This is a genomic window from Paenibacillus athensensis (genome assembly GCF_004514475.2).
Taxonomy (GTDB): Bacteria; Bacillota; Bacilli; order Paenibacillales; family NBRC-103111; genus Paenibacillus_AL; species Paenibacillus_AL athensensis.
In genome coordinates, this window is record NZ_MYFO02000015.1 from 173,015 (window position 1) to 260,070 (window position 87,056).

An 87,056-nucleotide genomic window follows, 5' to 3' on the forward strand; every position below is an offset into this window, starting at 1 on the left:
TTTTTTACAGCGCAGGGAAGTCACGGGGCCAAGAGCGAATGTAAAAGTAGCTCACTGTTTGGTTTCTGTTAAGCTCCGCCTGCTAAGCTACAGGCATCAGGCCGCAAGGCCGCTTGGGAGGTTGGGAGACATCATGACTTACAATGCGCGGATAACGGCGATCGGCAGCTACGTGCCGTCTCATGTGCTTGACAATGCCGAGCCGGAGCGCAGGCAGGATACGAGCGATGAATGGATTGTGCGGCGGACCGGCATCCGCGAACGGCGGATTGCCGCAGTCGACGAGTTTACAAGCGATATGTGCGTAAAGGCGGTTGAGGATTTGCTTGGTCGATACCCGGTGTCCGTGCAGGACGTCGAGATGATCCTGGTGGCAACGTATACGCCGGATTTCCCCACGCCTTCGGTGGCCTGTCTGCTACAGCATCGTATGGGGATTGCTGCGACCGGGGCGCTGGACCTCAATGCCGCCTGCATCGGCTTTGTATACGGGCTGCATGTGGCGCATGACCTGATTGCTTCCGGTCTGCACCGCAAGGTGCTTGTGCTGGGTGCGGACACGGCGTCCAAAATCGTCAATTACAGCGATCGAACCATGCATTCGCTTCAGCCAATGCGAGGAACAAGAACTGAACATCGTGCATTCGCGGGCTGCCCCGCATCTGACGTATTTGACGGAAATTGTCCGCCAGCTGGATTTTCCGCATTGTCAGTGGGTAGAGTCACAGCCTGCGGAGCTAACTCCGCTGGAGAAAATGTACTACCGTTCGGCGGGCAATGCGTTTACGCCGTATCTGATTTATCCGCACACGGAGTATGACACGACGCTGCTGCGGTGCTTGCTGCATGACGTGCCCGAGCCGGAAGTGGAGTCGCACCTGCGCGAGCTGATTGCATTCGCTGTGGCCCACGAGTTTGACGAGCAGCGCCTTATCTCGGCCGAAGCGGTAGCCGGAGGGAGGGTCTAGCCGATGGACAAGGTTCCAGCGGAGGATGCCGGCGCTGCGCCAGCGCGTTGGCGGGATGAGGTTGCGGCATTGGGCGTTGCCGCTGGTCGGAATGATTCCGTCTGGCAAGCTGTGGGCCAAGATGACGTAGCCCGAGGGGCGATCACTCGCGATGCGGCCGCTAGGCAGGCCGTGGACCGCGACCATTCGGTCCGAGAGACTGTGGATCAAGATGTGGCAGCGCGTGGGGCGGTTGGGCGAGATGGGGCAGCCAAGGAGCACGTTGGTCGGGATGCGGCCGCTAGGCAGGCCGTAGACCGCGACCATACAGTCCGGCATGCCGCGGGTCAAGATGGGGCAGCCGGCGAAGCTGAGGGTCGTCATGCAGCGACGGCAACGCCGGTTTTCCATCGTGTGGCTTTGTCCCTTCCGTCGCCGGTGTATCGCTGTCAGCAGCTTGCCGAGTCCGCCACGTCCGCGCTGGCGGCCGAAGCGGAGGATACGGGAGCGGGACAGCCGTTATGGCGTAGCGCCGAATTGTGGATGAGAGGCGGGAACGATGGGAATCGCTCGTAGCGGACGACTGGGAAGCCAGGGCGAGGAGAGGTCAACAAGCTGACTGCGGAGTATACTGCAGTCGGCTTGTTTGTTGTGCGCTGCGGTTGCTGGAGAGCTTCCGCCCCCGGTCCGTTAGTCGTAAGATGCGCCCGGCCCCCCGCGCCGCACAGTCGCAACGTCCTGACAAGCCGCCCCCCCGCGCCGCACAGTCGCAACGTCCCTGACAAGCCGCCCCCCGCGCCGCACAGTCGCAACGTCCCTGACAAGCCGCCCCCCGCGCCGCACATCGCAACGCCCCGGACACGCCGCCCCGCGCCGCACATCGCAACGCCCCGGACACGCCGCCCCGAGCGCCGCAACGCCCCCGACACGCCGCACTCCGCGCCGCAACGCCCCAAGCACCCCGCAAACCCGCACAAGCCATATACTTGTCGTCATGAGACTGTGTAATGCTCGTCCGACCCCGAACTGACTCGTTCGGGCTATTCTTGATTGCTGCAGCATGTCATACGTTAGTAGCAAACAAGGATTGTCCATTTGCGACAGTCAGACGGAGGTGCATATGCGTGTAATCCGATTGCAAATAACGGGAATGACCTGCTCCGCGTGTTCGACCCGGATCGAAAAAGCGCTGCGGCGCATGGACGGCGTTCAGGAAGCAGCGATCAGCCTAGCAACCTCAACGGCTGTTGTCAGTTTGCAAGAAGGGACTGCGGATGCAGAAGCCGTGGCAAGCAAAATTCGGCAGCTCGGCTACGGCGCCGAACCTGATACCCGGCGCAAGGCGGGCTCGCAGGCCGATGAAGCGCAAATATGGCGTTTCCGCTTTATCGTCGCGCTGACCGGCTCGCTGCCGCTGCTGGCTGCCATGCTCGGCCATTTGATTGAACCGCTGGGCAGTGTCCTTCCGGCATTTGTGTCCGACCCGACATATCAGCTGCTGCTTGCTACCTTGCTGTTTGGTTATGCCGGTTATCCGTTTTTTGCCGGCGCGTACAGCAGCATTCGGCGGGGAGGGGCGACAATGGACGTACTCGTAGCGCTTGGAATCGGCTGCGCTTATGTGTTCAGCGTCTGCCGAATGCTGTTTCCCCAGCCGCTTGGTGCTGAAGGACACGGCAGTCATTCGCTTTATTTTGACTCCATTGCCATGATCGTGAGCGCGGTAACGTTGGGGAAATGGCTGGAGGCGTCGGCCAAGGGCAGCGCCCTGCGCAGCCTGCAATCATTGGAGCAGCTCCGCGCTTGCACGGGACGGCGTCTGGTCGGTTTACGGGAAGAAGCGGAGGTGCCCGCAGAGCTGCTGCGGGCCGAAGAGCGGGTAAAGGTGCTGGCGGGCGAGTGGATTCCCGTTGACGGCAGGGTAGAAGACGGCGTAGGGGATGTCGACGAATCGCTGCTATCGGGAGAAGCCGCTGCCGTGTGGAAGCAGGCCGGCGATACGGTCTATGCCGGAACCCGGCTGCTCAGCGGGCAAATTACGCTGCGTGCTGCTTGCAGCAGCGCAGAGTCGCGATTGTCCCGATTGATAGGCTTCGTCGAGCATGCGCAGATGGCCAAGCCGCGCATCCAACGCCAGGCTGACCGGGCTGCCGCGTATCTGGTTCCGGCCATTGTCGCGTTGGCGCTGATTACTTATGCAGGCTGGGCGCTTGCTGCTTCTGCTTCTGAAGCCGTCAGCCGCGCATTGGCCGTGCTGCTGGTAGCGTGCCCGTGCGCGCTGGGGCTTGCGACACCATTGTCTGTCCTGATCGGCTCCAGTCTGGCGGCTCGCAAAGGCATCATATTCAAGGAAGCAAGCAGTCTGGAGACGCTGAGCCGCGTAACCGTGTTCCTGTTCGACAAAACCGGGACATTGACGCGCGGTCAGCCCGCCGTAACGGGCTTGTATACGGCCGAGGATCTGCCGGAGTTACGCGCCACAACTTCGTCCCAAGCCGTGCCGCTAACACCGCCGTTTGCGCCACCGCCGCTTGCGCCGCCCACGGCTGCGGTCCGGCCCGCGCCGCAGGCCCCGCTGACGTCGGCCCAGCTGCTGCAAGCAGCCGCATCGCTCGGACGCGGCTCCGAGCATCCGCTGGCCAAGGCTGTCGTGCGCGAGGCGCTGGCGAAGCGTCTGCAGCCGGTAGCGGCGCGCGACGTACACGAGCTGCCCGGCGCGGGGCTATCCGGGTTCGTCGGGCCGCGTTTTGTCGCGATGGGCCGAGATAGCTGGCTGCGGGCGCAGGGCATATCTTGTCCGGCAGAGCTGGCGGGCCTTGCGGCAGCGCAAGCCGACTCCGAGCTGCACGTAGCTGTAGACGGCCGTTGGGCCGGCGCGCTTACGTTCCGCGATCAGGCCCGCGACGACGCCCGCTCCACGATTCGGCAGCTCTCCCGGCGCGCCGGCATCGTCATGGCCACCGGCGACCGCGCCGGAGCCGCCGGGCAAGCGGCTTTGGACACAGGCATCGGGCAGGTTCACGCACAGCTGCTGCCGGAGCACAAAATGCAGCTGATCCTGCGTTATCAGAACGAAGGTCATGTCGTTGCGATGGTGGGGGACGGCGCGAACGATGTGGCTGCGCTGGCTGCCGCCGACATCGGCATTGTCTTGGCCGGCGCAAGCGAGGCTGCGCTGCAGGCCGGGGATGTAGCGCTTGTCGGCGGCCGCCTGTCCCGGCTTGGCCTTGCGTCGGACATTGCCCTTGGGACCATGCGCAATATCAAGCAAAATCTGGCGATCGCCTGCTGCTACAATGCGATCATGATTCCGCTGGCTGTGGCCGGCGCACTCGACCCGCGCGCCGCTTGTCTCGGCATGGCCTCCAGCTCGCTGCTGGTCGTCGGCAACGCCTTGCGGCTGAACCGCCTGGAAAGGTCGAGGCGATCAGTACCGGAAGGGGGCCGGCTATGAGCGGAGATACGGTCTGGATTTCGGTATTGGCCGGGCTGAGCGGTGCGCCGCATTGTGTCATTATGTGCGGCGGCATCGGGGCGTCGATTGCTATGAGGGATCAACGCAGAGCGCTGGCGCGTCTGCTGGCCTATCATAGCGGACGCATTCTGACCTATGGCTTGACCGGCGCTTTTATGGGACTGGCCGGATCGTTCCTCAACGTCGCCGCAGGTTTGGTCGGGCTGCAAAGCGCCGCCAGCATCGGGGGAGGCTGCTTGATTGTGATGTGGGCCTTGTCGCGGTATGCACTGCCGCTGCATGCGCTCGGCGCTCCACTGGAGAAACGTCTTCACGCTGCAGCCACGCGGACGAAAAACGGACTGGAGCTGCTGGCTTTGTTCGTAACCGGGCTGCTATTGGGCTGGCTTCCCTGCGGCTTGACCTATGCCATGCAGATGAGGGCAGTGGCGACGGGCTCCTGGTCGGAGGGCGCACTGACGCTGCTGGTGTTCGGCGCGGCTACCTTTCCTATGCTGCTGGCCGTCTCTTTGTCGGCGGTCACGCTGAGCAAGCGCTGGAGAAGGGGACTGCGAAGGTTCGGGTATTATTTGGCCGTTCTGATGGGAGTGCTTTCGATTCTAAAAGGGTGCAGCGCCAACGGCTGGATTCCCTCCGTACATCCTTGGCTTTGGTAGATCAGCGCCTGACCATGAACGGATGCCTGACGATGTAGCGACCAGAGCCGATTTGGACAGTAACCTCCGCTTCCCAGCGGCCGTCCATAACGGGGATGCCCCGCGCCTCATAGTGCCCGGAGCCGCTGCGCACGACCGGCACGGCAAATTCGCCGCACATCATGCCCGGCATTTGCAGCTTCATTTCGATTTGCGCATCGTCGATGGGCAGACCGTCGGCTGTATGGGCTTCGATCAGAAAAAGCTGCTCCTGCATCGGTCTGCCGACCGCCATGTCGGCGCGGACGCGCAACGCAATAAGGCTGTCGGTCCATGCGGTTTCCTCCGGTAACGCTTCGTCCGCCCCGCCGGTACGGTGCAGCAGCAACAGCAGCGCAAGGCCAAGCGCGCAGACCGTCAGCATAACGGCAGCCGCAGCCAGCGGTCGCCGATTCATCCAGTTCAGCATACTGCTCCTCCCTTCCCTCGGGAGAAGTGTATGCTTCTTTGCGCATGTCTCATGTCCACTTTCGCCGGCAACGGGGATTCACCGGCAATGTCGCAATTTGATCACAGTTGCCGCTGTTTTTAACGCGAAATAGCTCTATGGAGTCATGTTGAAAAACCGCGCGCCGCTATAGAATAAATGCAGTGTTTTCTGACGGAGCCGGCCTATATAGGGCATGGAATGCCATACAAGCGTTTAAAATGCGTGTATCTGAAGCGGCTCGTTTATCTTAATGAAGCGGCGTTTCGGCGTAAAGGAAGCTTCGCTGCTGGTAAGGGGAGGGATTGTCGGGTGGAAAACGTCACGCCGCGGACACAAACGACGCCGATCCGGGCAGTCAAGTCCATTTGGCTCTTTGGTCTTCTTTTGCTCCTGCTGTCGGGGACGGGCGGAGCGGCGTCCAGTGCCGCCGGCCTGACGGAAGCGCCCGTCGCCTCCTCGCCTGCGGTCGCCGACAGCCCGCTGCAGTTGCTGATTGACGCAGCAGCGCCCGGCAGCGCGATCCGGCTGGAGGCCGGCCATACGTACCGGGGGCCGGCGATCGTCAATAAGTCGCTGACGATTCGGGCGGACAGCGGCGCAACGCTGGTTAATGACGCCGGGCAGCCGGCATTGACCTTAAAGGCCGACGGGATTACGCTTGTCGGGCTGCACATTGCCGACGGTCAAACCGATCCCAAATCGGGAGCGGTGCTCGTTCAGTCCCGGTTTAATACCATCAGCGGACTGGAGATTGTTACGCAAGCCGGCGGCATTTACCTGCGCAGCGCAAGCGACAACGTCATTGAGGGCAACCGGATTGTCGGCGCGCATGCCCTTGATCCCGGCGAACCTTTTTCCAGACGCGGGAACGGTATCGATTTGCTGGCTTCTCCTCGCAATCGTATTGAGAATAACGAGCTCGTCCACGTGCATGACGGCATTTACGCCGAGAGCAGCAACGAAGTGCGCTTAACCGGCAATCGGGCCACAAGCTCCCGCTACGGTTTTCATGTCATGTTCTCGGCCAAGCCTCAACTGATCGGCAATACTGGCTCGTATAACGTAACCGGGGCGATGATTATGGCGGTTGAAGGCGCGCTCGTGCAGGACAATCGCTTTGACAAACAGACGGAAAACGTCAACTCGCAGGGCATTTTGCTGTATGATGTACACCGCGCCGCCGTCAGCGGCAATCGGGTTGAGGGAAACCGGGTCGGCTTCTATATCGAACAATCGTCGGATAACCTGCTGGTCGAGAATGTAGCGGCAGGCAATTTTATCGGCATGCAGATGCTGCGTTCCGACCGCAATACGTTCCGCAGCGGCAGCTTCATCGCCAACGTCATACAGGCGCAAGCGACGGAGAGCCGAAATAATGCGCTGGACGGCAATTATTGGGACGATTTTCGCGGACTGGATACGGACGGCGACGGTTACAGCAACCTCGGCTACGAGGTGGACCCGTTTTTTCTCAAGCTCACTGAGCGGGTGGAAGCGTACCGGCTGTTTTTTCAAGCGCCGGGGCTGCCTTTTTTGCAGCAAATGTTTCGGGCTGATACGGCCAACTGGCTGAGGGACGCCAGGCCGCTGATGTCTCCGCCGACCTCCGGCGCGCCGGCAACGGCTGGAGGCCGCAGCATTTATCTTGTGATTGCAGTTGTTCTGCTGCTGGGAAGCAGTATCGTTATTTATCAATGGGGGGTTAAAACAAAATGAAAACATGGAATTGGCTGATTGCCATTGCAGCCGTTGTGCTGATCCTTTCCGCGTGCGGGGCCGCCAGCTACGAGCCTTCGCCCATCGACGAGGCCGTGGACAAATGTCCGATTTGCAATATGGCTGTCGCCGACGATCAATTCGCCGTAGAAATTATTCTCAAGGACAAAAAGGCGCTCAAATTTGACGATCTGGGCGATCTGTATGTGTGGAAGCAAAGAAACGGAACAGCCAACATCGGCGAGCAATTCGTGCGCGATTACCAGACGAAGGAATGGATCAAGCTCAGCGAAGCGACGTATGTGTATGATAAATCGATTCGCACGCCAATGGCGTTTAACGTGATTTCTTTTAAAGAGAAAAAGGACGCCGAAGCGTTCAAGGCCAAGGAAGGCAAGGGCGAGATCCTGTCCGCCGAGCAGTTGGAGCAGCACAAATGGGAGCCGAATGATGAGATGATGAAGGGCATGATGCACGAGCATGAAGGCGAAATGAACATGGACGGCATGGGCGCTGCGGATTCCGGCAAAGACGGCATGAGCGACTCGAAATCGAAATAGGGAGTGGATCCATCTTGCGGCACCTGCGTACAATTGCGGCCAGAGAGCTCAAGCTGGGCTTTCGCAACCCGTGGTCCTATTCATTTATGGTCTTGTTCACGCTGTTTCAAATCGCGTTATTGCTTGTGCAGGGAGAAGCCGATTTGAGCGGTTACACCAGCGCTGCCGGTACGATGATGAACCTGATTATTTATTTGCTGCCGCTGATGACGCTGCTGCTCGGTTCGTTTTCGCTGACGACGGAAAAAGAAGAGGGAGGATGGCGGCTGCTGTCCTCTTTTTCGCTAAGCTCGCGTTCATTTTTGTGGGGCAAATATGTCGGTCTCGCCGGCGTGCTGCTGCTGATTATCGCCTTCGGCTTCGGGTTTTCGGGCGTGCTGGCCGCCCTGTTCGGTCATGCGCTGTCGCTGGCATCGTTGGGCCGGTTTCTGCTGTTTTCCGCACTGCTGATGCTGTTGTTCCTCGGCGTGGCTACGCTGCTGGGCGCATGGTGCCGCAATCGCTGGCAGGCATTGACGTATGGCGTCGGCATCTGGTTCTTTTTCGTGTTGGGCTGGCCGACCCTGCTGCTGGCTGTGCTGGGATTGCTGCCTTATCTGTGGATCAAGCCTGCGCTGGTGACGCTGGTATTTCTGAATCCGGCCGAGCTGACCCGATTGTTTTTCACGGTTCAAATGGGCGGCGGCTCGATCCTCGGGCCGGAGTACTATAATTGGGTGACATGGATGAAGCTGCCCGCAGGCAGCTGGGCCTTCGCAGTGGTCTGCCTGCTGTGGATTGCCGCTGCCGTCGAGCTGGCGGTCCGGTTGTGGGAGAGGGGGAGACGCCGTGACTAGGCGCTTGCTGGAGATTGAACACGTATCGAAAACGATCAAACGAACGACCTTGCTCCAGCCCTGCTCGCTGAGCGCAGGCCCAGGCGAGATTATTGCGCTGTGCGGCGGCAACGGGGCCGGAAAAAGCACACTTCTGCGGATGATCGCCGGCATCTCGCAGCCGTCGCAGGGGACGATTCGCATCGCCGGGCTGACGTGGGCCGAGCAACGGGTGCAGTATGCCGACTCGATCGGTTACATGCCCGATGAATTCGAATTCGGCTCGGTGTTGACTGCGGAGGAAGCGCTGCGCTTTTACGCCGCGTTGCGGCGCGTTCCGGAGGCGCGGGTCGCCTTGCTGCTGGAGAAGGTTGGGCTGCAGGACGTTCGCGGCCGCAAGGTATCGACCTTCTCCAAAGGCATGCGCCAACGGCTGCTGTTTGCTCAGGCGCTGCTGGCCGAGCCTGCCCTGCTGCTGCTTGATGAGCCGACTAACGGGCTGGACCCGTTCTGGATGGATGCCTTCGGGCAGCTCATTCGCGAAGCGGCGTCCTCTGGGCAAACCGTTGTATTTTCGACCCATCAGCTTAATATCGCCGAAGCGTATGCGGACCGGGCGCTGTTTATGGATGCGGGGATCGTCCGCTACGAAGGCGCAGTACGGGAGCTGTCAGCGCGATATCAAGCGAGCGGGGGGCTGTATGGCGCTTTCCAAGCGCTCGTTTCTGGGCATGGCGGGCGGTAGATTAACGATTCTCTAAGCTTTTATTATGAGGCTTGGAGAATTTTTTTGTCCTGATATGTAAGAAGAAAGTCGCGATCAGCGAAAGCACCAAAACGACATTGACCCCTACATATAAATCCGTCATTCTTGTTCGTAACATCCACTTGTTCACCAGCTCGCCTGACAGCGCATGAGTTTCCAGATAGGGCTGAACCTCATTCGTCCCCGAAAAGCCATCCCGATAGATGAGCGGAATTTCCATAGCCATTCCGCTTGCATTTGGCGGATAAAATTCGGCCCAGATTTGCTGGAGCCAACGATCCTTTTTATATTTAAAATCGACTTCGGTTGAAAGCGTGTGCCATCGGAATATGCCGAGTAGATTGACGATAAGGATCAAAAATATCACAATAAAGCAGACCATTCTTCTATTGGTATGCATAAACTACCCCTTATCCTTATTTTTCCAGATCGTTTCAACTGCGTCAATTCCGGGTATTTCATAAACGTAATTACCTTTTCGTGGCCTGGAACGCTTCCCCTGTCTATTCAACAGGCTTCCATTTCACCTATAATAACAATAGCAATTGGCAGAAAGGGGCGCCCGGTGTGCAGCATATCACGATTAGCGACCAACAGGCTTTATTCAAGCATCTTTATAATAATACCCCGATTGGCATTGCGCTGCTTTCGCTGGAGGGCGAGTGGGTGTGCGTGAACCCGGCGATGTGCCGAATTTTCGGTTATTCGCAGACGGAGTGGATGACGCTTCCCGTGGCCGAGGTGCTGAAATCGGACGGCGATGATACGCTGGATTTCAACCATCTGTTGACGGCGGAGCCGGGAGCCGCGATTGAAATGGAGCGGCAAATGTATGACCGCAACGGCGGCATGCTCTGGATCTCGCTGCATATTTCGCTGGTACTCCGCGAAGCGACGGACGATCCGCTGTATGTGATCATGCAGTTGATCGACATTACCGCCAGCAAGGCGGCGGAGCAAAAGCTGCAAGAGAGCATCGAACGTTATACGTCTTTAAAAAAATACAATCACGACGCGATTCTCTCGTTCGGGCTCGACGGCCGCATCATCAACGGCAACCGGATGCTGGAGGAGCTGTCCGGCTGGGCCATCAGCGATCTGATCGGTCAGGAAATATCGGCGCTGATCGGCGACCGCTGGAGCGGGCAGATGGATTTTGCCGAAGCGGATTACAGCGTCATGGAGAAGGAAATCACGGCGATTCGCGCCAAGGACGGGCGGGAGGTTGAAGTGCTGTCAACGCTGGCTCCTATCATTATTCACGGCATGACCGTAGGCTTCTATTTGATCGCCAAGGACATCCGGGAGCAAAAGCAGCTGATCATCGAAAAAGAAGCCGCAGAGCGGACCAATCGGGCCAAAAGCGATTTTCTCGCCATGATGAGCCACGAAATCCGCACGCCCATGAACGGCGTGATTGGCATGGCCGATTTGCTGCTGAGCACCGAGCTGGACGCCGAGCAACTGGAATACGTACAAATTATTCAAAAAAGCGGCAATACGCTGATTAAAATCATAAACGATATTCTGGATTTTTCCAAAATCGAGTCGGGCAAAGCCGAGCTGTTGGAGGAGCCGTTCAGCGTAAGGGATATGCTGTCGGAAACGCTCAATCTCATTTTTCCGAAAGCGCTGGAAAAAAATCTCGAAATCACCACGTCAATCGACGCGAGAGTCCCGCCCATCGTGCGCGGCGACTCGACCAAGCTCGGTCAGGTGATGCTGAATCTGCTCAGCAATGCGATCAAGTTTACACCAAGCGGCGCGATTGCGGTTTCCGTGCAATTCGGCGGACAACTGAAGGGCGAAGTCAATCTGAAGTTTACCGTGCGCGACACGGGCGTCGGCGTCCCGCCGGAGAAGGTCGGACAGCTGTTCGAGCCGTTTTACCAAGTCGATAACTTCATTACCCGCAAGACAGAAGGGACGGGGCTCGGACTGGCGATTTGCCGAAAGCTGGTGCATTTGATGGGCGGCGATATCTGGTATGAGCCGTGTGCCGATCCGACCGGGTCGATTTTTGCTTTTAACGCGCGCTTTCCGATCCACGAGCAGACCGTCGAACAGCTGGAAGAAACGCCGCAAGCTGTCGAAGCCTTGGAGAAAAAGCTCAAGATTCTGATTGCCGAAGACAATGAGGTCAATCAATTCGTCCTGAAGCGGACGATTGAGAAGCTGGGCTGTAGCACGACCATTGTGCCGAACGGGCTGGAGGCGGTGCGCGCGCTGGAGCGTCATCCTTACGATCTGGTATTTATGGATATCCAGATGCCGGTTCTCGATGGGCTGCAAGCAACGCGACTGATTCGCGAGAAGCTGCCGCGCGCGGAAGCGCCGTTCATCGTCGCGGTGACGGCTCACGCGCTCAAAGGCGACCGCCAGCGTTATTTGACGCAGGGGATGGATGAATACATCAGCAAGCCAATTCAGACTGAAGCCGTAGCCTCCGTCATTGAGAAGCTGCTTGCAGCCAAGAACGTCGAATAATGAACCTACACCAGAAGTCAACAGCGTCAGCAGACCACGCCTGAAGGGGTCTGCTTTTTTGCGCGTTGCGGCGAGGCGGGCGAATTTATGGTATTATTTTACTTATCAAGATCTGTTTCATTTCTGGGGAGGAACTTGCGATGACCAAGCAATATGCAATCGACATGGCCAAAAAGCTTTTTCGTGAAAATAACAAATCCTACTTTGTCATTCAGGAGCCGGACAGCAGTGAATTTCGGATTATTGAACGTGAAGAGCGGGACGAGAAAGGTTTGAACCGTTACGTGGTGTTCAGCATCGAAACCGATTGATGCAACCGATGAGGAAGAAATAAAATAGGCGAATCCAACATTTTATGGTATAATTTAGAAAAAAAGGGCAAGAGGAGATGGCATGAGGGATGAACTACCGTACCTATGGACAAACCGGCAAGGCAGTGTCTGAAATCGGTTTCGGCGCCTGGCAGCTGGGCAACGACCACGATTGGGCCGATATGGAGGACGATGCGGCGATAACGCTCGTGCAGGAAGCGCTGGAGCTAGGCGTCAATTTCTTTGACACCGCTCCTTATTACGGCTTTGGCCGAAGCGAGGAGCTGCTGGGCAAAGCGCTGGCCGGACGGCGCAACGAAGCGGTGATCAATACGAAATTTGGTCACGGCGCGGATGCCGTCACGGATTTCTCCCCAGGGCGGATTCGCGAATACGTCGAGGGCAGCCTGAAGCGGCTGGGCACCGATTACGTGGATTCTCTGCTGATCCACAATCCGCCGTTTGAATATTTGGATGGCACGTATGGTCATTACGAGGTGCTGGAGGATTTAAAGCGGGAAGGCAAGCTGCTCGCATACGGCGCTTCCGTCGATTCCAGCCGCGAGATGCTGGAGCTGATCACGAAGACCAACATCGGTGTCATGGAGGTCATGTTCAATATTTTTTATCAGGAGACGGCTGAAGCGTTCCGGCAAGCGCAGGAGCGGGGCATAGCCTTGATTATCAAGGTGCCGCTCGATTCCGGCTGGCTGTCGGGCAAATACGGCGCGGACAGCGCGTTTGCAGGCGTGCGCAAACGCTGGTCGCCGGAGACCATAGCCGCAAGGGCGCGGCTGGTTGACCGGATCCGCTACATCGCCGATGAGGACGTGGCTATGAGCACGGCTGCGCTGCGTTTCATTCTCGCTTATCCCGAAGTGACAACGGTCATTCCCGGGATGCGCACCCGCGAGCAGCTGCATGAGAACGTGGCGGCGAGCGCAGCGGCGATGCCGGCAGAGCACGTGCGGGAGCTGCAGGAGCTGTGGGCGACGGAGATTCGTTCACAGGAGCTGGGCTGGTAATTTAATCAAATCATTTGGGGTAAGGGGCGCATTATGGAAAATCAAGCATCCATTCGTGAACCTCGTAATAACGGATTCGATCAGTTGAATAAAGCTGAATTTGAATTTATCGAGCTTTTTTTAAAGTGGAATGGGAATTTTCAAACCATCCATGATGAAACGAATATAGCCAAGCATATTTTATATGAGAGACATCGGGCTATTATAGAAAAGCTGGGTCTTGACGATAAAGATATCCTTCGAAGGAGTTCGTCTTCTGGAGCATACTTATCATTTTCTACTGTTTCGGCGGAAGATTCCGTTGCTGTACAACATATTAAAACTAAGCTGAATGAGTGCGGCGGCAAGACAGAGATTCGGCTCTTGCGTGGAGATCGATGCACGATCTGTTATTCAACCGATGGAAAAGGATTGAATTCAGATAAAATACCAGTTGCCCATCAATTAACGTGGGATGTGTTTACGGCGGTAGTGGAACTGCTGATCAAAAGTGGTGGTAAAGCTGTCAAAGGAAATGCGCGTAGCGGCAAGTTGGGAACCCCGAAGCTTTCATTAGAATCGGTTGAGGGGTACATTGCTCATCAAGTACACGGTGTACAAGTGGGGCAATCCGCATTTGGACCGGGATTTGTGGTTTGTGCTGTATTGGACTGGGCGGGAATTTGCCGAAACGAGCGGGGATATTTGTTGCTGAATTCAGGAGTTGTGTCTAGTATATAAACACAAAGTGTTAATAAAAAAAGACGATCACAGCCTGAATCAAGGCGCGGTCGTCTTTTTCTTTAACGAACTATTCAGTGATTTCCGACAAAATCAGGTCAAACGAGCTGCCGGACAGGTACACTGTCAGCAAATATGAGCCGACCGTCGGGGGCAGCGGCACCTGCTCTTCAATGACCTGCGGCTGCAGCTCCAGCTCCAGTCCTTGTCCGGACATGTTGACCAGGAACAAGCCGTTGTGCAGGTTGAGGAACTCGCCGACTGCATCGCGCGCGATGGCGTCCAGCTCGGTCAGTTGCTCTTCGGCGTAAGCCGAAGCAATTTGCAGGAAGGCCATCTCACCCAGCGAAAACCCGGAGGCCAGCGGCACTTCACCGGTCATCTGCTGCGACACGAGCCACTCGCATTGATAGTCGCGCGGAATGGCATTGACTTCAAAATAAATGTTCGGATCAATAAAACGAATCAGATTTTTCGCAAGCAGCGATATGTAATGGCGATGCAAATCAATATTTGGAATATCTTCAAATTTGAGCATAGTCGCGAGCAGAACGTCGATGTCGCCGTTTTTGATCGCTTCAAACTGCTCGTCGGACAAATAGTGCTCCTGCTTGTATTCGTTTAACGCGGCCGTAAACGAGCCAAGCGTCAGCGCCTCTTGATCGATCAAGGCTTGTCCGAGCAGCAGGTGGCTTTCTTTTTGCGCCGACAGCAGGTTGTTCAGTTGATCTTCGTTCAAGTAACCGAGCTCAAGCGCAATTTCGCCGAAGCGTTTGTCGACGCGCGCCTGCGCCTGATGCACTTCAAGTGCCTGCTCGGCCGTCATGTAGCCGGCGTTGACAGACAGAATACCGAGCTTGACGTGCGTAGATTGCAGCTGGTCCATCGCGCTTTGCAGCTGATGAGCGGAAACAATGCCGCGGTTCAGCAGAAAATGTCCGAAATATTGAGTAAACATCAGGCGTGGCCCCCCTCTTTCGTGACTTTGGCCAGCACGCGCACGATTTCTTCGGCAGCAAACGGCTTTTGTACGAAATCAAAAGCGCCGAGCTTGATCGCTTCGAGCAGGTTGGACTGAGTGCCTACGGAGGAAGCCATAATTACTTTGGTGTCTGGCGCGATCGCGCGGATGTCCTTCAAGGCTTCGATGCCCGTCTTTACAGGCATGACGATGTCCATGAATATAACATGCGGGGGATCGGCTTTGACGGCTTCAACGGCGATTTCCCCATTTTCGGCTTCGCGTACATCGGTGTACCCTTGTTCTTCCAAAACGGTTTTCAGCTTCTTGCGGACAAGCGCAGAATCGTCACAAACCATAATTTTCAAACGTTGAGTCATAGGCGTTCTCCTGTCATGTTATTTCGACTGCTTCTCACTGCTCGCTACCTGAACAATAGGTACTAAGTCTTAGTGGAGTATCCTTATTATAACATACATATGTGAGTTTTTAGCGAAAAATGTTTTTACAAAAACAGGCAAATTTCAAAAAAAACGCTGTTTGCAAGCTGCGGGAAAGGATATCCGGTACCGGAAGCGAATACAATGGGCATGACCGAATCACAAGGTCCATCAATCAGGTTAAGGGGTGTGAACAAATGGCCAATTTATTTGGCGGTTTATTGGGCAACTATTCCGAGGTGTCGCCGCAGGAGCTGATGCAGCAATACGGGATGTATCTGATGCCCGACGAGCAGGTCCGGACCGGCTTCAAGCTCGTTCGCGATTCGTTTATGATAACGGACGAGCGGTTGATTTTCATCGATCATCAGGGAGTCACCGGCAAAAAAACGCGCGTTGCGTCGATTTCGCTCGATTCCATTTATGAAGTAACGATGGAGACGGCCGGCACCGGCTTTGACGACAGCGAGCTGACGATCCACTATATTACGTCGCCTTATTATAAGTCGAATAACGTGCAGGTGTCGTCGTATAAGTTTGAATTCGGGAAAAAATTCAATTTGCAGCCGCTTTACGTTGCGCTGTTGACGCTGGCGCATCATAATCACAAGCGTTTGAACGGCTAATCATATCAGCATGGACGCCCGGCGAAGGAGGTTGCTTCGCACGGGTTTTTTTATATCCCGGCTTTGCGGTCAGCTTGGTAGCGTCCCCCGACAGACGAACTAGCGCCATAATATGTAGTATACAATCTACAAATTCCGTGGTAAAGTGAGTTTTATGTCGAATTTTTACAAAATGGGGGAACAGGCATGGCAATGAATGAACAGGATTTTGGGGGAGCCCCGCAGCGCTCGCGTGGCAAGCTGATCGGGCTGATCGCCGGCATCGTCGGTTTGCTGGTCGTCGTTTTGGGCGGCGGCTTGGTCGCTTATGCGCAGTTTGACGTATTCAAAAGCTCCAAGCTGATCTATCTGCAATCGGAGCTGCACAATTTGAAGGATACGGAGGCGTCGTTGCAGTCCGGCGTCCAAACGTACAAAAAAGAGCTGGACCCGTGGCTGAACCGCCCCGTGCATACGACGGCGGAGCTGTCCGATTTTACGATGGGACTTTCCGCGGATAGCGGCAATACAAGCAAGGTCAAGCAAATCCTTGATATTTTGCAAAAAAGCAAGCTTTCGCTCGATTGGCAAAGCGATAGCTCGGCCAAGCAGCAGTACGGCAAGCTGAACCTGAATCTCGGCGGCGAAGCGCCGATTGAAATCGAAGCTGGACTCGATAAAGACAAAGCAATTGTCCGCGTGCCGCTTGTGTCGGACAAATATATGTACATGGACGTGAACAATTCGGAGGAGCTGAAGAAGCTGCTGCATTCCGACCGCGTTCCCAAGAAGCTGTTGACGTATCAGGATGTGCTGAATGCGGTATCGATCAGTCAGGAGGAGCTGCATACGGCGTTGGAGCCTTACGCGCGTTTGTATGCCGAAAGCATTCGCGACGAGCAGGTCAGCGTGAAGGAAGGCGTCATGCAGGAAGGCGATATTTCCGTGTCGGGACGGGCTGTAACGGTTACGTTTACGGCCGAAGAGCTGAACAAGCTCGATGCGGCGCTGATCGATAAGCTTGCAGCCGACCAAAGCCTGCAGGACCTCGTCTATGCCCGCGTGAGCAAGCTGGTCACGCTGCTGAACGACAGCGGCTATCCGATCGATGAAATGAGCAAGGCCCAATTCGCCGAAGCTTGGAAAAGCAAACTGGCCGACGCCAAAAAAGAGCTGGCCGACAGCCCGCTTAAAGCCGGCGGCACGATGACGATTTATATCAACCGCAAGCATGAGATTTTGGCGCGGGAATGGAAAATGACCGGGGAAGAGCAGCAGGAGTTGACGATCAAGACAGCCTCCTGGAGCGATAAGGACAAGCAGCCGGGCACCTTGTTCGTGTTTACTACGAACGATAAGGAAGAAGGCACGGTGCAGTTCAAATTGGTCGATGTGCGCACGACAGGCAATTCCGGCCACAAAGGTACGGCATCCTTTAGCTTTAAAGACGCGCCGGGCAGCAAAGCGGAGGAAGGCTCGTTCAGCCTGGATTATGATACAAAAACAAGCGAGGCCAAAGACAGCGGCGTTTACAAATTCAAGCTCAACAGCACCGGCGATGAAGCCGTAACGCTTGACAGCACCGTCACGACGGAAACGACGAAAAGCGACACGCTTCAGGATACGCTGATCAGCGTATTGCTCTCGGCCAAGTCGGCCAAAGAGGATACCGAGCTGAAGGATGTGGGCTTTAAGCTCCGCTTCAAGCAAGAGTCGGCGACTGCCATCCAACTGCCGACGCTGAGCGACAGCAACGCGATCAATCTGGCGACGATGTCGCAGGAGCAAAACAACCAGCTGGCGATGAGCGCTTCAATGGGCGTTTACAAGTTTATGATGGACCACAGCCAACTGCTGCAGGATCTGGGCTTGAAGTCGGCGCCGGAAGCTGACACGCCGGCTATGGGCCACGCCGATGATTACGGTATGGACGAGGACTACAGCCTGGATGATTACAGTCTGGACGGTATGGATTCCGGTCTTGGCGACATGGACTCGGGTCAAGTCGAGAGCCAGCTTGAAGATACGCTGCGGCAGTTGACGCCGGAGCAGCGCAAAGCCATGCAGAAGGCGCTGGAAGAAGCGCTGCTGTCGGGCGGTCAGGAGTAGCGCAGCGCAGACCGTTAGCGCAGGTTGCAAGGCAGCAATTGCATGTAACAGATTTAAGCAAGCCCCCATTCAGAGCGTGTGTCTGAACGGGGGCTTGTTTGTTATTGGTACAGGTTCGGGCGATCCATCAGCCGCTAGGCCGTTCGCGTATGCGCCTGCCCATGAGCTCGTGGTAACACCGGACGCCCCAGAGCCTGCTAGGAGCCTGCCGTTGCGCTGCTGTCGCTACTGTCGCTGCTGTCGCTGCCGTCGCTGCCGTCGCTGGAGTCGGCTCCGCTGTAGCGGGCCAGCGCCAGCGTCGCCGACTCCAGCATGCGGCGCTGCAGCTCGGCGTTGCCGACCAGGCGCACGCGTTTGCCGAGGAAGCGCAGCTTCGAGAGCAAATACTCCCCTTCGCTCGCCGCGAAGGTTAACGTGATCCGATAGCGGTCCTCGCTATCGTCATAATCCACCGCCTTCTCGAAGCACGAGAAGGCGTACAAAATCCGCGACAGCTCCCGGTTATAGTCGCGGACCAGCTCCACGACGGCCGTCGTCCGGCCGCCGTCCAGCTTGCGCGCCACCACGGCGGCGTGGCGCTCGGCTTCCTCTGCGGACAATGGCAGGTCCGCGACAGCCTCGATGCTCTGGAGCCGGGTCGTCATCAATCTGCGTTTGGACGTATGATACCAGAGCACATACCATTCTCGCTTGACCATCGAATATTCAAGCTTGTAGGGGTAGCCCGGCTGCTCCGCGCGTTGTTGACCGTCCTTGATCCGGTAGGTCAACACGAGCCCCTGACGCCGGGCGATACAGCGCCGCAGCCGGCGCAGCAGCGGGTGGTAGACATGGCGCACGGCGCTGCCGGCTTTTTCGCGCAGCAAGCCCGCGAAATCGAGCGTCGCCTCCTCCGCCAGCAGCCCGCGCAGCCGCTCCAGCGTAGCGGCATCGAACGCGTCGACGGCGGCCGGGTGCGCCAGCATCGTTTTCAGCCACACCCGCTCATGCGACGTGACGGCGAAGCTGCCCGTTTCATCCAGCCGCGAGATGACCTGATAATTAAAAATTTTCTCGAACGGATTCATAATACGCTTGCAGCTCCTTCCATTCCTCCATCAGCTCCCGCCGCAGCGACGCCGGCTCCAGCACCTCGCAGCTCGACCCGAAGCTGCGCAGCCACGGCTTGATTTCCAGCTGCCCGTTAACCGTAATCTCGTAAATGAACGATTGCCGCTCCTCCTCGACGATCCGGCCCCACTGGCCTTGCTGCAGCACGCGCTCGCGCACAAAATTCGCCTGATGCGGCGGATTGAAAAACCGCGCCCGCACCGTCACCGTCCGGCCGGTATCGATCAGCCAGCTGTAGCGCGTATCGGACTCCAGCAGCGCCATCTTTTCCGCAAACAGCGCCTCCGTCACCGGCTCGCTTTGCTCAATTTGCGTCAGCCCTTCCATCCGGTATTTGCCGATGCCCCGGCGGCCGTTGTAGGCGAGCAAATACCAGCGCCCGTACTGATGGTCATAGACGACCTGCAAGGGCAGCACCTTTTCCGGCTTGCCGGCCGCATCCCGCTCGAACAGCGGATTCGTATTGCGCGACGCGTAGCTGGCCCCCTGCTTGGGGGAGAAGTAGACGAACCGCACCTTCCGGCGCGCCCGAATCGCCGCCAGCAGCGTGTACAGATGAGCCTCGTCCAAAATTCGCGAATAATAGTGATATTTATATAAAAAAGGCTCCGCCGTTGCGTCCTCGGCGCCCCGCTGCTTCAGCGCGCGCTTGAGACTGTCCCGCAGCAGATAGCCCTGCACCGACGGCACCTGCGTATTGGCCATAATATCGACAAAATCATACAAATCGGTCAGCTCCTCGGCCGACAGCCCTTCGATCCAGTCGTTATGCAGCCGATAGCGGTAAGGTCGGCCGCCCGGCTCCTTGCGGATGACGCCGACATCGCCCATATACTTCAGATCGGCGCGCAGCGTCTTTTCGTCCGGCAGCGCCAGCTCTGCCGGCATGGCCGCGCAAAGACGGTCCAGCAGCTCCATCGCCGTCAGCGGGCGCTCCTGCAGCGCGGTTAGCACCAGCGACAGCCGCATGCTCTCCGATTCCTTGAGCGATTTGGCCCGATACAGAAACAGCAGCAGCGGGTCCGCCGACTCGTAATAGCTGAACCGCAGCGTTTCGGCAAACTGCCGGCCCATCTCCTGCGGCAGCTGGTTGGTCACCGTGCCGACGATGTCCTTGAGCTTGCGGATCGTTTTGTCAAACGTATGTACGGAAATGCCAAGGCGCTCGGCAAACTGCTGCCGGTTGTACGCCCCGCTCGTCAATGCCAGCATGCGCAAAAATTGAATTTCCTTGTCAAAGCTCTCCTTTGCCACTCGTATCCTCCGTTCCTTGCGGCTTGCCGCCGTCGTTCTTCTATTGTAGCAGGGCGTGCAGCGGCTGGAAAAGGGCGACTTTTCCGCATTTTCCAGCGGATTGTAATACTTTTGCCATGTTCGCGGGCCGGCAAATCGGCGACAATAACCCTTGCAAGCAACCTTCCGCTGCCTTGGCAGGGAAGGAGAACCGCGCGAGGCGCGGGAATGGGCTACTTCGAATGGTAATCGTTGCTGCGCTCCGGACGGTGCGCGGACCAGCCTGTTCCCCCTTTTCTTCGTCGGATCGCCGTTTGCACATTTGCGCCGGCGAGGCGCTGCGGAGGGGTTCTTCTACCCGCAGACCACCAATGGGCTTTAGGGCAGGTTCGACTCCTGCAACGTCCCTTCCGCTACCTTTCTTCGCCGGTGAACCGCTTGGCGGGCGGCTTCACGCCGCAACATGCGGCAAGCAGCCGGATTGAGCCGGATGACGGTTTGCTGCGTCCAATCAGGAGACAGCGAGACCAACGGGGCGCTTCAAACGTAAGAAATCCGGAGTACGAAGACCAGATAGCAAGAGAGAGAAAAAGGAGTGGACTCCAGCCATGAGCTTTGCCAGAAAATTGTTTGCTAATCTCAAAAACGCCGTGCGTAATCGCGAAGGCTTTCCCGCCTTCGAACGCTCCGCGGAGGAACAATACATACAGATGCTGCTGACCAACTCGCTCGGCAGCACATTTTACGCCGATCGGCAGCAGCTGCTGGCCGAGGCGGCCGAGCTGCACGCGGATATGGCGCTGCGCAATCCGCAATGGATGGCGCAGGCGATCGTGTTCGCGCGCCGCGAAGGCTTTATGCGCCTGCAGCCGATCTACGGGCTGGCGGTGCTGTCCGCGCATAGGCCGGACCTGTTCGCGCGGATTTTTGACCAGGTCGTGCTGATTCCGCCCGACCTGGCCGATTTTCTCACCGTCCTCGAGGGACTCGGACGGGGGCAGGGCGGCCGGGCGGTGAAACGCCAGGTCGCCCGGTTTCTGAACGGCCTCACGGAGTATTGGGCCGTCAAATACAACGGCCGGGGCCGAGGCTACAGCTTGGGCGACGCGATCGCCACAGCCCACCCGAAGCCGGCCGATTTGCGCCAGCAGGCGCTATTCCGTTACCTGCGCGGGCTTGAGGCGAATCTCGCCTTGCTGCCGCAGGTGGAGGCGCTGGAGCGCCTGAAACGGGCTGCGGGCGAAGCCGAGCAGCTCGCCTGCATCGAAAGGGGCCAGCTCCCTTTCGAAACCGTCACCGGCGCGCTGAAGCCGACGCCCGCGGTGTGGGAGGCGCTGCTGCGCCAGATGCCGGCTTTTGCCCTGCTGCGGCACTTGAACGCGCTCACCCGCGCCGGCGTCTTCGACAAGCGCGAGAACGTCGCTTACGCCGTCGCCCGGCTGACCGACCGCGACGCGCTGCGCAAGGCGCGCATCCTGCCGTTCCGCTTCGCCGCCGCTTACCGCGAGATCGAGCATCCGCAGCTGCGCGAGGCGCTGCGCCAAGCCGTCGATTTGACATTCGACAACTTGCCGGAGCTTGGCGGCCGGACGGCGATTTTTCTCGACGTGTCCGGCTCGATGGAGGGCGGCTATTTGCAGACCGGCTCGATTTTTGCTCTGGCGCTGTATAAACAAACGTCGGGCAATACGATCTTTTGGCTGTTCGATACCGAGGTGACCGACGTGCGGCCCTCGCGCGAAGCGAGCATACTCGGCCAAGCCGAGCGCATCCGCGCCGGCGGCGGCACCGATGCCGGCGCGCCGCTGCGCAAGCTGCAACGCGAGCGCAAGGTGGTGGACCGGATCGTGATGATTACCGACGAGCAGCAAAATAGCGGCAGCGCTTTTTATCAGGAATTGAAGGCGTACCGCAGCAGCGTCAATCCCGAGGTGCAGGCGTTTATCGTCGACATGGCCCCGTATCGGCAGGCGCTGGTGCCGCAGGAGGATCGGCGTACGTTTTATATTTACGGCTGGAGCGATACGGTGCTGGCGTACATGGCGCAAGCGGCGCAAGGCTTTGACAGCTTGCTGGAGCGGGTGGCGACCATAGATGTAGAGGAAGCGCAGCCGTCGGCTGCCGTCTCGGCGCAGGAACGCTAAGCCGCCTGCTTCTTCGTAGGGACGCATCCTGCCGTCATATGGCCCTTTATGTCGCTGCCGCATCACGGCCTTGGCCCGCCGCAGAAAGGAGAACTCAAATGGATCCCTGTAAAGCAACCATACTGGAGCAATTGGCGTTCATCGAACGCGAAGAGGGCGTACGGATTGTCTACGCTTGCGAGTCGGGCAGCCGGGCCTGGGGCTTTCCGTCGCAGAACAGCGATTATGACGTTCGTTTTGTATACGTCAGGCCGGTGAGCTGGTATTTATCGGTTGCCGCCAAGCGCGACGTGATCGAACGCCCGATCAGCGGTATGCTGGATATCAACGGCTGGGATTTGCGCAAGGCGCTGGCCTTGTTCCGCAAGTCGAACCCGCCGCTGCTGGAGTGGCTGCAATCGCCGCTGCTGTATCTGGAGCGGTATACGGTAGCGCAGCGGATTCGCGAGCTTGCGCCGCAAGCTTTTTCGCCGAGATCGTGTTTCTATCATTACTTGCATATGGCGCAGGGCAATTTTCGCGACTATTTGCAGGGCGAGCAGGTCCGGATCAAAAAATATTTTTACGTGCTGCGTCCGCTGCTGGCTTGCAGGTGGATCGAACGCTATAGCACGATGCCTCCAATCGATTTTGACGAGCTGTTCGCCCCGCTGGTGTCTGCAGATAGCGAGCTATTTGCGGCTGTACAGCAGCTGCTTGCGCGCAAGCGGGCCGGGGAGGAGCTGGATGTGGAAGCGAAGGTGCAGCCGATTCACGCTTTTGTGGAGCATGAGCTGGAGAAGTACAGAAGGCTGGCCGCAAAGCTGGACGGTGGCGAAGGCGTTGCGGATGAGCAAATGGACGCGTTGTTTCGTGAAGCTTTGGCGGAAGTATGGGGCGAGGGAACGGGAGATGTGCCCCGCGAACAGCCTCGATAATGAGTTTGGAAAAAGATGAGCTTGGAGCGATACCCTCGCCAACACGACAAAAGCCCTTGTCTCAATGACAAGGGCTTTATCGTCGCCTTTCGCGCAGGCAAGGCGGGCGCCGCCGGGTCTATATATGTAGACTGGAGACGCCGCATTTTTTGGCGAGAGTCGGCCAGTTGGCCAGGAACATGCTCTCCCATTTGTCCTCGGGGAGAATATGGATCCAGTTGGCAATCTGGTCCAATCCCATTTCGCGAAGATTGTGCATGACGGTTGCTTTGTCGGCAAGGGGATGAACGGTCAGCATGGTCAAAACCACCTCAATCGGAGTATTCAAACAAATTATATATATGCGGTGGCTGATGAAAATGACACTGCTGCTGTACGTTTGCCCTTCCGAACGCGCCGTCTTTTTTCAGGGCTTGTCCGGTTTAGGCCTAGCTCCAGAGCGAAAGCGCGAACAGATGGATGTTCGGCATGGTCGGGAGGATGAGCCGTTTGGCGGTTTTACCCGGTGTAAATACGCTTTTGTTGGCAAACAGGCATACCTCTTTATTCAATTTCCCTTCGCCTCTGCGATAGAGGCCCGTTTTGAGCGCGACGCGCTCGTTGCCCATCTGAATGAACGCCCACCAGTCGGGGAAGCCGTAAGTGAGCTGCTCGCTGGTTCCATCGGTATACTCCACGGTAATGACGTCGAAGTAGCTGCCCATATCACTGCTGCCGAGCGTCAGGAAGCCGCGATACGGTCCTTCCGGCAGCTCGATGACTTGGCCGAGGCTCACCAGATTGTCGAACGGCTCGTCCAGCAACGCCGGCAAGTAGAAGGACATGTCCTCCGTGCGCAAAATATGATCGGCCGGCAGGTCCTCGCGCGAGTAGTAGTAGTTCTCCGTGTCAAAATCAGCCGTATGGTCGGCATTGTCAAAGCCGCGGACCGTAAATAGATGCGAGATGTCCAGATGCTCGACGCTGGTGACGGTCAGATTGGCCGCTTGCTCCTCCGAAGGCAGCGCCACGGAAATATCGTTGCCCGCTTCGGCTTGGGCGAGCGCTTCTTTGAGCTTGTGCAGCAGCGCAGTTTCCGCTTCAATGTTGGCGGTGATTTTGTCCTGCAGGTTGGACATCATCGTGTGATGGTTGTTGTTGCGGGCCAGCACGTTCATTTTGGTAATAAAGCCGCGCACGATGTTCCATTCATTGCCGATTTTACGCAATTGCTCGGCAAAGTCGTTCAGCTTGGGCAGGTTATATTTGACGGCCAGATACTCCAGCATGTTGGCATAGTTTCGGCGCCCGTTAACAATGGAATTAAAGCGGATAAACAGCAGGCTTTCTCCGAATTGCGCCAAGCCGCGCATTTCTTCGGCGAAATTAATCGTCGGGAAAGCGTCGCGGAAGGCGGTGAAGCCTTGCGGCACAATGTCGATGACCTCCTCCAGCTGCTTGCGCAGCTCCAGCATCGCTTCTTGAGCGTTTTTGACGTCCGGCTCGCCCGGCTCGATGGTCATGACGGCATGGTAGCCCTGCTCGAAGAGCTCAAACGGCAGCTCGACGTTTTTTTGCTCGAAAAACGGGTCTACGCAAATCAGCGCATGGGTGGCCGAATTGAAGCCGACGACCAGCATGGCGTGAAGCAGGAAATGCTCGCGTTGAAACTTGATGTCCCACGGGTTGTAGAACGAGTCGATGAACAGGCCGATCGGGTTGCCCTTGGCGAGCTGCTCGGTAATTTTTTGCAGCCCCTCCTGCATCGTCAAATTGCGATGAATGTACAAGCTGTATCCCGAATACTGCTTCAGCAGCCGGAAATACGAAAGAAAGTTCGTTTGCATGCGTGCGCCGATCGTTTGCTCGGGATTGCTGTTATCGAAGGCGAAGCGCAGCGCTTCGGCGTACATCATTCTGTAGCCCAGCTGAAATTTGCTGTCTACCGTGACGATGACGTCGTCAAAGCAGTCTCCTCCCGTCTTGATCGGGTTCAGATCGATCAAGGTATCTACCAAATTCATCATCGATTCATCCTTTCTTTTACGAGTTTATGCGATTCCGATTGCGGGCGCAGGCAATAGCTGCTAACAGTTTGCCGCACGGGGTCGAAAAATGGGAAATCGCGGCAGATTTTTGGTTAAATTTTATCAATAATTTACGCTTGACTTTCTCATATTAACACCTTTTATTTTATTTGTGTCGCTAATCAAAACATTTTATGGGCGTGATATAAATAAATCTTGTTTGCGTCAGGCGACGCCAGTAAAATAAAGAGAACAAAGGTTGCAAATGGGTTTCGACAGGAAAGGGTGTGGCTGATGAGAAGATCGGTGTGGACAGCTGGGACAGGCATAGTTCTCCGATGTTTTGTAAGCGATTACATCAAAAAAGACCGGCGCACCCCGTCGGGCAGCCCCGTCCGGGGCGGGAGCGGGCAATGACGCGCAAGCCCGGGCCGTTCAGCGTCTTTGCCGTGGTGGCTGTGCTTGTGCTGCTGATCGGCTTCGGGCCGAATTCGCGTTTTTCCTTGTCTGACAATCGAGGCGGGGCCGCAGGCTCGCCGCCTGCCGATACGGTACCGGCCCCGGGACAAGGCGGTAAATTTGTAGTGTGGGACAAGGCCGAGCTGGTCAAGGCTTATCATGAACGCATGGAAAAGCTCGTCGAGTCGTTTGGCCGCCAATACGGCGTTGAAACGGAATATGTCACTTTAAATGCCAGCGAGCTGAAAACGAAGCTGCAGGCTGCATTTGACGCCGGTAACGTGCCGGACCTGGTCATTGGCGATACGGCGCTGGATAAGCAGTTCGGCTCGCAGCGCAGGCTGATCGAGGTGTCCGGCTTACTGCGGCAGCTGCCGCTGCTGTCCGAGTCGCTGCTGGTTACGCAGATGGGGAACGCCGCAGACGGACAATATTTGATTCCGCAGGCTTTTACGCTAAGCGGGGCGTATGTGCGCAAGGATTGGTGGGCACAGGCGGCTTTGCCGCTGCCGGCCACGTGGCTGGAGCTGCGGGAGCAGGCGCGGCTGCTGGCCAAGCCGGGCAGCGGCGTCTATCCGCTGGGCCTGTCGCTGAGCGCGAACGGGACGGAAGGGGAGAGTCTCGTGCGAGATGTGGTGCTGGCTTGGGGAGGCAGGTTCGTTGACGAGCGCAATCACGTTGCCGTCAATACGCCGGCGACGCTGGAGGCGCTGCAATTTCTCGCTTCTTTGTACACGGAACGACTGGTGCCGCCGGAGGCGCTGTCCTGGGACGACGCCGGCAACAATAACGCGTACTTGCGCGGGCAGGTCGGCTATATTATCAATACGGGCAGCGTCTACAATTTGCTGGAGCCAAGCGCTCCCGAGCTGTATGCGGCCACGGTGCTTGCGCCCAAGCCGGGAGGCTCCGACGGCAGTCCGGTGTTCGGCAGCGGCCGGGCGATGATCCTGCCGGTCGGGGGCAGCAACCCGGCTGCGGCCAAGCGCTTCGTCCGCGAGCTTTATGAGCAGCCGGTATACGGGGAGCTGATCGAATCGATGGGCGGCACGTGGCAGCCGGTGACGGCCGCAGGGGAGGATACGGCGTTCTGGACCGACTCGGCTAATCAGGCTGCGGGCTGGCTGAAGATGACGACCCATGTGGTCGGGCCGGATAGCTATCCGGGAACGGATGAGGAAACGGGCGCGAAGGGCCGCAATCAGAAGCTGGGGATCAAGGCGGTGCAGCGGATCATTGCCGGGAAAATGGACGCCCAGCGCTCGCTCGACGAGCTGGAGCGGGAGCTTCGCGTCTTGTACGGCTCGTAGAAGCCGGGCAAGCGGCGGACTGCGGCCGGGCTGCTGCCGCAGGATCGTACATTTTTGCTCCACGTCACCAAAAAAGAGGGGTTTCGCTTCCACTGTAGAATAATTTTACCAAATGAATATGACAAACTCCGGAAGCAACGCGCGACTTACTTTCATGTGGGCGGCAGTGTGCGAGTGAGCGGGTTAGGAGGCCACCATGATCAAAAGCAGCTTTTCTTCTCTCCGGGGTGCCCCGGCTTGGGCGTTATATTTGGGGGGCTTGGCGCTGGCCGGCTTGTGCGAGCATTTTGAGCTTCGGCTGATTTATGATTTGTCGTTTTCTTTTTCCAGTATTTTTTTACTGTTGCTGCTGCTGTGGTTCGGGCTGGGTCCGGCTTTGGCGGGAGCGGCGGTCTTATATACGTTTTCCTTTCTGGTCATGGGCGAGCCGCTGCTCGATATGGCCGGCATGGCGGAGGTGCTGTTCCTCGGTCTTGTGCTTGGCCGCAAGCGGACACAGCTGCTGCTCTGGGACAGCGTGTATTGGCTGACTGCGGGTTTGCCGCTGCTGCTCATCGCTTATTACGCGTATTATCGAACGCTCACGATTGAATTCGTCGTACTGGTGACGATTGCCGCGACCAACGGCCTGTTTAACGCGCTGATCGCAGAGATGACGGAGCGATACGTGCCTTTGCGGCGCTGGCTGGGGCTGACTGAAGCGAAGGAACGGCCCGTTCAGCTGGGCCAGGTACTGTTTCATTTGTCGATTTCGGCAGTAGCCGTTCCTTTTTTGATCTTCATGGTGCTCAATAGCTGGTACGGATACCGGACGGTGGTGCATAACTCGCATCAGACTGCGCTAAACATAGCGACCGGAATCAAGAAGGAGCTGGGCAAATGGGGAGATACCGATATAACGGCTTTGCGCAACGGCAGCATGATTCAATTGGGCAAGCTTCAGGAAATTATCAACCGCTACACGACAGAGGATATTTCGGAAATTGTGCTGACCGACGGCAGCAATCACGTGCTGGCTACGACCAGCTGGGTGCTGGGGCTTGACCCGTATTACGACTGGCGCAGCAACCGCTCGCTCAAGCAGCTTTCGGCGTCCTTCTATGAAAGCCGGCCGTTGCAGCGTTCGCATTGGCTGACAGCGGACGACTGGAAGAAAGGCAGCTATTTGTACAACGATACCGTGCCGCAATTTCCGCTGCAGATCCACATCGGCATTCCGATCCAGATGTACATGCAGCAAATGTACCAGCAGTATTTGGACCAGCTGAAGTATCTGCTGTTTTTTGCCGCAGGCGCTGCGCTGCTGGCGCTGCTGATCGGCCGGGCGATCGTCCGCAGCTTATCCCATCTGGCCGTCGCCACGACCCGGCTGACCGACAAGCTGTACCAGCAGGAGGCGATTGAATGGCCGCAAAGCCGGATTGTCGAGGTCATCTCGCTGGTGAACAATTTCAGGCAGACGTCACACAATTTGCTGCGGATGTTCGCGGAATCGCAAGAGATGAACCGGAAGCTGCAGGAGCAGACGGCGATGCTGCGGCAATCCGAGGAAAAGCTGCAGCATTTGGCTTATTATGATGTGCTGACGGACCTGCCGAACCGGCTGCATTTCTCGCGGTATTTGCAGGAGCTGATCACGGGAGCCAAACCGCCGGAGCTGCCGATTGCCGTTGTGTTTGCCGATTTGAACCGCTTCAAGGATATTAACGATTCGCTAGGTCACGCCGTGGGCGATGCGCTGCTGCAGACGATTGCCGGCATGTTCGCGCGTCTGGTGTCCGACGGGTGCAAGGTATTCCGCTTGGGGGGCGATGAATTTGTGTTTGTACTGGAGGCGGCCCGCGAGGACAAGCTGCGGCAGATGACGCAGCGGATTTTCTCGGCGTTTGCGGAGCCGATCCGCTTGAAGGAAGAAATGACGCTGTACGTTACGGTCAGTCTGGGCGTCAGCTTGTACCCGCGCGACGGGCAGGACCTCGGCACCATCGTCAAAAACGCCGACATGGCCATGTACGTGGCCAAGGAGCAGGGCGGCAATGCCGTTTATTATTTCAACGAGGATCTCAATGCGGCGGTCACGGAAAAAATGTTCATCGATATCGGCATCCGCGAGGCGCTGGGCCACGAGCAGTTCCGCTTGTTCTACCAGCCGAAGGTGGATCCGCAGAGCCAGCGCATTTGCGGGATCGAAGCGCTGATCCGCTGGCAGCATCCCGAGCTTGGCACAGTGCCGCCGACCAAATTCATTCCGCTGGCCGAGGAGTCGGGGCTGATTCTGGAGATCGACGAATGGGTCGTGCGCGAGGCGTGCCGGCAAAACCGCGCTTGGCAGCAGGCCGGTCTGCCCAAGGTGCCGGTGGCGGTCAACATTTCCGGCCGTCACTTCTATCAGGGCAATCTGCATGAGCTGATCTGCGAGGCACTGGAGGAAAGCGGGCTGGAAGCGAAATATTTGCAGCTGGAAATTACGGAGGGCGTCTTGATCAAAAATGTCGAGCATGTGCTTGATATGATTTTCATGATTATCCAGCTGGGCGTGCAAATTTCCATCGACGATTTCGGGACGGGGTATTCTTCGCTGAATCAGCTGCAGCGGCTGCCGATCTATGAGGTCAAGCTCGACCGTTCGTTCATTCAAGGCATTGATCGTGACCGGAAAAAATCGTCCATCGTCCGGGCCGTCATCGATTTGGCGCACAGCATGAACCTGCGCGTTGTGGCCGAGGGCGTCGAGACGATGCAGGAAATGATGTTCCTCGTGCAGTTGAACTGCGACGAGCTGCAGGGATATCTGTACAGCAAGCCGCTGCCTGCGGAGGAATTCTCGGCTTTGCTGTCCGATGTGAACCGCTTCGTGCCGTTGCGGCGTTATTAGGTTGACGTAAAAAGAAACCGCCCTGCGGGCGTGAGCGTTTCCCTCTTGGGAAGCTTGCGCCTGCAGGGCGGTTTTTGGCGTGGAGCGCGTTATCTCACCTGCTTGGGCAAAATCGGCTGCGCCTTCTCCAGCGCCTCGCGAAGCTGCGCCTCGCTTGGCTCCTTGCCGCTGTAGCGGGCTTCGTTGTACAGGGCGGTCAGCGTTTCGCCCGCTTGAGGCGGCAGCAGCCCGGCTGCGTCCAGCTCGCGTTGCGTCTCCTGCGGCGTGAGCGCCGGATTGACGCGGTAGCCCTTGCCGGCGGCGTAAGCGAGCGCGAGCGCGTAGAGATAGCGGCTGCGGGCAGCGCGCGTAGGCAGTGCGCTCCAATCCGGCGCGCCGGCCCGCGCTGAGAAGCGGGCTTGCAGCCGCTTGCGCCACAGCTTGGGCAGCTCGCGCCAGGCGAGCAGCGTTTCTTTCTCGTCGACGTAGCCGGTGGCGTCGAGCGCGTCGTCTACGCCGAAGCGGCCGAGCAGGCGCTGCAGGATGCCCCGCAGAGCCGGGAAGCCGCGCCGGATGAGCAGGTAAAGCGCCAGCAGCGCGAGGACGACGACGGCTGTATAGCCGGCGATCAGCAGCAGCAGATTCAGCGCTTCGGTCAGCAAGGACGGCTGATGCGGCTCGCCGCCAAGCAGCGGCATCGGCGCGGGCGTGGCATCCGGCGGAGCGGACGGCTCGGCTGCGGGCGGCTCGCGGTGCAGCAGCCGGTTCAGCGCTGCGGCGACGGCGCGCAAGGTGGCGAGCGCAACGGCCTGCAGCTGGGGCAGGAAGCCGATCAGGGCGACGAGCCCGACGGCGCCGCTCAGCCACAGCCGGTTGTGGCGGCGGATCGTGCCGGTGACCGCTTGCTGCGCTTCGTCATCGCCGGACAAGGTCGCTTCCAGCAGCCGGAGCCGGTTGAGGTCAAACAAGAAGATGACCAGCGAGACAAAGCCGAGCGCATTCGTCATCGGCACGTAAGCCTGCACGGTATCGATGCGCGCCATCAGCGGCACGGCGATGAAATAAGCGACGAAGCCGAACATAAACGCCATCGGCGGAAAGCGCCACGACCACGGCGTCCGCACGAGGCGAATGCCGCGCATGACCAGCCAAGCGCCGATAGCGCCGAGCACCCAGCCGCCTGCTGCGGCCGGACCGCCGGGCGGGACAAACACGGCAAAGCCGCCGAGCGCAGCAAACAACAGCGCCCAGACGTTGCGCTTGAGCCAGCCGGTTTCGCCGCCGATGCCGCCAATGCCGTAGCAGGCGGCCAACTGCAGGCAGGTGCCCCACAGCGGCAGCGGCGAAAGCTGCCAGTGCAGCACCAGCAGGAGCGGGAAATATACGGCAAGCTCGACGCAGCCGAGCAGCACGACGCGCGCCAGTCGGCCGGGGAGCGAGCGGTTAGCGAACTGCAGACGGGGATGCATCGGCTTCAGCCTCCTTCCCGGCGTCGGCGGCCAGCGCGCTGCGCAGGTCCACGACAAATACGGCGTGGCCGGCCGCGCGCAGCCGCTCGGCTTGCGCTTCGATTTTGTCCGAAATAAACGCGGTAATCAGCACGATATCCAGAGCGGTATCGTCCGTATTTACGTACTGCTGCAAATAATCGGCAAAGGTGCGGCAGCAGGCGACCTCCATTTTGGCCATCAGCTCCATCAAATACTCCAGCTGCGGCCAGCCGCCCTCCGGCGCTGCATAAAGCGGACTGTGCGGTGCTTCCGGCGTATAGCTGTTGCTGCCGAAGCCGACCGGCACGCCTTGACTGACGGCGTCATGCGCCAGCGTGGCAGCATAACGCAGCCCTTGCTCCACCAGCTCGGGCTCACTGACCGCTTCCCACATCGTTTCCGTAATTTGCGTATTGAGCAGCAGCAAAAGGCGCGGATCGGCCGTATAGTCCCGGCTGTGCACCTGAAGCCGCTGGCTGCGCGCCGTCGCTTTCCAATGGATGCTGTTCATCGTGTCGCCATAGCGGTATTCGCGCACGCCCGATTTGAGGAACGGATCGGGCACGATCCAGCGCTTGACGGTGATATCGCCTTGCCAGCTGCTGGACGGCAAAGGGAGCTCGTCCCGACGGGCCAACTGCGGATAAACGAGCAGCTCCGCTTGATGCTTTTGCTGTGCCGAGGCCGCTTGCAGACCAAGCACGTCGCCAATCGACACGGCCACCGTCTCCAGCCGGTACCAGCCGCGCTTCATGCAGCGGACGCGGTGACGGCGAATCATTTTTGTATACGGCATGAGACTGAATAAGCTTTTGTGATTCTGGAACAGATCCCCGGCGCTGACGTCGAGGTTCGTTTGCTGCTGAAAAAGCAGTCCGGCCGGCAGCATCGCCTCCAGCCGCAGCCAAGGCAGCGGGAGCGGCTTGCGGTTGACGATCGTTTCGATCATCGTCAGCTCCTCGCCGGCGTGCAGCCGCTGCCGGTCAAATTCCCGCGTCACGCGCAATCCGCGAAAGCCGAGCTTGCGGTACAGCCGATGCTGGGCAAAAAAAAGCGCGGCAGCGATCAACAAGATCCAACTGATCCCCATCGCCGTTTACCCGATTTGCTCTTCCGTTGGCACAGGCGTCTGCGCCAGAATCGTCGTCAGCATCGCCTCCACCTGCTTCTCCGGCTGACGCACGCGAGTGGCCAGCAGCACGCGATGGGTCAGCGTCGGCTTGACCATCGCCTTGATGTCGTCAGGCAGCACGTAGTCGCGTCCGCGAAGCGCCGCCCGCACCTGCGCGCATTTCAGCAGCGCCCGCGCCCCGCGCGGACTGACGCCAAGCGCGACATCGGGATGCTGGCGCGTGCGTTCGACCAGCTCGGCGATATAGCGCAGCAGCGCTTCGTCGACGCGCACTTGCGCGTGTTGCCGCTGCGCCTCCAGCAGCTCGGCCCGGCTGACTACGGGAGCCAGCTGCTCCAGCGGATCGTCCTGCCGGTACAGCCGCAAAATGTCGACTTGCTCTGCCGTCGACGGATAGCCCATCGGGATTTTAAGCAAAAAGCGGTCAAGCTGCGCCTCCGGCAGCGGAAATGTGCCTTGGTTTTCCACCGGATTTTGCGTCGCAATGACGAGAAACGGCGCTTCCAGTGCGCGGGTTTCCCCGTCTATGGTCACCTGGCGCTCCTCCATGCACTCCAGCAGACTCGATTGCGTGCGCGGCGTAGCGCGGTTGATTTCGTCGGCCAGCACAATGTTGGCGAACAGCGGACCTGGACGGAATTCGAATTCGCTCGTTTTTTGATTGAAAAAATGAATCCCGCTCACATCGGATGGCAGCAGATCCGGCGTAAACTGGATGCGCTTGAACACGCAGTCAACCGAGCGGGCCAGCGCCTTGGCCAGCAGCGTTTTGCCCGTGCCCGGCACATCCTCCAGCAGCACGTGGCCCGAGGCGATCAGCGCGATCAGCAGCAGCTCGACGGTTTCATTTTTGCCCACCACAGCCCGGCCGACATTGCCGGCCACCGTCTGCGCAAGCGTTTGCATTTGGGTCAATTCCATCTGACACATCAACCTCCCGGGAATGATTGCTGTGTCTATCATCTCATATTCGGGAGGATTTGGGAAATGGTGAGGGGGTGGTAGCGGGAGTTTTCAGCGTGAGATCGTCTGTACAAGATGAGCGATGCGTGAGATATGGACATAAACATCGCTGTGGCGGACAGAGAATGGACAAGGTACGTTGTCGTGTATCGCAGGCAGCAGGAAAAAGCCGGAATTTAATGTAATTCTACATAAGATGACCTACGCTTACGCCAGTGCTGGACAATAGTCGGCGCAGCTTGTACAGAGGAAATTTTTGAAAAATGATGCTTGTCAGATTGCCCGGGTTCATGTAGAATGAAACCTGTGTCTTTGACACTTGAATGTGTGGAGCCGTGGTGTAGAGGCCTAACATGCCTGCCTGTCACGCAGGAGACCGCGGGTTCGAATCCCGTCGGCTCCGCCATTTCCCAAATCAGCTTTGCGGCCCTTGCGGCCCGATCTTTCATATTGAAATGACCAGAGCAGAACGCGATGTCTGCTCTTTTTGTATTCGGCGGGGAGTGTGAGGGAGATGATGCGACGGGGACGTTTTGCGCCGACGCCGTCCGGCCAGTTGCATATGGGCAATGCGTTCAGCGCACTGGCGGCATGGCTGCAGATTCGTCAGTCCGGTGGCGTGTTTGTACTGCGGATCGAGGATATCGACAAAGCCCGCTCGCGGGCGGCGTTTGCTGAGCAGATGATGGACGAGCTGCTGTGGCTGGGGCTTGGTTGGGACGAGGGACCGCGGGTCGGCGGGCCGCACGCGCCATATGAGCAGAGTCGGCGCGAGGCATTGTACGCCGCTGTGTTGGAGCGCTTGGAAGCCGCTGGGCATTTGTATCCGTGTTATTGCAGCCGCAGCGAGCTGGCGATGATCGGCAATGCGCCGCACGGGCTGGCCGCCGAAGGGGGCGCTTATCCCGGCTGGTGCCGCGGGCTGACCCCGCAGGAGCAGGAGGCCCGAGCAGCGGCCAAAACGCCGGCGTTGCGCTTCATCATGCCGTCACAGGCGCTGCCGTTCGACGACGCGCTGCTCGGCCCGCAGCTGTATACGGGCGACAGCCTCGGCGACTTTGTCGTCAAGCGGGCCGACGGCATGTTCAGCTACCAGCTGGCCGTCGTCGTCGATGATGCCGCGATGGGCATCACCGACGTGCTGCGCGGCGCGGACCTGCTGGACTCGACGCCGCGCCAGCTCGCGCTCTACGCCGCGCTCGGCTTGCCGGCACCGCGCTTCGCGCATGTGCCGCTGCTCGCCGACGCTGCCGGCGAGCGGCTGTCCAAGCGCGACAAGTCGCTGACGCTGGCCGCCCTGCGCGAAGCGGGCGTACCGGCGGAGCGTCTGCTCGGCGCGCTGGCGTATACGGCCGGATGGATCGACCGGCCGGAGCCGGTGAAGGCCGGAGAGCTGATTCCGGCCTTCGGGCCTGTGCGGTCAGCGGCAGATCTGAAGCTGACCGTCAGCGAGCCGCTGCTGCAATGGCTGCGGGCGTAGGAGCTGGAGCCAGCGCAGTAGGCTGGTCTGGCGGCTCCCGGAGCGGAGCTGGCCGAACGGCGGCTTGTGGGCCCGGCAACCCGGCAGTTCCGCAACCCTGCAGTCCGAAGGCGGGGCCGCATACAAGGCTGCGCTTGAGGCCGCATACCAGAACCTGCGCACAAGCATCCGCGTTATCGCCGATTCATCCGGCTGGCGCGGTTTTTTTCTTTTTAGCTGACAGCTTTATTGCCTTGAGAAGCCTGGGTCGGCGGCTCAGTTTTGGCGGCTCCGTAATCCCGTCCGTCCTCCTGTCTGCTCCGCCATTCGACGCTTTGAACGAACAGTCCGCTGCCCGCCGCAACGGGTTCAAAAATATTCCAAAACCGACAAGGATTTTGCCGGCGACGCGCCGAATTTGGAGATCAGCCAGAAATAAACCCAGTTTGTTGTAGAAAGAGGATGTGACTCCTTTGAAGTTGCTCAAAATCGCACTGTCCGGCGCGCTTGTCGCCGGACTGCTGCTCCCCGGCGCAGCGCTTGCCGCCGTCGCGCCGTTCGATACGAATCAGGATGGAGCGATTCGTATCGACGATGTCGCCGCGTACCTGCAATCGGCCGCGGTGCAAGACATCAACGGCGACGGCTTCACCGACGCCGCCGATATCGCTGCCCTGCTGCGCCAGATCGCGCCGCTCGTCGCGGACGCGCCCGCTGTGGGCAGCGTAGCCGTTCGGGTCGTCGATCAGCTCGACGAACCCGTCAACACCGCTGCCGTCACACTGAACGGCAGCGCCGCCCAGGCCGTGTCCGACGGTCACGGCCGCTACACCTTTGCCGGCGTGCAGCCCGCCGCCGGCAACACCGTCTCCGCTTCGGCGTATGACCGAAGCGTCAGCTCCGCGAGCCCGTTTGCGGTGCTCGCGGGTGAAGAGGCGCAGCCCGCGAAGCTGCGCCTGGAGCTGCCGACCGTCACCGTGAAGGGGACGGTCTGCTCCGAGGACCTGCAGCCGCTCGTCGGCGTGCAGGTCAAGGCCGGCAGCGCCGACGCGGCGCCGGCGGCGCTGACCGATGCGCTCGGCCGCTTCGAGCTGGCCGGGGTGCCGGTCGGCGAGCGCAGCTTTACCGTGACGTCGGCGACGTACGGGCTAGGCGGCTTTAGCGCCGATGTGGCCGAGGGCATGGCCGACATCGCTTACGAGATGACCGGCGTGAAGTTCGTCACCGTCTCGGGCATCGCCCAAGACGCGCATTACAATCCGATTGTCGGTGCCAGCATCACGATGCATATGGTTAACGGCTACGAACGGACAACGACGTCCGGAGCGGACGGGCGGTTCAGCTTCAACGACGCAATCGCTAATGTCATGTTCGGCTGGTCGCTGCAGCAAACGGGCTATCGCGGCGCGACCTACACCGGGTTGATGGCTGAGGACAGCGCCACCATCGTCGACAATCCGTTTTATACCGCAGCGGATGTCGAGATCACGGACGCGAATGAAATGCTGTACGCCACCGGCACGATGGCAGATAGCCTCAAGGTCAGTCTGGGCGGCTACTCAGGTATCGCCAAACGTTCGACCACCGGCTATGCGCTGTACAAATCGGACGAAGCGGATCATCAGACCGCTTATGTGCGTGATTTTAATACGCTGCGTGCGGCATTGGCCGATCCAGATGTCAGTACCGTGTACATTACGACGTCTTTTAGTAACCCGAGCGAAAACATCGTGTTACCTAACCGCGAAATTACGATCAAAAGCGATAGCAACCAACTGATCGAAGCGGGCTCCGTCGCCAATGACTCTGTGCTGATTCATTACGAAAACGTCAGCATCGTCGAATACAGCGGTTCCGCTTAGGGGAGGTCCGCCTGCACATTGGGGGCCTGACTACTGTCGTCTCGCACCGTCCGGCCGGTGAGCCGAGCGCCTTTTGCGGGTCCTGCTGCTTGGACGGGGATTTCGAGCGTCTCGGGCCTGTCCGACCTGTTCGAAATTGTCCGGTCAGTCCGTCCGGATCGGCCCGCCCGCGCGCCCCGGAGCTCGCCGCCGTGTGCCACAGCCCGCGCGCCCCGGAGCTCGTCCGCCGTGTGCCACCGCCCACGCGCCCCGCTGCCCTGCGCCACCTGCCGCTGCGGGCCGACGGCGCAGTCGCCGCTGTTACACACCGGCCCAATACGCCAAAAACCTCCACGCCCGCACGCCGCGGAAGTGGAGGTTCTTTTTGCATCCGATCAATTATACAGTCGCGAAAACAAACCGCTCCAGCACGTGCCGCACGCCGTCGTCATTGTTGCTGAGCGTAATAAAATCGGCAATCGCCTTGAGCTCCGGCCGCGCGTTGTCCATCGCTACGCCAAGTCCGGCAACCTCCAGCATCTCGCGGTCGTTCCACGAGTCGCCAACGCCGATCACCTGATCGAGCGTACAGCCGAAATGGCCGGCAAGGAAGCGCACCGCATGGCCCTTGGTGCCTTCGCGATGCATGAATTCGAGATAGTTCGGCTTGGATTTCGTAATATGAAGCCTTTCGCCCAACTGCGGCTGCAGCTCGGCCAGCAGCGCGTCGCATACATGCGGCTCGTCAACGATCAGCAGCTTGGGCTGCGGAATGTCGATCCATTGGCGCAGGTCGCCGACGATGTAAGGCGTTTTAGTCAGACCGACGTATTTTTTAATCTTGTCGTTGTCTTCGCCCGCATACAGCTGATCGCCGTGATAAAGCTGCAAGTGCAGCTTGCGCTGCTCGCAAAAATCGAGCAAAAATCTGGCGCAATCGACCGGCACTGTCCGCTCGTAAAGCACGTTCTCGTCGAGCAGGTTTTTGACAACCGCTCCCTGGTAGGTGATAATCGGCACATTAAGCCCGATTTGCCGGGCGATTTGGGCAGCGGAAGGAAAGCTGCGGCCCGTAGCAATCGTCACCGTCACGCCCAGCTCGGCGGCTTGGCGAATAGCGTTTGTTGTTTCCTCGGAAATCGTCAGATCGTCGCGCAGCAGCGTATCGTCGAGATCGACGGCCATTAATTTGTAGGTCATTGTTGGTTCTCTCCCATCCGGTTCAAGCTCTGTCTGTAGCATTTCTGCTTCTAAGCATACCGGAAGCGCGAAGGTTTGGCATTATTTTTTTCAAAGGAATGGAGTGGAAAAAAATGACTTTGCTTTATACGCAAAAGCTGGAAGCCTGCCTGCGCGACCGCGGGAATCGGCAGATCAAGCCGGCGATGGAGGCTTATCAGCGCAATCAGTTTCCGTTTCTTGGCATTCGCAGCCCGGAGCTTGCCGTGCTGCTGCGCGCTTTTTGGCAAGAGGAGGGACTGCCTGCAGCCGATGAGCTGCTGATTGTGGTCGCCGAGCTGTGGGCGCTGCCGGAGCGTGAATATCACTATGCGGCGATGCAGTTGCTGGAAAAAAGGCGCAAGCTGCTGACTCCGCAGTCGCTGGCACTGCTGGAGCGATTGATTGTCGATAAAGCCTGGTGGGATACGGTGGATTTGCTGGCTTCCCAAACAGTCGGCGGCTTGCTGCTCCGGCATCCCGAGCTGATCGACGACGCCGTGGCCCGGTGGATGGCATCCGGCCATATGTGGCTGCAGCGGACCGCGCTGCTGTTTCAGCTTAAATACAAGCAGCGAACCGATACGGAGCTGCTGTTCGACTGTATCCGGCGGCTGGCCGGTTCGCGGGAGTTTTTCATCCGTAAAGCGATCGGCTGGGCGCTGCGCGAATACGCCAAAACCGACGCGGCTGCGGTCCGCGCCTTCGTCGCCAGCGTTGAGCTGTCGCCGCTTAGCGTGCGGGAAGCGCTCAAGCGCGTAGCGTCTGCCGAACCGACAAATGAACTTGACAATATAGGGTAGGGGGGTATACTATGATGGAGAAAGCTTTTTGAAATCATGTTGACGAGGTGAAGCGTCATGCCACATACAACGAGGGCTTCCGCATCCAGTGGCCCTGCCCAGGACGGAGCGAACGAGCAAGCGACCTTGCAAATAACCGGAATGACCTGCGCCGCGTGCGCGAGCCGCATCGAACGGGGCTTGCGCAAGCTGGAGGGCGTGGCTGACGTTAACGTCAATTTCGCCTTGGAAAAAGCCGCCGTCACCTTTAATCCGTCCGTGACCGGACTGCCCCAGCTCGAGCAGACGATTGCCAAGCTGGGATACGGCTCTGTCCGGCCTCCTGAGCCCGGGGCAACGGAGGCTCCCGATCAGAACGCGGAATTGGCCGGGCATAAGCGGCACTTATGGATATCCGCGCTGTTGTCGGCGCCGCTGCTGTGGGCGATGGTCAGCCATTTTTCATGGACCTCCTGGGTATGGCTGCCGGAGTGGCTGATGAACCCTTGGATACAGCTGATTCTGGCGACGCCGGTGCAGCTTTATATCGGGTGGGGTTTTTATAGCGGCGCCTACAAGGCGCTGCGCAACGGAAGCGCAAATATGGATGTGCTGATTGTGCTCGGCACATCGGCTGCGTATGTGTACAGCTTGTTTTTAACGCTGCAATGGGCGCTGCGGCCTGACGAAACCGGCGGGCATGTGCATATGCCGCAGCTGTATTTTGAAACGAGCGCTGTGCTGATTACACTGGTGCTGCTCGGCAAACTATTCGAAACGATGGCCAAAGGGCGGACGTCTGCGGCGATTCGTTCGCTGATGAGTCTGCAGGCCAAGACGGCGATGGTTGTTCGAGGCGGCCAGGAGCTGGCGATTCCGGCCGAAGAGGTGATTCCCGGCGACATCGTGCTCATTCGTCCGGGGGAGAAAATTCCCGTTGACGGCGTCGTGCTGGAGGGCGGCTCTACGGTCGATGAATCGATGCTGACGGGGGAAAGCCTGCCTGTGGACAAACAGGTCGGCGACAGCGTCGTCGGCGCAACGCTTAATAAGCACGGCGTGCTGCGCATACGCGCCGATAAGGTCGGCCGCGATACGGCGCTTGCGCACATTATCCGCGTGGTCGAGGAGGCGCAGGGCTCGAAGGCGCCGATTCAGCGTGTTGCCGACCGGATTTCCGGTATTTTTGTGCCGGTGGTGATTGGGCTGGCGGCTGCGACTTTTCTCCTCTGGTATCTGCTTGCAAAGCCGGGGGACTTTCCCGCTGCGCTGGAGAAGGCGATTGCCGTGCTGGTTATTGCCTGCCCCTGCGCGCTGGGGCTAGCCACGCCGACCTCGGTCATGGCCGGCTCCGGCCGCGCCGCCGAGCTTGGCATTTTGTTCAAGGGCGGCGAGCATTTGGAGTCGGCGCACCGGCTGGAGACGATTGTGCTGGATAAAACCGGCACGGTCACGGCAGGCGCGCCGCAGCTTACCGACGTGCAAGTTGCATCCGGCTGGAGCGATGCCGAACTGCTGCGGCTGCTGGGCGGTGCGGAGCGCGGCTCGGAGCATCCGCTGGCCGAAGCGATCGTGGCCGGCGTCCGCAGCCGCGGCATCGAGCCGCCGCTGGCCGAGACGTTCGCCGCGCTGCCCGGCTTTGGCGTCAGCGCCGCGGTCGAAGGCCGCGCCGTGCTGGCCGGGACGCGGCGGCTGATGGCCGAGCGCGGCGTCAACGTAGCCGCGGCGCTGCCGGAGCTGGAGCGGCTGGAGGCGGCGGGCCGGACGGCGATGCTCGTCGCCGTCGACGGCGTATACGCCGGGCTTGTCGCGGTCGCCGACACGGTGAAGCCGACCTCATCTGCCGCGGTCGCCCGGCTCCGGGCGCTTGGCTTGCAGGTCGTCCTGCTGACCGGCGACAATGAGCGGACCGCCCGGGCCATCGCCGCGCAGGTCGGCATCGACCGCGTCGTCGCCGAGGTGCTGCCCGAGGGCAAAGCCGCCGAAATCAAGCGGCTGCAAGCCGAGGGGCAGCGCGTGGCGATGGTCGGCGATGGCATCAACGACGCCCCTGCGCTGGCTGCTGCCGATATCGGCATGGCCATCGGCACCGGAGCCGACGTGGCGATGGAGGCGGCCGACGTTACGCTGATGCGCGGCGATTTGAACGCGATTGCCGACGCCATTGTGATGAGCCGCCGGACCATGCGCAATATCCGGGAAAACCTCATCTGGGCGCTCGGCTACAACACGCTGGGTATTCCGATTGCTGCTCTGGGTCTGCTGGAGCCGTGGGTAGCGGGAGCGGCGATGGCGCTGAGCTCGGTTTCAGTTGTGCTTAACGCTCTGCGCTTGCAGCGCGTCAAGCTGTAAAGCGGTTCAGGAGCGCTGACGTGCGAAGCGGATGCAGGTCCGCTGCGTTCGGCACCGCGCGACTATCGAAGCGTGGTGCCGGCTATACGGTTCCCGGTAGTGTTCGGACCGCTCGACTTCCGGGATGCGGCGACGGAAGCTTCGGTTGCCGTTTGCATGGACAGCATACGCCAGAGGGGTATAATAGAGAGAGGAGGTGCGACATGGCAACCAAGGGCAGGAGTAACACAAATCAGGGTCAGGATCTGCCGGCTGCGGGTGCGGCGGGGACGGACCGGACAGACGGCAGCGACCGTCATGACGGCGCTGTTCGCGAAAAGTCTGAGCAGCAGGCCGAAGCAGCAGCTCGAGCGAGTCGAGCGAATACCGCGCTCCATACAGGCGGTGCAGGTCCAACGGATCAAGCCGACCATGCTGGTCATGCGGCCCATGCCGGCAAACACGGTCGCAAAAGCCACCATTCCGATAAATTAAAAGCCGATTTAACAGCGCGTCTGAATCGGATCGAAGGACAGGTGCGCGGCATAAAAGGCCTCATAGATAAAGACACGTATTGCGACGACGTGCTGCACCAGATTGCAGCCGTGCAGTCGGCGTTGAACGGGGTGGGCAAGCTGCTCTTGTCCGGGCATTTGAAAAGCTGTGTCGTCGAACGCATTCAGGAAGGCGACATGGACGTTGTCGACGAGCTGTTGAAAACCATGAATACGCTCATGAAATAAAATCAAGCAACAGGAAAGGAAGTGTATCGAATGTCCAGCATTACATTGAAAGTAGAGGGTATGTCCTGCCAACATTGCGTTCAATCGGTAGAACAGGCGATGAAGGAGCTTGGCGCATCGGGGCGAGTTAATTTGGCGAGTAAAGAAGTGACCGTGGAGTATGACGAAAGAAAGACGAGCCTTGCGGCCATTCAAGCGGCGATTGAAGATCAAGGCTACGACGTCGTTCAATAAAGGAGCCTAAGCAGGATGAGCGGATTTGCCGGAAAAAAAGTAGCGATCACCGGCGCGGCGCGCGGTATCGGCAGGGAGCTGGCGCTGGCTTATGCAGCGCGTGGAGCCCACTTGGCGTTAGCCGATCTTGACGCCGAGGGGCTGACGCAAGCGTCGGAATGGATCGCAAGTCAAGCAGGAGCGCAGCAGCCGCTGATCCGCGAGCTGGATTTGCGCAGCCCTGACGACATTGTCGGGTGGTTCAAGGAGCTGGATCGTACATGGGGGCGGCTGGACGTGCTGATCAACAATGCCGGGCTGGGCATTTGGAAATCGCCGCTGGAGCTGTCCGTTGACGAGTGGGATTGGGTCGTCAATACGAATTTGCGCGGCGCGTTCCTCTGCTCGCGGGAAGCCGCCCGGCTTATGCAGGACGGCGGAGGAGCCATCGTCAATATCGCTTCCACCCGGGCGTTGATGTCGGAGCCGGGCTCCGAGGCGTACGCCGCCTCCAAGGGCGGATTGCTGGCCCTTACGCATGCAATGGCGCTGTCGCTGGGCGCGTCCGGCATTCGCGTCAATGCGATCAGCCCGGGCTGGATTGAAACGGGTGATTACAGCAAGCTGCGTCCCGAGGACCATGCGCAGCACCCTGCTGGCCGGGTTGGCCGTCCGGCAGATCTTGTCCGCGCCTGCTTGTATTTGACGGATGCTGAGAACGATTTTGTCACCGGCGAAAATCTCGTCGTTGATGGCGGCATGACGCGCAAAATGATGTACGCGGAGTAAACGTTCCGCCTGTTACAGCTACAAGCATCGGGCGCAGCTATCATCGGTGGGTTAATATCGGCAATTTCGGTAAATCGAATTGTGCGCGTCCTTGCCGTCCGCCGTGGCGACGCTTGCGGCCGTTGTTCATTTCATCAATAAAGGCGTGGGCCAACTGCGGCCCACGCCTTTTCCACCCTTTTTACAAAAGGGTCGGTCGATGTCTTAATCCAACAAATCGTTTGCTTTCCTCGTCCCACAGCCGATATCTAAGCGCCTGCAGGCTCAATCGAAATCCGATGGCTGGAACGTTTTTCAGAACAGCATTGCTCTCGTGTATGCGCTGCAAGTGATAATTCGGGGCCTGAGGAGCCAAATGATGAATATGATGAAAGCCGATATTCCCCGTCATCCATTGCAAAATTTTTGGCAGCTTGTAATAGGAACTGCCTTGTACTGCTGCACGCACATAATCCCATTCGTTCGCATGCTCGTAATACGAATCCTCGAATTGATGCTGCACATAGAACAGCCAGATGCCCGCCGCGCCCGCCAGGTACAGTATTGCCCCTTGAATCAGGAGCACCTCTTTCCAACCGAATAACCAGCATAGCAGCCCCATCAAGCAGACTAGCATGGCGTTTGTGAAGTACGTGCTTATGCGCTCTTTTCGTTTGGCGTCTTTCCGGTTTATGCGATATTCAATCATGAAAATAAACACGGGGCCGAGACCGAACATAACCAGCGGATTGCGATATAGCCGGTATCCGAGGCGTTTCCAAGGGGAAAGGGCCGCATATTCCCTGGTCGTTAACGTCCAGATATCTCCTGTGCCTCTGCGGGATAAATTCCCGCTGGTCGCGTGATGAACGGAATGCTCATTTTTCCATTGCGCAAAGGGGAAGAAAGTCAGGATGCCGGTAATCGTTCCGACAATTCCATTGGCCTTTTTTCCTTTGAAAAAGGATTGATGACAGCAATCATGGAAAATGATGAAAATCCGGATCAGGAATCCCGCAGCCGGAATTGTCAACGCTAACGCAATCCAGAACGAAATCGCCAAGCTGGCATAAGCAAGGCCCCAGAGCAGAATAAACGGCACGATACTGTTAATCAATTGCCAGATGCTTTTTCTTAAATCCGACTTGCAGTGAGCAGCCACATCTTTTTTCCAGCTAGTGAATTCTTGCAGTGATTTCATTGCAGCCCTCTTTTCTTGAAAATCTCAGGAAGTAACGAAGGGATGAGCTTCCCCAACGGCTTGGTTCGCCTTCGGAAATCATCATTTTCCCGCTTTCCTGTCTTTGCTGGCGCGATTCTTGCACAGGTTGACATGGCCTGGTTTTCTCTGCGAACCGTGCTTGCTGGAATAAAAACGAATAATGTCATCAACCGTAGAAAACATGACATTGACATTCGGATCGGGTGTATTTGTTTTGATAAAAAAACCACTTTTCTGATGGAAGACCATCTTTTTTTAAAAATAATAAAGGGTGGCGCTCATGCGCTCACGCCGTATCGGCAATCTAAAGAAAACAAAAAGCCGCTCATTCCGAGCAGCTTTTTTCTACATGCTTACAGCTTTGTTACATTCTCGGCCTGAGGGCCGCGATTGCCTTGCGTCACATTGAATTGAACGCGTTGACCTTCGTCCAAAGAACGATAGCCGTCTTCTTGAATGGCGCTGAAATGCACAAACACGTCATTTCCGTTTTCAACTTCAATGAACCCAAAGCCCTTTTCCGAATTAAACCATTTCACTGTACCTGTTTGCATAAAATTCCTCCAAAAAACGTATTAACACGATCACTAGATATTTGGAAAATCAACATTGATGTCCGCTAATGTTTCGGTTAAGATAAGAATACTATGTCCGCTAAGGTAAGTCAAGAACAGATTGGAGGGTGCACATCATGAAAGAGGGGCCAGGCATCTCGGAACAAGGGGAGGGCGTGACGAGTCGTTTCATCCATGCGCTCGCTGTACATAGAGAGTTGAGTCCCAAAACGCTGAAGGAATACGCAAGCGATCTAAAACATTTTATTGCCTGGTGTGAAACCGTCGATGGCCCGGGAGAAGCCATTCACATTGAACGTATCGCGACATCGACGCTGGTGCGTTACCGGGAGGCCATGCAGATGGACATGGAACTAAAGCCGGCGACTGTGAATCGGCGGCTGGTCACGCTGAAACGATTTTTCGACTGGGCGGCTGCGGAAGGAACGATTGGTGAAGACCCGTCAAAGTCGGTAAAGCTGGTACCCGAGCCAAGGACAAGCCCGCGGCAAATGACGGACCAGGAAGAAAGCGCCTTGCTTGCTGCAACCCGGAGGCTGGGCTCCCTCCGAGACCAGACCATCGTTTGCGTCATGCTCCACACGGGCTTGCGGCCCATGGAAATTTGCGATTTGCTTCCCGGGGATATCCGGATCAGCGATGTTGGGAGTTGTCTGACTGTGCGCTCCGGGCTACGCAACAAGTCGCGCGAGGTTCCTTTGAATGCGGTGTGCCAAGCGGCGTTGACCGATTATCTGGCAAAACGCCCGGCGGAAGCTTCCTATCTGTTCGCATCGGAAAAAACCGGCGCCCGATTAACGGAGCGCGCCTTGCGTCATCTGATTCAAAAATATATGAAAGCCGCCCGGCTCGAAGGGCTGCGCGCGCACGATTTGCGCCACCGATTCGGTTACGTCATGGCAGCGAATATCGCCTTGCACCGCTTGTCGCAAATGATGGGGCACGATCATGTGCATACCACCATGATTTACAGCAAAACAACCCGTGGGGAGCTTCAGGCGGAAACCGTAGAAACAACGGGATAGACTGCTAGTGCCGGCGGAGGGGAGGGGCAAAAGAGGTCCCTGATCGCCAGACGAGGCAAGGCCGGCACCCCGCTCCTAAGCCGCGTGCGGCGCTGAAGGCGGGAATTGTCCGTCAACGGTCAACGGGAAGAAGCGTTTCATTCGGGAAAGGAGAACGTTTATGAGCGACGCGACAGCCACATGGAACGGCGAGCTTTATATGATAACGGGCAGCTCGCGCGGCCTCGGAGCGGCGCTTGCGGCCGAGCTTTTGCAGCAGGGAGCCTGCGTCGTGGGCATCGCCCGCACCGGCCTCTCTGCGGAGCAGAGCGCCGCTGCTGCGCGCTATGGCGGCCGACTGCGCGCGTTTGCGTACGATTTGACGCAAACGGAGGGCATTGACGCGCTGCTGGGCACGCTGCTGCAAAGCGTAGAGGCCCGCACGGCTGCCAGCTTGACGCTGATCAACAACGCGGGCCGTCTGGCCCCCATTGCGCCTGCGGGGCGCATGGACCCGGCCGAGCTGCAGCTGAGCCTGCAGCTCAACCTGCTGGCGCCGATGCTGCTGACGAATGCCTTCCTGCGGCACGCCGCTGCGTTGCCCGCGGCCCGCAAGCAGGTCGTCAACGTCTCCTCCGGCGCCGGGCGCAAACCCTACCCCGGCTGGAGCGCCTACTGCGCGGCCAAAGCGGGACTCGATCATTTCACGCGAGTCGTAGCGGCCGAGCAGGGCGAAGGGCCGGGGGCAACCCGCCTGATGTCGCTGGCTCCGGGCGTCGTCGACACCGACATGCAGGCGGAAATCCGGGCCTCCTCGGCCGACAGCTTCCCGCAGCTCGAACGGTTTGTGCGCCTGTTCGAAGACGGGCAGCTGCAGTCGCCGGAAGCGACGGCCCGGCATATGGTGCGCCTGCTGCGCGATCCGGTAGCCGCCCAAGCCGCCGTGCTCGATCTGCGCGATTTCATCGGCCCGTCCGCCGACTAGCGCAGTCTGGCCTCGACGGCGTCCGGCTCCCTGCGGCTGTGAGGCCGTGCGCCCATCAGCCGCCTGAGCCCTCACGCCGTGGCCGCGCTTTCACTGCGGCAGCGTGTTATCTGCGCGCTTGCGCCAGACATCCCGTCGTCGTTGCAGCCTCCCGCACTCTCACGCCATTACGCGTGACTGTGCACGCCAGCCGCGCGTCCCACAGGGCGGCGCATTACAGGCGATCTTGCGCCGCCCGCGCCCGGTCGTCCACGATATAACAAACGCCCCGCAGCGGCGGACCGTTCCGGTCCGTGCTGCGGGGCGTTCTTATTGCCTACGCTGTCTTTACAAGCGATGCCCTTACTGGATGCTGCCGCGCACGCTGCCGCCGCCCTTCTCCAGCTCGGACGTGCAGAACTTGCAGCGCGTGGCGCGGGCCGGAATGTCCGACAAGCAATGCGGGCATTCCTTAGTCGTGGCCGGCGCTTTTTCCTTGGGTTCCTCTTTTTTGCGCATGCGGTGCAGCTGCTTGACCACCATAAAAATCACAAAAGACACAATCAGAAAATCAAGAAAAGTCGAGATAAATTGTCCATAGTTGAACGTTGGCGCGCCTGCTTTTTTGGCCGCGTCCAACGAGGCATAAGTTTCCCCGTTCAGCGCAATAAACAGATCGGTGAAGTTGACCTGTCCCAGCAACAGACCGATCGGCGGCATCACTAGATCGTTGACGATCGACGTGACCACCTTGCCGAAAGCGCCCCCGATGATCACACCGACTGCCAAATCGAGCATATTTCCCTTGAAAGCAAATTCTTTGAATTCTTTGAGCATAGCAACCTCCAAGCGCAAATGATTGATAGCATTGTAGCACAATTGGGGGGCTCTGTTCAAAAAGAAAGCCGACTCGCCGCCCTCATTCGCCGGCTTCGGCCAGCAGCTCGCCAAGCGCTTGCAGCAGCAGCGCGTTTTCCTCCGGCGTGCCGACGGTGATCCGCACATGCTCCGGCAAGCCCCAGGAGCCGCCGTTGCGGACGATGATGCCTTTGCCGAGCAAGCGCTCATACAGCTTCTGCGCATCGGAGCCAAGCCGCGCCAGCACGAAATTGCTCATGCTTTCCGTGTACGTGACGCCAAGCTGCCCGAATCCGGCGTAAAGCTGCCGTCGCCCCTCGTCATTCATCCGCCGGGAGGCTTCGACAAACGCGTCGTCGTCGAGCGCTGCTGCACCGGCAGCTTGCGCCAGCGCGTTGACGTTGAACGGCTCCTTCACCTTGCGGATCGCGGCAATCACCGCTGCCGGGGCGGCGGCGCAGCCGATGCGCAGTCCGGCCAGACCGTAAATTTTCGAAAACGTCTGCAGCACGACGACCGGCAAGCCGCGGCGTACGAAGTCCAGACCGTTTGCGTAATCGGCTGCGGTCGCGTAGTGGCCGTAAGCGGCGTCAACGATCAGCAGCGTGCGCGGCGGCAGTCCGGCCAGCAGCAGCTCCAGCTCCGCCTGCGGCAAATAGGTGCCGGTCGGATTGTTCGGGCTGCACAGGTAGACGAGCTTGGTCTTCGCGTTCACGGCCGCCAGCAGCGCCGCAGCGTTCAAGCCAAAGCCATCGTCGAGCGGCACCGATACGACCGCGGCGTCCATCAGATTGGCGCCAAATTCATATTCGCCGAACGTCGGCGCGGGAATGACGATTTCATCGCCGGCTTCAAGGAACGTTTCGGAGATGAGCCGGATCAGCTCGTCGGCGCCGTTGCCGATCAGCAGCTGATCTTCTTCAAGCGCCAGCTTGGCCGCCAGCGCGCGCCGCAGCCCGACTGCTTCGGCGTCGGGATAACGGTGCAGCTCGCCCAGACAGCGCTCCAGCGCCTCCAGCGCTTTGGGCGCGGGTCCGAGCGGATTCTCATTGGAAGCCAGCTTGATCACCTGTTTCAAGCCGAGCTCCTCGCGCACCTCCCAGATCGGTTTGCCCGGCGTATAATCCTTGATGCGCTCCAGTGTTTTTCGCGGCTTAGGGCTTATCTGCTCTTTCATTCGACACGGCCACCTTTCCAGTTAAACAAATGGAATTACTTTAATGCGATAATTAGATAATATACTAATGCGTTACCATAGTAAAGAATTTTCGTTTCCGCACATAATTTGCTTCAAAACAGTAAAGAATGGTTTAATGGGTTGTGAAACGGGTAATTAATTAGGAGGGATACGATGAGCACGTTCAAATCATGGCTGCAAAACACCAAGCAAGGCTTAACCGATCAGGTGAAGAAGTACAAAAACAAAGATTTTCTTGACGCGGTTGTGGCAGGATGCGCCGTTGTCGCTGCCGCCGACGGCTCGATCGATAGCAGCGAGAAGCAGAAAATGGCTGGCTATATCAGCCGTAGCGAAGAACTGAAGGTGTTTGGCATCAGCGACGCGATTGCGCGGTTCAACCATTTTGCGGGCAATTACGAGTTCGATGCGATCATCGGCAAGCAGGAAGCGCTGAAGACGATCGGCAAATTCAACGGAAAACCCGACATGGGTCGCGTTATTGTTGGGGTCTGTTGCGCGGTTGGAGCGGCCGACGGCGATTTTGATCCTAAGGAGCAGGCGGTCGTGCGCGAAATTTGCGGAGCCTTGGGACTCAATCCAGGGGAGTTTGGCGTATAACATTGACAAAAGTCGGACTTTAGGCCCATAATTAAACTGCTGTAATACGAATCATACGGTCTCCCGACGTCACGTAAAAGCCTCTACTACGCAGGAAATCCTGTCTACTAGAGGCTTTTGCCGCAAAGACGAAAAATTTCTCCAAATTTTTCATCAAATTTGAAACGGGAGATGAATCTGCAGCGTATAGTATGTTCGCCTTGAAAGGAGGTGACCTCAAGCAATGACAATCAGTCTCGTTAAAGGTCAAAAGATCGATCTGACGAAAGGAAACGCCGGTTTATCCAAGGTAACCGTGGGCCTCGGCTGGGACCCGGCCGTCATCGAGAAAAAAGGCTTTTTCGGCACCAAGCGGGAAGCGGTCGCTATCGACTGCGACGCGTCGGCGCTGCTGCTGGATGCAGCAGGCAAGCTGTCCAAGGATAACAATCTGGTATGTTTCTATAATAGAGCAAGCGGCTGTCAGTCGGTCGTGCATTCCGGCGACAACCTCACCGGGGAAGGCGACGGCGACGACGAGCAGATCTTCATCGATCTGGCGCGCGTGCCGGGCGATGTGCATAAAATTTTGATCGTCGTGAACATTTACCAGGCGGAAGCCAGAAAGCAGCATTTCGGCATGGTCCAATCCGCGTATATTCGCGTGTTGAACAGCCAAAACGGACAGGAGCTTGTCAAATTCAACCTGACCGACAACTACTCGGGCATGACCGCTCTTTTGACGGGCGAAATTTACCGTCACGACGGCGAATGGAAGTTTGCCGCGCTCGGAGCTGGCGATCACGCCGTACATATCGATCATCTGGCCGCCAAATACAAGTAAGACCAAATTTGATAAAGAGGTGTATACACATGGCAATCAATTTAACAAAAGGTCAAAAAGTAGATCTGACGAAAACAAATCCGGGCTTGGCCAAAATCACGGTCGGTCTCGGCTGGGACACGAACAAATACGACGGCGGCAAGGATTTCGACCTCGACGTCTCAGTTTTTGCCGCGAACAGCGAAGGCAAGGTCGCATCCGAGAAGGATTTCATCTTCTTCAACAACAAGCAGAATGAAAACGGCTCGATTGTTCACTCCGGCGACAACCGCACGGGCGAAGGCGAAGGCGACGACGAGCAAGTCCGCATTGATTTGCCGAACGTACCGGCTGGCGTCGAGAAAATCGCTTTTACGATCACGATTTATGAAGCGGCTGAGCGCAGCCAAAATTTTGGACAAGTTTCCCGCGCTTACGCCCGCATCGTCAATGATGCCAATAACGAAGAGCTGATCCGCTTCGACCTCGGCGAAGATTTTTCGATCGAGACCGGCGTTGTTGTCGGCGAGCTGTACCGTCACAGCGGCGAATGGAAATTCTCGGCGATCGGCAGTGGCTACAAGGACGGTTTGGCCGGCCTGTGCCGCGATTACGGCTTGGCCTAAGACCATACACGAGTGTAAAAAGGAGCTGCAGACATGACCATTAGCTTATCCAAGGGACAGCGCATTGATTTGACGAAAACGAATCCGGGCTTGACCAAGGTCATCGTAGGTCTGGGCTGGGATACGAACAAATACAACGGCGGACACGACTTTGATCTGGACGCCTCGGCGTTCCTGCTCCATCAAGACGGCAAAGCGAAGGACATCAAGGATTTTGTGTTCTACCGCAACCTGAACGCTTATGACGGAGCCGTCGTTCATACAGGCGATAACCGCACGGGCGAAGGCGAAGGCGACGATGAGCAGATCATCATCGATTTCAGCAAGGTGCCGGCGGATATTCAGCGCATTGGCATTACGATTACGATCTACGAAGGACCGGAGCGCGGTCAGAACTTCGGACAAGTGTCCAAGTCGTTCGTGCGCGTCGTGAACGAGCAGACGAATCAGGAAGTGCTGCGCTTTGATCTGGGCGAGGAGTTTTCGGTGGAGACGGCGATTGTGGCGTGCGAATTTTACCGCCATGAGGCCGAATGGAAGTTTCAGGCAATCGGCAGCGGCTTCCAGGGCGGACTGGCTGCGCTGTGCGCCAACTACGGTCTGGACGCGAAGTGATTCGCCGGGCGCGGGGGACGGCGCAGCAGCGCCGCCTCCGGCGCTTACTTTAGAGGATGCGGAAGGAGAACCATCATGGCAGTAACGATTGTGAAGGGACAGAAGGCCGATTTGACCAAGACAAGCCCTGGCCTGCAGCGGCTCACGGTGGCGTTGAACTGGAATTCCCCGGCTCAGGTCGAGCTGGACACCTCCGCTTTTTTGCTGGCGGCCAGCGGTAAAGTAACCGGAGACGAAGACCTCATTTTTTACGGAAATCCGAAAAATTCCTTTATTACATACGTGGAGAAGCAAACCAGCTCTGCGAAAAAGTTTTTCCATATCGATTTGCAGCAAATTCCCGCTGCCGTTGATAAAATTGCGTTTACGCTGACGATTTACGAGGGTGAGCAACGGAAGCAAACATTCGGGCAAGTGACGGACACGGTGATCCGCTTTGCCAATGAAGACAGCGGCCAAGAGCTGCTGCGCTATGAGCTCGGCAACAATTTCTCCGTGGAAACGGCGATCGTCGTAGGAGAGTTATATAGATACAATCAGGATTGGAAGTTCAATGCGGTTGGGGCCGGTTACTCCGGCGGCTTGAGCGCGCTGTGCGGCAGCTTCGGGATTGAAGTCGACGGCGCGCCGGCCGGAGGCTCGTCATCGGGAGCGGGCCAACCGCCTTCCGGTCAGCCATCGCCGCCTGCACCGCCTAAGTCTGCGGCTCCGCCTGCGCCGCCTGCAGCTCCGCCAAGCCCGCCGCCTGCTCCTTCGGCTCCGTCGATTAACTTGACCAAGATTGAGCTGAAGAAAAAAGGCGATGTCATCAATTTGACCAAGCCGTCCGGCGGTATGGGCGAAATTCTGATCAATCTGAACTGGAACCAGCAGCAGGCCAAAAGCGGCGGCTTTTTCAGCCGTAAGACGGGCGGCGTCGACCTTGATCTCGCTTGTTTATACGAGCTCAAGGACGGGCGCAAGGGCGTCATTCAAGCGCTGGGCGAATCGTTCGGCGCGTTGGATCGGCCGCCCTATGTCGCGCTTGACGGCGATGACCGGACGGGCTCGGTGAAAACCGGCGAAAACATCCGCATCAACGGCAAAAAAGTTTCCGAAATCAAGCGCCTGCTCGTATTCGCTTTTATTTACGAGGGCGTTGCCAACTGGTCGCAAGCCGACGGCGTGGTGACGCTCAAGCAGCCAAGCGGTCCGGACATTGTCGTCCAGCTCGACGAGCACGACAATCGCCACCGGATGTGCGCGATTGCGATGATCCGCAACGTAGGCGACGAAACCTTCAGCATTGAAAGGCTCGTGCAGTATTACGCCGGCCACAAGGAGATTGACCAAGCGTATGGCTGGGGCTTGCGCTGGGTGGCAGGAAGCAAATAATTCAATTTAGGTAACGGGGGTTTCTTCGATGGATTGGCTGACGAATTTTTTTAACAGCATTATAGAAAATTACGGGCATTTCTTCTCGTGGAGCGAGGTCGCAAGCACGTTGTCCGATCCGGTAAGCTGGGGCATTATCGCCAGTTTGATCGTGCTGGAAGGGCTGCTTTCCGCCGACAACGCGCTCGTGCTTGCGGTGATGGTCAAGCATTTGCCTAAGGATCAGCAGAAAAAAGCGCTCTTTTACGGTTTGCTAGGCGCTTACGTTTTCCGGTTTCTGGCGATCGGTTTGGGTACATACCTGGTGCAATTTACAGCGATTAAAGTAGCGGGCGGCTTATACCTGTTCTACATCGCGTACAAGGGCTTGTTCAAAAAAAGCGAAGACGAAGAAGCGGCCAATCGGGGATCGTCGTTCTGGAAAACGGTGCTGCTCGTCGAATTAATGGATATTGCCTTTAGTATTGACAGCGTCATTGCGGCTTTCGGTCTGAGCGGCGAGGTATGGGTCCTCTTCTTGGGAGGCATACTGGGCGTATTGATGATGCGGGGTGTTGCGCAGTTGTTCCTGAAGCTGATCGACAAGTACCCCGAGCTGGAGCAAGCGGCGTTTCTGTTAATTGCTCTGATTGCGGCCAAAATGATTCTTGGGGCGTTCCATATCGAAATTCCCCATGTCGCTTTTTTCGCTGTATTGATTGCCGTCTTTGTCGGCACGATCATTTACAGCACGGTCCGCAAGAAGAAACGCGTGCAAGACGGCGCGGAATAAGCGGCGCTGGCGCTGCGGTAATCCCTCCTTCCAGGCAGGAGGGATTTGTTGTCTCGAATTTTTCATGAAGGAGGAATGGCAGCTTGAGGTATTTTCAATATCTGACGCCGGAGGAAGAACAGTCGTTATTTTACGCCACACCCCAGATTTTTGACAATACGTCGAACAAGGAGCTGCTTGCTTATGCGGTAGGCGCGGCGTTATATATGCCGGGGACGCGGGCGAATATCGCCGAAGACCTGCTTGCGCAAAAGCACGAGGGCCTGGCCTCCATCGTGATCGATCTGGAAGACGCCATCGGCGACCAGCAGATTGAGGAAGCGGAAGCTTCCTTGCTGCTGCAGATGCAGCGCATTTCGGTTTTGACATCGTCAGGGGCGCTGCCGACTGCGCGGTTGCCGCTGATTTTTATACGCGTGCGCGGCGAGGAGCAGCTGAAACGGCTGCTGACGCTGCTGGAGGAACGGATTCGGCTGGTGACTGGGTTTGTTTTTCCCAAGTTTACGGAAGAGAACGGCGAAAGCTATTTTTGCATGCTGGAGGCGTATAACCGGACAAAGCCGCAGGGGTATCCCGATTTGTACGGTATGCCGATTCTGGAAAGCTCGACGGTGCTGTTCCGCGAGACGCGGACGGAGGCGCTGCTGGGCATCAAGCGTATTTTAGACCGCTACCACCGTTACGTGTTAAACGTGCGGATCGGAGCAACTGATTTTTCCAGCTTGTTTGGTCTTCGGCGCAGTCCGGATATGACGATTTATGATATTGCGCCGATTCGCGATTGTATCGCGGATATTATCAACGTGTTTGGCCGGATGAATCAGCCGTATGTGATTTCCGGTCCGGTATGGGAATATTTTGCCAATCGCGAGCGCGTGCTCAAGCCGCAGCTGCGTCAGACGCTGTTTGAGGAGAGTCTTGGCGGGCCGCGGGGCCGCCGGTTGCGCATGGAGTACATCAATACGTATGTTGACGGCTTGATTTACGAGGTGATGATGGACAAGGAAAACGGGATGATCGGCAAGACGATCATTCATCCGACGCACATCAAGCCGGTGCAATCGCTGTACACGGTGACGCATGAGGAATACGTCGATGCCGTGAGCATTATTGACAATAATGATGGACGCCTGGGCGTAATCAAAAGCGACTATGCCAACAAAATGAATGAGGTTAAGCCGCATCTGAATTGGGCCCAGCGGATTTTGATGAGATCAAAGGTTTATGGGGTGTTGCATGAACAACAGCATTTTATCTCTCTCCTCCCCGAGCACCAGCACGTCTACCTTTCGCATACTCGGTGATTTGCAGGTCGGGCTGCGGGTAACGGCCAATCCGTATGGCTTGCCGCTTGATGCGTTGTTTGCGCTGGCGGCGCGGATGAACAAAAAGCGCGGTTTTCTGTTCGTCAGCAAGCTGCTCGGCAAGCATATTCCCGTTGCGCCGCATACGCCGCTGCTGGCCGGCGCTGCGCTGGCGCTGCTGCTGGCCGGCGAGCTGGGACTGGCGACCGGGCTGGCAATGACCGGAATGCAGTCGGGCGAAGCAACTGACGAACCTGCGGCTGACAGTCGAATAGAGGCGGAGGAACGAAGCCGCGAGCGGCGGCTGCAGGATAGTCAGGCGTCGCCGAAGTCGGGCGAGCCGGAGCTGCTGGAGCGGCTTTTGCAGCTGACGGTTGCCGGATTGGTTGACCCGGCGCAGGCCGAGGACGCTTATCGGGCGATTATTGACAGCGCGCTGCTTCCGGCGGAGCCGGTGAAGTTTATCGGCTTCGCCGAGACAGCGACGGCGCTTGGGCACAGTATGTACCAAGCGTTTGCCGGCGGCTGCACGTACATCCACACGACGCGCGAGCTGCTGCCGGAGCGGAAGTCGCTGCTCAATTTCGAAGAAGAGCATTCGCACGCGACGACGCACCGCTGCTACGCCGCCGATCCGGGCGTGCTTGACGGCGAGGCGCCGGTGGTGCTGGTGGATGATGAGATGACGACCGGCCGCACGGCGCTCAACATCATCCGCGATATTCACCGGCAGTATCCCCGCCGCACATACTACGTGGCGGCGCTGCTCGATTGGCGCACGGCCGAAGACGAGCGCCGGTTTGCCGATCTGGTGGACGAGCTCGGCGTGACGATCAAGCCCTTGTCGCTGATCAAGGGCGAGTTGAGCGCCGCTGGGCTGCCGCCGGATACAGGCGGCGGGCCGTTGACGGCGGCGCAGATGGACGGCGCAGCCGGAGGGGCCGGCGCGGAACGCGGGGCGCGGTTGGACGGCGGAGCAGCCGAGGAAGCCGGTACCGGCAGCGGCCCTGACGCTGCTGCGGCCAGCACGCCAGAAGAAGCGGGCCGGGGAGATCAGCGGCGGTACGGCGACGTACAGGTGCTGCGGCTGGAGCATCCGTTCGCCCAGGTGGCGGCTGTTTCGGCAGACGGAGCGGGAGTGACGAACGCAGCGCCGTATTTGACCTGTACGGGACGTTTTGGGCTCGATGCGTCCAGTCTAATTGCTACCGACCGGTTCGTCTTACATGCAGCGGAAGCGCTGCGGGCCCATCGTTCGGGCGGTCCGTTATTGTGCATGGGTACAGGCGAGTTTATGTATATTCCGCTGCGGATTGCCGCTTTGCTGGGTGAGGATGTGAGCTTCCAATCGACGACGCGCAGTCCGATCTACCCGCACGATCAGCCGGGCTATGGGGTGCGCTCGGGTTTTACCTATGCGTCACCGGAAGACCCGGAGGTTCGCCATTTTATGTACAATATCGCTCCGGGGCAATATGACGAGCTGTTCGTGTTTATGGAGCGCGAGGTGGACGAAGCGCGGTTGGCCCCTATGCGGGAGGTGCTGCAGAGGCTTGGCATACCGCGCGTGATCATCATCGTTTTTACCGGCACATGCGAGAAACGGGAGGGATAGGGCGATGAGTAACGGTACGGCGATTTGGGGCAAAACGCTGGCCCCACCGGCGCCGCTGGGCAGCTATGCGCCCGGCGACGTCGTTTTTCTGCTCAAGGATGTGAGTGAGGCCCGGCTGGAGCGCCCGACCGAGGATCGTGAGGAAGCGATTCAATCGGGTGTGCATTATTCGGAAATGCTGCCTGTGGAATACAAGCCGACGGCGGAATATCTCCGTTTGTTCCATGAAACGTTGGCTGTATCGGCACGCAAGGTGGCTTTGGCTGCCGGAATTGTCGCGGAGCTGATCCGGCGCAAACGCGGAGATCGCACCGTACTTGTGTCGTTGGCCCGTGCCGGCACGCCTGTCGGCATTTTGATCAAACGGTATTTGCAGTCGGTACGCGGGCTCGATTGGCCGCATTACAGCATTTCGATCATTCGGGGCAAGGGCATCGACGAAAACGCGCTACTATATATGCTGCAAAAGGAAGGCGCGGACCGTCCGCTGCAATTTGTCGACGGCTGGACAGGCAAAGGGGCGATTCGCCGAGTATTGGTTGAAGCGTGTGAAACGTTTGCCAACCGTTACGGCATTCGGCTGAGCGATGATTTGGCCGTGCTGGCCGATCCGGGCTGCTGCTCGGAGACGTACGGTACGCGGGAGGATTATTTGATCCCGAGCGCTTGTCTGAATTCGACCGTATCGGGGCTGATGAGCCGGACGGTGCTGCGGCCCGATTTGATCGGCCCGGACGATTATCACGGCGCGAAGTTTTACCGCGAGTGGTTGGGGGATGACGTTTCCCGGCTGTTTGTGGATACGGTAGCGTCGTATTTTCACGAGGTAGCGGAGGAAGCGGCGGCGGCGGCGGAAGCGCATCTGCGGGCAAAGCCGGCAGCTACGTGGCAGGGCTTGGCCGACATCCGCGCCATTCAGGCCGCTTACGGCATTGACGACATGAATCTGATCAAGCCGGGCGTTGGCGAGACGACGCGCGTGCTGCTGCGCCGGGTGCCGTGGAAAATTCTCGTAGACCGTCCGGACAATCCGAATCTGGCGCATATCCGGCTGCTGGCTGCCGACCGGAATGTGCCGGTCGAGGTGTTTCCGGGCCTGACGTATTCCTGCTGCGGCGTGATTCGGCCGTTGAAGGAGGACCGGGAATGATTTTTGCCAGCGATTTGGATCAAACCTTGATTTATTCGTCCCGTTCGATGGGACCGGATGCCGATCCTGCGCTGTTGGTACCTGCGGAAACGCTAAAAGATCAGGTGGTTTCCTATATGTATGCGCCGGCGTTGGAAAAGCTGAAGCGTCTCGCTGCCCGGTTGACCTTCATTCCAGTGACGACGCGCACGATTGAGCAGTACAAGCGCATCAAGCTGTTTCACGAGCAGTTGACGCCAAGGTACGCTGTGACCAGCAATGGCGGCAACGTGCTGATTGGCGGCGAAGCCGATGCCGAATGGGCGCGTTGCGTACGCGCCAAAACCGCCAAGCAGTCGGCGGCGGCGGCGGAGATTCGCGGACATTTTGCGCGGATTGCCCATAGCGATTGGGTGATGGGCGAACGTTTTTGCGATGAGCTGTTTTATGCCGTCGTCATTCAGCGCGACAAAACGCCGTTGGAAGCGGTGCAGGAGCTGGCGGAGCGGGCTCGCGGGCTCGGCTGGGAGCTGTCGCTGCAAGGGCGCAAGCTGTATTTGATCCCGCAGTGTGTGAACAAAGCGGATGCGCTGCGGTATGTGCGGGAGCGGATCGGTGAACCTACTGTGGCGGCTGCGGGCGATTCCTTGCTGGATCGCGTATTGCTGGATGCGGCCGATTACGCGATCGCACCGCGTCATGGCGAGCTGTTTCGGTCTTTTGGCGATGATGGGGTATATCGTTTCACTGTGCGATCGGGCATTACCGCTGCCGAGGAAATCGCCGATTATGTAGGGAGCTTAATTTGGACGAAGGAGCAAAGGGATGAAAAAGGTTCGCGTGTGGTTTAACCGATGGTTTAGCGTTGCCTATCATTATATGAATTTGATCCGTCACAATCCCGACGGACTGGAATTTGAAATGTACGGCACGCATCCCGATATCCGGCATATGTCGCTGCAGGCTTGCGATCACGCGGAGACGGAGCCTGAGCTGAAAGGCGACGCTTATGTGGAATTTGCGCTCCAGTTTTGCCGTCAGCACGGTATTGATGTGTTCATCCCGCGTCTGCATATGCTCGATATCGCCAAGCACGTCGACGCGTTTGCCGAGCTCGGGACGAAGGTGATTGTTTGCAGCGATGTGGAGCTGCTGAACGCTTTGATGCACAAGGATCGCTTTTATGAAATGGTGCGGCCGGCCGGTATTCTGGCGGTTCCCGATTATTATGTCGCCCAGGACGCCGACGCTTTCCGCACGGCTTACGAGGAGCTGAGCGGCCGGGGGCATCGCGTTTGCTTTAAGCCGACAAGCGCCGAAGGGGGCGTAGGTTTCCGCGTCATCGATAATGCGCGAGATCCGCTTGACGATTTGCTCGGACCGCTGAGCCGCAGCGTCACGTTCGATGAAGCGTACCGCGCGTTGTCGGCGGCGGGCAGCTTTGCTCCGCTGATGGTGATGGAGCATCTGGATGGCTATGAATACAGCATCGATTGTCTGGCGTCGCCGGAGGGGCATCTGATCGCGGCCGTGCCGCGCCGCAAGGCGGGAGGGCGGTTGCGTTTGCTGGAAAACGTCCCCGAGCTGCTCGATATCGCGGCCAAGGTCGCTGCCGCGTACCGGATTCCCTACAATTATAATATTCAGATGAAGTATGCGAACGGTGTGCCCAAGCTGCTGGAAATCAACCCGCGGATGTCAGGGGGGCTGCACGTCAGCTGCTTGAGCGGAGTTAACTTCCCGTATCTGGCTGTGCGGATGGCGCTCGGGCTGGAGGTGCCGGCGGTGCGGCCCAAGTTCGGCATTCTAGCCAGCCATATCGAGCATCCGATGATGATGTGTTCCTTTTAAGCGCGCCTGGAAGCTGACGGATTGATTTGACAGGGGCGAACAGCGAGTCCTACAATGGTCGTAAGACCGTTTGAACCGGGAGAACGAAACCGGGGAACCGATGAGGTGATTCGTTATGCAATTCAAACCGCTGGCCGGCGCCGCGATCGGCACGGCCGTTGCTGCAGCGGCGGGCGTTTGGCTGCCCCATATGCCGCTGCTCGCCGGGCTGCTGCTGCCGCTCGCCGGCTGCGCCTTCGGCAGCTTGCAGCCGCGCCGGGCAGGTGCTGCTCCGCTGCCCGGCGATTTTGTCGCCGACGCCAATCCGGCGTCGGCGGAGGGGCGCGCGCCCCGGCTGGCGGGGCGCGGAGCTGACACGGCCCGCCAACCGGAGCGGGCCGCAAGCGGGCAGGCCGGCGCGGCGTCGCGGCCTGCTACGGGTCCGGCTGACGGCGCGCTGCCGTCAGCCTCGGCCCGTTCGGGCAGCGGCGGCTCCGGCTTGCCGCTGCCCGAACGCCGGGGGGCCGCGTCCGGCAGCGCGGCCCTGACCGGCGCCGGTGCGGGCGGGGGCACCCCCGCACCGATCGCTTCCGCCTCCGAGCAGCTGTTCCAGCCCGTCAAGGAATACTTGGAGGTGCTGGAGGACATGGTGATCTCGGAGGGCCAAAGCAACAATCTCGACGATGAGATTGTCGAGAAAAGCCTGGCGCTGTTTTCGCGCATCCATCGCGTTCTTCCGCAGCTCGCCGAGCTGCGCGACGATGAAATCAATCACCGGGTCAGACGGCTGGTGCTGCGCGATTTGAACAGCTTCATCACGCCGTTTCTGCGACTGAGCGGCGAAGCCAAAACGCGCAACCGTCGGACGCTGCTCAACGGGCTCAAGGATATTCAGGCCGACGTCGGCGGCATTGTCGCTTCGATTGAGCGCAAGGATTTGCTCGAGCTGCAGGCCCGTGCGGATTTGATTCATCAGCGCTACAGCAGCGCGGATTAATTTCGAAGGAGGCGACGACACATGTCTACGCAATCGGTAGCTTTGAAGCAAGAGGATCAGCAAAAGGTCGTACAGGAGGCATCGGCGATCATTCGCAAGGTCAGCCAGTCCGATACGCTAACGCTCGACAGCCTGATGGACGACATCGGCAAGCTTGGAGCCAAAACGCAGGAAAAAGCCGGGCAAACGCTCAAGCAGCTGGAGCGCCCGGTCAACGAGCTGATGGTCGGCAAAGCGAATCAGCTGTCTTCGCTAATTTTGGACCTGCGCAACGAATGTGAGGACCTGCAAAAAAGCAAAAATGTCAGCTTGTTCGGCAAGCTGGTCCGCAAGACGCCGCTCAAAAATTACATCTATAAATACCAGTCCGTCAAAACGAATGTGGACGCGATTGTCGCCGGCCTGCGCGACGGCAAGGACACGCTAGAGGAGGATATGGCCAGCATGCGCACGCTCAAGCGCAGCGCTTTGGAGGAGATTTACGCCCTCCAGTACAAAATTTCGCTCGGCCAGCAGCTGCAGGAGCTGTTTGACCGTGAAATCGCCAACCCCGAGAACGAGGCGCGCAAGGCGTATCTGGAGCGGGGGCAGCGCAAGGTCGTCAGCCGGATTTTATCGATGACTGAAGATATTATGTTGTACAATCAGGCGATTGCCGCCACAGACATCATTAACGATACGAATGATAAATTAATTGATGCCGTTAATAATTCAATCTATAAAGCAGCGAATCTGATTACGGTATCGGCGATGATTACGATGGCGATCGACAATCAGATGGCGATTGCCAGCGCCGTGGAGAAAAACAATCAAACGATTGAAGAGCAGTTCAAGCGCAACGCGGAATTGCTCAAAACGTCGTCGCAGAAATCGGGCGAGCTTGTGCAAAAAACGGCGATGTCGCTGGAAAGCGCGACGCAAGCGATCAACGATCTGATGCAAGCGCTCGACAACGCCGAGAAATCGAATCGCGAGATTATCGCCTCGTGCAAGGCGTCGACGGAAAAGTTTGCGGCGTTAAATAACGCCATGTCCCAAAAGCTCGGTCTGGAGTCCGGCAAGCCTTCGCCAGCGATCCAGGCAGCTGCTTCGTCGGGCGAATTCGACCGGATTTTGAATTAAAGGGCATGGGTCAAGTTCTCTTTTTCATAGGCTGTTAGGGCAAAGGCTCTGACGCTTTTCGGAAAAGAGGGATGTTGATGATTGATGCGCTGATTCTTGGTTGTCTGATCCTAACGCTGATTGTGGCGGCCAGCTATGAAAAAGCGGATGCCGTCAGCAAGCTGAACGAATAGCCGCGGCACGGCTGCTTTGGAGCAGTCTTTTTAAAAATATATCATTTCAATCTTACGGGGTAGGCAGCGTGCTTACCTTTTTTATTTTTGCAAATGTATGTATTGAAAATAGTAACGTGATGCAGGGATTCGAAATTCCAAAATCAATTGCTGTAGATTCCCTCATCGTCGGGACCTTATCGAAAAAACAGATTATCTCATACAATTTTAAAAAGAACACAATTAACAGATTTGTACTTGGGTAATAACATTATATCTAAAACGATTGTATTCAGAAGCATAATGTGACTGGCCCTCTTTTCATCAGCGGCTTTCGTGTTACAATAGACGTAACCATATTGGGGGCGCGGAGGGACGGTATGCTGGATTTCAGCTTTGAGATTTTGAACGAGCATAATATTGCGATTGAATATAAATATGGCAGCGAATTTTTTACATTTAACTTGTATTTCAAGCTGGGCGTGTGGACGCTTCATCCGTTTCAAGGCGTGCTGCTGCAAAATAAAGACATGTGCCGGCTTGTCGTTTCCGACCTGCTCAAGCATAAGGAATTTCATATTATGCTGATCAAGCAGCATATTCCGATTTCGGCCATTCGCACCTCCATCGATCTGGATCCGGGCGAAGGGCGGACGGAGAAGAATCGGGTTCGCTCCGAGATGGATGCCGAGCCGGGGGCGGGCGACGATATCGATATTGACGATTTTATCGCCAATCATACGCTGGACGAGCTGATCGAACAGGAGAAGCTGTGGCTGGAGGATCGGATCGTGCTGTACAAGGATATTTTGCAGAAAATGTTTCTCGACGGCTATGGGCCGGACGACGAGGACTTTTCGAAAATGCAGACGATTTTGCGTGCCTACACAGAGACGGCGGACAAGCTGAATGCGCTGCTTGATCCGGGTCATGGTGGCGGAAGCCTGCGGCGGTTTTAGGCGAGGGCCAGGTGAGCAGCCGATGCCGTGAGCTGGCGGCGCAGGGGAGCTGGTGCGGGAGCTGGCAGCAAATCATAGAGAAGTTTTGAAGAGGAGCAGGGTGAGCCGGTAGCGGCTGGCCTTTTTTGCGTTTGCATACTCGGACAGTATCGCTTTAGCCGAATTTTCCCGTGCCGGGCAAGCCAAGCTGCGTTATACTGAGGCCAGCCGAGTTGAACCTTGAAGGATATAAGGAAGTGAAATCGATGTTGAAGCAAGAGGAACAAACGCGTTTAAGCAAGCTGATGACCAAAATGCTGCGCCATACGCCGGAGCTATTCGGTTTGAAGCTGGAAGCAGCGGACGGCTCCTGCCCGGTCGAGGAGCTGCTGGCGGGCTTGCACCGCCAGCGGCGCTGGGCGGCGGTTACGTTGAACGATGTGGAAGAGGTGGTGCGGACGTGTCCCAAGCAACGTTTTGCGCTGGAGGACGGACGTATCCGCGCGAGGTACGGCCACAGCAGCGAACGGGTCGCTTATACGCCGGGAACGCCGCCTGCGGTGTTGTATCACGGAACGAATACGGGTGCGGTGGCCATCATTGAGCGCGAGGGCTTGAAGCCGATGGGCCGACAGTATGTGCATTTGTCCGAAGGACTGGATTTTGCCGTGCTGGCGGGGGAAAGGCGTGGGGAGCTGGTGATTGTGGCAGTAGATACGGCCCGGGCGGCAGCCGGTGGCGCGGTATTTTATCCGGCCGGTCATGAGGTATGGCTGTCCGATGGGGTGCCTGCGGATAGTTTAAGGAGGGTTGTACATGATTGAAATTGGCGTAAATTTAATGCATCGGTCGTTTCATACCGACCGGGATGAAGTAGTTAACCGCGCGCACGCGGCCGGGGTAGAGGCGCTCGTTATTACTGGAACGAGCGTTCGCAGCAGCGCCGAAGCGGCGCGATATGCGGCCCGGCGGCCGGGCCGCTTGTTTGCGACGGCGGGCGTACATCCGCACGACGCGGCCCGCTGCGGCGGGGACACGCTGCCGCAGCTGCGGGAGCTGGCGGCGCTGCCACAGGTCGTGGCGATTGGCGAATGCGGGTTGGATTACAACCGCGATTTTTCGCCGCGCGACGTCCAGCGCTGTTGGTTTGCTGCCCAGATCGAGCTGGCGAGCGAGCTGGGGCTGCCGTTGTTTCTCCACGAAAGAGAGGCGTTTGCCGATTTCGTGGCGCTTTTGGGCAGCGCGGGGGAGGCGCTGCCGCGCGCGGTCGTGCATTGCTTCACCGGCACGGCCGTGGAGCTCGACCGCTATTTGCAGCTCGGGCTGTACATCGGCATCACCGGCTGGATCTGCGATGAGCGGCGCGGCCGCCATTTGCGCGAGCTGGTGCGGCGTGTGCCGCTCGACCGGCTGATGGTCGAGACGGATGCGCCGTTCCTGACGCCGCGCGATATGCGGCCGCAGCCTGCAGGCGGCCGGAACGAGCCGGCGTTTCTGGGGCATATTGTGCGGGCGATTGCCGGCTGCATCGGGCGCAGCGAAGCCGAGGTGGTGGAAGCGACGGCGCAGACGGCACGGACGTTTTTTGCGCTGGAATAGGCGGGTTGGCAAGCCGCTGCTGCCAACGCCCCTTGCCGTCCACGCGGCCGGTACAACCGATGCCGCCTGTGCAGTTGGCAAGCCCGTGCGGCGAGTAAAGCCCATGCTGTCCACGCAGCCGGGCCCGCCAACGAGTCGTTCGAGGCGATCCGGCGGGTCCCCCCTATCGGCAAAAGGCTGATCCAACGGCTTACGGACGCCGCAGGATCAGCCTCAAGCGATCTTTAGTACCACGATGGCGTGGACGGAGGTCGCTTTTTTGATTGCGGATTTGTTTTTCTGCAGCCTTTGCACTGGTTTTTCCAAAAACGGGCAAGCTACCCTCGTAGCTTTGCTCTTGACAGGAAACCAATTGGTTTCCTATAATCAAGATAAGCAAGCGTTTCAGCGCGAGCGGAAGGAGCGTTTTGAATGGAAGAGTTGTTGAAGAAGCTGCGTTACAAGGCGGGCCCTGCAGCTATTCTGCACGCACCGGAGGGCTACGCGCCGGGCTTCGGCGAACAGTCGCCAGCCGATGGAGCGACGTATGGCTTCGTCCAGCTGTTTGTCCGCAATAGCGGGGAATTGGCCGAGCGGGCCGCGGGAGCCATCGCGCTGCTGGAGGACGACGCCGTATTCTGGATCACGTATCCCAAAGCAAGCTCCGGGATCAAGTCGGATGTCAACCGCGACACGCTGGCTGCTTGGGTGCAGGAGCACACTGCGTATCGCCCGGTCAGCAACGTGGCCGTTGACGACACGTGGTCGGCGTTGCGTTTTCGCGAGAAAAGCAAGGTCAAAGCATCAAAATAAAATGATTTACGGGAGGCTTTTATATGGATCAATCCAGTACGCAAACATTGCCGGATATTCGTCAAACTCAGCTGTTGAACGCGCCGATTCAAAAGGTGTGGGCGGCCGTATCGACTGCAGAGGGCATTTCCGCCTGGTTTATGCCCAATGATTTTCAGCCTGTTGTCGGGCAGGAGTTTCATATCAAGGCCGGTCCGTGGGGCGATTCGCTGTGCAAGGTGACGGTCTTCGATCCGCCGCACAAGCTGGCTTTTACATGGGGCAAGGACTGGACGCTGGCGTTTGAGCTGGAGGAGGTTGACGGCAAAACGCAATTCACGCTGGTTCATTCCGGCTGGGATACGAACAAGGTCACCGAGTTTGGCGAAGCGCATGCCATCGTGCGCGAGCGCATGGCTGGCGGTTGGGCCGGTATTGGCGCCAAGCTGGCTTCCGTTGTGGAGGGATAATGTCGGCTTCCGCACCGAAGCATGACGTGTTTCAGGCGATTGCCGACCCGACGCGGCGACGCTTGCTGCATTTGCTCGGCGATCAGGAGCTGCCGTTGAACGCGCTGAGCGGGCATTTTCCGATGAGCCGGCCGGCAGTGTCGAAGCATTTGCGCATTTTGGCCGATGCAGGTCTGGTCAAGGAACGCAAGGTCGGACGCGAGACGCGATACCGGCTGGAAGCGACTCCTCTGCAGGAGCTGAAGCGTTGGCTGTCGTATTACGAGCGTTATTGGGAAAACAAGCTGAGCGCGCTCAAGCGCTATGTCGAAGCGGACGAGCCGTCCGCAGCGGGGGGAGCGGAGCTCCCCGAAGAAGATGGCCGGGCCGAGTGAGCTTGGTCCAGCGGGTAAGCAGGCTGTCTGTGGTCATGAAAAATGGCTGCGGGCAGCTTTTTTTTTTGCAAATCGGGACATTTCTAGCGGATACGGGGCAAAAATAACCGAAAAACCCGCCGGCGCTTTCAGGCGCAGCGGGTTTTTGGACATGCTCGCGCCTTTCGGCAAAATTGCGGCAGTCAGGCAAAGCCCTCCAGCACAATTTTGCCGATGGTGCGGCCGGATTCGACCAGGGCATGGGCGTGGCGCAGTTGCTCCGCGTTGATCGGCGTCAAGCGCTCGGTCAGCGTCGTGCGCAGCTCTCCGGCGTCGATGCGCGCGGCTACTTCGTTGAGCAGGTGGTGCTGCTCGATCTGATCGGGCGTGCCGAACATCGGTCTTGTGAACATCAGCTCCCAGACAAAGGTGACGCTTTTGTTTTTCAGCAGATTCAGGTTCAGCGGCTGCTGCGTTTCGACAATCGAGCAGATTTTACCTTGCGGAGCAATCGCTTCAGCCATTGCGCTCCAGTGCTCGGCTGTTTGATTGAGGCAAAAAATATAATCGACGGCGTTGAAGCCAAGCTCGCGCAGCTGCGGCACAAACGGCTCGTAGTGGCTGATCGTGTGCGCGGCGCCGTGCTGCTTGGCCCATGCGGCCGATTCGGGCCGCGACGCCGTGCCGATGACCGTCAATCCGGCTGCTCGGGCCAACTGGGTGGCAATCGAGCCGACGCCACCGGCAGCGCCGATGATCAGAATCGTGCGCCCGGCGTTTGCTTCCGGCGATTGCGCCACGCCAAGCCGGTCAAACAGCGCTTCCCATGCGGTAATCGTCGTTAACGGCAGCGCCGCAGCCTCGGCAAAATCAAGCGATGCCGGCTTGCTGCCGACAATCCGCTCATCGACCAGCTGATATTCGCTGTTGCTGCCGGCACGGGTAATGCTGCCGGCATAATACACCTCGTCGCCGGGCTGAAATAAGGTGCAATCGGGACCGATGGCTTCGACGACGCCTGCGGCGTCCCAGCCGAGCACGCGCGGCGCGGCTTCGGTGCGATCCTTGGGCGCGCGGACCTTGACGTCTACGGGATTAACCGATACCGCTTTGACTTGCACAAGCAAATCGCGGCCTTGCGGCTGCGGCTTGGGCAACTGGACGTCCTGCAGGCTTTCGGGATGCTCGATCGGCAAATAACGCTGCAGACCGACGGCTTTCATGTGAGACATAACCATCTTCCTTTCCATAAATGAACTGGCACAACCCGATTATATGTGATACCATCCAAATATGTAAGTACGCACATTTTTGTGGTGTAGTATCAATTTGTATACTATGGTTTTGAAGGTGAAAGTATACATATGAAATGGATGCACCTGATTGTTGCACATCATTGTTGCACCTGATTGTTGCGCATGAATGGATGGGAGGTACGGTATGAGCAACCAGATAAACGGACCGGCGGCATGCCCGAGCGATGCGGGTTGTCCTGTGGTATTCACGCTCGATGTCATTGGCGGCAAGTGGAAGGGTGTGCTGCTCTATCATTTATTGGAGGGGACCAAGCGCTTTAACGAGTTTCGTAAAATTTGCCCGGAAATCACCCAGCGCATGCTGACGCTCCAGCTTCGCGAGCTGGAAGCCGACGGCATTGTACACCGCGAGGTGTATCAACAGGTGCCTCCCAAAGTGGAATATTCGCTCACGGAATTCGGGCTGACGCTGGCCCCGATCATTCGCAGCATGGCGGCATGGGGAGCCACCTACCGGACAACGGTGGAAAGCCGAAGAAAGCGAAATGCCCTCAAAGACGGCTAGCACGGTCTGACAGCCGCTGTACGGCGGGCACCGCGCTCCAAGAGTCGCGCGTGGTGCTGACCTTGTATACCTCTGCTGCTCTGGAGGAAGGTTCGACTGCTTCCGGCTGCCCCGGACGGGCTGAGCGATTCTGGCAAGCCCGACGAGCCTGGCGGCGCTATGGGTTGTCCGGGCGAATCGACGAATCCGGGGCCGCTCGCTCTGTACGATGCAGGCTTCCATCGCCGGCAGGCTCCGGCAGACTGGCTTGTTCGCGGTAAGCCGAAGGGGTTGAGCCGGTGATTCGTTGGAATGCCGCGGCAAAATATGACGCGCTCCGAAAGCCGACCTGCCGGGCAATGGCAGCCATCGGCTCTTTGCTGTGCGCAAGCAGGCGGCGCGCTTCGGCGATCCGCAGCTCCAGCGCATACTGCGCGGGGGATTGGCCGCAGGCTCTGGAAAATACGCGCTGCAGGTGAAAAGCGCTCAGGTTCAACAGGGCGGCCAGCTCCGTCAGTGTGAACGGCTGGTTCAGCCGTTGCCCGATCAGCCGTTTGGCTTCTGCCACGAGCGTCAGATCGGGGCTGAGCGCTCCTCCGCTTTCCGGACGGCATCGCTTGCAGGGGCGGAAGCCGTCGGCGACAGCTTCGCGTACTCCGGCGTAGAAGACAATATGCTCCGGCTTCGGTGTTCGGGAGCGGCAGGAGAGCCGGCAGCAAATGCCGGTCGTACAGACGCCCATGATATAGATGCCGTCATATGCCGTATCCCGCTCCAGGACCGCAACGTACAGCCTGCCGGACTGCTCGGCGCTCAGTGCCAGCTGTAACGGACGTTTGTGGTTCATCGCGTCCACCTCCTGTTTTCAGTATACCCGCTGCGGCTGTAGATTTCTTGCTCTCCTATTGCCGGGCTCTTATCAAAGCTGCGAGCGCTGACTATAATGGGCTTATTCAAGCTTTGGTCAAAAGGAGGTTTTGTCATGCTCGAACACAGCGGCGCGTTATATTGGACGCAGCTGCGCCATCGCCTGCTCGGCGAGCGCACCTTATATATGCTGGCGACGGAGCAAGGTCTGGCCCGCATCACATGGCCCGAGGAAACGATGGATGCGCTGCTGCGCTGGCGTGATCGCCATGCGCCGGGCGCGGGGCTGATCGCGGACGCCGGACGTCTCGCTTTTTATGCCGAACAGCTGACTGCATATCTGCAAGGCGAGCGGCAGCGCTTTACGCTGCCGCTGGATCTGCGGGGCACGCCGTTTCAGCTGGCGGTCTGGGAGGAACTGCAGCGTATCCCGCATGGCGAAGCGCGCTCGTATTCACAGGTGGCTGTATCGCTTGGCCGCCCCCGGGCGGTACGGGCTGTCGGCACGGCCAACGGCGCCAATCCCGTGCCGATCGTCGTGCCATGCCATCGGGTGATGGGCAAAAACAATGAGCTGACCGGATTTCGCGGCGGGCTTTCCATGAAAGCGGCGCTGCTCCGGCTGGAAGGAGTGGAGAGCTTTGCCGTCAAGGGACATGCACGTTATCAGGATTGCTGAAGATTACAGCTTTGCTCAGGTGCTCGGATATTTGCAGCGCTCCTCGCTGGAATGTCTGCATGCGGTGACGGAGGAGGGACGGCTGATCAAGGCGTTTGACGCCGGGGGGCGCTTGCTGCTGCTGGAGATTGGCGCAGGCGTTGAGCCGGCAACGCTGGAGGTGCGCTTGCTCGCTGAAGGCCGGGAGACGGGGCCGCAGCGGCAGGCTGCTGTGCGCGGGGAGCTCATGGCCGTCGGACTGCAGGAGCGCACAGACGAGCTCGCTGCTGCCTGCCGCTGCAGCGAAGGAGGCGCGGCCAACGGAGACGCGGTCGTCAGCGAAGCCGGTGCGACCAGTGGAGAAGTGGTTGGCAGCGAAGCCGGTGCGGCCAGTGGAGACGCGGTCGTCAGCGAAGCCGGTGCGACCAGTGGAGACGCGGTCGTCAGCGGAGCCGGTGGGACCAGTGGAGACGTGGTCGTCAGCGAAGCCGGTGGGACCAGTGGAGACGCGGTCGGCAGCGAAACCAACGCGACCAGCGGAGACGCCACCGCATCCGCGGGCATCGATGAAGCGGTCATCGCGCTTGTGCGGGAGTGGCTGGATGCCGATGTGGAGCTGGCGCCATTTTATGAGCTGGGCCTTGCGGATGAAGTGCTGCGCGAGGTGGTTGAACGCGGACGGGGCTTGCGAATCGTTGGTATTCCCGATCTGTTCGAAGCGCTCGTATGGGCGATTATGGGCCAGCAGATTAACCTGACGTTTGCCTACAAGCTGAAGCGCAGCTTTGTTGAAGCATTTGGCCGTTCACTGGAGCATGAAGGGCGGCGCTACTGGCTGTTCCCGACGCCGGAGCGGATTGCGGCCGTGGAGCCCGGCGAGCTGACAGCGATGCAGCTGAGCGCAAGCAAGACGCAATGTATGCTGACAACGGCGCGCTTGATGGCCTGCGGCGAGCTGAATAAAGCGGCGCTGGCGGCTGCAGAGCCCGAAGCGGCCGTGGCGGCGCTGACGGCCATCCGCGGTATCGGGCCGTGGACGGCCCACTACGTGTCGATGCATTGCTTGCGCCATCGCGACGCCTATCCGGCAGAAGACGCGGGTTTGCATAACGCGCTGCGAACCCGGCTCGGTCTGCCGGGCAAACTGCCTGTAAGCGTCGTGCGCGAGCTGGGCGAGCGCTGGCGGCCTTGGCGGGCCTATGCGGTTTTTTACCTGTGGAATATTCACTGATGGCGGCACGCGAACAAGCAGGCAGCTTCCGGACAGTCTGACCGGAGGTTGTCTTTTTTTCTATTCCTTTTTCCCAGAATTTGCGATATATTAGGTATTACCTAATTATTTAAGGTGCTAACTAATGGCGGAGGGGATGATGACGATGCTGGAATGGATGCTGCGCAAGGTGATGACGGAGCGGGGCGTCTGGACGGGAGCGGCGTTAGCCCGACTTTTGGAGGATAAAGCGGACTATCGGTTGTCTGCGCCCTCGATCAGCGCGCTGCTGGGCGGACCGCCCAAGCAGATGAAAGCGGACACGCTGGACGCGTTATGTACGGCACTGGAATGCACGCCTAACGATTTGTGGGTATACACGCCGCCAAAGCGGGCGAAGGGAGCGTGAGGACGATGGCTGTGAAGGAAATTTTGCCTTTTGGCGACGCCGTGCTGCGAAAGACGGCAAGAGAAGTGGAGCTGCCGCTGTCTCCGAAGATGCTCAAGCTGCTCGACGATATGGCCGAAACGCTGTATGCCGCCGACGGGCGGGCCGGTTTGGCTGCACCGCAGGTAGGGATTTTGCGCCGGCTGATCGTACTCGATTGCGGCGATGGACTGGTGGAGCTGATTAATCCGGAAATTGTCGAGGCTCGCGGCGAGCAAATCGGGCTGGAGGCTTGTCTGTCTTATCCGGGCTTTATGGGCAACGTCAAGCGCGCCCAATATGTGCGCGTCAAAACCTTCAACCGGCAGGGAGAGACGGTGATGCTGGAGGGAGAGGGCTTTACCGCCCGCTGTTTTCAGCATGAAATCGATCATTTAAACGGTGTTCTGTTCGTGGACCGCATGACGGATCGCTGGCTTGTTCATGAGCAAACGCAAGCGACGATGCCGTTGCTGGATGTCATCAAGCTGACGAATAGCGGTTTATAAACGGCTGTTTCCGATAGTGACGAGAATGACGCTTGACAGACAGACAGAGCGAAGCAGAGCAGAGCGGGGCGGAAATCAAGCTTGGCAGGCAGCGCGCGAACAGCAGGCGGAGCTTTGCGCTCCGCACGCTGTGTGGCTGTGTATGCGGCCCGCGGTGTCAGGCGGTGCTCCAAAGAAATCGTTTTCATTTTGACGGATAAAAAACAGCCCCAGACAGAATCTGCGGCCGAAGGGAGTTCGCGGGTCAGCTGGTGATTGTAATGATTGGCGCGGAGATGGTAGGCTCTACGGTAATCGCGGAAGTGGTGTTGCTGAAATCGGCTACCTCCAGTACAACGGGCGCGCCTTCCGGGATGGCGATGGTTGCCAGCGTCAGTTCAGCCGTCGTCAGCGCGGACAGTCCGCCTTCCTGTAGCATACCGTTGACGTAAACGTTGTAGTAGCCGTCTGTAGGAGGAGCGGGCAAATCGGTAATGGCGTTGCCGTCGTCGTCGACGAAGCTGGCTGCCGGAATTGTCGTATCCGTTGCGCCGATCATTCCGGCGTCGATGACGGCTACGAAGCGAGTTACGGCTGGCGAGACGGTTGTTTCCACAGTTCCGCCTGTGGCCACAGGAGCGGAGGCAACAGCGGTGATATAAGGTTTGATCAAGGAAACAGGCATGTAGTTCACCCCCTTTCTAGCGTAAAATCCTGACGAACTGCGCAATGACAGGCGTACCCTTGGCCGGGGCGTCGCTGGTCAGCAGGGTGATTTCTCCGCTTCGTTGGGTATATAGCGAGGCTGGTTGAAGCACGCCGTTTACGAATACGTTGGTATACGACAGCAGCTGCGGATCGGGAATCGGCGAAGAGCTGTAGCCTTCGACGGCGTTCTGGTCGACAAAGCTTTTTTGCTGGCCGTCTGCAACTGCGTAAAAGGTGCTGATTTCCGTCCGCAGCTTGGTTGGCGGGAGCGGCTTGGGCGCCGGAGGGCGGGGCTTGGGTCGCGGTCGGGGACGTGGATGTGGACGGGGGCGGGGGCACGGCTTGGGAGGCTTCTTGCGCTTGCAAACGGGACGGCAGATGGGCCTGCAGGTACAGACGGCCCGGCAGGTGCATTTTTTTCGCATATCGAATCACCCGGTTCGTGTTATATAATAAACAAGATATGAAAATATTTTACAGCCACCTGTACGGGTGCGTAGAAAGTCGCGTTTTTCGACAAAATGGTGATTCGCATAGAGGACAAGAATAGGAGATGACCCGATGGCCATTGTTATTGAAAGCAGCCGGCTGCGCGTCGAAATCGACGAGCCGGGAGTTTTATATAGAGGTTCGCGATTTGACTGGACCGGCTTTGTCCGTCAGGTGACGCTGACAGAGGGCGGCCACACCTACTGCTCGATGGAAAATCTGCTGCCCGGGATTGGTTCAGGCGGCATTGGTTTATGCAACGAATTCGGCATGTTTGAGGTGTTCGGCTATGAGGAGGCCCAACCGGGCGAAGCGTTCGTCAAGGCGGGCGTTGGACTGCTGACAAAGCTGGACGATCAGCCGTATGATTTTTTGCAGCCGTATCCGGTCGCAGCGCCTTTTCCGATCCGGATGCAGCAGGAAGCGGACAACGTGCGTTTTGTGCAGGACGCCCTGCCGTGCAGCGGTTACGCGTTCCGCTTGGAAAAGCAGCTTCGCGTCGCAGACGGCGGCTTGACGATTTCCTATGCGCTGCACAATGTCGGCGAGCGCGTGCTGGACATGGAGGAATACACGCATAACTTTCTGGCCACCGATATGCGCCAGCCCGGACCGGATTATGCGCTGCGCTTTTGCCGGGCAGTGACGCCGGAGCCGTGGATTTGTAAGGGGACGCTGGAGATGCTGCAATTTGACGGCAGCGATATTCGCTGGAACTATCCGGCGGAAGCGATGTTCGCTTGCCGGTTGTCCGGAGAAGCGGGCGCAGACGAAGCCGCTTATTATTGGGAGCTGACGAATGCCGCTTCCGGCGTCGGCGTGCGCGAATCCGGCAGCGCGCCGGTCGGCCGTCTGGCGCTGTGGGGCGTACCGCATGCGGTCAGCCCGGAGGTATTTGTGAACGTCAAGGTGGAGCCAGGGCAGTCGCAGCGCTGGTCGCGGACGTATGCGTTTTTCCGGTTGGAGGAGCGGGCGTGAAGGTGTGCCGGACCGGGGACGCAATGACACATGGCGGAGCGCGGACGCGACCGATACATGGCGGAGCGATTGTCTTCCGCGCAACGCGCAACTCCCAGAGCGCGGTGCCAATCGTCAGAGGCACACGGCATGGGCGCAGCGGGATCAGGGGGTAATCCGGGCTTGGGCGGGACTGGCCCGCCGACCAAGAGGTAACCAAGAACCGGAAACGTGATGCGAAAAAAAGGAGGATGTGTATGCTGCAAGCCTTGCAAGCCATCGAAGCTTACCGCAGCGGAGCGGACGGAACGGCCGGGACCGAGCGCCCGGCCTGGCTGGAGCTGCTCGTCTCGGCCGAGGAGCGGATTGTCAATCTGGAGCGCATCCGCTCGATGCGCGAGCTGGCGCTGGCCAATCCGGTGCTGGACTACGTGGAGCGCACGCTGCGCGTGCTGGACGGGCTGGACCTGTCGTTCTGGATCCGGGAGCTGATCGAGGAAGCGCTCGCCTGGTCGGAAACGGCCAAGGGCGGCACGGTGCGCGAACGGCTCGGCTGGCAGGAAGCCGGGATCAATCTGCTCGCGCACAACGTCGGCTCGGCCGAGCTCTACCGCCGCCACCAGGCGCGGCGGCCGGACGCCAAGGCCGATCGCACGGCCGTCGTCGCGACATTGATCGCGACGCACGGCCTGATCGGCCAATACCTGCGCGGCGAGGTGCCCTTCGCCGCGAACGCCCCGCTTGCGCAGTTGTGCGCAAGCGGCCTGCTGTCGCCGCAGGAGCTGACCGACGTTCTGCTTCCGCTGAACGCCTGCATCATTGCGGCGATTAACCCGGACCTGTGGGCCTCCGTGCGCCCACAGGTCGAAGCCGCTGTCGCGAGCATCGCCAGCGGCCAAACGCCGCCGGCCGAGGGCATCGCCGGCCGGCTCAAGCGGCTGCGCGCCGGGGCGATTGCGCGCGGCGAAAGCTTTGCGGCGGAATGCGCGAAGCTCCCGGCAGGCTGGGAGCAGGCGCTGACGCCGCTGGCCGGCAAGACGCTGTGGTACGTCGAGCCGGCGCTGCAGGATTTTTCGCTGGAGCAGGTCGTCAAGGTGCTGCTGCTGGCGTTGCGCGCCGAGGGCGAGCAGCCGGTTGAGCATCTCAGCTTCGAGCGGCTGATGAACGCGATGTATTATGATTACCGGGGCGTCAAGAAAATCAACGTCTACAAAAAGCGGATCATCGAGCATTATTTGCGCGGGCTCAGTCTGGCGGATATCGCGGCCGGCGCGCTGCCGGACAGTCCGCATCTGGCGCACGAGCTGGAGCGGGGAGCGGGCGATACGGCGTATTTCAGCTTTGCGTTTTCTCCCGCCGCCGAAAAGCTGATTGAATTTTGCATCGAAGCCGAAAAATCGCCCTTGTACGAAAAAGCGGTGCTGCTGCTGTTCGATTTGTTCGAACTGCGCCGGGACGCTTACGACCGTTTTCATAATGAAGAGGATTATTTGGCGACCATGAATCAAAGCGCCGATTACAAAAAAATCATGCTCGCCTACATGACGGGCCGGCGGGTTGTCGATATCGGTCCTGGCGGCGGCGTGCTGCTGGACCTGATCGAAAGCGAATATCCCGACAAGGAGCCGATTGGCATCGACATCTCCGCGAATGTCATTGAGGCGCTGGAGCGCAAAAAGCAGCGCGAAGGCCGGCGCTGGCAGGTGCTCAAGGGCGATGCGCTGAATCTCAAGGAATATGTCGCGCCGGGCAGCATCGACACGGTCATTTTTTCGTCGATTTTGCACGAGCTGTATTCGTATATTCCGTTCAACGGGCGCAAATTCAACCACGAGACGGTGGCGGCGGCGCTGCAAAGCGCTTACGATGTGCTCGCGCCCGGCGGGCGGATCATCATTCGCGACGGCATCATGTCCGAGCCCAAGGAGCAGCTGCGGCTGATCCGCTTCCGCGATCCGCAAGATCTGGAGTGGCTGCGGCGGTACGCCGGGGATTTTACCGGGCGGCCGATCCGCTTTGAGCAGCTGGACGCGGCGACGGTGCGGCTGCCGATTAACGATGCGATGGAATTTTTGTATACCTATACGTGGGGCGAAGAAGCTTATGTACATGAGGTGCAGGAGCAATTCGGTTATTTTACCCCGTCCGAATACGCGGCGTTCATCCGGCACACGCTGGGCGGCGAGGCGCGGCTGGTCGAAGCGAAGCATTTTTTGCAGGCGGGTTATACCGAAGCGCTTGCGCCGAAAATCGAGCTGCTGGACGATAGCGGCAACCCCGTGGCGCTGCCTGACAGCACGTGTCTGCTGGTGATTGAAAAGCCGCTGTAAACGGACTGTAGCGAGGGCTTGAGCGCGGTTCTCCAGCCGTTTGTATCTTTTTGGAAAAAAAGACTTGACAAATCCTATCTATATATTCATAATGAAATTATCAAAACGACAATATTAAAAAGCGAGGGTGAAAGTCATGGAGCCGGTTGAGCACGCAGGCAACTACACATCAGCCAAATACCGCACTCCGGACGGCGCTCCGGCGGATATCGTCATCTTCACGATTACCTCGACGGAAAAGCAGGCTGGCAAAAAAGCGCTGCCGCACCGCGATCTCGAAGTGTTGCTCATTCAGCGAAAGGGCTGGCCGTTTGCCGGACAGTGGGCGCTACCCGGCGGTTTTTCCAAGGATAGCGAAACGATCTACGAGAGCGCCCGCCGTGAGCTGCAGGAGGAGACCGGGGTGGCCGACGTGCATCTGGAATATTTTAACGTGTACAGCAAGCCTGGGCGCGACCCGCGCGGCTGGATCATCTCACATGCGTTTTTGGCGCTCGTAAATGAGGTTTATTTGACTGGGCGGCGGGCCGACGACGATGCGGCCGATGTCAAGCTGTTCAAGGTGGAGGAAGCGCTGGAGCTGGAGCTGGCGTTCGATCACGGCGAAATTTTGCGCGACGCGCTGGCCAAAATCCGCGAGAACATGCTGACGACGGCGATTGCGCGGGAATTTTTGCCCGAGGAATTTACGATCAGCGAGCTGTATCAGGTTATCCAGACGGTTGTGCCGGATTTTGAAGAGAGAAATTTTATCCGTAAAATTACGTCTACCCAAAGCCGCCGGGGGCTGATCGAGGAGGTGCGGGACGCGGCCGGTCGGCCCAAGCAGTCCAATCGCTACTCGCAGCGGGCTGCCCAGCTGTATCGGTTTACAGAGTATGTGCCTCAGCTGTCGATTTACAGCTAGGCCTCTCTTTTCGTGGTTTGATATTGTATTATTGATAATATTAAAATGATAATTTGATGGAGGCGATCTTGGATGCAAGCTTTGATTGTGATTGATTATACGTTTGATTTTGTGCTCGGCGCGCTGCCTGTGGGCGAACCGGCGGTGGCCATCGGCCCGCGGCTGTGCGAGATTACACGTTCGTTCTTGCAGCTTGGCCATTGGGTGGTTATGGCGGTTGACGTACATGATGCCGGCGATCCGTACCATCCGGAAACGAAGCTGTTCCCGCCGCATAACCTGCGCGGTACGGACGGCCGCAGGCTGTTCGGCGAGCTGGAGAGCGTCTACGAGCAAAATCGCGAGCGCATCCATTGGATGGACAAAACGCGCTATAGCTCGTTTGCCGGTACGGATCTCGATCAGCAGCTGCGCGCGCGCGGCATTCAAGAGGTGCATCTGGCCGGCGTATGTACGGATATTTGCGTGCTGCATACGGCTGTCGATGCGTATAATCGCGGCTACCGCGTGTTCATTCATAGCGACGCTGTAGCGTCGTTTGATCCTAAGGGCCATGAGTGGGCGCTGGGGCATTTTGAAAAGGTGCTTGGCGCAATGGTTGTGCATAAGTAATGGGTTTTGAAAAAGCTTTGACCGGCTGGCGTCGGCGGCAGGTATCGGCCTGCTGACAGCCGATATGCTGGCGTCGACCCGCAGGCGTCGAACTGCTGACGCCGATCTGCTGGCGTCGAGCTGCGGGGCCGGGCGCTGCGATGCGAATATGTAAAGACGGGAGTGGATGACGATGGACGACCAACGGAAAGCGGATGAGCCGAAACGTTCGGAGTGGGCGAATCGGGAAGAGCGCGGCGCAAGCGGCGCTGGCGGTGCTGTTGCAGGACGTGCAGGTGGTGCAGCCGGCGCGGGCCAAATGGCAGCAAGGGGGCCGATGCAGCAGCAAATGGGCCACGCAAAGCCAGCCGGGTTAGCTGGGCAAGCTGGGCCAGCGGGCCAAAGCGGCCAAGGGGGCCGAACCTTGCCGGTCGATCCGGCTAGCGGCAAGCAAGCCGCGATCATCGCGGCGCTGCGCGTGCTGCCGACGATTGAGCCTGTCGAGGAAATCCGGCACAGAATCGATTTCCTCAAAGCTTACCTGCTCCGTACGGGAGCAGGCGGATATGTGCTCGGCCTGTCGGGCGGACAGGACTCGACGCTGGCCGGCAAGCTGGCGCAGCTTGCCGTCGATGAGCTGAACGCCGGCGGCTTGGCGGGGGCGCGGCGACAATTTCTCGCCGTACGCCTGCCGTACGGCGTGCAGCGCGACGAGGCCGACGCACAGACGGCCATCGCCTTCATTCGACCGGACCGCGCGGTCACGGTCGATATTCGCCCCGCCGTCGATGCCGCGGCGGCGCAATTCGCAGCGGCGACCGGGGAAACGCTGAGCGATTTTCACAAAGGCAATGTCAAGGCGCGCGAACGGATGAAGGTGCAATACGACCTGGCCGCTCATTACGGCCTGCTCGTGCTCGGCACGGACCATGCGGCTGAGGCCGTGACCGGCTTTTTTACCAAGCACGGCGACGGCGCTTGCGATGTGGCTCCGCTGTACGGCTTGAGCAAGCGGCAAGGACGGCAGCTGCTGGAGGCGTTGGGTTGTCCGCCGCCGCTTTACTTGAAGCAACCGACGGCCGATTTGGAGGATTTGCGTCCGGGATTGCCCGACGAGCAGGCGCTGGGTTTGACCTATGCCGAGCTTGACGATTATTTAGAAGGCCGGGAGCCTGCTACCCCGGCGGTGAGAGAAGCTGTCGAGCGGCGATATGCGGCCACGGAGCACAAGCGGCGCGGGCCGGTAACCGTCTACGACGACTGGTGGAAGGAGTGAGCGGCCATGCTTAGAGCGATTGCGGGTGATATAACCCGACAAAATCAGGCTCGTTTTATTTGCAATGCGGCCAACGGGACGGGACCGATGGGAGCGGGCGTGGCCGGGGCGATCCGGCGCGCCGGGGGTCGGGCGATTCAAGCGGAGGCCGAGGCTTGCTGCGCAGCGCGCGATATTCGGCCGGGCGAGCTGTATGTGACTGGCGCAGGCACGTTGCCTTATGAGCGAGTGCTGCATCTGGTCACGATGAAAAAGCCAGGCGGTGCGACCAGCTACGCGATTGTGCGTGCCTGCCTGCAAGCGCTGGTGCGCTATTGCGAGGAGATGGGCATTGACGCCCTCGCGCTGCCGGCGCTGGGCACCGGGGTGGGCCGGCTGGACCCCCGCAAGGTGGCGGAGCTGTTCGGCGAAGTGCTGCGCCCACACCCGAAGATTGTTTTTACCGTTGTCGATATCGATGAACGATTTATCAGCCACGTGCTGCGGGAAGCGAGGTAAGCCGCAATGACTTACGATAATTTGACATTGCATACGGACAAATATCAAATCAATATGATGTACGCGCATTGGATTAACGGTACGCACAACGATAAAGCCGTGTTTGAGGCCTATTTCCGCAAGCTGCCGTTTGCCGGCGGTTTTGCCGTTTTTGCCGGACTGGAGCGCATCGTGCGCTACATCGAAGGCTTGCAGTTTGCCGAAGATGATATCGCGTTTCTGCGCGAGCAGGAAGAGCAGTACGACGAAGCGTTTTTGGAGGAGCTGCGCCGGTTTCGCTTTACAGGCCGGTTGTATAGCGTGACGGAAGGGACGCCGGTGTTTCCCGGCGAGCCGCTCATTCGCGTGGAGGCACGCGTTTTTGAGGGCCAATTGGTCGAGACGGCGCTGCTCAATTTCATGAACTACCAGACGCTGATTGCGACGAAAGCAGCGCGCATCCGTCAGGCTGCGCCGCACGACGTGCTGCTCGAATTCGGCACGCGCCGCGCCCAAGAGGCCGATGCGGCCATTTGGGGCGCGCGCGCCGCTTATCTCGCCGGCTTCGATGCGACGTCGAACCTGCGGGCCGCCAAGCTGTTCGGCATCCCGGCCAAGGGCACCCACGCTCACGCTTGGGTGCAAGGCCACGCGACGGAATTGGAAGCGTTCCGTCGTTATGCAGCGGCGCTGCCGGACCACGTCACGCTGCTCGTCGACACCTACGACACGCTGCGCAGCGGCGTGCCGAACGCGATTGCCGTCGCGCGCGAGTTGCAGCGCCAAGGCAAACAGCTCAACGCCATCCGCCTGGACAGCGGCGATCTGGCGTATTTGTCGAAAGCCGCCCGCGCCATGCTGGACGAGGCCGGCTTTCCGAACGTGCGGATCGTCGCTTCGAACGATCTCGACGAAAACATCATCGCCGACCTCAAAGCGCAAGACGCGGCCATCGATAGCTGGGGCGTAGGCACCCAACTGATTACCGCTGCCGATCAGCCTGCGCTGGGCGGCGTCTACAAGCTCGTTGCCCGCGAGCAGGACGGCGGGTATATCCCTGTCATCAAAATATCGGGCAACCCCGAGAAAGTGACCACGCCGGGCGTCAAGGACGCGTACCGCATCGTCAATCGCCTTACCGGCAAAGCCGAAGCCGATTATTTGGCGGCGCCTGAGGAAGACGACGTGCGCGAAGGCAGGCGGATCAAGCTGTTTGACCCGCTGCGTCCTTATTTGCACAAATACATCGACGACTATGACGCCCAGCCGCTGCTCCAGCCGATTTTCCTCGATGGCCAGCGGGTGTATGAGCTGCCGACGCTGGACGACATCCGCCGCCATCATGCGGCGCAGCTGGAGCTGCTCTGGCCGGAGCACCGGCGCAAGCTGCACCCGGCTGCTTATCCGGTCGACTTGAGCGAGCGGGTGTGGCAGATGAAGATGGACCTGCTTCATCAAATAACTGGACAATAAACAAAGCCGACCCCACAAAGGAGAGTTGCCATCATGAACAAAATAGGCTTGATCGTGCTGCTGCTGGCTGCAGATTTGCTCGTATCCTGGTATACCTCGTCCGGCTGGCTGGAATATGTCGCCACGACGACAGGCCTGTTGAGCGTTTTTCTCACGGCCCGCGAGAACATTTGGGCTTGGCCGACCGGGCTGGTGAATGTCGCTTGCTTCTTTGTAATGTTTCTGGATGCCAGGCTATATGCCGATATGACGCTGCAGGTGTTCTTTTTCGCATTGAGCGTGCTCGGCTGGATCGTTTGGCTGACGGACCGGGGCGGCCGCAAGGTGCGCCCGACCCGCCAGCTCGACAGGCGATTGGCGCTGATTTTGGCAGGAGCGCTCGTCGTCGTTACGCTCGTCTGGGGCTATTCGCTGGCGAAATTTACGGATGCTTCGATTCCATTCGCGGATGCACTGATTGCTACGCTCAGCCTGATCGCCCAGTTTCTGCTTTCTTATAAATTTCTGCAAAATTGGTACGTATGGATCGTCGTCGATGTTCTGTCCATTGGCATGTACGCGTACAAGGAGCTGTACAGCGTGGCGTTTCTATATGTCGTTTTCCTTGGCTTGGCGACAGCGGGCTTGCTGTCCTGGAAGCGGGACGCAGCCACCATCAGCCGCGGCGCGGAGGTGCGCGCGTGAACCGTACGGTCGGCTTGACGTTAGGCAAATTCGCTCCGCTGCATCGAGGGCATCAGCTGATGATCGAAACCGCACTGCGCGAAACCGATGCGGTGATCGTAATCATTTACGATTGCCCGGAGACGATCGATATTCCGCTGGAGGTGCGGGCCGGCTGGATTCGCTCCCTGTACCCGTCCGTTGAAGTAATCGAAGCGCGCGGCGGTCCGAGCGAGGTCGGATACACGTCCGAAATCAAGCGCAGGCACGAGGCCTATGTGCTTGGTTTGCTCAAGGGGCGCCAGATCACGCATTTTTATTCCAGCGAGCCTTATGGCGAGCATATGAGCGAAGCGCTGGGCGCCGTGAATCGGCAGGTAGATCCAGACCGGCGGGCTTTCCCGGTATCCGGTACGCAGGTGCGCCGCGACCCATACGCCTGCCGGGCGTATCTGGCCCCGATCGTTTACCGCGATCTGATCGTGAGCGTGGTGTTTCTTGGTGCGCCTTCAACGGGCAAAACGACGCTGGCCGAGCATGTCGCGCGCCTTCGCCAGACCGTGTGGATGCCGGAATACGGCCGCGAATACTGGGAACGCCATCAAGTTGACCGGCGACTTACGCTGCCCCAGTTGACGGAAATTGCAGAAGGCCACTTAGAGCGCGAGGAGCGTCTCTTGGTCGATGCACGCAACGAGCTGTTCGTTGACACGAATGCGATAACAACCTATCTGTTTGCTCTGTACTATCACGGCTGCGCCGAGCCGCGGCTGATCGATTTGGCCGATCAGGCCGCCTGGAGGTATGATCGGGTGTTTGTGTGTGATACAGATATTCCCTACGACGACACGTGGGATCGCTCCGGCGATGTCCAGCGGCAGGAATTTCAGCGGCAAATTCTGGACGACTTGCAGCGCCGGGGCGTCGCCTACACGCTGCTGCAAGGCTCGCTTGAAGCGCGGACCGAACGCGTAGCACGCGAGCTGGAAACTTATAATCGCTGGAAATAGCCGGACGCGCTGCGGTTTTTCGAACCGACGAACTGCTTTTTTTTGGGCGCTGCGAATTTTGCCAACCTGGGCCCCATATGCTATAATAAAGAGACGTCTTGCTAACAAGTGTGGTGATCGCATGCCGGTTCAATCGTCCTTATTTTCATCCCATATCGTTAAAATTCCAACCCTTGACCCGTTTGCGGTCGAGGGTTTTTGTTTCCTGCGGGAAACAATGCTGAAAGGGGTCATAAAAAATGAGCAAGGATAACAATCGCTCTATGCTGGCCGTCTGGATCAGCCTGATCAGCAACGTCGTGCTGACGGCGATGAAAATTGCCGCCGGGCTGCTGTTCAATAGCCAGGTGCTGCTTGCGGACGGGGTGCATAATGCGGGCGACGTCATTGCGACCTTTGCTTCGCTGACCTCGATGCGCATTTCCCAGCGCCCAGCAGACGAAGATCATCCTTATGGACACGGCAAAGCCGAAGTGATCGGTTCGGCGATTGTTTCGATCATTCTCGCTCTGGCTGCCGTCTATATCGCTTATGAATCGGTCATGTCGTTTATGGAGGAGCCGGCCAAAGCCAGCTTTATGGCGCTGATCGCCGCCGTCATTTCGCTCGTATGGAAGCAGGCGCTTTACGTCTACACGATCCGTATCGGACGGCGTGCAAACAGCAAGGCGCTCATCGCTACCGCCTACGATCATCTGGCTGACGTGTACGCGTCGCTCGCCGCCGTGGCCGGTATCGGGTTGGCGTTGATCGGCGAAGCCTACCATTTTCACTATTTGTCCTATGGCGATCCGCTTGCCGGGATCATCGTGTCGGGGCTTGTGCTGAAGCTGGCGGTACATATGGGGCAGGAGGCGTTTGACGTGCTGATGGAAAAAGCGGTCAGTCAAGAGAAGCTGGACGCTTACGCGGAGCTGGTCAGCTCGGTTTCCGAGGTCAAGCGCATCGACCGCATCCGCGCCCGGGAGCACGGCCATTACATCCTTGTCGATGTGCGGGTCAGCATCCCCGGCGAGCTGTCGATCCAGCAGGGCCATGACATTTCGCGCGCGATCAAAAAGGCGATTATGGAGCGGCACGACGACGTGGGCGAGGTGCTGATTCACTTGAACCCTTGGTACGCGGCCTGAGCCGGGCGCGCCCGGTTTTGGCCACCGGGATAACCACCCATGAAAAAAGCCGCTTGACGCGTCCGTCAAGTGGCTTTTTGGTTGGCACATATTTCAAAATGATAAATCGTATTGCGCGTCAGCACACGAAAATCCGGGCCGTCGCGATCGATAGCCTGCACCCGTGTCGTTTTGAAGGGGATGTATTGATGAATGCCGGATAAAATCATCGGGTTGCCGATTTCCGTCGGCTTCAGCTCGCGAAAGGTTTGCCCTTGAATTTCGTCAAAATCAAACCGTTCCGAGCGGTGTTTGGGCGTAATCCCGTCCACCTCGTAGATCTGCAGCAGCTTTAACAAGCGCATCAAACGTCAAGCCTCCTAGTCGGCGAGTCTACTCCCAGTATACACCTGTTCATGGCGTTCTGGGGAGAGGTCTGGCTAACAAACGTCTAACAATCGGCTAATACTTTTCTGGCGATATCGGCTTAGAATGGGTAGCAGGGATGGAGGTGCCGTTCATGCAACATATCAAAATGGCCATTATTGATAAAGAGGTTTATGTGTTTTTTGATCCGCTCTACCGCGACTCCGTACCATTAGCTGTAGAAACCATTCAGAATAGCCTGTCCGACGACGAGGTCCGCAAAATTTTTGAAACCTTGTTTTTGGTGAATGTGACTGACGTCGAGACGACGCTGTATTCACTCGAAGGCGACATTGTGAGCCTGCCTCTGCAGCTGATCTAACGCTGCTGCCGCTTCAATTCGCGAAGCAACATCGCTTCGATCCAGCGCCAAGGAAGCCGTTCCTTGAGCCATAGCATCAGCGCCGCTTTCCGACCGACCGGATACCGCAGCTTGGGCCGCGGGTGCCCGGCAATCCGGGCAATCAGCCTAGCCACCTCGGCCGGATCGGACGAGGCCTCCGCCGTGCGCCGCGCATAGCGCAAAATCGCCTCCAGCCGCGACTTGTAAGGCGAATCGCTCCTGCTTGCAAAGCCGGCAAACCCTTTTTCCCAAATGTCCGTGCGATAAGGTCCCGGCTCCACCAGCACGACGTTCACACCGAACGGGCGCATTTCCAGCCGCAGCGCTTCACTGAATCCCTCAATCGCAAATTTAGAGGTGGCATAGGGGGCAAAAGCAGGCAGCGCGAAGCGTCCGCTGACGCTGCTGATATTGATGACGAGGCCGCGTCCGGCTGCTCGCATCAAGGGTAGCGCCGCTTTGGTTACGGCAATGGTGCCGAACACGTTCGTTTCCAGCTGCTGCCGCCAAGCGTCCATGTCAATTTCCTCGGTAAACCCTCCGAGTGCGTAGCCGGCGTTATTCACCAGCACATCTATACGCCCATACGTTTCCCATACGGCTTGTACCGCCTTTTGTATAGACGACGCATCGGTTACGTCCAACTGCACACCATGTATGTTTTCGGCTACGCCGGCTTGTTGCGCCGCATCCAGCAGCGCCGTGCTGCGGGAGAGATCGCGCATCGTTGCTGCGACCCGGTATCCGTGCCGCGCCAGCTCTACAGCCGTCAGCAGGCCGAAGCCGCTTGACGTGCCTGTAATCAGCGCCACAGGTTGATTTTCCTTCATGCTGCTGCCTCCTTACGTCCATATCTTGATTCTAGGTGAAAAAAGATCAGGCAGCAATGCGCGGTCCGCGCTTTTCCTTGCCCGCCGATTTCGCTACAATAGCGATAGATCTTAATTGGGGGAGGATACAGAGTATGGCTGTTACAAAAATGGAGCATGTCGGCGTCATGGTCGCCGATCTGGAGGCGTCGATCCGTTTTTATGAGCAGGTGATCGGCCTGACGCTGAAAGGAACGCTGCTGCATACGAACGGTGTAATTCGTCTTGCTTTTCTCGGCTTTGGCTCTGCCGGCGAAACCGAGGTGGAGCTGATTGAAGGCTATAACGCCGGCTTGCCCGTGGAAGGCAAGGTTCATCATTTGGCGTTTACCGTCGACGATATCGACGCGGAGTACGCGCGAATCGTGGAGCTGGGGCTCAAGGGCGTGGATGAAAGCATCACGACGCTGCCGAACGGCTCGCAGTACTTTTTCTTTGACGGGCTGGACGGCGAGCGCATTGAGTTTTTCCAATCTACTCGATAATCGGCAGGTTGCCGGCGAACAGGTATAGGTTTGCTAGATTTGGGCATCCTTTTTACTAGAATCTTAGATTCCGGTGAATGGGGTGCTTTTTTGATGAACAAGTTTTGGCTGCTCTCGATGATCGGTATGGCGGTAATCAGTTGGATTTTCGGATGGGTGCGCCATGCGGAAGCCAGCGCGGGGAACGACGCCGAGCGGTTGCTGAACGCGGTCAAGCCCTTTGTTCAAAGCGAAACGCGCATTGAATTTAAATATACGGCCAGCTATGGCGATTGCCAAAGTGGAGATCAGGCGCTGCTGGCGACAGGGCGCGAGCTGAGCGGGCGACTGGGTCTCGGTCAAGCGGCAAAATTGGGCGTTTCCAACGATCATTCGGTGTACACGTCGGAGAACCGCGTGTTTGACGGCGGTACGGCAACGCTTACGGCAGCGCATCCTCAAGGACAAGCGGCCTGCTACATGGTGCTGCGTCTGGACGCTTCGGCACAGGTGGCGCAAACGGATTTGCTCGATTGGCAGACGCGCATGAGCGGCTTGCTGGAGGAATTGAATCTTGACGGGGCTTGGAACATTATGGTGCAAGGCGAAGCTGTGGTCGACCCGAGGCTAGGGGAGGTGCAAGCCAAGCAAGTAACGGCTGGCCTGCTCGGCACGCTCGATGCCGCAGCATTGGAAAGCTATGCCGATACGGGGACATGGAGCGTTTCGGCGATAACGGCGCAATTGGCCGGAGGAGTCATGAGCGGCGACCACCGCATGAACCTGCAAGCCGCGATGCATCGCGATTCCGTAAGCGGCAAATGGCGATTGACCGTGGGCACGCCAATTGTCACAATGGAATATTAAGCGAAAAGGATGAGCGGCGGTACTTGTCACGCACGGCTCCCGGAGCGTGGTGCCGACCGTTACCACGGCTGTCCAAACTGATTCCTGTTACATTTTTATCCAGTTGCATTTCTATTTTGTTCGTGTTAAAGTAGTTTTCGTTGCTCTTGAACAGAGAGCGGCGGCCACAAATTGGCACTTGCCAAGGTTTGAGCGGATGTGGTATTCTAGCATTCCGGCCATTCGATACCGCTGGAAAAACAAGATCGTTTGAAAAAAAGTCTTGCAATGCGGTTCGAGGTTGTGGTATAGTGAAATTCCTGCTGTTTGCGAGAGAGTCACAGCGGACAAGCAGATGATTGCTCTTTGAAAACTGAACAACGAGTGAAGAAGCACAACGGTCGCGCAAGCGGCCACAACAAGAGATTGCAAAATCTCGCTAGCAGTAAATTTTGAGCTATTTGAGCTTAACAATAACGGACAAGCAATTGTCTACACTTTATTGGAGAGTTTGATCCTGGCTCAGGACGAACGCTGGCGGCGTGCCTAATACATGCAAGTCGAGCGGATTCTTTCCTTCGGGAAAGGGTTAGCGGCGGACGGGTGAGTAACACGTAGGCAACCTGCCCTTGAGATCGGGATAACTATCGGAAACGATAGCTAAGACCGGATAGCTGGTCTCTCCGCATGGAGAGATCATGAAACACGGAGCAATCTGTGGCTTGAGGATGGGCCTGCGGCGC

Annotated in this window: 86 protein-coding genes, 1 tRNA gene, 1 rRNA gene and 2 pseudogenes; 68 read left to right on the forward strand and 22 right to left on the reverse strand. The window is 58.4% G+C overall.

Going from position 1 to position 87,056, the window contains the following annotated elements:
- Positions 1-133: 133 nt before the first annotated feature.
- The 5 genes and pseudogenes from B5M42_RS21690 to B5M42_RS21710 form a co-directional block, all read left to right on the forward strand.
- Positions 134-595 (forward strand): annotated as a pseudogene (locus B5M42_RS21690) (ketoacyl-ACP synthase III); the annotation flags it as partial.
- Positions 596-755: 160 nt separating this feature from the next.
- Positions 756-968: a hypothetical protein gene (locus tag B5M42_RS21695; protein WP_134752207.1), complete on the forward strand. Its 213-nt coding sequence runs from the start codon at positions 756-758 to the stop codon at positions 966-968.
- A 3-nt stretch (positions 969-971) separates the two neighbouring features.
- A complete protein-coding gene (locus B5M42_RS21700; RefSeq protein WP_134752205.1) occupies positions 972-1,523 on the forward strand; it encodes a hypothetical protein in 552 nt (183 codons plus the stop codon).
- 544 nt (positions 1,524-2,067) lie between these two features.
- Complete coding sequence (locus tag B5M42_RS21705) at positions 2,068-4,401, forward strand: heavy metal translocating P-type ATPase (protein ID WP_167690101.1); 2,334 nt, start codon at positions 2,068-2,070, stop codon at positions 4,399-4,401.
- Positions 4,398-5,078 carry a sulfite exporter TauE/SafE family protein gene (locus tag B5M42_RS21710; RefSeq protein WP_134754980.1) on the forward strand — a complete coding sequence of 227 codons (681 nt, stop codon included), beginning with the start codon at positions 4,398-4,400 and terminating at the stop codon, positions 5,076-5,078. Before B5M42_RS21705 ends, B5M42_RS21710 begins: the two co-directional genes overlap by 4 nt.
- 1 nt (position 5,079) lies before the next feature.
- Here B5M42_RS21710 and B5M42_RS21715 read toward each other — a convergent pair whose 3' ends face one another.
- Positions 5,080-5,526 carry a FixH family protein gene (locus B5M42_RS21715; protein ID WP_134754982.1) on the reverse strand — a complete coding sequence of 149 codons (447 nt, stop codon included), beginning with the start codon at positions 5,524-5,526 and terminating at the stop codon, positions 5,080-5,082.
- Positions 5,527-5,856: 330 nt separating this feature from the next.
- Between B5M42_RS21715 and B5M42_RS21720 the strand changes: the two genes are divergently transcribed.
- From B5M42_RS21720 to B5M42_RS21735, 4 genes are read left to right on the forward strand one after another with little or no spacing between them, the layout of a single operon-like run.
- A complete protein-coding gene (locus B5M42_RS21720; RefSeq protein ID WP_167690103.1) occupies positions 5,857-7,263 on the forward strand; it encodes a right-handed parallel beta-helix repeat-containing protein in 1,407 nt (468 codons plus the stop codon).
- Positions 7,260-7,823, forward strand: a complete 564-nt coding sequence (locus tag B5M42_RS21725; protein WP_134754986.1) for a nitrous oxide reductase accessory protein NosL — start codon at positions 7,260-7,262, stop codon at positions 7,821-7,823. Before B5M42_RS21720 ends, B5M42_RS21725 begins: the two co-directional genes overlap by 4 nt.
- 14 nt (positions 7,824-7,837) lie before the next feature.
- Positions 7,838-8,659: an ABC transporter permease gene (locus B5M42_RS21730; protein ID WP_134754988.1), complete on the forward strand. Its 822-nt coding sequence runs from the start codon at positions 7,838-7,840 to the stop codon at positions 8,657-8,659.
- On the forward strand, positions 8,652-9,383 hold the full coding sequence (locus B5M42_RS21735) for an ABC transporter ATP-binding protein (RefSeq protein ID WP_134754990.1): 732 nt from the start codon (positions 8,652-8,654) through the stop codon (positions 9,381-9,383). Before B5M42_RS21730 ends, B5M42_RS21735 begins: the two co-directional genes overlap by 8 nt.
- A 1-nt stretch (position 9,384) precedes the next feature.
- On the opposite strand, the gene B5M42_RS21740 is transcribed toward B5M42_RS21735, so the two are convergent.
- Positions 9,385-9,804 (reverse strand): hypothetical protein, encoded by a 420-nt coding sequence (locus B5M42_RS21740; RefSeq protein ID WP_134754992.1) that lies wholly within the window; start codon positions 9,802-9,804, stop codon positions 9,385-9,387.
- A gap of 167 nt (positions 9,805-9,971) precedes the next feature.
- Here B5M42_RS21740 and B5M42_RS21745 point away from each other — a divergent pair, with 167 nt between their 5' ends.
- From B5M42_RS21745 to B5M42_RS21760, 4 genes are all read left to right on the forward strand, one after another.
- Positions 9,972-11,891 carry a PAS domain S-box protein gene (locus B5M42_RS21745; RefSeq protein WP_230633125.1) on the forward strand — a complete coding sequence of 640 codons (1,920 nt, stop codon included), beginning with the start codon at positions 9,972-9,974 and terminating at the stop codon, positions 11,889-11,891.
- Positions 11,892-12,031: 140 nt separating this feature from the next.
- A complete protein-coding gene (locus tag B5M42_RS21750) occupies positions 12,032-12,202 on the forward strand; it encodes a hypothetical protein (RefSeq protein WP_167690105.1) in 171 nt (56 codons plus the stop codon).
- Between the two features lie 89 nt (positions 12,203-12,291).
- The gene (locus tag B5M42_RS21755; protein WP_134754994.1) at positions 12,292-13,227 is read left to right on the forward strand and encodes an aldo/keto reductase; all 936 of its coding nucleotides are present in this window, start codon (positions 12,292-12,294) and stop codon (positions 13,225-13,227) included.
- Between the two features lie 33 nt (positions 13,228-13,260).
- Positions 13,261-13,947: a hypothetical protein gene (locus B5M42_RS21760; RefSeq protein WP_134754996.1), complete on the forward strand. Its 687-nt coding sequence runs from the start codon at positions 13,261-13,263 to the stop codon at positions 13,945-13,947.
- A gap of 70 nt (positions 13,948-14,017) precedes the next feature.
- Here the strand turns inward: B5M42_RS21760 and B5M42_RS21765 are convergent, their stop codons facing one another.
- Together B5M42_RS21765 and B5M42_RS21770 are read right to left on the reverse strand one after the other, a co-directional pair.
- Positions 14,018-14,905 carry a hypothetical protein gene (locus tag B5M42_RS21765; RefSeq protein WP_134754998.1) on the reverse strand — a complete coding sequence of 296 codons (888 nt, stop codon included), beginning with the start codon at positions 14,903-14,905 and terminating at the stop codon, positions 14,018-14,020.
- On the reverse strand, positions 14,905-15,288 hold the full coding sequence (locus tag B5M42_RS21770) for a response regulator (protein ID WP_134755000.1): 384 nt from the start codon (positions 15,286-15,288) through the stop codon (positions 14,905-14,907). Before B5M42_RS21770 ends, B5M42_RS21765 begins: the two co-directional genes overlap by 1 nt.
- Before the next feature lie 257 nt (positions 15,289-15,545).
- Here B5M42_RS21770 and B5M42_RS21775 point away from each other — a divergent pair, with 257 nt between their 5' ends.
- Positions 15,546-15,974 (forward strand): PH domain-containing protein, encoded by a 429-nt coding sequence (locus tag B5M42_RS21775; RefSeq protein ID WP_134755002.1) that lies wholly within the window; start codon positions 15,546-15,548, stop codon positions 15,972-15,974.
- A 186-nt stretch (positions 15,975-16,160) separates the two neighbouring features.
- Positions 16,161-18,062 (forward strand): DUF6583 family protein, encoded by a 1,902-nt coding sequence (locus B5M42_RS21780; protein ID WP_134755004.1) that lies wholly within the window; start codon positions 16,161-16,163, stop codon positions 18,060-18,062.
- 197 nt (positions 18,063-18,259) lie between these two features.
- Here the strand turns inward: B5M42_RS21780 and B5M42_RS21785 are convergent, their stop codons facing one another.
- Together B5M42_RS21785 and B5M42_RS21790 are read right to left on the reverse strand one after the other, a co-directional pair.
- On the reverse strand, positions 18,260-19,129 hold the full coding sequence (locus tag B5M42_RS21785; protein WP_134755006.1) for a WYL domain-containing protein: 870 nt from the start codon (positions 19,127-19,129) through the stop codon (positions 18,260-18,262).
- A complete protein-coding gene (locus B5M42_RS21790) occupies positions 19,104-20,426 on the reverse strand; it encodes a helix-turn-helix transcriptional regulator (protein WP_134755008.1) in 1,323 nt (440 codons plus the stop codon). Before B5M42_RS21790 ends, B5M42_RS21785 begins: the two co-directional genes overlap by 26 nt.
- Before the next feature lie 587 nt (positions 20,427-21,013).
- On the opposite strand from B5M42_RS21790, the gene B5M42_RS21795 reads away from it, so the two are divergent.
- Positions 21,014-22,549 carry a TROVE domain-containing protein gene (locus B5M42_RS21795; RefSeq protein WP_134755010.1) on the forward strand — a complete coding sequence of 512 codons (1,536 nt, stop codon included), beginning with the start codon at positions 21,014-21,016 and terminating at the stop codon, positions 22,547-22,549.
- Positions 22,550-22,647: 98 nt separating this feature from the next.
- Positions 22,648-23,466 (forward strand): nucleotidyltransferase domain-containing protein, encoded by an 819-nt coding sequence (locus B5M42_RS21800; protein WP_134755012.1) that lies wholly within the window; start codon positions 22,648-22,650, stop codon positions 23,464-23,466.
- A 118-nt stretch (positions 23,467-23,584) separates the two neighbouring features.
- Here B5M42_RS21800 and B5M42_RS21805 read toward each other — a convergent pair whose 3' ends face one another.
- Positions 23,585-23,764, reverse strand: coding sequence for a hypothetical protein (locus B5M42_RS21805; RefSeq protein WP_134755014.1), 180 nt, complete (start codon positions 23,762-23,764; stop codon positions 23,585-23,587).
- Positions 23,765-23,894: 130 nt separating this feature from the next.
- Positions 23,895-25,472, reverse strand: a complete 1,578-nt coding sequence (locus B5M42_RS21810) for a BtrH N-terminal domain-containing protein (protein ID WP_134755016.1) — start codon at positions 25,470-25,472, stop codon at positions 23,895-23,897.
- Between the two features lie 413 nt (positions 25,473-25,885).
- On the opposite strand from B5M42_RS21810, the gene B5M42_RS21815 reads away from it, so the two are divergent.
- Together B5M42_RS21815 and B5M42_RS21820 are read left to right on the forward strand one after the other, a co-directional pair.
- A complete protein-coding gene (locus tag B5M42_RS21815) occupies positions 25,886-27,241 on the forward strand; it encodes an ABC transporter substrate-binding protein (protein WP_167690107.1) in 1,356 nt (451 codons plus the stop codon).
- A 196-nt stretch (positions 27,242-27,437) separates the two neighbouring features.
- A complete protein-coding gene (locus tag B5M42_RS21820) occupies positions 27,438-30,116 on the forward strand; it encodes a putative bifunctional diguanylate cyclase/phosphodiesterase (protein WP_134755019.1) in 2,679 nt (892 codons plus the stop codon).
- Between the two features lie 89 nt (positions 30,117-30,205).
- On the opposite strand, the gene B5M42_RS21825 is transcribed toward B5M42_RS21820, so the two are convergent.
- The 3 genes from B5M42_RS21825 to B5M42_RS21835 are packed head-to-tail and all read right to left on the reverse strand — an operon-like array spanning position 30,206 to position 33,638.
- Complete coding sequence (locus B5M42_RS21825; RefSeq protein ID WP_134755021.1) at positions 30,206-31,564, reverse strand: DUF4129 domain-containing protein; 1,359 nt, start codon at positions 31,562-31,564, stop codon at positions 30,206-30,208.
- Positions 31,539-32,675, reverse strand: a complete 1,137-nt coding sequence (locus tag B5M42_RS21830; protein WP_134755023.1) for a DUF58 domain-containing protein — start codon at positions 32,673-32,675, stop codon at positions 31,539-31,541. Before B5M42_RS21830 ends, B5M42_RS21825 begins: the two co-directional genes overlap by 26 nt.
- 6 nt (positions 32,676-32,681) lie before the next feature.
- Positions 32,682-33,638, reverse strand: a complete 957-nt coding sequence (locus B5M42_RS21835; RefSeq protein ID WP_134755025.1) for an AAA family ATPase — start codon at positions 33,636-33,638, stop codon at positions 32,682-32,684.
- 371 nt (positions 33,639-34,009) lie between these two features.
- Here B5M42_RS21835 and B5M42_RS21840 point away from each other — a divergent pair.
- The 3 genes from B5M42_RS21840 to B5M42_RS21850 all read left to right on the forward strand — a co-directional run bounded on the left by B5M42_RS21840 (position 34,010) and on the right by B5M42_RS21850 (position 37,001).
- Positions 34,010-34,086, forward strand: a tRNA-Asp gene (locus B5M42_RS21840).
- Positions 34,087-34,197: 111 nt separating this feature from the next.
- A complete protein-coding gene (gene gluQRS, locus B5M42_RS21845) occupies positions 34,198-35,160 on the forward strand; it encodes a tRNA glutamyl-Q(34) synthetase GluQRS (protein WP_134755112.1) in 963 nt (320 codons plus the stop codon).
- A 452-nt stretch (positions 35,161-35,612) separates the two neighbouring features.
- Entirely contained in the window at positions 35,613-37,001 is a 1,389-nt protein-coding gene (locus tag B5M42_RS21850; RefSeq protein WP_134755027.1) for a hypothetical protein, read from the forward strand.
- Positions 37,002-37,379: 378 nt separating this feature from the next.
- Here B5M42_RS21850 and B5M42_RS21855 read toward each other — a convergent pair whose 3' ends face one another.
- On the reverse strand, positions 37,380-38,180 hold the full coding sequence (locus tag B5M42_RS21855) for a Cof-type HAD-IIB family hydrolase (protein WP_134755029.1): 801 nt from the start codon (positions 38,178-38,180) through the stop codon (positions 37,380-37,382).
- Between the two features lie 113 nt (positions 38,181-38,293).
- Between B5M42_RS21855 and B5M42_RS21860 the strand changes: the two genes are divergently transcribed.
- The 5 genes and pseudogenes from B5M42_RS21860 (at position 38,294) to B5M42_RS21880 (ending at position 43,056) form a co-directional block, all read left to right on the forward strand.
- On the forward strand, positions 38,294-39,001 hold the full coding sequence (locus B5M42_RS21860; protein WP_209280751.1) for a DNA alkylation repair protein: 708 nt from the start codon (positions 38,294-38,296) through the stop codon (positions 38,999-39,001).
- A 57-nt stretch (positions 39,002-39,058) separates the two neighbouring features.
- Positions 39,059-41,332, forward strand: coding sequence for a heavy metal translocating P-type ATPase (locus B5M42_RS21865; protein WP_134755033.1), 2,274 nt, complete (start codon positions 39,059-39,061; stop codon positions 41,330-41,332).
- A 446-nt stretch (positions 41,333-41,778) separates the two neighbouring features.
- Positions 41,779-42,054 (forward strand): annotated as a pseudogene (locus B5M42_RS21870) (metal-sensitive transcriptional regulator); the annotation flags it as partial.
- Positions 42,055-42,084: 30 nt separating this feature from the next.
- Positions 42,085-42,288, forward strand: a complete 204-nt coding sequence (locus B5M42_RS21875; protein WP_134755035.1) for a copper ion binding protein — start codon at positions 42,085-42,087, stop codon at positions 42,286-42,288.
- 15 nt (positions 42,289-42,303) lie between these two features.
- On the forward strand, positions 42,304-43,056 hold the full coding sequence (locus tag B5M42_RS21880) for an SDR family NAD(P)-dependent oxidoreductase (RefSeq protein ID WP_134755037.1): 753 nt from the start codon (positions 42,304-42,306) through the stop codon (positions 43,054-43,056).
- 181 nt (positions 43,057-43,237) lie between these two features.
- Here B5M42_RS21880 and B5M42_RS21885 read toward each other — a convergent pair whose 3' ends face one another.
- Positions 43,238-44,236, reverse strand: a complete 999-nt coding sequence (locus B5M42_RS21885; protein ID WP_134755039.1) for a fatty acid desaturase — start codon at positions 44,234-44,236, stop codon at positions 43,238-43,240.
- A gap of 42 nt (positions 44,237-44,278) precedes the next feature.
- Between B5M42_RS21885 and B5M42_RS21890 the strand changes: the two genes are divergently transcribed.
- Positions 44,279-44,638, forward strand: coding sequence for a hypothetical protein (locus tag B5M42_RS21890; protein WP_134755040.1), 360 nt, complete (start codon positions 44,279-44,281; stop codon positions 44,636-44,638).
- On the opposite strand, the gene B5M42_RS21895 is transcribed toward B5M42_RS21890, so the two are convergent.
- Positions 44,611-44,811, reverse strand: coding sequence for a cold-shock protein (locus B5M42_RS21895; RefSeq protein WP_134755042.1), 201 nt, complete (start codon positions 44,809-44,811; stop codon positions 44,611-44,613). The two genes, B5M42_RS21890 and B5M42_RS21895, sit on opposite strands and share 28 nt — an antisense overlap.
- A 137-nt stretch (positions 44,812-44,948) precedes the next feature.
- On the opposite strand from B5M42_RS21895, the gene B5M42_RS21900 reads away from it, so the two are divergent.
- Both B5M42_RS21900 and B5M42_RS21905 read left to right on the forward strand, forming a co-directional pair.
- Positions 44,949-45,857, forward strand: coding sequence for a tyrosine-type recombinase/integrase (locus B5M42_RS21900; RefSeq protein ID WP_134755044.1), 909 nt, complete (start codon positions 44,949-44,951; stop codon positions 45,855-45,857).
- A gap of 160 nt (positions 45,858-46,017) precedes the next feature.
- Positions 46,018-46,821 (forward strand): SDR family NAD(P)-dependent oxidoreductase, encoded by an 804-nt coding sequence (locus B5M42_RS21905; RefSeq protein WP_209280752.1) that lies wholly within the window; start codon positions 46,018-46,020, stop codon positions 46,819-46,821.
- Between the two features lie 342 nt (positions 46,822-47,163).
- Here the strand turns inward: B5M42_RS21905 and mscL are convergent, their stop codons facing one another.
- Together mscL and hisC are read right to left on the reverse strand one after the other, a co-directional pair.
- Positions 47,164-47,637, reverse strand: a complete 474-nt coding sequence (gene mscL / locus B5M42_RS21910; RefSeq protein ID WP_134755046.1) for a large conductance mechanosensitive channel protein MscL — start codon at positions 47,635-47,637, stop codon at positions 47,164-47,166.
- 82 nt (positions 47,638-47,719) lie between these two features.
- Positions 47,720-48,835, reverse strand: coding sequence for a histidinol-phosphate transaminase (gene hisC, locus B5M42_RS21915; protein ID WP_134755048.1), 1,116 nt, complete (start codon positions 48,833-48,835; stop codon positions 47,720-47,722).
- 174 nt (positions 48,836-49,009) lie between these two features.
- Between hisC and B5M42_RS21920 the strand changes: the two genes are divergently transcribed.
- The 19 genes from B5M42_RS21920 to B5M42_RS22010 all read left to right on the forward strand — a co-directional run bounded on the left by B5M42_RS21920 (position 49,010) and on the right by B5M42_RS22010 (position 65,946).
- Positions 49,010-49,456: a tellurite resistance TerB family protein gene (locus B5M42_RS21920; protein WP_134755050.1), complete on the forward strand. Its 447-nt coding sequence runs from the start codon at positions 49,010-49,012 to the stop codon at positions 49,454-49,456.
- A gap of 223 nt (positions 49,457-49,679) precedes the next feature.
- A complete protein-coding gene (locus B5M42_RS21925; RefSeq protein WP_134755052.1) occupies positions 49,680-50,279 on the forward strand; it encodes a TerD family protein in 600 nt (199 codons plus the stop codon).
- A gap of 29 nt (positions 50,280-50,308) precedes the next feature.
- A complete protein-coding gene (locus tag B5M42_RS21930; RefSeq protein ID WP_134755054.1) occupies positions 50,309-50,884 on the forward strand; it encodes a TerD family protein in 576 nt (191 codons plus the stop codon).
- Between the two features lie 33 nt (positions 50,885-50,917).
- Entirely contained in the window at positions 50,918-51,499 is a 582-nt protein-coding gene (locus B5M42_RS21935; protein ID WP_134755056.1) for a TerD family protein, read from the forward strand.
- 75 nt (positions 51,500-51,574) lie between these two features.
- The gene (locus B5M42_RS21940) at positions 51,575-52,873 is read left to right on the forward strand and encodes a TerD family protein (protein WP_134755058.1); all 1,299 of its coding nucleotides are present in this window, start codon (positions 51,575-51,577) and stop codon (positions 52,871-52,873) included.
- A gap of 28 nt (positions 52,874-52,901) precedes the next feature.
- Positions 52,902-53,645 carry a TerC family protein gene (locus B5M42_RS21945; protein WP_134755060.1) on the forward strand — a complete coding sequence of 248 codons (744 nt, stop codon included), beginning with the start codon at positions 52,902-52,904 and terminating at the stop codon, positions 53,643-53,645.
- Between the two features lie 83 nt (positions 53,646-53,728).
- Positions 53,729-54,949, forward strand: coding sequence for an HpcH/HpaI aldolase/citrate lyase family protein (locus B5M42_RS21950; RefSeq protein ID WP_134755062.1), 1,221 nt, complete (start codon positions 53,729-53,731; stop codon positions 54,947-54,949).
- 64 nt (positions 54,950-55,013) lie between these two features.
- Complete coding sequence (locus B5M42_RS21955) at positions 55,014-56,564, forward strand: phosphoribosyltransferase family protein (RefSeq protein ID WP_407946142.1); 1,551 nt, start codon at positions 55,014-55,016, stop codon at positions 56,562-56,564.
- A gap of 4 nt (positions 56,565-56,568) precedes the next feature.
- A complete protein-coding gene (locus tag B5M42_RS21960) occupies positions 56,569-57,714 on the forward strand; it encodes a cysteine protease StiP family protein (protein WP_134755066.1) in 1,146 nt (381 codons plus the stop codon).
- Entirely contained in the window at positions 57,711-58,544 is an 834-nt protein-coding gene (locus tag B5M42_RS21965) for an HAD family hydrolase (protein ID WP_134755068.1), read from the forward strand. The genes B5M42_RS21960 and B5M42_RS21965 overlap by 4 nt, the downstream gene beginning before the upstream one ends.
- Complete coding sequence (locus tag B5M42_RS21970; protein WP_134755069.1) at positions 58,519-59,544, forward strand: ATP-grasp domain-containing protein; 1,026 nt, start codon at positions 58,519-58,521, stop codon at positions 59,542-59,544. Before B5M42_RS21965 ends, B5M42_RS21970 begins: the two co-directional genes overlap by 26 nt.
- Before the next feature lie 115 nt (positions 59,545-59,659).
- The gene (locus B5M42_RS21975) at positions 59,660-60,520 is read left to right on the forward strand and encodes a hypothetical protein (RefSeq protein WP_134755071.1); all 861 of its coding nucleotides are present in this window, start codon (positions 59,660-59,662) and stop codon (positions 60,518-60,520) included.
- A gap of 21 nt (positions 60,521-60,541) precedes the next feature.
- Positions 60,542-61,642 (forward strand): toxic anion resistance protein, encoded by a 1,101-nt coding sequence (locus tag B5M42_RS21980; RefSeq protein WP_134755073.1) that lies wholly within the window; start codon positions 60,542-60,544, stop codon positions 61,640-61,642.
- 532 nt (positions 61,643-62,174) lie between these two features.
- Positions 62,175-62,753: a hypothetical protein gene (locus B5M42_RS21985; RefSeq protein WP_134755075.1), complete on the forward strand. Its 579-nt coding sequence runs from the start codon at positions 62,175-62,177 to the stop codon at positions 62,751-62,753.
- Positions 62,754-62,998: 245 nt separating this feature from the next.
- Positions 62,999-63,556 (forward strand): RNA 2'-phosphotransferase, encoded by a 558-nt coding sequence (locus tag B5M42_RS21990; protein WP_134755077.1) that lies wholly within the window; start codon positions 62,999-63,001, stop codon positions 63,554-63,556.
- Positions 63,549-64,331 carry a TatD family hydrolase gene (locus tag B5M42_RS21995; RefSeq protein ID WP_134755079.1) on the forward strand — a complete coding sequence of 261 codons (783 nt, stop codon included), beginning with the start codon at positions 63,549-63,551 and terminating at the stop codon, positions 64,329-64,331. Before B5M42_RS21990 ends, B5M42_RS21995 begins: the two co-directional genes overlap by 8 nt.
- Before the next feature lie 411 nt (positions 64,332-64,742).
- A complete protein-coding gene (locus B5M42_RS22000; protein ID WP_134755081.1) occupies positions 64,743-65,123 on the forward strand; it encodes a hypothetical protein in 381 nt (126 codons plus the stop codon).
- A 23-nt stretch (positions 65,124-65,146) separates the two neighbouring features.
- Entirely contained in the window at positions 65,147-65,572 is a 426-nt protein-coding gene (locus tag B5M42_RS22005) for an SRPBCC family protein (protein ID WP_134755083.1), read from the forward strand.
- Positions 65,572-65,946, forward strand: a complete 375-nt coding sequence (locus B5M42_RS22010; RefSeq protein WP_134755085.1) for an ArsR/SmtB family transcription factor — start codon at positions 65,572-65,574, stop codon at positions 65,944-65,946. The genes B5M42_RS22005 and B5M42_RS22010 overlap by 1 nt, the downstream gene beginning before the upstream one ends.
- A 182-nt stretch (positions 65,947-66,128) precedes the next feature.
- On the opposite strand, the gene B5M42_RS22015 is transcribed toward B5M42_RS22010, so the two are convergent.
- Positions 66,129-67,163 carry a zinc-binding alcohol dehydrogenase family protein gene (locus B5M42_RS22015; RefSeq protein ID WP_407946138.1) on the reverse strand — a complete coding sequence of 345 codons (1,035 nt, stop codon included), beginning with the start codon at positions 67,161-67,163 and terminating at the stop codon, positions 66,129-66,131.
- Positions 67,164-67,365: 202 nt separating this feature from the next.
- Between B5M42_RS22015 and B5M42_RS22020 the strand changes: the two genes are divergently transcribed.
- Positions 67,366-67,746 carry a winged helix-turn-helix transcriptional regulator gene (locus B5M42_RS22020; protein WP_134755089.1) on the forward strand — a complete coding sequence of 127 codons (381 nt, stop codon included), beginning with the start codon at positions 67,366-67,368 and terminating at the stop codon, positions 67,744-67,746.
- Between the two features lie 157 nt (positions 67,747-67,903).
- Here B5M42_RS22020 and B5M42_RS22025 read toward each other — a convergent pair whose 3' ends face one another.
- The gene (locus B5M42_RS22025; RefSeq protein ID WP_134755090.1) at positions 67,904-68,572 is read right to left on the reverse strand and encodes a bifunctional transcriptional activator/DNA repair enzyme AdaA; all 669 of its coding nucleotides are present in this window, start codon (positions 68,570-68,572) and stop codon (positions 67,904-67,906) included.
- Between the two features lie 135 nt (positions 68,573-68,707).
- On the opposite strand from B5M42_RS22025, the gene B5M42_RS22030 reads away from it, so the two are divergent.
- The 4 genes from B5M42_RS22030 (at position 68,708) to def (ending at position 71,396) form a co-directional block, all read left to right on the forward strand.
- Positions 68,708-69,271 carry a methylated-DNA--[protein]-cysteine S-methyltransferase gene (locus B5M42_RS22030; protein WP_134755091.1) on the forward strand — a complete coding sequence of 188 codons (564 nt, stop codon included), beginning with the start codon at positions 68,708-68,710 and terminating at the stop codon, positions 69,269-69,271.
- On the forward strand, positions 69,234-70,481 hold the full coding sequence (locus tag B5M42_RS22035; protein ID WP_134755092.1) for a DNA-3-methyladenine glycosylase family protein: 1,248 nt from the start codon (positions 69,234-69,236) through the stop codon (positions 70,479-70,481). Before B5M42_RS22030 ends, B5M42_RS22035 begins: the two co-directional genes overlap by 38 nt.
- Before the next feature lie 145 nt (positions 70,482-70,626).
- Positions 70,627-70,869 (forward strand): helix-turn-helix domain-containing protein, encoded by a 243-nt coding sequence (locus B5M42_RS22040; protein WP_134755094.1) that lies wholly within the window; start codon positions 70,627-70,629, stop codon positions 70,867-70,869.
- A gap of 5 nt (positions 70,870-70,874) precedes the next feature.
- On the forward strand, positions 70,875-71,396 hold the full coding sequence (gene def / locus B5M42_RS22045) for a peptide deformylase (protein WP_134755096.1): 522 nt from the start codon (positions 70,875-70,877) through the stop codon (positions 71,394-71,396).
- A gap of 244 nt (positions 71,397-71,640) precedes the next feature.
- Here def and B5M42_RS22050 read toward each other — a convergent pair whose 3' ends face one another.
- Positions 71,641-72,060 (reverse strand): DUF4183 domain-containing protein, encoded by a 420-nt coding sequence (locus tag B5M42_RS22050; RefSeq protein WP_134755098.1) that lies wholly within the window; start codon positions 72,058-72,060, stop codon positions 71,641-71,643.
- Between the two features lie 16 nt (positions 72,061-72,076).
- Entirely contained in the window at positions 72,077-72,508 is a 432-nt protein-coding gene (locus B5M42_RS22055) for a DUF4183 domain-containing protein (protein ID WP_134755100.1), read from the reverse strand.
- 136 nt (positions 72,509-72,644) lie between these two features.
- Between B5M42_RS22055 and B5M42_RS22060 the strand changes: the two genes are divergently transcribed.
- From B5M42_RS22060 to B5M42_RS22105, 10 genes are all read left to right on the forward strand, one after another.
- Positions 72,645-73,550, forward strand: coding sequence for a hypothetical protein (locus B5M42_RS22060; protein WP_134755102.1), 906 nt, complete (start codon positions 72,645-72,647; stop codon positions 73,548-73,550).
- Positions 73,551-73,786: 236 nt separating this feature from the next.
- The gene (locus B5M42_RS22065) at positions 73,787-75,859 is read left to right on the forward strand and encodes a class I SAM-dependent methyltransferase (protein WP_134755104.1); all 2,073 of its coding nucleotides are present in this window, start codon (positions 73,787-73,789) and stop codon (positions 75,857-75,859) included.
- A 136-nt stretch (positions 75,860-75,995) separates the two neighbouring features.
- The gene (locus tag B5M42_RS22070) at positions 75,996-76,766 is read left to right on the forward strand and encodes an NUDIX domain-containing protein (RefSeq protein WP_134755106.1); all 771 of its coding nucleotides are present in this window, start codon (positions 75,996-75,998) and stop codon (positions 76,764-76,766) included.
- A 72-nt stretch (positions 76,767-76,838) separates the two neighbouring features.
- On the forward strand, positions 76,839-77,378 hold the full coding sequence (locus B5M42_RS22075) for a cysteine hydrolase family protein (protein WP_230633127.1): 540 nt from the start codon (positions 76,839-76,841) through the stop codon (positions 77,376-77,378).
- 403 nt (positions 77,379-77,781) lie between these two features.
- Entirely contained in the window at positions 77,782-78,633 is an 852-nt protein-coding gene (nadE, locus tag B5M42_RS22080; protein ID WP_268999320.1) for an ammonia-dependent NAD(+) synthetase, read from the forward strand.
- 6 nt (positions 78,634-78,639) lie between these two features.
- Positions 78,640-79,131, forward strand: coding sequence for a macro domain-containing protein (locus tag B5M42_RS22085; protein WP_134757758.1), 492 nt, complete (start codon positions 78,640-78,642; stop codon positions 79,129-79,131).
- Between the two features lie 6 nt (positions 79,132-79,137).
- Positions 79,138-80,583: a nicotinate phosphoribosyltransferase gene (locus B5M42_RS22090; RefSeq protein ID WP_134757756.1), complete on the forward strand. Its 1,446-nt coding sequence runs from the start codon at positions 79,138-79,140 to the stop codon at positions 80,581-80,583.
- A 33-nt stretch (positions 80,584-80,616) separates the two neighbouring features.
- The gene (pnuC, locus tag B5M42_RS22095) at positions 80,617-81,267 is read left to right on the forward strand and encodes a nicotinamide riboside transporter PnuC (protein ID WP_134757754.1); all 651 of its coding nucleotides are present in this window, start codon (positions 80,617-80,619) and stop codon (positions 81,265-81,267) included.
- Positions 81,264-82,256 (forward strand): AAA family ATPase, encoded by a 993-nt coding sequence (locus tag B5M42_RS22100; protein ID WP_134757752.1) that lies wholly within the window; start codon positions 81,264-81,266, stop codon positions 82,254-82,256. Before pnuC ends, B5M42_RS22100 begins: the two co-directional genes overlap by 4 nt.
- 239 nt (positions 82,257-82,495) lie before the next feature.
- A complete protein-coding gene (locus tag B5M42_RS22105; protein WP_134757750.1) occupies positions 82,496-83,386 on the forward strand; it encodes a cation diffusion facilitator family transporter in 891 nt (296 codons plus the stop codon).
- Positions 83,387-83,451: 65 nt separating this feature from the next.
- On the opposite strand, the gene B5M42_RS22110 is transcribed toward B5M42_RS22105, so the two are convergent.
- Positions 83,452-83,730, reverse strand: a complete 279-nt coding sequence (locus B5M42_RS22110; RefSeq protein ID WP_134757762.1) for a hypothetical protein — start codon at positions 83,728-83,730, stop codon at positions 83,452-83,454.
- Positions 83,731-83,885: 155 nt separating this feature from the next.
- On the opposite strand from B5M42_RS22110, the gene B5M42_RS22115 reads away from it, so the two are divergent.
- Positions 83,886-84,113 (forward strand): hypothetical protein, encoded by a 228-nt coding sequence (locus B5M42_RS22115; protein ID WP_134757748.1) that lies wholly within the window; start codon positions 83,886-83,888, stop codon positions 84,111-84,113.
- On the opposite strand, the gene B5M42_RS22120 is transcribed toward B5M42_RS22115, so the two are convergent.
- Positions 84,110-84,964: an SDR family oxidoreductase gene (locus B5M42_RS22120; RefSeq protein ID WP_134757746.1), complete on the reverse strand. Its 855-nt coding sequence runs from the start codon at positions 84,962-84,964 to the stop codon at positions 84,110-84,112. The two genes, B5M42_RS22115 and B5M42_RS22120, sit on opposite strands and share 4 nt — an antisense overlap.
- Positions 84,965-85,098: 134 nt before the next feature.
- On the opposite strand from B5M42_RS22120, the gene B5M42_RS22125 reads away from it, so the two are divergent.
- From B5M42_RS22125 to B5M42_RS22135, 3 genes are all read left to right on the forward strand, one after another.
- The gene (locus B5M42_RS22125) at positions 85,099-85,488 is read left to right on the forward strand and encodes a VOC family protein (RefSeq protein ID WP_134757744.1); all 390 of its coding nucleotides are present in this window, start codon (positions 85,099-85,101) and stop codon (positions 85,486-85,488) included.
- 93 nt (positions 85,489-85,581) lie between these two features.
- Complete coding sequence (locus B5M42_RS22130; RefSeq protein ID WP_134757742.1) at positions 85,582-86,334, forward strand: YwmB family TATA-box binding protein; 753 nt, start codon at positions 85,582-85,584, stop codon at positions 86,332-86,334.
- Between the two features lie 478 nt (positions 86,335-86,812).
- A 16S ribosomal RNA gene (locus B5M42_RS22135) occupies positions 86,813-87,056 on the forward strand; the annotation flags it as partial.

Excerpts from the sequence above, each read along its gene's own strand:
- B5M42_RS21905 (WP_209280752.1), top strand. The coding sequence starts at position 46,018 with ATGAGCGACGCGACAGCCACATGGAACGGCGAGCTTTATATGATAACG.
- B5M42_RS21810 (WP_134755016.1), bottom strand. The coding sequence starts at position 25,472 with ATGATGAATTTGGTAGATACCTTGATCGATCTGAACCCGATCAAGACG.
- B5M42_RS21965 (WP_134755068.1), top strand. The coding sequence starts at position 57,711 with ATGATTTTTGCCAGCGATTTGGATCAAACCTTGATTTATTCGTCCCGT.
- def (WP_134755096.1), top strand. The coding sequence starts at position 70,875 with ATGGCTGTGAAGGAAATTTTGCCTTTTGGCGACGCCGTGCTGCGAAAG.
- B5M42_RS21715 (WP_134754982.1), bottom strand. The coding sequence starts at position 5,526 with ATGCTGAACTGGATGAATCGGCGACCGCTGGCTGCGGCTGCCGTTATG.
- mscL (WP_134755046.1), bottom strand. The coding sequence starts at position 47,637 with ATGCTCAAAGAATTCAAAGAATTTGCTTTCAAGGGAAATATGCTCGAT.
- B5M42_RS21935 (WP_134755056.1), top strand. The coding sequence starts at position 50,918 with ATGACCATTAGCTTATCCAAGGGACAGCGCATTGATTTGACGAAAACG.
- B5M42_RS21890 (WP_134755040.1), top strand. The coding sequence starts at position 44,279 with ATGAGCTTCCCCAACGGCTTGGTTCGCCTTCGGAAATCATCATTTTCC.
- B5M42_RS21795 (WP_134755010.1), top strand. The coding sequence starts at position 21,014 with ATGAGCTTTGCCAGAAAATTGTTTGCTAATCTCAAAAACGCCGTGCGT.
- B5M42_RS21775 (WP_134755002.1), top strand. The coding sequence starts at position 15,546 with ATGGCCAATTTATTTGGCGGTTTATTGGGCAACTATTCCGAGGTGTCG.
- B5M42_RS21855 (WP_134755029.1), bottom strand. The coding sequence starts at position 38,180 with ATGACCTACAAATTAATGGCCGTCGATCTCGACGATACGCTGCTGCGC.
- B5M42_RS21825 (WP_134755021.1), bottom strand. The coding sequence starts at position 31,564 with ATGCATCCCCGTCTGCAGTTCGCTAACCGCTCGCTCCCCGGCCGACTG.
- B5M42_RS22005 (WP_134755083.1), top strand. The coding sequence starts at position 65,147 with ATGGATCAATCCAGTACGCAAACATTGCCGGATATTCGTCAAACTCAG.
- B5M42_RS22060 (WP_134755102.1), top strand. The coding sequence starts at position 72,645 with ATGGCCATTGTTATTGAAAGCAGCCGGCTGCGCGTCGAAATCGACGAG.
- B5M42_RS22120 (WP_134757746.1), bottom strand. The coding sequence starts at position 84,964 with ATGAAGGAAAATCAACCTGTGGCGCTGATTACAGGCACGTCAAGCGGC.
- B5M42_RS21755 (WP_134754994.1), top strand. The coding sequence starts at position 12,292 with ATGAACTACCGTACCTATGGACAAACCGGCAAGGCAGTGTCTGAAATC.
- B5M42_RS22065 (WP_134755104.1), top strand. The coding sequence starts at position 73,787 with ATGCTGCAAGCCTTGCAAGCCATCGAAGCTTACCGCAGCGGAGCGGAC.
- B5M42_RS21785 (WP_134755006.1), bottom strand. The coding sequence starts at position 19,129 with ATGAATCCGTTCGAGAAAATTTTTAATTATCAGGTCATCTCGCGGCTG.
- B5M42_RS22055 (WP_134755100.1), bottom strand. The coding sequence starts at position 72,508 with ATGCGAAAAAAATGCACCTGCCGGGCCGTCTGTACCTGCAGGCCCATC.
- B5M42_RS22000 (WP_134755081.1), top strand. The coding sequence starts at position 64,743 with ATGGAAGAGTTGTTGAAGAAGCTGCGTTACAAGGCGGGCCCTGCAGCT.
- B5M42_RS22015 (WP_407946138.1), bottom strand. The coding sequence starts at position 67,163 with ATGGTTATGTCTCACATGAAAGCCGTCGGTCTGCAGCGTTATTTGCCG.
- B5M42_RS21875 (WP_134755035.1), top strand. The coding sequence starts at position 42,085 with ATGTCCAGCATTACATTGAAAGTAGAGGGTATGTCCTGCCAACATTGC.
- B5M42_RS21885 (WP_134755039.1), bottom strand. The coding sequence starts at position 44,236 with ATGAAATCACTGCAAGAATTCACTAGCTGGAAAAAAGATGTGGCTGCT.
- B5M42_RS21940 (WP_134755058.1), top strand. The coding sequence starts at position 51,575 with ATGGCAGTAACGATTGTGAAGGGACAGAAGGCCGATTTGACCAAGACA.
- B5M42_RS21695 (WP_134752207.1), top strand. The coding sequence starts at position 756 with ATGTACTACCGTTCGGCGGGCAATGCGTTTACGCCGTATCTGATTTAT.
- B5M42_RS21985 (WP_134755075.1), top strand. The coding sequence starts at position 62,175 with ATGCTGGATTTCAGCTTTGAGATTTTGAACGAGCATAATATTGCGATT.
- B5M42_RS21725 (WP_134754986.1), top strand. The coding sequence starts at position 7,260 with ATGAAAACATGGAATTGGCTGATTGCCATTGCAGCCGTTGTGCTGATC.
- B5M42_RS21805 (WP_134755014.1), bottom strand. The coding sequence starts at position 23,764 with ATGCTGACCGTTCATCCCCTTGCCGACAAAGCAACCGTCATGCACAAT.
- B5M42_RS22030 (WP_134755091.1), top strand. The coding sequence starts at position 68,708 with ATGCTCGAACACAGCGGCGCGTTATATTGGACGCAGCTGCGCCATCGC.
- B5M42_RS21970 (WP_134755069.1), top strand. The coding sequence starts at position 58,519 with ATGAAAAAGGTTCGCGTGTGGTTTAACCGATGGTTTAGCGTTGCCTAT.
- B5M42_RS21980 (WP_134755073.1), top strand. The coding sequence starts at position 60,542 with ATGTCTACGCAATCGGTAGCTTTGAAGCAAGAGGATCAGCAAAAGGTC.
- B5M42_RS22075 (WP_230633127.1), top strand. The coding sequence starts at position 76,839 with ATGCAAGCTTTGATTGTGATTGATTATACGTTTGATTTTGTGCTCGGC.
- B5M42_RS21865 (WP_134755033.1), top strand. The coding sequence starts at position 39,059 with ATGCCACATACAACGAGGGCTTCCGCATCCAGTGGCCCTGCCCAGGAC.
- B5M42_RS21925 (WP_134755052.1), top strand. The coding sequence starts at position 49,680 with ATGACAATCAGTCTCGTTAAAGGTCAAAAGATCGATCTGACGAAAGGA.
- B5M42_RS21960 (WP_134755066.1), top strand. The coding sequence starts at position 56,569 with ATGAGTAACGGTACGGCGATTTGGGGCAAAACGCTGGCCCCACCGGCG.
- B5M42_RS21800 (WP_134755012.1), top strand. The coding sequence starts at position 22,648 with ATGGATCCCTGTAAAGCAACCATACTGGAGCAATTGGCGTTCATCGAA.
- B5M42_RS22025 (WP_134755090.1), bottom strand. The coding sequence starts at position 68,572 with ATGAACCACAAACGTCCGTTACAGCTGGCACTGAGCGCCGAGCAGTCC.
- B5M42_RS21780 (WP_134755004.1), top strand. The coding sequence starts at position 16,161 with ATGGCAATGAATGAACAGGATTTTGGGGGAGCCCCGCAGCGCTCGCGT.
- B5M42_RS22125 (WP_134757744.1), top strand. The coding sequence starts at position 85,099 with ATGGCTGTTACAAAAATGGAGCATGTCGGCGTCATGGTCGCCGATCTG.
- B5M42_RS21770 (WP_134755000.1), bottom strand. The coding sequence starts at position 15,288 with ATGACTCAACGTTTGAAAATTATGGTTTGTGACGATTCTGCGCTTGTC.
- B5M42_RS22050 (WP_134755098.1), bottom strand. The coding sequence starts at position 72,060 with ATGCCTGTTTCCTTGATCAAACCTTATATCACCGCTGTTGCCTCCGCT.
- B5M42_RS22090 (WP_134757756.1), top strand. The coding sequence starts at position 79,138 with ATGACTTACGATAATTTGACATTGCATACGGACAAATATCAAATCAAT.
- B5M42_RS21815 (WP_167690107.1), top strand. The coding sequence starts at position 25,886 with ATGACGCGCAAGCCCGGGCCGTTCAGCGTCTTTGCCGTGGTGGCTGTG.
- B5M42_RS21945 (WP_134755060.1), top strand. The coding sequence starts at position 52,902 with ATGGATTGGCTGACGAATTTTTTTAACAGCATTATAGAAAATTACGGG.
- B5M42_RS21990 (WP_134755077.1), top strand. The coding sequence starts at position 62,999 with ATGTTGAAGCAAGAGGAACAAACGCGTTTAAGCAAGCTGATGACCAAA.
- B5M42_RS21820 (WP_134755019.1), top strand. The coding sequence starts at position 27,438 with ATGATCAAAAGCAGCTTTTCTTCTCTCCGGGGTGCCCCGGCTTGGGCG.
- B5M42_RS22110 (WP_134757762.1), bottom strand. The coding sequence starts at position 83,730 with ATGCGCTTGTTAAAGCTGCTGCAGATCTACGAGGTGGACGGGATTACG.
- B5M42_RS21860 (WP_209280751.1), top strand. The coding sequence starts at position 38,294 with ATGACTTTGCTTTATACGCAAAAGCTGGAAGCCTGCCTGCGCGACCGC.
- B5M42_RS21835 (WP_134755025.1), bottom strand. The coding sequence starts at position 33,638 with ATGGAATTGACCCAAATGCAAACGCTTGCGCAGACGGTGGCCGGCAAT.
- B5M42_RS22105 (WP_134757750.1), top strand. The coding sequence starts at position 82,496 with ATGAGCAAGGATAACAATCGCTCTATGCTGGCCGTCTGGATCAGCCTG.
- B5M42_RS22115 (WP_134757748.1), top strand. The coding sequence starts at position 83,886 with ATGCAACATATCAAAATGGCCATTATTGATAAAGAGGTTTATGTGTTT.
- B5M42_RS21930 (WP_134755054.1), top strand. The coding sequence starts at position 50,309 with ATGGCAATCAATTTAACAAAAGGTCAAAAAGTAGATCTGACGAAAACA.
- B5M42_RS21995 (WP_134755079.1), top strand. The coding sequence starts at position 63,549 with ATGATTGAAATTGGCGTAAATTTAATGCATCGGTCGTTTCATACCGAC.
- hisC (WP_134755048.1), bottom strand. The coding sequence starts at position 48,835 with ATGAAAGAGCAGATAAGCCCTAAGCCGCGAAAAACACTGGAGCGCATC.
- B5M42_RS22020 (WP_134755089.1), top strand. The coding sequence starts at position 67,366 with ATGAGCAACCAGATAAACGGACCGGCGGCATGCCCGAGCGATGCGGGT.
- gluQRS (WP_134755112.1), top strand. The coding sequence starts at position 34,198 with ATGCGACGGGGACGTTTTGCGCCGACGCCGTCCGGCCAGTTGCATATG.
- B5M42_RS21760 (WP_134754996.1), top strand. The coding sequence starts at position 13,261 with ATGGAAAATCAAGCATCCATTCGTGAACCTCGTAATAACGGATTCGAT.
- B5M42_RS21900 (WP_134755044.1), top strand. The coding sequence starts at position 44,949 with ATGAAAGAGGGGCCAGGCATCTCGGAACAAGGGGAGGGCGTGACGAGT.
- B5M42_RS21975 (WP_134755071.1), top strand. The coding sequence starts at position 59,660 with ATGCAATTCAAACCGCTGGCCGGCGCCGCGATCGGCACGGCCGTTGCT.
- B5M42_RS21705 (WP_167690101.1), top strand. The coding sequence starts at position 2,068 with ATGCGTGTAATCCGATTGCAAATAACGGGAATGACCTGCTCCGCGTGT.
- B5M42_RS22085 (WP_134757758.1), top strand. The coding sequence starts at position 78,640 with ATGCTTAGAGCGATTGCGGGTGATATAACCCGACAAAATCAGGCTCGT.
- B5M42_RS22010 (WP_134755085.1), top strand. The coding sequence starts at position 65,572 with ATGTCGGCTTCCGCACCGAAGCATGACGTGTTTCAGGCGATTGCCGAC.
- B5M42_RS22130 (WP_134757742.1), top strand. The coding sequence starts at position 85,582 with ATGAACAAGTTTTGGCTGCTCTCGATGATCGGTATGGCGGTAATCAGT.
- B5M42_RS21740 (WP_134754992.1), bottom strand. The coding sequence starts at position 9,804 with ATGCATACCAATAGAAGAATGGTCTGCTTTATTGTGATATTTTTGATC.
- B5M42_RS21700 (WP_134752205.1), top strand. The coding sequence starts at position 972 with ATGGACAAGGTTCCAGCGGAGGATGCCGGCGCTGCGCCAGCGCGTTGG.
- B5M42_RS22070 (WP_134755106.1), top strand. The coding sequence starts at position 75,996 with ATGGAGCCGGTTGAGCACGCAGGCAACTACACATCAGCCAAATACCGC.
- B5M42_RS21765 (WP_134754998.1), bottom strand. The coding sequence starts at position 14,905 with ATGTTTACTCAATATTTCGGACATTTTCTGCTGAACCGCGGCATTGTT.
- B5M42_RS21920 (WP_134755050.1), top strand. The coding sequence starts at position 49,010 with ATGAGCACGTTCAAATCATGGCTGCAAAACACCAAGCAAGGCTTAACC.
- B5M42_RS21880 (WP_134755037.1), top strand. The coding sequence starts at position 42,304 with ATGAGCGGATTTGCCGGAAAAAAAGTAGCGATCACCGGCGCGGCGCGC.
- B5M42_RS21710 (WP_134754980.1), top strand. The coding sequence starts at position 4,398 with ATGAGCGGAGATACGGTCTGGATTTCGGTATTGGCCGGGCTGAGCGGT.
- B5M42_RS22040 (WP_134755094.1), top strand. The coding sequence starts at position 70,627 with ATGCTGGAATGGATGCTGCGCAAGGTGATGACGGAGCGGGGCGTCTGG.
- B5M42_RS21895 (WP_134755042.1), bottom strand. The coding sequence starts at position 44,811 with ATGCAAACAGGTACAGTGAAATGGTTTAATTCGGAAAAGGGCTTTGGG.
- B5M42_RS21750 (WP_167690105.1), top strand. The coding sequence starts at position 12,032 with ATGACCAAGCAATATGCAATCGACATGGCCAAAAAGCTTTTTCGTGAA.
- pnuC (WP_134757754.1), top strand. The coding sequence starts at position 80,617 with ATGAACAAAATAGGCTTGATCGTGCTGCTGCTGGCTGCAGATTTGCTC.
- B5M42_RS21830 (WP_134755023.1), bottom strand. The coding sequence starts at position 32,675 with ATGGGGATCAGTTGGATCTTGTTGATCGCTGCCGCGCTTTTTTTTGCC.